This is a genomic window from Nostoc sp. KVJ20 (assembly GCF_001712795.1).
Lineage (GTDB): Bacteria > Cyanobacteriota > Cyanobacteriia > Cyanobacteriales > Nostocaceae > Nostoc.
Window position 1 is genome coordinate 1 of sequence record NZ_KV757633.1, and the last position, 85,243, is coordinate 85,243.

General features: G+C 41.9%; 84 protein-coding genes. 46 read left to right on the forward strand and 38 right to left on the reverse strand.

Annotated features, from left to right (window positions below):
* Both A4S05_RS41755 and A4S05_RS39035 read left to right on the forward strand, forming a co-directional pair.
* Positions 1 to 2,605: hypothetical protein (locus tag A4S05_RS41755; protein WP_069071321.1), on the forward strand; the 2,605-nt coding region annotated here is incomplete at its 5' end.
* Positions 2,606 to 2,799: 194 nt separating this feature from the next.
* Positions 2,800 to 2,910 carry a photosystem I reaction center subunit VIII gene (locus tag A4S05_RS39035; RefSeq protein ID WP_084227157.1) on the forward strand — a complete coding sequence of 37 codons (111 nt, stop codon included), beginning with the start codon at positions 2,800 to 2,802 and terminating at the stop codon, positions 2,908 to 2,910.
* A 185-nt stretch (positions 2,911 to 3,095) separates the two neighbouring features.
* On the opposite strand, the gene A4S05_RS39040 is transcribed toward A4S05_RS39035, so the two are convergent.
* The 6 genes from A4S05_RS39040 to A4S05_RS18780 form a co-directional block, all read right to left on the reverse strand.
* Positions 3,096 to 3,215, reverse strand: a complete 120-nt coding sequence (locus A4S05_RS39040) for a photosystem II reaction center protein J (protein ID WP_012411803.1) — start codon at positions 3,213 to 3,215, stop codon at positions 3,096 to 3,098.
* A 70-nt stretch (positions 3,216 to 3,285) separates the two neighbouring features.
* Positions 3,286 to 3,408, reverse strand: coding sequence for a photosystem II reaction center protein PsbL (locus A4S05_RS39045; protein WP_012411802.1), 123 nt, complete (start codon positions 3,406 to 3,408; stop codon positions 3,286 to 3,288).
* 8 nt (positions 3,409 to 3,416) lie between these two features.
* Positions 3,417 to 3,554, reverse strand: a complete 138-nt coding sequence (gene psbF, locus A4S05_RS18765) for a cytochrome b559 subunit beta (protein WP_015115279.1) — start codon at positions 3,552 to 3,554, stop codon at positions 3,417 to 3,419.
* Positions 3,555 to 3,563: 9 nt separating this feature from the next.
* Positions 3,564 to 3,812, reverse strand: coding sequence for a cytochrome b559 subunit alpha (gene psbE, locus A4S05_RS18770; protein WP_069071322.1), 249 nt, complete (start codon positions 3,810 to 3,812; stop codon positions 3,564 to 3,566).
* Between the two features lie 199 nt (positions 3,813 to 4,011).
* Entirely contained in the window at positions 4,012 to 5,016 is a 1,005-nt protein-coding gene (locus A4S05_RS18775; RefSeq protein ID WP_069071323.1) for a photosynthesis system II assembly factor Ycf48, read from the reverse strand.
* A 193-nt stretch (positions 5,017 to 5,209) separates the two neighbouring features.
* Entirely contained in the window at positions 5,210 to 5,545 is a 336-nt protein-coding gene (locus A4S05_RS18780) for a rubredoxin (RefSeq protein WP_069071324.1), read from the reverse strand.
* A 324-nt stretch (positions 5,546 to 5,869) separates the two neighbouring features.
* On the opposite strand from A4S05_RS18780, the gene ndhC reads away from it, so the two are divergent.
* The 3 genes from ndhC to A4S05_RS18795 are packed head-to-tail and all read left to right on the forward strand — an operon-like array spanning position 5,870 to position 7,483.
* Positions 5,870 to 6,232, forward strand: a complete 363-nt coding sequence (gene ndhC, locus A4S05_RS18785; protein WP_012411797.1) for a photosynthetic/respiratory NAD(P)H-quinone oxidoreductase subunit C — start codon at positions 5,870 to 5,872, stop codon at positions 6,230 to 6,232.
* Positions 6,223 to 6,960, forward strand: coding sequence for a photosynthetic/respiratory NAD(P)H-quinone oxidoreductase subunit K (ndhK, locus tag A4S05_RS18790; protein WP_069071325.1), 738 nt, complete (start codon positions 6,223 to 6,225; stop codon positions 6,958 to 6,960). Before ndhC ends, ndhK begins: the two co-directional genes overlap by 10 nt.
* Positions 6,953 to 7,483, forward strand: a complete 531-nt coding sequence (locus tag A4S05_RS18795; RefSeq protein ID WP_069071326.1) for an NAD(P)H-quinone oxidoreductase subunit J — start codon at positions 6,953 to 6,955, stop codon at positions 7,481 to 7,483. Before ndhK ends, A4S05_RS18795 begins: the two co-directional genes overlap by 8 nt.
* Positions 7,484 to 7,738: 255 nt before the next feature.
* On the opposite strand, the gene A4S05_RS18800 is transcribed toward A4S05_RS18795, so the two are convergent.
* The 4 genes from A4S05_RS18800 to A4S05_RS18815 form a co-directional block, all read right to left on the reverse strand.
* The gene (locus A4S05_RS18800; protein WP_069071327.1) at positions 7,739 to 8,500 is read right to left on the reverse strand and encodes a hypothetical protein; all 762 of its coding nucleotides are present in this window, start codon (positions 8,498 to 8,500) and stop codon (positions 7,739 to 7,741) included.
* Positions 8,501 to 8,752: 252 nt separating this feature from the next.
* Positions 8,753 to 10,156, reverse strand: a complete 1,404-nt coding sequence (locus A4S05_RS18805; protein WP_069071328.1) for an NAD(P)(+) transhydrogenase (Re/Si-specific) subunit beta — start codon at positions 10,154 to 10,156, stop codon at positions 8,753 to 8,755.
* Positions 10,153 to 10,446, reverse strand: a complete 294-nt coding sequence (locus tag A4S05_RS18810; protein ID WP_069071329.1) for an NAD(P) transhydrogenase subunit alpha part 2 — start codon at positions 10,444 to 10,446, stop codon at positions 10,153 to 10,155. The genes A4S05_RS18805 and A4S05_RS18810 overlap by 4 nt, the downstream gene beginning before the upstream one ends.
* Before the next feature lie 112 nt (positions 10,447 to 10,558).
* Entirely contained in the window at positions 10,559 to 11,731 is a 1,173-nt protein-coding gene (locus tag A4S05_RS18815) for a Re/Si-specific NAD(P)(+) transhydrogenase subunit alpha (RefSeq protein ID WP_069071330.1), read from the reverse strand.
* Positions 11,732 to 12,491: 760 nt separating this feature from the next.
* Here A4S05_RS18815 and A4S05_RS18820 point away from each other — a divergent pair.
* From A4S05_RS18820 to A4S05_RS39055, 8 genes are all read left to right on the forward strand, one after another.
* Positions 12,492 to 13,004 carry a DUF2808 domain-containing protein gene (locus A4S05_RS18820; RefSeq protein ID WP_069071331.1) on the forward strand — a complete coding sequence of 171 codons (513 nt, stop codon included), beginning with the start codon at positions 12,492 to 12,494 and terminating at the stop codon, positions 13,002 to 13,004.
* Positions 13,005 to 13,145: 141 nt separating this feature from the next.
* Positions 13,146 to 13,280: a 50S ribosomal protein L34 gene (gene rpmH / locus A4S05_RS39050; protein ID WP_084227158.1), complete on the forward strand. Its 135-nt coding sequence runs from the start codon at positions 13,146 to 13,148 to the stop codon at positions 13,278 to 13,280.
* Between the two features lie 26 nt (positions 13,281 to 13,306).
* On the forward strand, positions 13,307 to 13,729 hold the full coding sequence (gene rnpA, locus A4S05_RS18825) for a ribonuclease P protein component (RefSeq protein WP_069071332.1): 423 nt from the start codon (positions 13,307 to 13,309) through the stop codon (positions 13,727 to 13,729).
* Positions 13,716 to 14,108 carry a PH domain-containing protein gene (locus A4S05_RS18830; protein ID WP_069071333.1) on the forward strand — a complete coding sequence of 131 codons (393 nt, stop codon included), beginning with the start codon at positions 13,716 to 13,718 and terminating at the stop codon, positions 14,106 to 14,108. Before rnpA ends, A4S05_RS18830 begins: the two co-directional genes overlap by 14 nt.
* Before the next feature lie 169 nt (positions 14,109 to 14,277).
* Positions 14,278 to 15,429: a membrane protein insertase YidC gene (gene yidC, locus A4S05_RS18835; protein WP_069071334.1), complete on the forward strand. Its 1,152-nt coding sequence runs from the start codon at positions 14,278 to 14,280 to the stop codon at positions 15,427 to 15,429.
* Positions 15,426 to 15,953, forward strand: coding sequence for a Jag family protein (locus A4S05_RS18840; protein ID WP_069071335.1), 528 nt, complete (start codon positions 15,426 to 15,428; stop codon positions 15,951 to 15,953). The genes yidC and A4S05_RS18840 overlap by 4 nt, the downstream gene beginning before the upstream one ends.
* Before the next feature lie 168 nt (positions 15,954 to 16,121).
* Positions 16,122 to 16,649: a YceD family protein gene (locus tag A4S05_RS18845; protein WP_069071336.1), complete on the forward strand. Its 528-nt coding sequence runs from the start codon at positions 16,122 to 16,124 to the stop codon at positions 16,647 to 16,649.
* A gap of 145 nt (positions 16,650 to 16,794) precedes the next feature.
* Positions 16,795 to 16,938, forward strand: coding sequence for a hypothetical protein (locus A4S05_RS39055; protein WP_218107957.1), 144 nt, complete (start codon positions 16,795 to 16,797; stop codon positions 16,936 to 16,938).
* Here A4S05_RS39055 and A4S05_RS18850 read toward each other — a convergent pair.
* Both A4S05_RS18850 and A4S05_RS18855 read right to left on the reverse strand, forming a co-directional pair.
* Positions 16,916 to 17,344 carry a putative toxin-antitoxin system toxin component, PIN family gene (locus A4S05_RS18850; RefSeq protein ID WP_069071337.1) on the reverse strand — a complete coding sequence of 143 codons (429 nt, stop codon included), beginning with the start codon at positions 17,342 to 17,344 and terminating at the stop codon, positions 16,916 to 16,918. The two genes, A4S05_RS39055 and A4S05_RS18850, sit on opposite strands and share 23 nt — an antisense overlap.
* Positions 17,344 to 17,565: an AbrB/MazE/SpoVT family DNA-binding domain-containing protein gene (locus A4S05_RS18855; RefSeq protein WP_029637898.1), complete on the reverse strand. Its 222-nt coding sequence runs from the start codon at positions 17,563 to 17,565 to the stop codon at positions 17,344 to 17,346. The genes A4S05_RS18850 and A4S05_RS18855 overlap by 1 nt, the downstream gene beginning before the upstream one ends.
* A 119-nt stretch (positions 17,566 to 17,684) precedes the next feature.
* On the opposite strand from A4S05_RS18855, the gene A4S05_RS43405 reads away from it, so the two are divergent.
* On the forward strand, positions 17,685 to 17,813 hold the full coding sequence (locus A4S05_RS43405; protein ID WP_256091032.1) for a hypothetical protein: 129 nt from the start codon (positions 17,685 to 17,687) through the stop codon (positions 17,811 to 17,813).
* A gap of 90 nt (positions 17,814 to 17,903) precedes the next feature.
* Here A4S05_RS43405 and A4S05_RS18860 read toward each other — a convergent pair whose 3' ends face one another.
* Positions 17,904 to 19,115 carry a protein NO VEIN domain-containing protein gene (locus A4S05_RS18860; protein WP_069071338.1) on the reverse strand — a complete coding sequence of 404 codons (1,212 nt, stop codon included), beginning with the start codon at positions 19,113 to 19,115 and terminating at the stop codon, positions 17,904 to 17,906.
* Between the two features lie 113 nt (positions 19,116 to 19,228).
* On the opposite strand from A4S05_RS18860, the gene A4S05_RS18865 reads away from it, so the two are divergent.
* The 4 genes from A4S05_RS18865 to A4S05_RS18880 all read left to right on the forward strand — a co-directional run bounded on the left by A4S05_RS18865 (position 19,229) and on the right by A4S05_RS18880 (position 23,481).
* Positions 19,229 to 19,492 (forward strand): hypothetical protein, encoded by a 264-nt coding sequence (locus A4S05_RS18865; protein ID WP_141699754.1) that lies wholly within the window; start codon positions 19,229 to 19,231, stop codon positions 19,490 to 19,492.
* Positions 19,493 to 19,558: 66 nt separating this feature from the next.
* Positions 19,559 to 21,070, forward strand: a complete 1,512-nt coding sequence (locus A4S05_RS18870; protein ID WP_069071340.1) for an AAA family ATPase — start codon at positions 19,559 to 19,561, stop codon at positions 21,068 to 21,070.
* A gap of 292 nt (positions 21,071 to 21,362) precedes the next feature.
* Positions 21,363 to 21,830 carry an SH3 domain-containing protein gene (locus A4S05_RS18875; protein WP_069071341.1) on the forward strand — a complete coding sequence of 156 codons (468 nt, stop codon included), beginning with the start codon at positions 21,363 to 21,365 and terminating at the stop codon, positions 21,828 to 21,830.
* A 220-nt stretch (positions 21,831 to 22,050) separates the two neighbouring features.
* A complete protein-coding gene (locus A4S05_RS18880) occupies positions 22,051 to 23,481 on the forward strand; it encodes a peptidoglycan-binding domain-containing protein (protein WP_176727042.1) in 1,431 nt (476 codons plus the stop codon).
* Positions 23,482 to 23,684: 203 nt separating this feature from the next.
* On the opposite strand, the gene sbcC is transcribed toward A4S05_RS18880, so the two are convergent.
* Positions 23,685 to 26,711, reverse strand: coding sequence for an exonuclease subunit SbcC (sbcC, locus tag A4S05_RS18885; protein ID WP_069071342.1), 3,027 nt, complete (start codon positions 26,709 to 26,711; stop codon positions 23,685 to 23,687).
* Between the two features lie 232 nt (positions 26,712 to 26,943).
* Here sbcC and A4S05_RS18890 point away from each other — a divergent pair, with 232 nt between their 5' ends.
* Positions 26,944 to 27,153 carry a hypothetical protein gene (locus A4S05_RS18890; protein WP_069071343.1) on the forward strand — a complete coding sequence of 70 codons (210 nt, stop codon included), beginning with the start codon at positions 26,944 to 26,946 and terminating at the stop codon, positions 27,151 to 27,153.
* Between the two features lie 160 nt (positions 27,154 to 27,313).
* On the opposite strand, the gene A4S05_RS18895 is transcribed toward A4S05_RS18890, so the two are convergent.
* Positions 27,314 to 27,505 carry a hypothetical protein gene (locus tag A4S05_RS18895; RefSeq protein WP_069071344.1) on the reverse strand — a complete coding sequence of 64 codons (192 nt, stop codon included), beginning with the start codon at positions 27,503 to 27,505 and terminating at the stop codon, positions 27,314 to 27,316.
* Positions 27,506 to 27,667: 162 nt separating this feature from the next.
* Here A4S05_RS18895 and A4S05_RS18900 point away from each other — a divergent pair, with 162 nt between their 5' ends.
* On the forward strand, positions 27,668 to 29,974 hold the full coding sequence (locus A4S05_RS18900) for an NACHT domain-containing protein (protein WP_069071345.1): 2,307 nt from the start codon (positions 27,668 to 27,670) through the stop codon (positions 29,972 to 29,974).
* Positions 29,975 to 30,080: 106 nt separating this feature from the next.
* Here the strand turns inward: A4S05_RS18900 and A4S05_RS18905 are convergent, their stop codons facing one another.
* Complete coding sequence (locus A4S05_RS18905; protein WP_069071346.1) at positions 30,081 to 30,314, reverse strand: hypothetical protein; 234 nt, start codon at positions 30,312 to 30,314, stop codon at positions 30,081 to 30,083.
* A gap of 594 nt (positions 30,315 to 30,908) precedes the next feature.
* On the opposite strand from A4S05_RS18905, the gene A4S05_RS18910 reads away from it, so the two are divergent.
* Positions 30,909 to 31,628, forward strand: a complete 720-nt coding sequence (locus A4S05_RS18910) for a conjugal transfer protein TrbI (RefSeq protein ID WP_069071347.1) — start codon at positions 30,909 to 30,911, stop codon at positions 31,626 to 31,628.
* Between the two features lie 479 nt (positions 31,629 to 32,107).
* A complete protein-coding gene (locus A4S05_RS18915; RefSeq protein WP_069071348.1) occupies positions 32,108 to 33,349 on the forward strand; it encodes an S-layer homology domain-containing protein in 1,242 nt (413 codons plus the stop codon).
* 82 nt (positions 33,350 to 33,431) lie between these two features.
* Here the strand turns inward: A4S05_RS18915 and A4S05_RS18920 are convergent, their stop codons facing one another.
* Entirely contained in the window at positions 33,432 to 34,781 is a 1,350-nt protein-coding gene (locus A4S05_RS18920; RefSeq protein ID WP_069071349.1) for a sensor histidine kinase, read from the reverse strand.
* A 284-nt stretch (positions 34,782 to 35,065) separates the two neighbouring features.
* Here A4S05_RS18920 and A4S05_RS18925 point away from each other — a divergent pair, with 284 nt between their 5' ends.
* Positions 35,066 to 35,383: a DUF3155 domain-containing protein gene (locus tag A4S05_RS18925; RefSeq protein WP_041566316.1), complete on the forward strand. Its 318-nt coding sequence runs from the start codon at positions 35,066 to 35,068 to the stop codon at positions 35,381 to 35,383.
* Between the two features lie 449 nt (positions 35,384 to 35,832).
* On the opposite strand, the gene A4S05_RS18930 is transcribed toward A4S05_RS18925, so the two are convergent.
* Both A4S05_RS18930 and A4S05_RS18935 read right to left on the reverse strand, forming a co-directional pair.
* Positions 35,833 to 36,363: a cofactor assembly of complex C subunit B gene (locus tag A4S05_RS18930; protein WP_069071350.1), complete on the reverse strand. Its 531-nt coding sequence runs from the start codon at positions 36,361 to 36,363 to the stop codon at positions 35,833 to 35,835.
* A 141-nt stretch (positions 36,364 to 36,504) separates the two neighbouring features.
* A complete protein-coding gene (locus tag A4S05_RS18935; protein ID WP_069071351.1) occupies positions 36,505 to 36,852 on the reverse strand; it encodes a PadR family transcriptional regulator in 348 nt (115 codons plus the stop codon).
* An 812-nt stretch (positions 36,853 to 37,664) separates the two neighbouring features.
* Here A4S05_RS18935 and A4S05_RS18940 point away from each other — a divergent pair.
* The 6 genes from A4S05_RS18940 (at position 37,665) to rpsN (ending at position 42,554) form a co-directional block, all read left to right on the forward strand.
* Positions 37,665 to 38,243 carry a DUF3611 family protein gene (locus A4S05_RS18940; RefSeq protein WP_069071352.1) on the forward strand — a complete coding sequence of 193 codons (579 nt, stop codon included), beginning with the start codon at positions 37,665 to 37,667 and terminating at the stop codon, positions 38,241 to 38,243.
* 388 nt (positions 38,244 to 38,631) lie between these two features.
* Positions 38,632 to 38,832, forward strand: a complete 201-nt coding sequence (locus A4S05_RS18945; RefSeq protein WP_069071353.1) for a hypothetical protein — start codon at positions 38,632 to 38,634, stop codon at positions 38,830 to 38,832.
* 165 nt (positions 38,833 to 38,997) lie between these two features.
* Complete coding sequence (gene serS, locus A4S05_RS18950; RefSeq protein ID WP_069071354.1) at positions 38,998 to 40,278, forward strand: serine--tRNA ligase; 1,281 nt, start codon at positions 38,998 to 39,000, stop codon at positions 40,276 to 40,278.
* Positions 40,279 to 40,409: 131 nt separating this feature from the next.
* Positions 40,410 to 41,510, forward strand: a complete 1,101-nt coding sequence (gene rseP, locus A4S05_RS18955) for an RIP metalloprotease RseP (protein ID WP_069071355.1) — start codon at positions 40,410 to 40,412, stop codon at positions 41,508 to 41,510.
* A complete protein-coding gene (nth, locus tag A4S05_RS18960) occupies positions 41,486 to 42,175 on the forward strand; it encodes an endonuclease III (protein ID WP_069071356.1) in 690 nt (229 codons plus the stop codon). Before rseP ends, nth begins: the two co-directional genes overlap by 25 nt.
* Positions 42,176 to 42,251: 76 nt before the next feature.
* Positions 42,252 to 42,554, forward strand: a complete 303-nt coding sequence (rpsN, locus tag A4S05_RS18965; protein WP_012410383.1) for a 30S ribosomal protein S14 — start codon at positions 42,252 to 42,254, stop codon at positions 42,552 to 42,554.
* 185 nt (positions 42,555 to 42,739) lie between these two features.
* Here rpsN and A4S05_RS18970 read toward each other — a convergent pair whose 3' ends face one another.
* On the reverse strand, positions 42,740 to 43,069 hold the full coding sequence (locus A4S05_RS18970; RefSeq protein ID WP_012410384.1) for a hypothetical protein: 330 nt from the start codon (positions 43,067 to 43,069) through the stop codon (positions 42,740 to 42,742).
* Between the two features lie 102 nt (positions 43,070 to 43,171).
* On the opposite strand from A4S05_RS18970, the gene aat reads away from it, so the two are divergent.
* A complete protein-coding gene (aat, locus tag A4S05_RS18975) occupies positions 43,172 to 43,750 on the forward strand; it encodes a leucyl/phenylalanyl-tRNA--protein transferase (RefSeq protein ID WP_069071357.1) in 579 nt (192 codons plus the stop codon).
* A 632-nt stretch (positions 43,751 to 44,382) separates the two neighbouring features.
* The gene (locus A4S05_RS18980) at positions 44,383 to 44,760 is read left to right on the forward strand and encodes a hypothetical protein (protein WP_069071358.1); all 378 of its coding nucleotides are present in this window, start codon (positions 44,383 to 44,385) and stop codon (positions 44,758 to 44,760) included.
* 306 nt (positions 44,761 to 45,066) lie between these two features.
* On the opposite strand, the gene A4S05_RS18985 is transcribed toward A4S05_RS18980, so the two are convergent.
* Complete coding sequence (locus tag A4S05_RS18985; RefSeq protein ID WP_069071359.1) at positions 45,067 to 46,515, reverse strand: AAA-like domain-containing protein; 1,449 nt, start codon at positions 46,513 to 46,515, stop codon at positions 45,067 to 45,069.
* A 903-nt stretch (positions 46,516 to 47,418) separates the two neighbouring features.
* Positions 47,419 to 47,814 carry a hypothetical protein gene (locus tag A4S05_RS18990; RefSeq protein ID WP_069071360.1) on the reverse strand — a complete coding sequence of 132 codons (396 nt, stop codon included), beginning with the start codon at positions 47,812 to 47,814 and terminating at the stop codon, positions 47,419 to 47,421.
* Between the two features lie 163 nt (positions 47,815 to 47,977).
* Here A4S05_RS18990 and A4S05_RS18995 point away from each other — a divergent pair, with 163 nt between their 5' ends.
* Together A4S05_RS18995 and A4S05_RS19000 are read left to right on the forward strand one after the other, a co-directional pair.
* Positions 47,978 to 48,577: a Coq4 family protein gene (locus A4S05_RS18995; RefSeq protein ID WP_069071361.1), complete on the forward strand. Its 600-nt coding sequence runs from the start codon at positions 47,978 to 47,980 to the stop codon at positions 48,575 to 48,577.
* A gap of 671 nt (positions 48,578 to 49,248) precedes the next feature.
* Complete coding sequence (locus tag A4S05_RS19000) at positions 49,249 to 52,002, forward strand: zinc-dependent metalloprotease (RefSeq protein WP_069071362.1); 2,754 nt, start codon at positions 49,249 to 49,251, stop codon at positions 52,000 to 52,002.
* A 100-nt stretch (positions 52,003 to 52,102) separates the two neighbouring features.
* Here the strand turns inward: A4S05_RS19000 and A4S05_RS19005 are convergent, their stop codons facing one another.
* From A4S05_RS19005 to A4S05_RS19015, 3 genes are all read right to left on the reverse strand, one after another.
* Entirely contained in the window at positions 52,103 to 52,990 is an 888-nt protein-coding gene (locus tag A4S05_RS19005) for an alpha/beta fold hydrolase (protein ID WP_069071363.1), read from the reverse strand.
* Positions 52,991 to 53,310: 320 nt separating this feature from the next.
* On the reverse strand, positions 53,311 to 53,820 hold the full coding sequence (locus A4S05_RS19010; protein WP_069071364.1) for a HugZ family pyridoxamine 5'-phosphate oxidase: 510 nt from the start codon (positions 53,818 to 53,820) through the stop codon (positions 53,311 to 53,313).
* Positions 53,821 to 53,976: 156 nt separating this feature from the next.
* Positions 53,977 to 54,633 (reverse strand): DUF3386 domain-containing protein, encoded by a 657-nt coding sequence (locus A4S05_RS19015; RefSeq protein ID WP_069071365.1) that lies wholly within the window; start codon positions 54,631 to 54,633, stop codon positions 53,977 to 53,979.
* Between the two features lie 101 nt (positions 54,634 to 54,734).
* On the opposite strand from A4S05_RS19015, the gene A4S05_RS19020 reads away from it, so the two are divergent.
* Together A4S05_RS19020 and A4S05_RS19025 are read left to right on the forward strand one after the other, a co-directional pair.
* A complete protein-coding gene (locus A4S05_RS19020; RefSeq protein ID WP_069071366.1) occupies positions 54,735 to 55,406 on the forward strand; it encodes a LuxR C-terminal-related transcriptional regulator in 672 nt (223 codons plus the stop codon).
* 324 nt (positions 55,407 to 55,730) lie between these two features.
* Entirely contained in the window at positions 55,731 to 56,435 is a 705-nt protein-coding gene (locus tag A4S05_RS19025) for a hypothetical protein (RefSeq protein WP_069071367.1), read from the forward strand.
* Between the two features lie 83 nt (positions 56,436 to 56,518).
* On the opposite strand, the gene A4S05_RS43410 is transcribed toward A4S05_RS19025, so the two are convergent.
* Both A4S05_RS43410 and A4S05_RS19030 read right to left on the reverse strand, forming a co-directional pair.
* Positions 56,519 to 56,650 (reverse strand): hypothetical protein, encoded by a 132-nt coding sequence (locus tag A4S05_RS43410; protein WP_256091036.1) that lies wholly within the window; start codon positions 56,648 to 56,650, stop codon positions 56,519 to 56,521.
* A gap of 176 nt (positions 56,651 to 56,826) precedes the next feature.
* Positions 56,827 to 57,549, reverse strand: a complete 723-nt coding sequence (locus A4S05_RS19030; protein WP_069071368.1) for a hypothetical protein — start codon at positions 57,547 to 57,549, stop codon at positions 56,827 to 56,829.
* Between the two features lie 679 nt (positions 57,550 to 58,228).
* On the opposite strand from A4S05_RS19030, the gene A4S05_RS19035 reads away from it, so the two are divergent.
* Both A4S05_RS19035 and A4S05_RS19040 read left to right on the forward strand, forming a co-directional pair.
* Entirely contained in the window at positions 58,229 to 58,939 is a 711-nt protein-coding gene (locus tag A4S05_RS19035) for a TVP38/TMEM64 family protein (protein ID WP_069071369.1), read from the forward strand.
* Between the two features lie 129 nt (positions 58,940 to 59,068).
* Positions 59,069 to 60,073 (forward strand): glycosyltransferase family 2 protein, encoded by a 1,005-nt coding sequence (locus A4S05_RS19040; protein ID WP_069071370.1) that lies wholly within the window; start codon positions 59,069 to 59,071, stop codon positions 60,071 to 60,073.
* A 752-nt stretch (positions 60,074 to 60,825) separates the two neighbouring features.
* Here A4S05_RS19040 and A4S05_RS19045 read toward each other — a convergent pair.
* Complete coding sequence (locus A4S05_RS19045; protein WP_069071371.1) at positions 60,826 to 63,285, reverse strand: PAS domain S-box protein; 2,460 nt, start codon at positions 63,283 to 63,285, stop codon at positions 60,826 to 60,828.
* A 45-nt stretch (positions 63,286 to 63,330) separates the two neighbouring features.
* A complete protein-coding gene (locus A4S05_RS19050; protein ID WP_069071372.1) occupies positions 63,331 to 63,558 on the reverse strand; it encodes a helix-turn-helix domain-containing protein in 228 nt (75 codons plus the stop codon).
* A 426-nt stretch (positions 63,559 to 63,984) separates the two neighbouring features.
* Here A4S05_RS19050 and A4S05_RS19055 point away from each other — a divergent pair, with 426 nt between their 5' ends.
* Positions 63,985 to 64,269 carry a hypothetical protein gene (locus A4S05_RS19055; protein WP_069071373.1) on the forward strand — a complete coding sequence of 95 codons (285 nt, stop codon included), beginning with the start codon at positions 63,985 to 63,987 and terminating at the stop codon, positions 64,267 to 64,269.
* A gap of 191 nt (positions 64,270 to 64,460) precedes the next feature.
* The gene (locus A4S05_RS19060; protein ID WP_069071374.1) at positions 64,461 to 66,659 is read left to right on the forward strand and encodes a CHASE2 domain-containing protein; all 2,199 of its coding nucleotides are present in this window, start codon (positions 64,461 to 64,463) and stop codon (positions 66,657 to 66,659) included.
* 163 nt (positions 66,660 to 66,822) lie between these two features.
* Here A4S05_RS19060 and A4S05_RS19065 read toward each other — a convergent pair whose 3' ends face one another.
* From A4S05_RS19065 to A4S05_RS19090, 6 genes are all read right to left on the reverse strand, one after another.
* Complete coding sequence (locus A4S05_RS19065; RefSeq protein ID WP_069071375.1) at positions 66,823 to 67,164, reverse strand: cupin domain-containing protein; 342 nt, start codon at positions 67,162 to 67,164, stop codon at positions 66,823 to 66,825.
* Between the two features lie 117 nt (positions 67,165 to 67,281).
* Positions 67,282 to 68,451, reverse strand: coding sequence for a zinc-dependent alcohol dehydrogenase (locus A4S05_RS19070; protein WP_069071376.1), 1,170 nt, complete (start codon positions 68,449 to 68,451; stop codon positions 67,282 to 67,284).
* Positions 68,452 to 68,674: 223 nt separating this feature from the next.
* Positions 68,675 to 69,055, reverse strand: coding sequence for a hypothetical protein (locus tag A4S05_RS19075; protein WP_069071377.1), 381 nt, complete (start codon positions 69,053 to 69,055; stop codon positions 68,675 to 68,677).
* 257 nt (positions 69,056 to 69,312) lie between these two features.
* On the reverse strand, positions 69,313 to 70,011 hold the full coding sequence (locus A4S05_RS19080) for an SRPBCC family protein (protein ID WP_069071378.1): 699 nt from the start codon (positions 70,009 to 70,011) through the stop codon (positions 69,313 to 69,315).
* A 136-nt stretch (positions 70,012 to 70,147) separates the two neighbouring features.
* Positions 70,148 to 71,245, reverse strand: a complete 1,098-nt coding sequence (locus tag A4S05_RS19085; protein ID WP_069071379.1) for a DJ-1/PfpI/YhbO family deglycase/protease — start codon at positions 71,243 to 71,245, stop codon at positions 70,148 to 70,150.
* Positions 71,246 to 71,352: 107 nt separating this feature from the next.
* On the reverse strand, positions 71,353 to 71,754 hold the full coding sequence (locus A4S05_RS19090) for a DUF2267 domain-containing protein (RefSeq protein ID WP_069071380.1): 402 nt from the start codon (positions 71,752 to 71,754) through the stop codon (positions 71,353 to 71,355).
* Positions 71,755 to 72,095: 341 nt separating this feature from the next.
* Here A4S05_RS19090 and A4S05_RS19095 point away from each other — a divergent pair, with 341 nt between their 5' ends.
* Together A4S05_RS19095 and A4S05_RS19100 are read left to right on the forward strand one after the other, a co-directional pair.
* Positions 72,096 to 72,506: a DUF6335 family protein gene (locus tag A4S05_RS19095; protein ID WP_370684469.1), complete on the forward strand. Its 411-nt coding sequence runs from the start codon at positions 72,096 to 72,098 to the stop codon at positions 72,504 to 72,506.
* A 331-nt stretch (positions 72,507 to 72,837) separates the two neighbouring features.
* Positions 72,838 to 73,329 carry an orange carotenoid protein N-terminal domain-containing protein gene (locus tag A4S05_RS19100; RefSeq protein ID WP_069071381.1) on the forward strand — a complete coding sequence of 164 codons (492 nt, stop codon included), beginning with the start codon at positions 72,838 to 72,840 and terminating at the stop codon, positions 73,327 to 73,329.
* A 1,039-nt stretch (positions 73,330 to 74,368) separates the two neighbouring features.
* On the opposite strand, the gene A4S05_RS19105 is transcribed toward A4S05_RS19100, so the two are convergent.
* Positions 74,369 to 75,583, reverse strand: a complete 1,215-nt coding sequence (locus A4S05_RS19105) for a DUF790 family protein (protein WP_069071382.1) — start codon at positions 75,581 to 75,583, stop codon at positions 74,369 to 74,371.
* A complete protein-coding gene (locus tag A4S05_RS19110) occupies positions 75,513 to 77,087 on the reverse strand; it encodes a DEAD/DEAH box helicase (RefSeq protein WP_069071383.1) in 1,575 nt (524 codons plus the stop codon). Before A4S05_RS19110 ends, A4S05_RS19105 begins: the two co-directional genes overlap by 71 nt.
* A 226-nt stretch (positions 77,088 to 77,313) precedes the next feature.
* Between A4S05_RS19110 and A4S05_RS19120 the strand changes: the two genes are divergently transcribed.
* Together A4S05_RS19120 and A4S05_RS19125 are read left to right on the forward strand one after the other, a co-directional pair.
* Positions 77,314 to 78,615 (forward strand): adenylate/guanylate cyclase domain-containing protein, encoded by a 1,302-nt coding sequence (locus A4S05_RS19120; RefSeq protein ID WP_069071385.1) that lies wholly within the window; start codon positions 77,314 to 77,316, stop codon positions 78,613 to 78,615.
* A gap of 252 nt (positions 78,616 to 78,867) precedes the next feature.
* Positions 78,868 to 81,174 (forward strand): PAS domain S-box protein, encoded by a 2,307-nt coding sequence (locus tag A4S05_RS19125; protein ID WP_069071386.1) that lies wholly within the window; start codon positions 78,868 to 78,870, stop codon positions 81,172 to 81,174.
* Here the strand turns inward: A4S05_RS19125 and A4S05_RS44240 are convergent.
* A complete protein-coding gene (locus A4S05_RS44240) occupies positions 81,167 to 81,265 on the reverse strand; it encodes a DUF1499 domain-containing protein (RefSeq protein ID WP_370684470.1) in 99 nt (32 codons plus the stop codon). The genes A4S05_RS19125 and A4S05_RS44240 overlap by 8 nt on opposite strands.
* A 232-nt stretch (positions 81,266 to 81,497) precedes the next feature.
* On the opposite strand from A4S05_RS44240, the gene A4S05_RS19130 reads away from it, so the two are divergent.
* The 3 genes from A4S05_RS19130 to A4S05_RS19140 all read left to right on the forward strand — a co-directional run bounded on the left by A4S05_RS19130 (position 81,498) and on the right by A4S05_RS19140 (position 85,092).
* Positions 81,498 to 82,646, forward strand: a complete 1,149-nt coding sequence (locus tag A4S05_RS19130; protein ID WP_069071387.1) for an alanine--glyoxylate aminotransferase family protein — start codon at positions 81,498 to 81,500, stop codon at positions 82,644 to 82,646.
* A gap of 303 nt (positions 82,647 to 82,949) precedes the next feature.
* Complete coding sequence (locus A4S05_RS19135; RefSeq protein WP_069071388.1) at positions 82,950 to 84,143, forward strand: NAD(P)/FAD-dependent oxidoreductase; 1,194 nt, start codon at positions 82,950 to 82,952, stop codon at positions 84,141 to 84,143.
* 301 nt (positions 84,144 to 84,444) lie between these two features.
* A complete protein-coding gene (locus A4S05_RS19140) occupies positions 84,445 to 85,092 on the forward strand; it encodes an HAD-IA family hydrolase (RefSeq protein ID WP_069071389.1) in 648 nt (215 codons plus the stop codon).
* The last annotated feature ends 151 nt before the right edge of the window (positions 85,093 to 85,243 follow it).

Below are 85,243 nucleotides of genomic sequence, written 5' to 3' on the forward strand. Positions count from 1 at the left end.
GAACTTAGAATATACTGCCCCAACAGAACCCGCAATTACATTTGATAATGCGATCGCTGTTCCCACAGAATTACACAGCAACCCCACTATCGCTGTTCTCCCAGAAGAGAACTTAGAATATACTGCCCCAGCAGAAACCGCAATTACATTTGATAATGCGATCGCTGTTTCTACAGAATTACACAGCAACCCCACTATCGCTGTTCTCCCAGAAGAGAACTTAGAATACACTGCCCCAACAGAACCCGCAATTACATTTGATAATGCGATCGCTGTTTCTACAGAAGTGGCAATTACTACATACAGCAACCCTTCTACCACTGTTCTGTCAGATGAAACGGAAGAAGATATAGTTATCAATGAGCCTGTGAGTCCTGTGTGGCTCAAAGGTGAGACGGCAGAGCAGATTTTACAAAATTTAATAGATTTAGCTTTACCCACTTCTGAACTGCTGCCCCAAGATGAAAAGCTTACAGATTCTCTAGCAACACAACCACCGCCACCATTACAGCTAACTTTAGATCAGGATACTTACATTGCTCGTTGGGGACACGCTCTTACAATCAATGGATACATAGAACTCAAAGAAAAGACAAATCTAGAGCAGGCTGAAACATTATCCCCAGAAAGCCTGCGGTCAATTGAACTAGGAATTGAACTGCGATCGCCCCTAGAGTCGAAAATCTTGACCCAGGTACGGCAATCCTTGCCAGATCAGGAATTACCCTTCACCATCAATACCTCAATTGATATTCCTGCTGACTGTGAATCCAAGTTAATTTTGGCAGATATTAGTTTGTATGGTAAATTCGCCGATGCTGGTGAAGTTATCCAGTTAGCTAGTCAGTCCTTCACCATTACAGCAGATGTAACGGAATTACTGGCAATCACAGCCGCAGCAAAACCTAGTACATCCTTAAATGACCCCATAACACCATCAGACTCATCTACTGCTTTCACAGAACCAGAGACACCTGTTAAGCTCGATTTGAAACTATTCAATCTGGTCAAAATTCCAAAAACAGACCAGCAACAGATACTTAATTCATCCCCAAGCACACCCCTACCACCGCAAATAAATCTGCAAGTTCTGCGAGAAGCCACCTTGCGGACAACATCTAAGTTAAAGAACTCAGGCACTTCGCCTCAATTGCCGAAACTGCCTCCTATTCAAACCGATGCCAACTCTCCCACAGCAGATATTGTTGCAGAACCCCCCATACAGGAGGAGCTTCTAGAAAAGGATGCTACTATAGCTGCAATTAACTTGGAGCAGTTGGTCATCAGGCAACGTCGAATGCCAATACTCGGTACTACTTTGCCATACTTGAAACGGCTACAAGCTTTGCCAAGTGATGCAGAAGAAGAAGTAAAAAACAATGTCCCCCCAGAAGCCTTGGAAGTTCAGGCGGCTGAAGACTTCCCGCAGTTGGATGCAATTGTAGCTGAAGATGAAAATACACCTGAATTAGTAGTAGGTGATGCACAATTCCAGGAAGAATTTGTTGCTGAAGTCGAAGCCCAAACAAATACACAATTTCAAGAAGAATTTGTTGCTGAAGCCGAAGCCCAACCAAATACACAATTTCAGGAAGAATCCGTTGCTGAAATCGAAGCCCAGCAAAATTCACAATTCATCACAACAGGCAATCTTTACTCATCTCCTTTACTCAGGAAGTGGATGCAGAGCCAAGGATACTCTTTGCCTGAATCCATCAATAATCTGCAACTTCAAGACTACGATAACTATGTTTCAGCGCAGCAGACACCAGTTTCTCTTAGTGCAGAAACTACGAATCTTGATATCAACTTGTCGTTAAATCTAGATACCAACACGGAGAATAATCTGAGCGAAGATTGGGGTCACTCAGAACTTATCCTGACTCAGACATGGCACGAACAGGAAACATGGGAAGAAGACCAAGGGTTGGCTAACGAACTGAGTAACTTTGGGGAAGATGTAGACACAGCAGAGGAAGCAGAGGGGACAGGAGTAAATACGGAACTAGAAAAAGTATTAGAAGAAGCAACACTTTCATCGGCTCTGGTAACACAACTACCGCCCCCCCCTCCTCCGATAAAAGTAAATATAGCGTCAGCTTGGTTGGCGCAAGAAATCGTTGTAGATGATACATATAGTGAACTAGAAGCCGATGCAACGAGGAGTTACCTCTTTGAAGAAAAGGAGCAAGCACTATTAGATTTATCCCCTTCTTTACCTATGATTGCAGCAACTAATAAGCCTTTGCCAATTCCACAGTTGCATGTGCCAGAAGGCGAACTAATCGCTGGCAAGTCTTTGCTAGTACGGGTAGTACTGCCTGAAGTACCTCCGCAAGTTGTTGTCAAGTTATGGCTTGAAGATTATCAAACTCGCTGGTTACTAGATGGGCCTCATTTATTGACAAATTTGCTACCTAATGCATCAGGAGGGTTGGAAGTAATAACGCAATTAAACATTCCCTTTGGCTGTTTGGAAATTCGCTTGGAAGCGATCGCACTTGATCTGACAACCCAACAAGAGAGTCACAAAGTTACAATAGTGCGAACTGTAATTCCTCCAGACTTGCCAAACTTAGAGCTAGATGAACTCCTGGGTATGTAACTTAGGTATTGGGCGTTGGGAATTGGGCATTGGGCATTGCTTCTCCTCCCCCTGCTTCCCCTGCTCCCTCATCTCCCTCATTTCCCCCACTCTCAACATGGGCTGTGTTAAAAATCTTTAGAATTTCAAAAATCTGGCAGGATTTGCAGTAAGCTCATTTTGAATTGTAGTGTTATTTAACAGGAACTTTTACTATGGCAGCTTCCTTTTTGCCTTCTATCTTCGTTCCCATCATTGGTTGGGTTTTACCAGCTATAACCTTCGCGTTTCTATTTTTATACATTGAAAGCGACGATATCAGCTGATGTAGTCAATAGTCATTAGTCATTAGTCATTTGCAAGAAACAAATGACAAAGGATAAAGGACAAATGACTATTGACCAAAATTAATACCGCCTGTCTCTATGAGACAGGCGGTTTTTTTAACGTTGATTTCTCAACAAATGCTGGAAAATTCTAACTTATAGTGTTCGGTTCAAACTAACTGATGTTAAATCGAAGAACCGAGTCCGGCGTAGGCACCATAAAAGAAAATGCCCAAGACTGTAATTATACCTAAACCTGCGATCGTAGCGACGACCCACAGGGGAATTCTCCCACTTCCAGACACAGCTTCTCTCCTCCCTTAACAACAAATCAACACACGTTCAATAAACAAAGATTAACAACAGTAGTTCCAATTAGTTAAAGAAGTAACTGGAAAACAGAATCCCCAGAACGAAAACTAGTAGTAGTCCCAGGTATAGCGAAGTCCGGTTTAGTTCAACCGGCTGATTATTGGGGTTGGGCGATCTTTCTACCATAATTGCTCCTAACGTTGAATAAATTGCATTGCGGCGATCGCGCCCAAAAAGAATACAGTTGGTACACCTAAAGTGTGAACTGCCAGCCATCTAACGGTAAAAATTGGATAGGTAACTGGTTGATTGATGTTATTGCCGCTAGTCATGATCTCAAACTACTTTCCAATAAATTGTTCAACTTGTTTTTTCGCTTCAAAACGGTTCTTCACAATGGGCACTTCTTGGCGTGCTGGTGTGAAATACTCGTTGGGACGAGGTGTGCCAAAAGCATCATAAGCCAGTCCAGTTTGCACAAATAGCCAACCAGCAATAAACAATGCCGGGATGGTGATGCTGTGAATTACCCAGTAACGAACGCTGGTAATGATGTCTGAAAACGGACGTTCTCCAGTGGTACCTGACATTTAGATCCCTACCTCCACAAAGAATGTTATAGAGTTTATTATCCTACAAAGTTAAGAAAGAGTTACAAGTTGCAACGTTCTTCTCAGAAATAAGTACTGGGGATTGGGGATTGGGTATTAGGGATTGGGGATTGGGTATTGGGTATTAGGGATTGGGTATTGGGAAAACTCGTATCCAGTCCCCAGTCCCCAGTCCCCATTAAGCTGCTTCAGGGTTTGGTAAATATTTGAGCAAAACGCCGCGATCGCCAATTATAAATCCCCGTTCTGGCTCTAAGAACACAATCTTGTACAAATTAGCTGCAACTTCTTCTATGTCACGGTCTTTTTCCCAGGTTTTGCCACCGTCGCCACTCCGTAACAAATTACCACTACCGCCACCTACCCAAATCTCATCGGGTGTACGATATGCCAAATCCAGTAAACCCCAACTGGTGGATAATTCTGGATATTTTGCCTCTTGCCATTCTTCAGGTTTAGTTGGGTCACTAAACTGAACTTGACCTCCTCTAGCTAGCAACCACAATTGCCCATTTTCACCAAAGCCCATGTTTTCTAACCGCCGAGAACTATTGCGGTTATGGGGAACCCAAGCCTCTTGTCCTGGTTCCCAAGTCGAGTAGAAACTACCCTTAGCAGAAACCGCAATATATTTACCATCAGGAGAACGTTCCAAGTTACGCACCACACCCACTGCTGATTCCACTTGGGCTTTCCAGTTTTTGCCGCCGTCTGTGGTCTTATATATGGCTCCCACATCAGTAGCCATTTCAGCTGTATTGTCTGCCAGTGCCTTAACTGCGATCGGACTACCTGGTAGCTTTTCGCTCAGGGGGATACGCGACCAAGAAGCGCCTTCATCGGTAGTGTGCAGCAACAGTCCGGGTTCTCCGGCAATCCAGCCTTCTTTACCTGCAAAACTTACTGAGTCAAAGCGATACTTCTGCTCATCCAGTTGCAGTATTATTGGTTTCCAGGTATTACCACCGTCATTAGTTTCCAATAAAGTGGCATTGCTACCTACTAAGTAGCCATGTTCAGGGTTATTAGTAAAAGCAATATCCAATAGATTCGAGTCTGTTGGCACAGAAATGACTTTCCAAGGGTTGTAGCTAACAGAAGGAACTTTGCTACAACCTATGCACATCAAAACTACTATTAACAAGGCAAATATTCGTTGCCAACCTTTCACAATTGAATGCATCAGTATTTCTTAGTTATTTCTAAATTTTTGTAGCAGTTGGCAGCCAGGATGCTTTAAAATCCTGGTCTTTTCATTTTGAATTTTGTTAGCGCAGTGTAAAGCCTCTGGTAGAGAAGCGGTAGCGAGGAACGAGCGTCTTGATTCTGACTTTTGAATTCTGACTCCTGAATTCTGAATTCTTCCTCAAAGGCTGTCATTGTAAGCCGTAAAGACTGATAAAAAACAAGAACCCAAGAGCCAAAGCACCAAAAATTAGGATATTCTTTTGGGTTGGCGTTAGGTTGTTAACACCCAAACCATAACCGAGATTTTCTTTAAAGCCGGATGCAGTACCGGCAGGGCCGATGTTGGCAAAAGCGGTCTTTTTAGCAGAACAAACTGGACAGCGCCAATTTATAGGGAGTTCTGCAAAGAGTGTCCCTGAAGGAATATCATGCTTGTCATCTCCCTTCTCAGGTTCGTAAACATAACCGCAGGCGCGACACTCGTAGCGGTCTAACACCGGAGTCTCAACAGCTGGTTCGCTCATGGCTAAGGCCTCGCAGAGAAGAAATCTTAAATATACGTTAAAAATTATGACATAATTGTTAGACTTTTCTATCACTAGCAAAAGTGAATCAAATACTTGAAGTCCGTCTGTTTCCCAGATTTCAGAAAAACCAAACAGATATAATGTAAAAGAAAGTTACGCAGTTAAGGGATTGGGCGTTGAGTAAAACAGTTCCGAGTTCCGAAAGTTCTGAGTAAAGAAGTGAGATTCCCTACTCAGCACTCAGCACTCAGCACTCAGCACTCAGCACTCAGCACTCAAAACTCACTACTTAAAATACTCCATAAGCGGTAGATACTCATTGTGTTTGTCCTCAGCGGTTACGAGTACCTTCTAGGCTTCTTCATCATCTGTAGCCTAGTACCTGCCTTAGCGCTCTCAGCTTCCAAGCTCCTACGACCCAGTGGTTACGCTCCAGAACGTCGCACCACCTATGAATCTGGTATGGAACCCATCGGGGGAGCCTGGATTCAGTTCAACATTCGCTACTACATGTTTGCTCTGGTCTTCGTCGTCTTTGATGTGGAGACTGTTTTCTTGTATCCTTGGGCGGTAGCTTTCCACCGTTTGGGGCTATTGGCTTTTATTGAAGCGCTAGTCTTTATTGCAATTCTTGTAGTCGCTTTAGTTTACGCGTGGCGTAAAGGAGCTTTGGAATGGTCTTGAATTCTAACTTAACAACCCAGGGCAAAGAGCGAATCATCAACCCCATTGAGCGTACCAATGTCACTCAAGACCTTTCAGAAAACGTCATTTTGACGACGGTTGATGACCTCTACGACTGGGCGCGGCTTTCTAGTCTGTGGCCGTTGCTGTTTGGTACTGCTTGCTGCTTTATTGAGTTTGCAGCTTTAATTGGTTCCCGATTTGACTTTGACCGTTTTGGGCTAATTCCCCGTTCTAGCCCCCGCCAAGCCGATTTAATTATTACGGCAGGGACTATTACGATGAAGATGGCTCCCCAACTGGTGCGTCTTTATGAACAAATGCCAGAGCCAAAGTATGTAATTGCGATGGGAGCTTGCACAATTACTGGCGGGATGTTCAGTGTTGATTCCCCCACAGCAGTGCGCGGAGTCGATAAACTGATTCCTGTGGATGTGTACTTACCTGGTTGTCCTCCCCGTCCAGAAGCAATTATCGACGCAATCATCAAGCTGCGGAAGAAAATCTCCAATGAATCGATGCAAGAGCGGGATAAAATTAAGCAAACTCACCGCTATTACAGCACGACTCATAATTTGAAGCCAGTAGAGGAAATCTTAACTGGTAAGTATTTGCAGTCAGCAACTCGCTCTGCACCACCGAAGGAATTGGCGGAAGCGATTGGTATGCCAATACCACCTGCAATGCTGACAGAAAAGGCGCAAAAGGAGGAACAAACCCGTGGCTGAAGAAGAATCTAAACCAGTACCGGCAGTAAAAGAAGAGGCATTGGTACAAGCGGGTAAAGTTTCCCAGTGGTTGACGGAAAATGGCTTTGACCATGAGTTTTTAGCACCAGACAAGAATGGTGTAGAGATAATTAAGGTGCCGGCAGATTTCTTGCTTCCCACCGCTACAGCCCTTTATGCTTATGGGTTTAATTATCTCCAGTGTCAAGGTGGTATTGACCTTGGCCCAGGACAAGAATTGGTGAGTATGTATCACTTGATTAAAGTCGGTGATAATAGCGATCGCCCCGAAGAAGTTCGAGTTAAGGTGTTCTTACCACGGGAAAATCCTGTAGTGCCTTCTGTGTACTGGATTTGGAAAACCGCAGATTGGCAAGAGCGCGAGTCTTACGATATGTACGGCATTATCTACGAAGGACACCCAAATCTCAAGCGGATTTTGATGCCGGAAGATTGGGTAGGTTGGCCTTTGCGGAAGGATTACATCTCGCCTGATTTCTACGAGTTGCAAGATGCTTATTAGAGATTGCTGAATCGAGACGCGATGAATCGCGTCTGTACAATATAGTGCTGGGTTTCGGCAGTGATTAACCCCTTTCCGGTGGCGGAGAGGGGTTATGTTTTTGGTGTCTCATGTAACAGTTGGTTGGCAATATTTGCTGTAATTCATTGACTATAGGACTTACGCATTAACAATATTTATCGATATTTTCCAAAGTAAGTCAAATTAGTTATTTTGTGGAATTTTGGCGATCGCCTTTTTTAAACGAGCCACAAACTACGCAAATAATGGTTTTTCCCCTATTTTAGTAGCAATTGATCTACCAATATTATGGAAATATTCACTTGTTACACCTATAGATACAGGATGTTTAGTTATAACAAACACAGTCTGACTATTTCTACAAATTAAAAAACCTTCTGAAGTTCGTGAAAACTCAACATCCTTTATTTTTTCAGTTATTCTTCTCCAAGAAGGCTCATATCCCACACCGTAGAAAACAACCGCTTTAGGTTGATGTTCTTTTATTCTTTGACTAATATGATTTATTCGCTTTTCAAGACAATAATTTTCATAAGTATCTCTATTAGATAAAAAAGTAAGCTTAGAATATTCACCATATATCCAATGTTTAAGAGATGGTGAGGGTAAAGGTAATAATTCTAATAAACAAGTCTCTTTATCTTTTCTACCTAGTTCCTCTATTTGATATTTACGAATATCTTCTAGGTCAATATTATCTTTTCCTTTAGCACTCAATATAATACGAATTAATGTCCTCCAGACTGGCACATCCAATTTTGCACCTGGTTTAAAACTCGCACCATATCCGATAGCTTCATGATATTCTGCAATATCTTCTATTTCCTTCTGTTCTCTCTCTGACCATTTCTTTATTCTGTTATTAATTTCGTTAAAATCTCCTCCTGCTTCTTCCATACCAATAAACCAATAATTTCCTTGATAATTACCATATCCATAAAATGCATCAACTATTTTTTCTAGAAGCTCATCATTAAAAAAATCTTGACTGAACATAACTCTATTATTTTAATTAGAAATTTAAAACTTGTTCATCAAAAATAATTGAGCATACATGGAATGTCAAGTTAAATAACTAAAGTGAAAATTTTCAGACATTATCAATTCATAAATAAACTTTCTATTCTTTGCGCCTTTGCATGAGGCAATTTTCCCACAAAAAACTTGCCTCAGAAGCATCACACCTCCAAGGCAAGCCAACTCTCTAATTCTTTCTTTACTCCGCGCTCTCTGCGCCTTTGCGGTTCGTTAAAGTTGCTTCACTTCCGAAACCAACTTCGCCACCATATCCTTCGCGCTACCAAAGAGCATTGTCGTTTTATCCTTGTAGAACAACTCATTATCTACACCGGCAAAACCCGTACTCATCCCGCGCTTAATCACAATCGTCTGCTTCGCCCGATCTACTTCCAAAATCGGCATACCATAAATCGGGCTACTTGTATCACTCCGCGCCGCCGGATTTACAACATCATTTGCCCCAATTACTAAAGCCACATCCGCTTGATCAAACTGGGGATTAATATCATCCATGTCGTACAACTGCGTATAAGGCACATTTGCCTCTGCCAGCAACACATTCATGTGCCCCGGCATTCTCCCAGCAACGGGGTGAATGGCATACTTGACATCAACACCCATTTTTTCTAACTGATCTGACAATTCCCGGACGCTATGTTGCGCTTGGGCAACTGCCATACCATAACCTGGCACAATTACTACAGAACGGGCATAACCCAACATCATCGCCCCTTCTTCAGGATCAATGCTGCGGACACTTTGATCGGTTGCACCACCACTAGCAGCACCACCAGAACTAGAACCTGTACCAAAAGCGCTGAACAGCACACTAAATAAGGAGCGGTTCATCGCCTTACACATAATCTCAGTGAGGATTAAGCCAGATGCTCCTACCAAAGCACCAGCGATGATTAACATATTGTTCATCACCACAAACCCAGCCGCCGCCGCCGCCACACCTGACAACGAGTTCAACAGCGAGATTACCACTGGCATATCGCCGCCACCAATGGGGATGACGAACATCACGCCCAGCACCAATGAAACGCCAACCACTCCCAAGAATATGGGTAAGCTATCTGGTGTGATGATTAAATACGCACTACCTACTATATAAGCACCCAAAAGCAAGAGGTTAAATGGTTGCTGGAATGGAAATGTAATCGGGGAACCGCTAATTAAACCTTGTAATTTGGCAAAGGCGAGAAAACTACCTGTGAAGGTAACGCCACCGATTAACACGTCCAATAGCATGGAAATGTTCACATCTAGGGGTATTGTCTGAGAACTATCCAATAACCGCCAGAATTCCGCAACGGCTACTAGTGCCGAAGCTGCACCGCCCAAACCGTTGAGTAAACCCACCATTTGGGGCATTTCCGTCATTTGGACTTTGTAGGCAACGATCGCACCAATTCCCGATCCAATCGCCAAGCCCAACAATATCATCTCGTAGTTCAACACATGTTGATCGAGCATTGTTGCTGCGATCGCTAGCAGCATTCCCACAGCCGCTACAATATTACCGTTTCTCGCTGTAGCAGGTGATCCCAGCTTTTTCAAGCCCAGAATGAATAACGATGCAGCGACTAAATACGTCAGCTGAATGCCAGTTGGTAAAAAGTCGCTCACGCCTTAATCTCCTTCTTCTTGAACATTTGCAACATTCTGTCTGTGACTAAAAAACCACCCACAACGTTGATTGTTGCCAGGATTACAGCAATCAAACCGAGAATTACAGACACACTTGTGTCTTTTGCACCAGCAGCAACTATTGCTCCAAGTACCGCAATCCCGGAAATCGCGTTTGAGCCTGACATCAAAGGCGTGTGTAGAGTCGGTGGTATTTTGTTGATGACTTCAAAACCGATAAAAGATGCCAAAACAAATACAAACAAAGCAGCAAGTAATGCCTCTGTCATGAAATCAAAACTCCTTTTGTAAGTGGGAGTGGGGCGATTCGATTTTGGATTTTGGATTTTGGATTAAATTTCAATCTAAAATCTAAAATCTAAAATTATTACTTCCCAGTCCCTAATTAACTGCTGGTTGTTGAGTATTCAAAGCTTGTAGCGCATCCCGCACTCGTTGATTGCGAATTTCACCAGCGTGGGTAACGCAAGCTGCGTCAACGATGTCGTCGCTAAAGTCTACCTGCAAAGCCTTGTCTTTAATTAGCAATTGCATCAACGAAGTTACGTTCTTGGCATACAATTGGCTGGCGTGAATTGGCATCGATGATGGGAGATTGATGGGGCCGATAATTGTTACACCGTTCCACACAATATCTTTACCTGGTTCTGTACAGGCGCAGTTACCACCCTGTTCAGCAGCCAAATCCACAATTACTGAACCTGGTTTCATCTGTACCACCATTTCTTCAGTGACGAGCCGTGGTGCTTGTCTCCCAGGAACTTGAGCAGTGGTAATCACCACATCAGAATTTTTAATGTGTTCAGCGACAACTTCTTGGGTACGTTGTTTGCTAGCTTCAGAAATTTCCTTGGCGTAACCGCCAGCAGCAACGGTTTCTTCGTCTAATTTGACTTCAACGAATTTTGCCCCTAAGCTTTGCACTTCTTCTTTGACGGCGGGACGAATATCAAAGGCTTCTACAACTGCTCCTAAACGTCTGGCGGTGGCGATCGCTTGCAATCCGGCGACACCAGCGCCCATAATAAATACTTTCGCTGGTGCGATCGTACCTGCGGCTGTGGTTAACATCGGGAAATATTTTGGTAATGCAGCTGCCGCAATTAGTACTGCTTTGTAACCTGCTAATGAAGCTTGCGAAGACAAAGCATCCATACTTTGCGCCCTGGTAGTACGGGGAATCATCTCCATACTCAAAGCTGTGACTTTCCGATTTGCCAATTGCTGTGCGACAACAGGATTTCCCAAAGGATTGAGGAAACTGACTAAAACAGCCCCTTCCTTTAATAAATCAATTTCTGAACGTCCATCTTCTCGTTCTTGTGGTGGGCTGACTTTCAGCAGAATATCTGTTTCGCCCCATAATTTGGCAGTATCGCTGATTATTGTGGCTCCTGCGGCTTCATAATCAGAATCACTGAAAAATGATCGCTCTCCTGCACCTGTTTCTACCCACACTTCCAAACCTTGTTTTACCAATCGGGCAACGGTGTCAGGAATTAATGCTACACGACGTTCACAAACTTCAATTTCTTTAGCAACTGCTATTCTCATGAAATCTCCTGAAGATAAATACCTAATCTCTGCCAAGTAAGCGATTGTCTAGATGAGGCGTGTCCCGCACTCATAGTACTTAGGCAGGAACATCAGCCATGAATTTTACTTGTAGATTGAACCTTGAAACTTTCCTCTCCCACTCTTAGCTCTCCAGGCAAAGCCTAACTTTGCCGTTCGCAGATGTCATATTTTTAGATAGTTGCAAACAGGGTTACGTATTGCACATCCTAAATTGATTCCCAAATTTTGCATCTTTATCTTTAGCTTATTTTCGGGATTGAGAAATTTTGGTATTCCTTTCTTATAGAGTAATATTGACCGAATTTTGAAGGCTTTATAATTTCCCAATCAAATTTTAATGATTACGACTTCGATTCCAACTTATTTTAATCAATTTAGCCTAAGTTAACTGGCGATCGCTGATGGTACGCCTCAATTTTTATAACAAAATTCTCAAATTTAGATACACTTATACATATTTAGAAACACAATCCAATCCCAACTGTGTTTCTATTTAGTTCAAAATTTGACTAACCTAGTCATCAAATCAGCACTCTGTAAGGGGAATGAAATAAATCGATTATGAGTTAAATTTATAACTAAGCAATTTTACTATGCCCAAACATCAGGGAGAATGACACTTTTTACTGTTATTGAACGTCAATTGTCAGGAAGTGAGTAGTAAACTTTAGTAACGAATACTAACACACGGTTATTTTAGATAACAGATTTATATTTTGGTAGAGGAAGCCCAATTATGCGACGTATACTTTCCGCTTTAGCCGTGACTAGCTGTTTAGTTACTGTATTTCCAGCCCTGACTTGGGCGCAAAGCTTACCCGGATTTACGCTGTTTAGCGGCGTCAAAAGCGAAAATCAACTGCCCTTCCGGTTAGATTTTGGTGGACAAGCTAATGGTTGGGATCGATACAGATTAAGGATTCCAGCCCAAAGAATGAAATTGGCTGTTGGTCAATTTGCCATTAACTACCCTGATTATTACAAAGGAACTTTTGACCAGAATAAAATTGAAGTCCGAGTCAAAGGCAAAGCAGTTCCACTTTCTGAGGTGAAGTGGGACAAAGAAGGTAAGCTGATTAATATTTTTCCCCAAGAGCCTGTACCAGCAGGTAGCCCAGTTGAGGTAGTCTTCTCTAATGTGAAAAACCCATCCTTCGGTGGAGTTTACTATTTTAATTGTCAAGTACTCTCCCCTGGCGATGTGCCACTGCTGCGCTACATGGGAACATGGATTTTGAGCATCAATTAAATTTGGGGAGTGAAGAAGGGAATAGGTTACATACAGATTATTCCCTATCATCTCTCCCCTAATCTAATTCCCAATTCAATGATAAAGTGATAAAATTAGAGATTGTGAGTTTTTATAAAAATCACCTAAGAGGAGAACAGTATGAAAAGAACACTGGGCGGCACTAGCCGTAAGAGAAAAAGAACCTCTGGTTTTCGCGCTAGGATGCGGACACCAGACGGCAGAAACGTGATTAGCGCCAGAAGAAAAAAGGGGCGTCACCGTTTGGCCGTTTAGGGCATATCAAGCTATAAAGAGCATCAGTGGCTTTGCCCAAAGCAAATCGGCTAAAATCCCGCAAGGATTTCCAGGCAGTTTTCCGGGAAGGAATTCGGCGTCATGGCTCTTATTTGACATTAAGAGCCTTAAAACCGTTGTGTTCATCAAAACCTTCTTTGGACACTGCCACCCAGGCTACACAAATAATTGACTCAGCACGTGTTGTCAGTACGCGGATTGGCATTTCCATAAGCACAAAAGTCAGCAAAAGGGCAGTGGTTCGCAACCGAATCAAACGACAAATTACTGCTGCTTTATACAACTTGCTACCCAAATTATCACCAGGATGGCGGCTTGTGGTCATTGTCAAACCCACAGCAGCAGAATCGAAGTGCGTAAGCCCACAATTTCTGCAAGAATTAGAGCAGTTGTTGGCACAAGCCGAGGTGTTCGATGGGAATTCGTGAAGACGTATATTATGAAGGTGGCCCCCATATTGGGGATTTAATTGTCAACCTGCTAATTGGGCTAACCATTGTCGGGATACCATTAGCAGTCGGGGCAATTGTCAGGGCATTGTGGCTGCGTTTCCGCATCACCGATCGCCGAATTACAGTGACGGGAGGTTGGCAAGGGCGCGATCGCACTGACGTAGTTTACTCAGAAATTGTCAAAATCGTCAAAGTTCCCCGTGGCATTGGCTTGTGGGGAGATATGGCGATAACCCTCAGAAACGGCAGTCGTCTTGAATTGCGTGCAATTCCCAATTTTAGGGAAGTCTATGACTACATTAACGAAAGAATTGCTGCGAAAAATCCCGAATTTAGCGCTGCTGCCAACAAGTAATGGGAATAGAGAAAGCAGGGGGAGATGGGGAAATTACCCAATGCCCCATGCCCAATTCCCTATTCCCCATTTGAATGTGCGGCTATCCGTAGCGAAAGATAGTCGCCGACAAATCATGATTTAGATAAATTAGATTCAGTTTACAGTACCTCAGGTTGAATTCAGAATAATGGATTTTGGTATCGGCTTTCTCTCGAACAACGTGATGCTGCCAATCATAGATTTTTTCTATGGTATAGTGCCTAGCTACGGATTAGCGATCGTTGCTTTGACCTTGATAGTCCGCTTCGCGCTCTATCCCCTGAGTGCTGGCTCAATTCGCAATATGCGGAAAATGCGAATTGTACAACCTCTGATGCAGAAGCGGATGGCAGAAATCAAAGAGCGCTATAAGGATGAACCGCAAAAGCAGCAGGAGGAAATGGTTAATGTCCAAAAAGAATTTGGCAACCCTTTGGCAGGTTGTTTTCCATTACTAGTGCAAATGCCGGTCTTGTTCGCACTGTTCGCCACTTTGCGGGGTTCGCCTTTTGCAAGTGCGAACTACAGCGTTAACCTGCAAATCTTTCCCGCAGAACAAATCGAACAAATTCAACCGCAAGCCTTTGCTACTGCTCCTCAAAATATTTACGTTGCAGATGGGGAACACGTTAAAGTAGCTGCAATCATTCCCAGCGGAACCAAACTAGCGGTGGGAGAACAAACCAAGATACAGTATCAGACTGTTGAGGGCAAACCATTTCAGGTTCTTTTAGCAGAACACCCAGAAAATAAGCTGATTCCTGATTGGAAAATTACCAAAGGTGAAGATAGGGTAAAAATTGATGCTGATGGCAATGTAGAAGCCTTACAACCAGGAGAAGTTACTATTCAAGGTACAATTCCTGGACTAGCAGCAGAAAAAGGCTTTCTATTCATTGATGCTTTAGGCAGGGTTGGCGCACAAGATCCAGATGGCACAATCCACTGGGATATCGTCGCCATGATTGTCTTCTTTGGGATCAGCCTTTATGTTAGCCAAATGCTTTCCGGGCAAAATTCCAGTGGTGGCAATCCGCAGCAAGATACAGTTAACAAAATCACCCCAGTCATCTTTTCTGGGATGTTTTTGTTCTTTCCCCTACCAGCCGGGGTGCTGATGTATATGGTGATTGGCAATATTTTCCAAACCGCACAAACTTATCTTCTCTCCCGCGAACCTCTACCAGAAGAACTGCAAAAAATCGTAGAAACCCAGGAAAAGGAAGCAGCAGTCACAGAACAAAAGGCATTGCCCTTTGAACCAAAAAGTCCTAAGAAAAAGGCGACAGGGGGATCATGAGCGACATTCCGATGCAGCGAGGTCAGCAGTGGTTAAAAACCCTGCTGGAACTCACTGGAATACCTGCTGAGATTCAGGGTCATTTAGAAACTGCCCAATCTCAAGATGGCGATTCCCCAGAACCAGATAACTACTGGCTGACAATTGACCAAACAAACTTAACCTCAGAACAAATCCAAGTATTAATTGGTGTCGATGGTTCTGTGTTAGATGCGATTCAGTATTTAGCAAATTCAGTTTTAAACCTGAGCCAACCCTCGGAAGAACAAGCCTCTTACACCATTGAGTTAAATGGCTACCGAGTTAAAAGAGAAGCCGAAATTCGCGCATTAGCAGAAGCAGCAGCCGATGAAGTGCGCTTTTCTGGTAGAGAAGTGGAAATCAAATCTCTTAGTTCTGCTGAAAGGCGACAAATCCATACATTCTTGAAGGAATTTGGAGATTTGGAAACCTTCAGTCGCGGTAAAGAGCCGCATCGTCATCTAGTTGTGCGACCAGCTTCGTTGGAAGAAGTTAGGGGCTAGGGGCTAGGGATTAGGAGTTAGGAGTTAGGAGTTAGGAGTTAATTGAAAGCTCATAACTATATAATTTCAAAATTTCTCTTGTTCCTACAAGCTAAAATAAAGATGTAGTATCAGTACAAATACTGATAATAACTGTTAATTGTTAGTGAGCATATCTCACAAAATCCTATGGACGCAATTTATATTCCGCAGCTAATTAGAGCATCGGAGCGGACAGAGGAAGTTCAGGTTAATGAATTTCTGCCTGGTCTGGAAACGTTGACACCAGTTCGTGGCCATGTGCGCGTGCAGCATAATGGCACTTATCTGGAAGTGTCCAGTCAGGCAGAAACAATTATTACTTGTACCTGCAACCGCTGCTTGCAGCAATACAATCGCCGCTTAGGGATTGATACAAAAGAAATTATCTGGTTAGACGAAACTGCAAATCAGCCAAATGACTTGCCCTTAGAAAGGGAAGTAGTTATGGAAGAGTTGCTGGAAAGCTTACCGCCTGATGGTTATTTTTATCCCAACGAATGGCTTTATGAACAGATGTGCTTGGCAGTACCCCTGCGGCAGTTATGCGATCGCAATTGTCCAGGTATTCCTGTAAGTAATACTGTTGATAGTTCTGATAGTTCTGATAGTTCTGGAACTCCAGTTGATAACCGTTGGGCTTCTCTGGAAGCACTGAAAAAGCAACTTCCGGGCTAATAGCCTATTGCTTATGCCTCAAATTCTGTGATTTCCCGCCCGTGCGTAGTTTACCAACCTAGGCATCGCTTTCGGGAATATTAACTCGACAGAGACAGCATGGGTGGTAAATATATGAGGCTTGTAAGATGCGATCGCAAAGTTTATGTCTACTATTGTATCTCGGCTCGACATTACACAAATCTTCTGTGATGTAGATGACTTCTGTAAGCAGTGGGAAAACTTATGGCAACAAATACCACTTTTACAAGGCATCACCAGAAAAATTAGGGTGACTGACCATCAATAACATTTAGAAAATCTTCAGCCGTGATAATCGGGCAAGAAAAATTATCTTTTAGACTGAGTAAATCGCGATCGCCCGTCACGAGATAATCAGCCTCACTGACCACAGCCAAAAGTAAAAAAGGCACATCAAAGGGATCACGACATTCAGGAATTACAGGCAAGCGGCCGGGCATCGCTACAGCTTCACAAAAGAGTATGTAATCCGATAGTAAATCTTCTTGCTCGGTTGGCGTGAGCTTAAACTTTGGATAAGCCAGCACTCGGATTAACTCAGTTGTTGTCGCTTTAGAAACCAGCACAGTGAAGAGATCGCCCTGCCATGCCAAACGAAGCCTAGATACTCTGCCCCCAAATATCAGCGCCGAGATGATAATATTAGTATCGATTACTACCCGTGGACAAACCATTAAGATTGACGCGCCCAAGCCACTGCATCAGCCACATCCTGCTCACTCAGTCCTAAATCCGCCAGCTTAGATCGAACTGCATCAGCCCGCTGAATTTTTACAGGAGTCAGAATAATTTGCCCCCCCTCCACCTTTACCTCAAAATACTCAGCCTCACCGATTTCACGAGTAATACTTTTAGGCAGCGTTAGTTGATTTTTAGAAGTTAACTTGGCGAGCATGACTTGCCTCCTAGCCTTTGCTATCAAATGTAAGGATTCCTTGCTTTAGTATATACATCCTACCTTACTAAATCTAAAACCCAATTACACAAACAGCTTTTCTGACAAACGTGTAGCTATTGACCCAAAGTATTGTAAGTCCGTTGGCGACGCGATGGCGATCGCACCTGATCAATTCCAACTTAATCAATTGCGTAGGCGTAGCCCGTCGTAGACATCGCTACAACCCGCATGAACCCGTTGGCTGATAAAACCTGCTTATGGTTGCAGCGTGATGACCACTTGCAGGTATAACTTGCTCCAATTAATGCAGGTGGTCATAATTAAACATAACAACCTCACTCCTTTTCAACTCTAAATATTGGACGTAATCTAGCCATGTATTGAACTGGTTTTAGCTCAAACTGAGACAACATTTCACATCCAGTCCAACAGTATCCTTTTGGGCTATTAAGTGCTGAAGTCACAACCCAAAGCACAAAATTAGGATTTTTATTTGCCTGCTCAACTTCGTTAGCAGTAATTATAAAAGCCGGTTCTCCTCCAGAAACGCCTTTTACTTCAACATTTTTGATTATGGAATCTTTAGTACAAGTTAAGTCATAACCTACTTTATCTCTTTCAAAAGATTGGATATCCCAGCCATCATACTGTTTTTGTACAAAATCAATTGCGGCTTTCTCAACTTCTTTATTTTTTTGATAATTGCCAAAACCAGCACCTAGAGAAGTCGTTTCTTCTTCTTGTTCTTCTTCCTTTTGAAGTTTAACTATACTTGTGGGTTGAATAGTTTCACTTTCATTACTAGAGTCTGAAATGTTTGAAGATTCTGATTCCTCAGAGGTGTTATCAGGTTTTATTTCTTTGATTTCAGATATTTTTCTAGTATTTTGATTATGTAGTAACCTTTCACACACCCTCAAGGCATTAACGGCTTTTGAATATCCGGGCTGAATGTCAAGTGCCTGTTTGTATGCTTCAATAGCATCTTGATAGTTCATCTCATCCTTGTGCTTCTTGCCCTTGTCGCAGAAAATATCAACTAAACGCTTACCATATCCTCTCCTCGAAAGAGGCATCGAATGGTCTTCCCAAGCCGAATCTAAACTTTCACAAAATCTTTCATCAAACTTACATCCTCCCTGCATAAATGTGAAATTAGCTCCCCTGAACTGAGGCATACACCTTAATTTTTCTTGCTCTAAAGGATGATCAAAATCAACAACAGAATCTATCTGAACAACTACCATAAAGCTGTTTCCATAGAAGCTATTTAAATAGGCTTCACTTAGATGTTCATATTCGTTTTGTTTTTTTAGTTGGTACTGTTTAAGTGCAGGAACAACTTTACCAGCAGCAAAAAAGCCATGCGGTCTACTGCCTGTTCGTTTAAAATAAGCTTTATCTCCAACTTCAATCTTAGTATTATTTCCGCAACTCCACGTAGTATAATAAAAGTCTCCGGCAGTAATTTCTTTCTTTGCATCTTTTATGTCATCACGGATGTCAATTTCAGAATTGTCATTGCACAGAAATATCAACGTTTTCATTTTTGATAAATATAATTTTGATGTTGGCTGTTTTCAGCTTGACCTTTCTGTTTTTAGTCAGGCATCAGTAATTACATCACAAATTAATAAAGACTTGATAAACGGCTTTCAGTTTGCAGAAGTTTACAAAAAAGTGGGTGGACATTGCCACCGATGAATCTACTCTTTGGTTAATTCCTCAAACTGTGCGATCGCACTTTGGTATTTCTTCGTTGCACGGGGCGTTGCATCCCATAGAGGTATTGAGCCGAGATATGAACGAAAAAGGTAATTCAGAAATGTTTACGTCTAAGTGTATGATAAAAACCTTGATTTTTCGTTATTCCACGGAGGCGGACTACCCTGCGGGAAGCCTCAAAGCGTCTATGTTTGTGTAGCAGTGAATTCTATTCGCCTAATATTTTGCTGAACAATGAGAGAATAACAAATAACCAAAGCCAAATATGAACTTCCGTGAAGAGTTTAAACTGCTGCTACGCGCCCGCTACCCTTTGATTTATATTCCCACTTATGAGGAAGAACGGGTAGAAGCAGCTATCCGGGAAGAAGCAACCAATCAGGGTAATCGCCCAGTATATACTTGGGATTTTGTCGATGGCTATCAAGGAAACCCCAATGATGTTGGTTTTGGGCGACGTAACCCGTTGCAAGCTTTAGAATTTATCGAAAAATTACCAGCTTCCGCACCTGCGGTATTGATTTTACGAGATTATCATCGCTTTTTAGATGATGTAGCGATCGCCCGCAAACTCCGCAATCTGTCCAGACTTCTCAAGTCGCAACCAAAAAATATTGTATTACTCTCACCACGCATCGCCATTCCTGACGATTTAACCGAAGTGCTGACAGTCGTCGAGTTTCCCTTACCCGCCGCCCCAGAAATTAAAACTGAGGTAGAACGCTTACTCCAAAGTACTGGTAACTCCCTTTCTGGAAAAGTTTTAGATGACTTAGTGCGCTCTTGTCAAGGACTTTCGATGGAAAGGATTCGTCGGGTTTTGGCAAAAGCGATCGCAACTCACGGTGAATTGCGACCAGAAGACGTGGATCTAGTTTTGGAAGAAAAGCGCCAAACTATCCGCCAAACCCAAATCCTGGACTTCTACCCTGCCACTGAGCAAATTTCTGATATAGGCGGACTCGATAACTTGAAAGATTGGCTGATTCGTCGGGGAGGTTCATTTACAGATAAGGCGCGACAGTACGGATTACCGCACCCCCGTGGTTTAATGTTGGTGGGTATTCAGGGAACCGGTAAATCTTTAACAGCAAAAGCGATCGCTCATCACTGGCATTTACCCCTGCTACGTCTAGATGTGGGAAGGTTATTTGGTGGTTTGGTGGGTGAGTCAGAATCTCGGACTCGCCAAATGATCCAAGTAGCTGAAGCCCTCGCACCTTGTATTTTGTGGATTGATGAAATAGATAAAGCCTTTGCTGGACTTGGTAGCAAGGGTGATGCAGGAACAGCCAGCCGTGTGTTTGGTACTTTTATTACCTGGCTAGCCGAAAAAAGCTCACCCGTGTTTGTCGTCGCCACTGCCAACGACATCCAAGCTTTACCGCCAGAAATGTTGCGTAAGGGGCGATTTGATGAAATTTTCTTTGTGGGATTGCCCACTCAAGAAGAGAGAAAAGCAATTTATGATGTTCATTTATCCCGACTGCGCCCCCATAACTTGAAAAGTTATGACATCGAAAGATTAGCTTATGAAACACCTGATTTTTCTGGGGCAGAGATTGAGCAAACTTTAATTGAAGCGATGCATATTGGATTTAGCCAAAACCGCGACTTTGCTACGGATGATATTTTAGAAGCAGCGAGTCAGATAATACCCTTGGCGCGAACTGCCGTAGAGCAGATTCAGCAACTTCAAGAGTGGGCTGCTGCTGGGAGAGCGCGTTTAGCATCAAAACACAATCCTTTAAGCGAACGCCTCCGGCGGACTACATGAAGGCATTCAGCAGTGGCTAAAATAATGAGTTAAAAGTCCATAGTCAATAGTTAATGATGAATTATTATGGACTATTGATTCTTATACGGATAGGTTACATTGCTTCTCTACTCGTAAATCTTGAGAGCCAGTTCAACGTCACTCCCCTTAATGGGTAAAATACGCACGTGACTGGCTCACCTTGACCAAATAATTACTAATTCGTAATTACGAAGGTACAAGCCCCAAAGAAAGTGCAACTACGAATTACGAATTATGTTGACCCTTGACTCTTAATAATCAGGTTTTAACTATGTTGTCTGGCTTAACAAAGTTTATACTTGGGTTTTTCTTAGCGATCGCTGTCTTAATAGGTGGCGGTGCTGCAATTGCCCTCTATTTCATGAATCGCACCGGCATACCCCCTGCCAAACCCGTTTATTCAAACGATAGTCCTTCAGTGAAAGCCCAAGCTCCCAAAGCAACTCAGGCTCAATTGTCTCCAAGCTCAACTTCTACTCCCACAGAATCACCTAAAGCTACCCCAACAGCAAAACCATTGCCATCGGGAGCTTACCGAGGGCGTGTTACTTGGGCTGATGGCTTGAGTTTGCGATCGCAGCCAAATCAAGAAGCTGAACGGATTGGTGGGGTTACTTTTAATCAAAAAATTATTGTCTTGGAAGAAAGCGGGGATAAAGGCTGGCAAAAAATTCGTTTAGAAGATAGCGAACAAGAAGGTTGGGTGAAAGCAGGTAATACTGAAAAAGTTGATGAATAATATGTATGGGGAATGGGGAATGGGGAATGGGGAATGGGGCATGGGGCATTGGGCATTGGGCAAAATAGTTTCGAGCCAAGAAGCGAGATTTCTCACTCAGCACTCAGCACTACTACTCCCCACTCCCCTGAATAATTACTTGTAAAGAATCATACGAAAAGTAATTATTACACAGAGAAAGTGGTATACTTTTTTATAGTAATCAATTTAAAAAAAGCAAGTGAAAACAGGGGTCGATAGCTATTTAATCAAGCTCGCCTCAGTCTACGAGGCATCCGAAAGCATCAAGGTTGTTCCTATCGTAGTTAATTTCAAATTTTTAAATTGGAAAAAGTTATCTACTGGTGCTGCAATACGTCTTTTATCAGTGGCACTAATTACGGGGCTTCTGAGTATCGCTGGGCAAGCTTTAGCACTTCAGAAAATTGGAAGTAATGGCGCTGAAGTTACCAGTAACCAGAGATGTTTAAAAAAGTTAGGCTACTTTAACGGCCCGGTAACAGGTAAGTTTGCTAGCCTGACTCAAAATGCGGTCATTAAATTCCAGCAAGCCAATAGGCTACCTGCTGATGGAGTTGTGGGTATTAATACTCAACAAGCCTTGCAACGAGCCTGTCAGAGTAGAGCTTCTAGCAGGAATACTAGTGGTGCAGTTGGTCAATACCCTACTCTCTCTCAAGGCAACACTGGTGCAGCAGTTACAAGGTTGCAACAGCGTTTACGGCAGTTAGGCTATTTTAATGCTAATCCCACTGGGAATTTTGGACAAATTACTAAAGATGCTGTAATTGCATTCCAGCGAAGTTATCGCATATCTGCTAACGGGATTGTGAATCGACAAACTTGGAACGCATTACTGGGTTCCTCTCCAAGTACAGCTAGATCAAGTCTCTCGACTCAGCAGGTGAGAGAACTCCAAGTACGTTTGCAGCAGCTAGGTTTTTTTAATACTAATCCCACTGGGAATATTGGCCCAATGACAAGGGAAGCTGTCATCCAATTTCAGCGAAATTATCGCTTACCTGTTGATGGCATCGCCAATGCCCAAGTTTTAGAGGCAGTACGTAGAGCCTCGACTAGTGGATATCCTACTCAACAACCAGCCAGAAGTTATTTGACTGTAGGCGATCAGGGAGAGAATGTCAGATTAGTTCAAGAGCGTTTGTGGCAGTTGGGTTTCTCTAATACCAATCCTGATGGCTTTTTCAACGATTACACCAGAGAATCGGTGATTGCATTCCAGCAATCTTCTCGAATTAATTCGACTGGAAATGTAGATTGGCAAACTTGGCAAGCATTAGGGTTGAATAACTCGACTGGGGGCGATTATGCTGAGACTACTAATAGTTATTTACCTCCTACTAATGACTATGTAGCACCTCAAACTCGCTATTTACCTCCCACTAATAACGTAGTGCGTGTTACTAATGGCAATACATTAGCTGCTAACAATCCTTACAGAGTAATAATTCCAATTTCAAATAATGATACTCTGAGTAAAGTACAACAATATATACCCAATGCTGTTACAGAGCAATCCAGTCTAGGGGATTATGTGAATGCTGGAGCATTTAGCGATCGCACACAAGCAGAAACCCTATCAAAAAAGCTTCGCTCATTAGGTCTGGATGCACGGGTAAAATTTAATTAAAGAAGAATTCAGAATACAGAATTCAGAAATCAGAATCAAGAGCATGGGGTATTCGTAACTGCCACATAGAAGCAGCAGCAAATTTTCAATTTATGTGGTATTTTGCTATTTATTCATATATCTTCTGTCGCATAAAATTAAATTCTGTTAGCGGTAGCGGGGCGTTTAGCCCATTCTGAGTCCTGACTCCTGAATTCTTCCTGTTAAATTGACAAACTCAACTGCGAACCTTCTTGAGTTTTATTCACCTCAATTCTGGCTTGGAAAGCTTCTTTGAGGTGGGGCATGTGAGTGACAGTGAGGATGCAGGCAAAATCGGAGGCGATCGCATTAATCGCTGCAATCAAGCGATCGCATCCTTCGGCATCCTGTGTACCAAAACCCTCATCTACAATCAACAATTGCAACGCCGCCCCCGCCCGCTGCGCTAATAATTTCGCCAAAGCCAAACGGATGGCAAAGTTAATTCTAAAGGCTTCCCCACCAGAGTAAGTTTCATAAGATCGCGTTCCTCTAGAATCGGCGATTAAAATATCTAGGGTATCTATCAGCTTGGCATTTTTCTTTGTTGATTTAGCACTGCGTCCAGATTTTTGAGTAATAAATTGCACATGAAACTGATTCCCACTCAGCCGCGAAAGTAGTTGATTTGTCTCAGCTTCCAGTTGCGGCAACACATTCTCAATCATCAGTGCTTGGATGCCATTTTTACCAAAAGCTTGCGCTAATTCCTGATAAACACGATATTCCTGCTTGCAAGATTGTAATTGCTGCTGCTGTTGTTCATATTGAACTTGCAGTATTTCCAGTTGGTGCGCCAGCTGTTCTAAACGCCCTAACTTGGCAATTTGCTCATCAAGTTGCCGTCTGCGGATTGCTAACTGCTGCTCTAGAGCTTGAATTTGGGCAGATGGGTTAGCTGTTGCTTGTAGTTGCTGGATAATGCTTTCGATTTGTCCGCCCAGGTTTTGCCGCTCCGTTAATCTGGCGCTTCTGGAATCCTCTAACTCTTGCAATCTCGTCTGGAGTTGCGGATACTGCTGCTGGGCTGATAGCAGTTGTTGATATCGTAAATGCCAAGATTGAGCTTTCTTTACAGCCATACGCAGATTGTTGTGCTGCTCAGAACTATAGCCAATTTCGGTAATGTGACGCTCAAGAGCCGCAATTTGTTTAGCACATTCAGAATCAATCTGATCCTGCTGGATTCTGACTTGTAATTGAGCAATTTGGGATTGTAATTCTGGTTTTCGTGCTAATAGTTGCGCTTGTCGCTTAGTTGCATCTTTAATCTGCCCTTGTTTAATTTCTGCCCACCGCCACCGCTCAACTTCACTCCGAGCCAGGGCATGGTCTTGTTCATTATAATTAGCTTGTTGCAGATATTGGTCTAGCTGCCGGAGTTCGGCTTGTTTATCAGGAGCGTAATCACCAGCTTGGAGCGATCGCTCTAAATGCTGTTTCTCAGCAGCAATTTGTTGTAACTGCTGTTGAACATCAGTTGTAGCTTCTAACTGGGCTGCCAACTGTCCCCGTTGTTCGCGTAAACCATCGTAACTCGCCAATTGTTGAGAAATATCCCGATATTCCTGCCTCAAAGTCTGAATTTCTTTGTCAGACACAGCCATTTGTTCTCGCACTACCCAAAACTGCCCTTGAGTATCCTCTAACTCAGTCTGGGTTTTTTCCACCACCCGATTCCAGTGATGTTCATCTAAAGGACGCTCACATAATGGACAAAGTGCTTCAGGATTTTGGAGCATAAGCAATTTCTGCTCTAATTCCCCCAGTTGCTTTTCATAATCCCGTTGGTGAGCTTGCAGACGTTCAATAAAGTGCCGTCTTTCTTGCCCTTTTTCTTGGACTCGTTGTAGATAAACTCGCTTTTTCTCCAATTCCTCAATCTGGATTGCCACATCCATCACCGCTTGTTGTAGTTGCGGTTGGCGGCGGTGCTGTCGTTGCAATTGGTTCTCAGTACTTTGGAGCTGTTCGAGTCGCGCTACTAAACCAGCATGAGTGCGATCGAGTTGGCTTTGTAAAGTTGCTCGTTGTTGCAACAACGGAGTCACCTGCATTTGCAATTCATCTAGACGATGAACATGGTGACGGGCTGCGGCTAGTTGTGACAAAGCAGCTTCTACTTCACCTGATTTAGTCAGCGTTTGCTGAATATCTCGCTCTTGTTGCTGCAAAGCTTCTAACTGCGCTTGGGCTTGTTGCAGTTGCCGTTCGATTTCGTGAATTTGTTTAGTAAGCTGTTGTTGTTTTTGTTGGCGATTCTGTTGGGCGCGGGTGTATTCTTCAAATTTGACAGCAAAAGCTTCTTCTTGAGATTGGAGACTTTGATATTGGGCGTATCCAGCTTTAATCTCAGCTTCTTGGCGTAATATTTTTTCTAAATCTGATAGCTGAGAGCCAATAGCTGATTGTTCTTGTTGGAGGCGATCGCAATCTTGGGTAAGATTTTGGTATTGCTGCTTTACAAAATTGAGTTGTTGTTCCCAACTTTGGCGCTGGTGCTGGACAACTTGCAAACTTTGTAATTGAATATTATCAAAAGCTTGCACCTGTTGCAGTTGGTTAAGTTCGGCTTCTAACTCCACTCTTTGCGCTTGAGTTGTCTCACGTTGTTGCAGCTGAGTTTTTATCGACTCCAAAGAACGCTCTAACTCTACTGCCTGTGCTTTAAACTGACGAGAAGATTCCTTAGCACGTTCTTCCAAATCATCATACTGATTGAGTTTTAACAACTCCGCTAAAATTTCTTTGCGTTCCGTGGGACGCTTGAGCATAAATTCATCTGCACGACCTTGACGTAAGTAGGCAGAATTAATAAATGTATCGTAATCGAGCTTGATGTGTTCTAAAATCAAATCTTGGGTTGCTCTTACCCCTTTGCCAGTGAGTGAGCGAAACCCAGATGGGATTTCTATTTGAAATTCGAGGACACTAGTACCTCCCCGAATTCGGGTGCGAATCACCCGATATTTTTGCTGGTTACTTTGAAAAGTAAAATCAACCCGAACTTCTTTAGCACCAGAATAGATGACATCATCTTCAACAGTGGCACGGCTTTCACCCCAAATCGCCCAAGTGATTGCTTCTAAAAGAGAAGATTTACCCGCACCATTGGAACCACAAATACAAGCCGTATGCAAACCGCCAAAATCTAAAGTTGCATCACGGTAACTAAGAAAGTTTTTGAGGATAAGTTGTACTGGGATCATTCACGCTATGGCGCCACATCTACTTTTAATAATTAACAGTACAGATGCACTGTTTGTTAGTTTAGCTATCTAGATATCAGGTTTCTAGTCTTGAATACATCAATTTTACAAAAATTAACAATATTATGAGTTAATTTTTCTTGTTGCATGAAAAAGTTTTACTATATTCGGAGAAAAATGAGACTCTCCTGGAAGCTTATCGTTATTTCTTTCAGATGTCTGAGAGGAAAACATGAAAACAAGAGTTGCTCTCAGAGTTGTACAACATTATTTCCATTTGGATTCCCCAATGTTCTTTACCTTTCAGAAGCAGGGTAGTTGGGAATACTGTTCGGTTAAGGCAAGAGACGCGATGAATCGCCGTCAAGACGAAAGACTGATTATTGTAGAGACGGCGATTCATCGCGTCTTTGTGATGATTTATCGCGTCTTTGCGATCTAGAATTTTTATCGCAAAATTTTAACCGAAGTATATTGGCTAGTTGAGAATTCTCCTAGCCGATCGCTTTTTGTGGATAATTCTAAAAAATTAAAACCCGCCAGCGCGGGTTTCGATTGTATGGTTGTCCGAATTCTAGTCGCCAAAACATAATTTTAGTTGGCTAGTTGCGATCGCTTGACCTTGACCGAGGTATCAACAATCCAATATATGTACCGACAGCAAATTTTGTTAAATCTAGAAATGGAGGGCGATTCTTCTCATCGATAACTGCAAGAGTGAGAGAACCAATCACCATAATCAGCGTTACAACAGCTAGCACTTCATCTCTTGAAGGAAACTTCTTGGATAACATTGACCCACTCCCAAATCGTTTGAATCACTACATCCATACTTTGACAGGTGAGTGTTTGTTGTAAGCTTAAATACAGGTTTGTGATATGAGTGACTTGTGTATGCGATGAGGATGAATTACCAAATTGGCAGTTACAATCAGCAAAAGTGTAGTGGTTAGCTTATGTCTGGGCGATCGCTTTCTTGTTCTCCAGAAGGAATCCAAAAAGCAAAAAGAGCTTTGATCCGCTGTTCCTTAACTCAAAAAGCATTAGCTGAAGATTTAGAAGTAACTCGCCAGCCGATTGGCAAATTCTTTACAGGTAAACCTGTTGACCGCAATCTTTTTGTCCAGATTTGCGACAGGCTAGATTTAGAGTGGGAAGAAATAGTTGCTGAACCAGCTAGTGAACTAGAAGCAAATCTAGACAACAGCATTGATATTGATGCGATCGTGCAAGGGGTACGCGAAAAGATAAAACCCATCATTCAACAACGCTGCGGCACAATGCGGGTGCTGGATATGACTCAGCCTATTGGGTTGAATGACATCTATACCAGCGTTAATATTTTGGATAAAATCACTGGACAGCGGCGGTTAGGCATTGATGAATTATTACAACAGTGTAAAAGCCAGGATTTTGACTTCTTTGGACTCAACAGAATTACTGAAAAACGATTGCCAGGACTGGAAGCGGTTGAGAAATATTCCAAGCTGATGATTTTGGGTAAACCAGGTGCAGGCAAAACCACATTTTTGAAATATTTAGCAATTCAGTGTATTGGAGGTGAATTTCAGGCTGAACGTGTACCAATTTTTGTCACCCTCAAAAACTTTGCGGAAACTGAAAACAAACCTGGATTATTGCAACACATCACTGAAGAGACGATAAATCCTATCTCTTCTATTCAAGATGTACTAACCTATGGCAAGGCATTAGTTTTACTTGATGGGTTGGATGAGGTTAGAGAAGAGGATAGTAACCGTGTGTTAAAAGAAATTCGTGAGTTTTCTGATCGTTACCCCAAAAATCAGTTTGTGATGACCTGCCGAATTGCAGCACGAGAGTATACCTTTGAGAAGTTCACAGAGGTAGAAGTTGCTGATTTTGATGATGACCAAATTTCCAACTTTGCCAATAACTGGTTTAAGAAGAAAGCTGTAAAACCAGAGACTTTTATCAAACGTCTCGAAGAGAATAGCCGAATCAAAGAACTTGCTGCAAGTCCTCTGCTGCTGACGTTGCTTTGTTTAGCCTTTGAAGAGTCAGGAGATTTTCCTGCAAATCGTTCTGAGTTATACAAAGAAGGACTGGATGCGTTATTGAAAAAATGGGATGCCAAGCGGGGAATTCAACGCGATCAGATTTACAAAAAGCTATCAGTTCAACGCAAAGAAGATTTACTCAGCAAAATTGCATTGACTACTTTTGAGGGAAGTGAATATTTTTTTAAGCAGAAAGTAGCAGAACAATACATTACAGAATATATCCGCAATTTACCCGATGCTAATACTGATGAAGAAGCATTGCAAGTTGATAGTGAGCAAGTTTTGCGTTCAATTGAGCATCATCATGGGCTAGTTGTCGCAAGAGCGAAAAGGATTTATTCATTTTCTCACCTGACATTTCATGAGTATTTCACAGCTAGAGAATTTGTGGTTGTGAGACAGTCATCAGAGGAAGCGCTGCAAAATCTTGTTAGCCATATTACTGAGAAACGTTGGCGGGAAGTCTTTTTGCTGGCGGTTGGGATGTCTCCAAGTGCAGATCGTTTGTTAATTTTTTTTAAGGATAAAATTGATGCAATTGTAGCTGAAGATGAGAAAATACAACAGTTATTGATGTGGAGTAGTGAAAAATCAGTATCAGTTGATGTTCGATATAAAAAAGTTATTACCCGTGCTTTTTATTTTGCCTTTGCAACTAGGGGGCAAAAAATGAATTCTTCTAGTTATCAAGTACTGAGACTTGTCTTTCTTTATAGAGTTATTTTTAATAATCTGTCAATTGCTCAAAACTTTATACATGAAAATTTTATCAATATAGATAAATATGAGCAAGATAAAGATGATATTGACTTATCACTAATTAAGAGTATTGGTAGTTATGTGGAGGGCGATGATTTTGAATATGACTGTTGTATTGCTGCCCTTGCTATTGCTCCCAAAACAAAGCAAGCACTGCTAGCACTCAGAAAAAAACTGCTAACAACAAGTAATAAAGAATTATTTCAAAAATGGTGGCAAGCGAACCGTCTATCTTGGACGGAGCAATTCAAAGCAGTGATGATTCAATACCATAATATTGCTCCTGAATGGCAACTCAGTGTCCAGCAGAAGGAATTGCTTCAGCAGTATTACTATGCTAATCAATTACTGATATCTTGTTTAAATAGTGATTGTTATGTCAGCCTTAAAGTAAGACAAGAAATAGAATATACCTTGCTATTACCGATCGCAGAGATTAAACAACGTCAGCAGCAACGTTAAATACCCATTATATTTCAGTAACAAAGGTCAATAATTGGTTATATTAGTTACCTGCCTGTTGCTCTTAGACTTGCTTTTTACCTAATAGCGAATTCTCAGGCAACTGCTAAGAAGACCCTTGACAATAGACATAACCATTTGTGATGGAAATACCAAACATTTGCCGCATGATTTTGGTAGCTTCTTTTCTCTCTTCATCTGTCAAGTAATCTTGACCTTTAAAACCTACTCGATAACGTTGAGGATTACCACCAGCATCCACGTAACGCTGTTTCCCAATTTCTAAAATTTCTTGGAACCTAGCATACTTTTGTTTTTGCTTTTCAGTCCAATTTGCCATAATTACAAGTCCCAACTAATCGGAACAATATCACCCTTTTGTAAAACCGTAGCGGTAAGACTGGGCTGGTATCTTTATGTACCAATTGCCACTATCTTCATCATAGAACCTATTACCAAGTAAACCTAGAGTAATAAGTGCGTTAATAATCAAGTATCGCACTTCACTCGCTGACATCAGAAATTACTCTATAAATTGACTTTAGCATTTCTAAAAGAAAGCGAAAATATTTTCCAAGTCCTAGGAAATTAATCTAAAATAGAAGTAAGAGTTCACAATCAGAGCATTCCCCTCTATTCAATGGCTTAGATATGTGAACATAAGTAATAAAACAGCATTTGGGAACAAAATGATACTCATTTTACGTCTTATGAGTGTCTTGCTTCTGATTTTAGTAACACACATTAGCAGAAGACAAATTCTGAGAAACGATGTCTACGACGGGCTACACCTATGCGATCGCAGAGACTCCACATCATATATAAGTACTTTTATCTGCGGAATACGCCTATAGACAGGTTCAAAAACAATCAGAAACAAACTCAGTGCATCCCCGTCATTACATACATCACATACACAAAGGACAACCCTCTTATGACTCGCCTACATCAATGGAAATCTGGAACTGCTGCACTTATGGCAATGGCAGTTACTACAAGCGTCATTAGCCCTCTATTGAGCTTGGCTCCTGCTAATGCTCAATACAGAATTGGGCAAGACAGAATTGGACAATATGGAAACGTTACTATTCCTTCTGGTGTTGCTTTACCTGTCACCTACGAAAAAGAAACAATCACTATTGCTCCTGGCGAAAGTAAATCTCTAACCTTGAGAATAGCGAACGACATTATCGACAGAAATAGAAACGTCTTAATTCCTGCTGGTACTAAAGTAAATGGACGGCTAGAATCTGTTGACTTAGATAGTTATTCCAGAGATACAAGAGATGATGATAACCAAGGAAAAGGCGTAAGGTTTGTAGCGCAAGAATTAGAATTTTCTAATGGTCAGCGTCAGTCGATTAATGCAACTTCTCGCACATATACCACAACTCAAAAAGTTTCACAGGGGCCTAGCACAGGTCAGGTTTTAACTGATGCAGCTATTGGTGCGGGTGCTGGTCTTTTAGGTTCACTAATTACTGGGAACCGCAGAGTTGACGATTTAAAACCTGTTCTCGGTGGAGCTGCGGGTGCAGGTGCGAGTGTCCTGTTGCGGAAAAAAGAAGGAAATGCTTTTGTCCTCAGACCTGCACAGGATTTAAGGCTCACGCTGAATTCTAACTTGAATTTAGTACCACCATCTCGTTACTAGATTTAACTTCATTCAAGTTGTGAATTTAATCATTCCTTATATGCGATCGCCACTTTAACTATAGTGTGCGATCGCTTTCACTTTTAACCATAAAAAATCTATTTATCAGCAACTATTCTATCTCTGCATCGTCTTACTCAGTACTGATGTTTATTAGAACACTGATTTAATTGTGTTCAGAGTTCATAGGGTAATTACACCACTACTTTTTTAAGCTAGTTTGTGGGTTTGTAGTAAGTACTTTAGTGCTTAGAAAATAAGGACTGAAGTCCTTACTACGAGCTTGTTTGCTCATCAATTTAAACTTGACAGAGTACTACTTCTATTACCTACTTCGTTTGACATAGACTTCTTGATTATGACTGTATGACTAAGGTAATGGTTTTTACAAAAAGCAGAAAAAATTGGGAACCTTGTACTTTAGTAAATGTCTAATTAATTAACAAGTAAAAAAACTAATTGTACTGGAGTAAAAAATAATGTTTAACTTAAATCGTTGGCAATCTAAAACAGCTGCACTCATGGCTTTAAGCGTCACAGTTGGTACTGTAGCGCCCTTCATTACAGCTGCACCTTCTTTTGCTCAAACTACTTTTTCTGATGTTTCATCTAACTATTGGGCAGCACAATTTATTCAACAATTATCTCAGCGAGGCGTAATTGCTGGATTTCCTGATGGCACCTTCCGCCCTGAAGAAGCGGTGACACGCGCTCAATTTGCCGCTATGGTCAACAAAGCTTTCCAAAAAGCACCGCAACGGCAGGGAATCAATTTTGCTGATGTGCCTAGCAACTATTGGGCATCCAGTGCAATTCAGCAAGCTTATACCATTGGTTTCTTGTCAGGTTATCCTGGAAATCGCTTTGAGCCTAACCAGGCTATTCCTCGCCAACAAGTTTTAGTTTCCCTTGCGAACGGTCTGGAATATAGTCCCATCGGCAATACTGAAAGCACTCTGCAATACTTCAACGATGCTTCTAACATCGCTAGCTATGCCCGTAGCCCGATCGCAGCTGCAACTGAAAAGCAAATTGTGGTTAACTATCCTAATGTGAACTTCCTGAATCCAACTGCAACCGCCACTCGCGCTCAGGTAGCAGCTTTTATCTACCAAGCATTAGTTAGTTCTAATCAAGCCTCAGCTATTAACTCGCCTTATGTCGTGGCTCTTGGGTCTACTACCCCAACACCTGTATCAGTCACAATTCCCCAAGGGACTGCTATTCCTGTGAAGTATGACAAGGCAGAAAAAATTCTGGTTACAAAGGACGAAACAGCGCCTTTGACATTGACAGTATCCCAAAACGTAGTTACGCAAGACGGATCTGTAGTGATTCCTGCTGGTAGTCAAGTTATTGGTCAACTCAAACCTGCTACAGGCGGTTCTCAATTCGTTGCCGAGAAACTAGTTTTGACTAGTGGTCAAGAGTATCAACTTAACGCTAGTTCTGACGTGATTACCAAAACTGAAACCGTCAACAAAGGTACTAGTACTGGTTCAATTATCAGAAATACCGTATTGGGCGCAGGTGCAGCTGCGGCGGTATCTGCTGTCACAGGCGATCGCGCCATTGCCACAGAAGAAGTCTTGGGTGGCGCTGGTATCGGTGCATTGATTGGTCTGTTCTTCGGCAGAAATAGCGTTGACTTAGTAGCAATTGACCCAGATACCGATCTACAAATGACAATCAATCAGAACTTGTTGGTTTCAGTAAGATAGTCATTGGTCATTGGTCATTGGTCATTGGTCATTAGTCATTAGTATTTACAAATGACAAAGGACAAATGACAAAGGACAAATTCTAAACTTCCGGCAACCAAATAATAAATGTAGTCCCCGGCGCATCGGGTGAAGTTAGCTTAGAGTTGATTGCAGGGCTGAAAACCTCGATTTCGCCCTGCATTTGCTCTATTAATTGTTTGGCGATCGCTAACCCCAAACCTGTGCCGGGGATTTCTGTTTGCGCTTGTACACCCCGATAATGACGTTCTCCAAGATGTTCTAAATCTTGGGGGGGAATGCCAGGCCCGTTATCACTGATGACAATTCCCTGAAAATTAGCTTTTTCTTGCCCCGCCTGAATCAAAATTTTCCCACCAGTGGGAGTGTATTTTAAAGCATTATCAATAATGTTAGTTAACACTTCTCGTAATGCTTTGACGTTGGCACGTACTAGAGATGAATTTTGTTGAATTTCAGTTATTAGTTTTAGCTTTCGCTCTTGAGCGATCGCTTTAGCTGATATTAATAATGGTTCTAATATATCCGCTAGTGAGCAGTCAACTGCTTTATCTCCCGTTCCCGGCAATAATAGCGGTGGTTTAGCATCTTTTTGGATAGTTGCTTCTACAAATACTTCATCTTCTGTCAGATGTAGTGGTGCTAAATCTGCCTCTGTCAAGTCAATTACTTGCTCAAATTGTTGCAGTAATTCTTGGAGGCGATCGCTTTCGCGCACAATACTATTTGCTACATCCCGGTTGGCATCTGCTGGTCTTAGTCTTTTTAATAGCAGTTTGCCAAAAGTCCGCAACGCCGTTAATGGGTTACGAAACTGATGCAATAGGTTATCTAACAAATCCCGCTGTTTTTCTTGGAGTATTTGTTGCTCACGTAACTGCTGCTCAAACCATGCTCGTCGTTGATCTAAAATACAAGCGATCGCTAACGTTTGAGCTATTCGTTGAATCTGACTTTCCTCGCTTTCATTCCATGCCCGGTCTTGCCTACTTGTCACCAGTAAGCCCATCATCACACCCTCATAAATTAGAGGTAAAACAATTTGGTTTCCACTAAATAGGTATTCCTCTTTGAGATGGGGTTGAGATGCATCTGGTATCTCCGAACCCTGTGATGAGGTTGGAGATTCTGATCCTGCTGTCAATAATTTTCTCTGATCATTGGGTAATACAAACACATTTCCAACTTGAAGCTGCTTGTGTGCTGTCGCCTCAGCAGTCACCTCCCCTGGCGGTAATAATGCTGTTTCCGGGTAAATTACCACAGGAATCAGTTTTGCATCACCTGAAGGAGTCTCTACCAATTCTTGTGTTAGGTACACAATACTTAAAGTTGCTCCCAGCCCTTGGGTTAGTAGCGCTATTTGCTCTCGACACAGAGCAAGAAAATCGGAACTGGCAGACATTAACATTTTTTAGCTCTTGCTCAAGATTACAGATTTTGAGGCATGATGTAAGAGAGGATACTTAATTTTTACCTCACTCATTTAATAAAGCTTAACTAAAATTTTCTCAGAGATGGTTTGTACCAGGGGATTATATCTTTAGGTGGTTCTGTTTATCTATTTTCAAAGATATTAACTTTCTTACATGAAAAGGTTAAAAAGTATTGATATTTTGAACTAGAACCTATATAATGACGACGGATTTTGTAGCTATCACTACAATCTATAGCTTGAAAGAGGAGGACAATAGATTGGCAAGGAGACGCAAAAGGAAGAGTCGTCGTCGTCAGGAAGGACGGCGAATTTTGGAACATGTGCCTCAATATAGCATCGAAAGTGGCGAAGAAAAGCCTGTGACAGCAGCGAGAAGATTCATTCAAGCTGAAGGGATTTTGCCACCGGCATTGCTACTCGTAAAGCGAAATGAACACACCACAGATCGTTATTTCTGGGCAGAAAAGGGACTGTTTGGTGCTCAATACGTAGAGGAAAACCATTTCTTGTTTCCTAGCTTGAGGGTGTTAGAACCTTCGCCAGGTCAAGAACCTCTTGCTTTAGCTAGTCGGTGAACCATAGATGGTCATCTTAAGCATTGAGTGTGGCTCCTGACTATTATTAACTGGCAAAATTGCTAAGTTTATGCAAAATTTAATTTTTTTTTAGTTTGTAGCTGATTTGCCAGTAAGTCTAGTCCAGGTAGTTGGAAAGTAAACTTGTCTCAAACCACGCTACATTGCATGGGTTGACACTATTTTGATGATGCAGAAGGGAGTAGGTATAGAGCCAAGCGCGTTTAAAAGCGCTAGTGAAGTTGCGCTCTATGCCGTAGATTGTTAGGCAAGCTCTGTCAATGAATTTAAGTTAATTAATTTAAATTTTTTCCCCACAACTTGTGTTGTGGGGAAAACTGACAAAGCAATGTTCTTGATTTCCTCCTTCCTACTTTCCATTGCCTAAAGAGTAGGTCAGGTCAGAAGTCTGCATATCATAGTTAAAAGATGGTCAGAAAAATCAACAATTATATCCCAGGCTTTAGCTGTAGAGTCCTTTGTAACTCACTGAGTTCATCTCGATGGGCTACTACGGTTATCTTACTTGAGGAGGTTTGTTCGCTCTGAGTTGTTTCTACTTTGAGCGAAACCTTCTCAAGTCTTTCAGATTTTTTCCAATAAAATAGACCACTTAAAGGCGACAGCAGTACCATAGCCAGAACAATGGTACTGAGGCTAGGAAAAAGCAGGTATACCACCAAAGATAGACAAATAATCCCAATAGCTGCCAGTAAAGTTAGAAATATAGCTAAGAACCAGCTGGGGCGAACATTACCTTCAAAAGTCACCTTGTTTTGTTCTCGGTCTACCGCTGCCACTCGGTAAGACCGCGAGCGAAAATACTCTTTTAATTGAGACATTAAAACAGCTTCGTCTTGCTCAGATACCAGTTGCGCTGTTTCTATGCGGTCTTTAGTCGAGGCACGAATAAAGAAAAACAGCCCAACGGATAACAACAAGGTTAACAGGAAAGTAGATGGCAGAATAGCAGTATCCATAACTAATTGTTAGTGTTTGACTGGAGGAGACTTATTCATTATCAATTATTCGTTATACCAGTTTGAACAATGATTGCGAGAAATGGAGCGCCAAAAAGCGATCGCTAGGGACTCTTCCACAATCCAAAATCCAAAATCGTCTTACTTTGTCCTCCTATTGATGTAGTCTTGCCAAAGAAAAGCTAAATCCTGACCTTGAACTTGCCATTCGGGAGAAACTTGGTACATACGCCTGGGGCGTCCCCGTCCTTCGAGTTTCTTCCAATATCCAGTGATTGCCCCTTGATCTTCCAGAAATTTGATTGCACTGTAAAGTACGGTATCTGAAAGCCGGTAGATGGGATATTCAGTTTCTAATTGCTCGATCAACTCGGTTCCGTAGGATTCACCTTGTAATAAAACAGACAGGATGTAACAAACTGCTAGTTCTTGACAAAGGTAAGTTGGCGGAGGATTTTCAAAGAATTGATATATATCCTCAAGTTTCATGGTTAGTGAATGGCTAAAAAAATGCCTTAGGGTAAGGTCTACAATCCTTGTAGTCAGTATACAGTGCTACTACCAAGCGAGTAATACAGATAAAGCTACTTAGACTAGATATCCATTGCGTAAACACCAAATAATCACCCACATCTGTGAAGTTGTGGGAAGAGTTTGCGAGTTTTAGGGGTAGAAAATAATGTATTCCTACCCAAGCTCGATACGGTGTGGTGAGGAGCGAACAGACAGTGGTAAAGTCACTATCTTGGTGTCAAGTGATGCCAAACTAGTTAGAACCGCTTAAGCAATAAAATGCCATCGAAAAAATTTTACAGGTAAAATGCTATTTTGTCTGTAAAAGTTAATAAACACTTTGTTTTACAGTGATTTTCCCAATGCGAATTCTAAAAGCTTACGCTAAGGGAGATGTCTGGTTTAAAGCTGCTACGGCAGTATAAACACTTAAGCATTAAATGTTACTAATTTCTTCAACAAGAGAATCTCTTGTGTCATTTGGCAAGCGTGATAGTAAATTTATCAAAGAAGACCTAAAGGCGCGAGGAAGAAGACCTAACTTTTCACGTTATTTTATGGAAAGCCCACGAAAAACCTAATATCCTAAACCCCTTCCCAATACAGGAAGGGGAAAATTCAAAGTATGTTTCCTAGAAGGAAAGAGATTTAGAAAGAGGTTTTCCAGATAGCATAAAAAGTCAGAAAGAAGACGGGGAAACGCGGGGATGAGGGGAAATAACTCTCTGTGTCTCCGTATCCCCGCGTCCCCGTGTCCTTTAATCAAGCGCCCAGCACATTGGTGAACTATGTCACAAACTCCTGATGCCCCATCATCTTCCACTTCTCTACGGGCTATTGCCCAAACCTTTCGCCTTACGGGTTGGATTAGCTTTTGGATTCAGCTAGTACTAGGCGTTGTTTCTAGCATAATTGTGTTGCTATTTGCCATCTTTAATCAAAGAACTGGCAGTCCTAGTAATAATCCTGGGACTGGCTTTGGCGTATTTTTAGCAATTTGTGGATTGGTTGTTTTGGGTGGGGGGATTTATTTAGCTTACCGTTACACCAGAATTGGTAAGCAACTTGAATCTTCCAATCCCAGCAACCGCCCTCGGAAAAGTGAGACTGTGCAAGTATTACGCTTAGGGTTGTGGGTGAATTTAGGGGGAACGCTAGTGACTCTTTTGGGGGCACAAGCGATCGTTGGAACACTGGTAGCAAGATCCATATCTCCTCAAGCCATAACTACCCAATTTTTTGACCCTACCCGAATTATTAGCGGTCTAGATATGCTTGTGGTACAGGCAAATACCAACACTGTCTCAGCGCATTTTGCAGGGCTTGTGGCGTCGCTTTGGTTACTCAATCGCATTAACCGACCTTAAACAGAGAAGTCGGAAGAAAAGATAAAAGTCAAAATCAAGTAATTCTTTTGACTTCTTTTCCTCTATTTTTCAGAGGTTGTATGACGAATAATTTAAATATGTCCATTGTACTTTTCCGAAATTATCAAAGTACAGCGTGAAGACTAATACTAGTTACTTAATATTAACATCCGTCTACAGAATGATAACATCAAAATTCAGCACCCAGAATGGGCTAAACGCCCCGCTATCGCTAACAGAAGTCATAATTTAAAAGGAATGTAGCATGATTAATGCATTTATGGATCAAATTTTCTCCTAATTATTTAACTACTCTGACTCCTGAATTCTTACGTGATAACAGAACCATTATTAGGGTGATTTAATCTTTATTAGAGGTATTACCATTATGAAACAACTAGAAATTTGGAAGTTTGGTATACAAGTACTTTTTAGTACATTGATGATTGGATTGTGTAGTTCCCTGATCTTTATGGAACGCGATAATAGCCAAAACCAAGCAGTTTATTGGAGTGGTTTATCAGGCGTACTTGCCTACTGGCTGCCCTCACCTGCAACCACTCAGGGGTCTGGAAAATCAGAGGAGTAATACCAAATTTTGGATTTTAAATTTTGGATTTTAAATTTTTCTAGCCCTGGCAAGATATTGGCAGGGCTAAATTTTTATGGTTGCTTTTCTGATCACGGCAAGCCAAAATCAGTATATGCTGATGTGTTGGCAGGTAGATAATAGGTTAAAAACTGAGAAAAATCTGTGCTGGATATCAAGCAAATACGGGAAAATCCGCAATTAGTTCAAGAACGATTGAATAGTCGTAGTGGTAAATACGACATTGAACCGATTTTACAGTTAGATCGGCAACAACGGGAAATTGAGGGGACGCGTAGTCAACTCCAAGCCCGTAGCAACGAAATCGGTAAAATTGTCGGGCAGAAGATTAAATCTGGGATCAATCCTCAAGACCCAGAAATTCAAGCTTTGCGGGATGAAGGGAACTCTGTTAAAGCTACGTTGAGTCAATTGGAACCCCAAGAAAAAGAACTCAAAGCTGAAATTGCCCAACTTGTGTTGGCACTTCCTAACTTGCCAAGCGACTCTACACCCCTTGGAAAGAATGAGGAAGATAACGTAGAAGTACGCCGTTGGGGTGATGAGTACATTCCTCAAAATCCGAATATTCTCCCTCACTGGGAAATTGGCGAAAAGCTGGGTATTCTCAATGTTGAACGGGCTGTAAAAGTTGCCCAAAGTCGCTTTGTGACATTGATAGGCGCTGGTGCAGCATTGGAGAGGGCATTAATTCAATTTATGCTGACTCTCCATACTCAAGCTGGCTATGTCGAAGTCAGTCCGCCGCTATTAGTGAATACTGAGTCTTTAACAGCGACCGGTCAGTTACCCAAGTTTGCTGAAGAAAGTTTTAAATGCGCTGATGATGACTTGTGGCTGATTCCTACGGCGGAAGTTCCAGTTACAAATCTCTACCGGGGTGAAATTCTCGCTGCTGAAGATTTACCTATCTACCACTGTGCTTTTACTCCCTGTTTTCGCCGTGAAGCTGGTAGTTATGGGCGCGATATGCGGGGATTAATTCGTCTCCATCAATTTAATAAGGTGGAAATGGTGAAATTCGTCGAACCCAGTACGTCTTTTGATGAATTGGAGAAATTGGTGGAGAATGCAGAAGCAATTTTACAGGCATTGCAGTTGCCTTACCGAGTAGTAAATTTAAGTACTGGAGATTTGGGATTTGCCTCTACCAAAACTTATGATTTAGAGGTTTGGTTGCCTTCTTCTGGCAAATACCGCGAAATTTCTAGCTGTTCCAATACTATAGATTTTCAGGCGCGACGGGCTGATATTCGTTTCAAAGAGGCGGGGAAGAAAGGCACTCAGTTCGTACATACCCTCAATGGTTCGGGTTTGGCTGTAGGACGGACGATGGCAGCAATTTTGGAGAATTATCAACAACCTGATGGGACGGTGAGGATACCAGAAGCGTTGCAACCTTACTTGGGACGTGAAGTTTTATAGTTTGTCATTAGTCATTTGTCCTTTGTTATTTACCGATGACCAATGACCAATGACTAATACCCAATACCCAATACTCAATGCCCAATTAGAATGGAGATAACTATAGCTTAATATTTTCACTAATTTGCTCTATGTCAGTTTTAGCAGCGATCGCAGTCTTGGCTGTTTTGATCTTGGTACACGAGTTGGGACATTTTGTTGCAGCACGTTCTCAAGGCATTCTCGTTAACCGTTTTTCTTTGGGTTTTGGCCCAGTTCTTTTAAAGTACCAAGGTTCACAAACCGAATATGCTGTCCGCGCTTTTCCCTTGGGCGGCTTTGTGGGCTTTCCCGATGATGACCCCGATAGCGATGTTCCACCCAATGACCCAAATTTGCTGCGTAACCGTCCAGTTTTAGACCGGGCGATCGTCATCAGTGCCGGTGTGATCGCAAATTTAATATTTGCTTATTTTGTGTTGGCTCTGCAATTGGGTATCGTTGGTATTCCCAAGGAATTAAACTATCAAGCTGGTGTTCTTGTACAGCCTGTTAATCAAGAATCTGTTGCCTACCAAGCAGGAATTAGAGAAGGTGATATTATTCTGGCTGTGAATGGTCAGGAACTCCCGGCTTCTGATCAGTCAACTCCTTTGCTGACAAAAGAAATTCAAACTCATCCCAATCAGCAAATCGAACTGAAAATTCTGCGTGAAAACCAACAACAAACTCTGAAATTAACACCAAAACTAGGAGCCGATGGCAAAGGTGTAGTTGGTGTGGCACTTAGTCCAAATGCTACAGCAATCTATCGCCGTCCTAATAGTCCTTTTGAAATTTTTGGTCTTGCTGCTAATAGATTTCAACAATTATTTGTTGGTACACTAAGCGGTTTTGGCCAGTTAATTACCAACTTTCAACAAACTGCTGGGCAAGTTTCTGGGCCAGTTAATATTGTCAAAATTGGTGCGAAATTAGCTGAAGACAATACTGTAAATCTGTTGTCTTTTGCGGCAATTATCAGCATTAACTTGGCTATTATCAATATTTTGCCTTTGCCAGCTTTGGATGGTGGACAACTGGCTTTTCTGCTGATTGAAGGTTTGCGCGGTAAGCCTGTGCCTAGCCGCATTCAAGAAGGTGTAATGCAAACAGGCTTGGTGTTACTCTTAGGCTTAGGAATTTTTCTGATCGTCAAAGAAACTACTCAATTAACTAGTCAATTGGAGTGGGTACAAAAATTATTCCAGTGAGTACTACGCGCAAATCGTTATCTAAAAAGCAGCGATCGCTAGAAATTTTAACTCGTCTGAAGCGTCTTTATCCAGATGCTACTTGCTCTTTGAACTACTCAACGCCAGTACAACTGTTGGTAGCAACGATTCTCTCGGCCCAATGTACTGATGAGCGGGTAAATAAGGTGACACCAGCTTTATTTGGTAAATTTCCTGATGCCGCGAGTTTAGCGATCGCTGACTTAGTAGAATTAGAAAGTTTGGTGCGTTCAACTGGGTTTTATCACAATAAAGCCAAGAACATTCAAGCCGCCTGTCGGATGATTGTTACTGAATTTGACTCTGTTGTTCCCAACCAAATGGAACAGTTGTTAAAGCTTCCAGGTGTGGCGCGGAAGACAGCAAATGTAGTCTTGGCTCATGCTTATGGCATTAATGCTGGCGTGACAGTAGATACTCACGTCAAGCGCCTGTGCGGACGTTTGGGTTTAACTGAAGCAAAAGACCCCGTTCGGATTGAGCAAGATTTAATGGGTTTATTGCCTCAGCCTGATTGGGAAAATTGGTCAATTCGGCTGATTTATCACGGTCGTGCTATTTGTAAAGCCCGCTCTCCCGCCTGCATTGCTTGTGAGCTTGCCGATTTATGTCCTGCTGCAAATAAGCCAGTGGTTGTAGGATAAGCGACACAAGTAGCGCCAGAATTGATGGAGAGACTGTAGAATGGAAAACGGTGTCTTTAAATAAGTTAGAGAATATATGGCTAAAAAGAGCATGATTGAGCGCGAGAAAAAGCGCACCAGGTTGATAGAAAAGTATGCTGACAAGCGGGAAGCTCTTTTGGAAGAGTTCAGAAGTGCAGCATCTCCTTTGGATAAGCTAGAAATCCACCGGAAGATTCAACAGCTACCCCGGAATAGTGCGCCCACCCGCCACCGCAATCGTTGCTGGTTGACTGGTCGTTCTAGAGGAGTTTACCGCGATTTTGGTTTGTCTCGGAACGTGCTACGGGAATGGGCACATGAAGGTCTTTTGCCTGGAGTTGTTAAGTCTAGCTGGTAGTTAAGAGTCATTAGTCATTAGTGAGCCAGCGCGGTCTTGGGGAGCCAGTGCGGTCTTGGGGTCTCCCCAAGTGGAGCATCTGGCGTGGTTTCCCCCATGAGTGACTGGCGAACCCGTAAGGGTCATTAGTCATTGGTAAAAAACAAATGACAAAGGACAAATGACAAATGACAAATGACAAAATATTATTGACCACAACACTTATCAATTCCCAGACTTTCTAAGAGTAGATCGCTGACGGCGTTGGCGATCGCAAACTCTCCATAAAAGCTATTAGAAAAATCATAGGACTGCATCTCTGTGACAATGGCAATTACCAGAGAACCAAGGTCATTTTCTCCTTCCATCCGTTGACGCACAAAAATCTGTGCGGCTCGTTGGGCAATATTTTGGTTAACGGCTTCGGGGATAAATTCTGTATCTAGCCACCGTTGTAAGCGTTCTCGTAACCATTCACCTTCGAGCAACGGATTTTCAGGCGGTGGTAGGGTGATGGGTGGAATTGGTTGAGTCATCTTTTTTAAACGCAGAGGGACGCGGAGGGAAACGCAGAGGAACGCTAAGGTTGACTGTTAGCATCAAATTGCGTTTCTAAGAGTGTTTTTTTATATTTATTTATGCAATATGATATCGCCGCTATTGTTGAGGGCTATGCACAAGGCTATTTTCTCATGGCTGATGAACGCGATCGCTTGAGTTGGTACGGAAGTCGCGATCGGACTTTGATTCCTTTGGATGAGCGGTTTCGTTACCCCAAGTCTTTGCAGCGTGTTCTGAATCAAGAACGGTTTACTGTGGCGATTAATCAAGACTTTCAGGCTGTGGTGGCTGGCTGTGCTGACAGAGAGACAACCTGGATTTCACCGGAATTACGAGAAATTTATTCGCTACTTTACCAGAATGGTTATGCTTATAGTTTTGAAACTTGGCAGGGTGACGAATTAGCCGGGGGAATTTTAGGGATTGTGATTGGTGGGGCTTTTATTGGCGAGTCGATGTTTTACCGCATTCCCGAAGGTTCAAAGGTAGCGATGGTAAAGTTGGTGGAAAGATTGCGTCAAAGGAAATTTGTATTTTTTGATGCCCAAATGATGAATCCTCACTTGGAGAGGTTTGGTGCTTATCGAGTTGAGGATGAAGAATATCAAGTTTTACTAAAGCAAGCATTACACCGTCCATGTTCTCTAATAATTTAGTCAGACTAAAGTTTGTAACTACTTATTTGTGTTAAACGCAATTATCGTGATCTTCTAAAAATAATTCGCGCCTTGATTGCGTCAGGTCTTATTAACTACTTCTATCCTCATCAACCTAATCATCCACGCCAGAAGTATATTGCCTAGATTTCAAGTTAAAGTTGAAGACTTTAAATTGGATTTGAAAAACCTGCAAGAGTTTAGAAGGCTGTGATTTTTATCAGCTGGTGTAATCGTTGTTGCGGCGTGTGAAGCAATTATCTCATTCATTGCAACAGCAGAACAAGGTAACTTTACCACCACCCTAAAAAATCTGACTGTTCAACGAACTTTGGGGGTTTGAGTCCCCAGCAAGATAGGTAGCACGTTTTGTGTCGGGGTTAAATCCCCGTTACAAAACATAATTGCGATAGCGAAGCGGTAGCAAGAGTGCGAATTGCGAATTGTTTTAATCTCTATTTTTCTAGATTGCGCTCACCCATCAGAATTTATTTTTTAACTGTCTTCTTAACTGTCTTATCTGTCATTGCGTTTTCTTGCTGATGGCGAGAAAATACAAACGCGACAGTAAAAAACATTGGACAACAATACAATTATCTCAATAGAATCTATTCTTTTTGGAGGGAAAAATCATGAGTTCACTCAATCAAAGTCAAAGCTATATGTTAACGCAAGGTCAAGACATTTATCTGTCTGGTAATCTCATTCAAAGCGAAAAATTCTCTATTAAAAAGACCCTACGGGATGGAGGAAAAATCCGTTTTAAAATTCGTTATTCGGCTGAACTACAGGGTTTCTGCCTGCTAGAAGTTTTTCTTATGAGAGCATATAACAGAACACAAACTGCTAGTATGACTATCCCTAATGGTGGTTCGACAGCTAATGTTCAAGAACAAGAGCAAGAATTTAGTATTTGGGAGCCAGGAGATTATTACTTCTTTTTCAAAATGTCTTCCAATAATGGAAAATTTCATATTGAGGATTATCAGCTTTATTGGTCAGGTAATTAATTGTTTTTCGTTGGAAATACCAAAATCAGCAGCCTTAAACTAGAGCAAAATAAAGACGGATATCGTCAGAATTTATGATTAAAAAAGGCTTTTTATCTGGCTTATAGACCAAAACACTTCACCTCATAACTTAACAATCCGTTCTAAAAAAATCACGCTCAAGAGAAGTCTGAGCGGAGGAAGTTGCCGCTCGAACTTCTCCTTCCCTTCTCTACGAAAAGCTGCGCTACGGAGACACTCTTTCTAACTTGCTTGTATTGTAGGAATAAGGTGAGTGCGAGAAAAAGAGTATCTGATAGTTTTTTCTCAGGCACGTTTTTGCAATGATTTATATTCAAATTCAGCAACGCCTAGTTGTTTTTTAAAGTAAGCACGGTAGAGTTCGCAACGCGGTAGGATGCGATCGCCTTCATAAGTGATCAACCCTAAGCTTTCGAGCTTATGAGTGTCAATGGGATTCAGAGAAATGCTTTGCTTTGCGGCCACAACTTCAACATATGCCTTTACCAAACTGGGATTTTCTTGCAGAATTGCCCAATGTCGCCATAAATGATAACGATAGATACCACCGTTAGCGATCGCATCCTGCATCAGTTCTTCTAAAGTAATCCCTTGACAGCAGAGATAATACAAAGCAATCCGAATTAGCGCTGGATGTCCCCCCACGAGAGACATTAGTTGCTTAACTTCCTTATTAGAAGTCCAGTCCAGCCCATGCCGATGAGCTAAATATTTTACTTGATACTCAGTAAATTCTGGTAAACGGATCGGTAATCCGATATTAAATGGGGAGCGGTTGATATCCAGAGAGACATATACTTCTGTAGAGTAAACCACCACTAACCTCAATTTCTGCAAGTTGTTATCTTGTCGTGCTTCCTCATACCAAGAGCGCAACAAACCAAAAAACTCTCGAGCAATTTCAGGATATTCAAAAAAGCGGTCAACCTCATTTAAGACTAAAACCACTGGACTTTTACTCTGTTTGAGCAAATAAGATTGCAAATATACACTGCAACTCAATTTACAACCTATTTCCTCATCCCAGTTTTCATCTAACTTAGGATCAATGCCTAACTCTGTTGCAATTTGCCAGCAAAGAGAACGCAAAAGCTTATTTAAGTCTGTCAGACAGCTTGAATCGATTTGGCTGCAATTCACGTTTACCGGGCTATAAACTTGCATCTTGGCAAAGGCTAACAGCCGCAGCACAAGAGAAGTTTTACCCATCTCTCTTGGCGCTCGAATCCGGATCACACAGCCTGGTTGAATTATTTCTCGATAGACTAGTTCCTCAATGGGGGGGCGTTCGACATAGAAGGGCGAATCTAGAGCTACGGGACCATCTGGGTATGACCAAAGATTTTCGAGTAGGTTATGGTGTTGAGTAACAAATGAATCCAAGGATAAAGACGGAGATAACTTTTGTTCTTCTGTGTCTAAACTCAGTGAGAGAGTTTGAAAGTTCTCAGTATTATTCGGTTCACTCAGAACTGTATAGTCTTCCCTGCGTAATTCTAAGTTAAAGGCGCTAAAGCATAATTTTAGGGTTTTTTGATCCACGCCTGTATTCAATGACCATAATCGGTTTAGAGTTTTGGTAGAAACATTCATGCGATCGCCTAAATCTTCTAGAGTGAAGCGATGCCCATTATTTTGTACCTTTTCCATCGTCAGAATCGACGCCTGTAAACGCTTCAACCCAGCGATCGTTAGGATAAGTCCTCGTCTTCGCGTGCTTTTAGATTGCTTCATACCGCTAATTATCTATCTGTTTTTTTTCTTTACCGTCTTAGCTGTATCCTCATTGTTTCATGTTTTCAAACGGTTATTCAACAGTTACTTCACTGTTCTCGGATTTAGACTTAATCAGTAAAAAAATATACATTCTTATTTTATAAGAGTTAGATGAGTGGGTATAAACAAACATAACTACAATTGATTGTCATTTTTCCACCCTCTATGAAAATCCGCTGAGGCTGCTATATCAAGAGTCTTTTTACTACTAGCAAATAAAAATCACAAGCCTTAATAATCTGATGCGCTTTTAAGTTGCATAGTTCAATCGCTTGAAGGATACGGGGATACGGGGACGCGGCGACGCAAAGATGCAATTTGAATCACAATTAGCTTAGTTCACTTTATTTATACCGATTTATTCAGTGTTACTGAAAGTTATTTCTTATCTGGTATGAATCTGGATTTTACGTGTAGATGCACATATAGGACTCATATTTGATTTTTGAACAAAACTCAGTACACCTTTATTCCTTTTTCCCAGTCCCCAGTCCCTTACCTCTACGAGTGATTCTCCAAATCAAAGACGCTCCTTCGCGTAGCGTGTCGTAGACAAGACTCGCTACCGCTTCGCTATCGGATTACTATAATAAGGTTTTGACCAACCTCCTTCGGGGCGAGGAAACAGAAAACTATCTTTTGGATTCAACACGCAGTAAGGGTGCACAGCTAGCTGTGCACCCTTGATAAAGACGTATATCTTATACAACTCAAAAACGCTACAATCTCTTATCAGAAAGGATAAGCGCGTTACGCAAGTTTTTAGAGGAGTTGGGTGGTTATACACCAGCGTCCCGACGTGTTCTCATTTATTGGCGAAAAGTTCTTAGCACTTGCTGCCAACATACTATAGTAACGCATTTAGCGTCGAATTTGGTTAGAGATATCTTCGCCTGTTTCTGCTGCACTATCCCCTACATCACGAGCAGTTTTTTTAGCACCCTCTACGTACCCAGAGCCAAATTGTTTAAAGGCTTCTGCTGACTCTTCACCAATCTTCTGAAGTCGTTCACCAGGAGAACCTTCCGTTTCACGAGCTTCTTTATTCCACTCCCCGATTGTTCTCGGTCTTTGAGAATCATCTTGCTGTATCTGTTCACGAACTCTTTCCTTTAAGGCTGTGTTATTTTGCCCAGGAGCAGCATTCGTTGTCAGCACTAGAAAACCAACTAGAACAACAGCCAAAAAACTTTTTATCTGAAGTCCTTTAAGCAAGGTACTGATGTGACTAATCGTCCTAGAAATCAAATTTATCATGCCAAATAGGTTGCTTTTTGGAGTACAAATAAAGATTAGCTATAAAAAAGTAATTATCCTTCTAACAAAAGACATATATCAGTAATGAAAAACAAAGGCTTCTTCAATCCTGGGGAAGAGACGACTTACTCTAGCAATCCTCAATCATTCGTGAGAAGTTGAGATGCTCAAAAAACTACAACAAATAAAAGTAATTCTGGCTTACAAAAATTCAGAAAATTTGGGTGATATTGCAATTCTTAAATCTGATTTTTTTGGTGCTAAAGTTTCTCCAACAGTCGCCTCCAAACTTCAACCAGTAGTAGGATATTATCCCACAATTGATTTGAACCAATTAAGCCAATATCCTCAAGGCTCCTTTGGACGAGAATATGCCAATCATCTGCGAGCAAATCAACTAAAACCATTAAATATCAGCCCAGAACTAGAAGACATTGCCAAAAGTAATCTATTTGCTCTGCGATATTTGGTCACCCACGATATTTTTCATGTTTTGCTTAATTTTGACACCACCTACGCCGGAGAAATTGGTGTACTTGCTTTTGCTGCTACACAAAACTACAGCAAATCGCTCCACATCGGTTTGTGGTTGGCTAGATTGCTCTATCCTATCCTGGCTCCCCAACAAATAAAAGCGATTTTCGCCAATCTAGCAAAAGGGCAAGAACTAGGTAAGAAAGCTGATTTTCTATTAGGCTACCGCTTTGAAGACCATTGGGAAGAACCAATTGACGATGTGAGAAAACGCTTGAGATTACAATAAATTTCCACAATTAATCGGAAAAAAGGCTTTATCGAAACAGAATTCAGGAGCCAGAAAACAGACATGAATTAATTTTGTACGAGTGGCGGATAGCGCCGGCGGCAAGCGAGTCCGCGTACTCTTACTCTTAAGCAAGCTACGCTTTTAGCGTCTGTCTGCGACACGCTCCCGCGTTCGTAGAGAGCGTCTTGATTCTGACTCCTAAATTCTGACTTCTGAATTCTGACTCCTGAATTCTTCTTCAAAAATTATGCTTGAGATTGCTTAGACTGCTAAATGTAGCACTAAATACATTTTTAATGCTACATTTGGTTTTTAATACAGATAGAAAGAAAAAAAACATATATCTTTAGTTGTAAAAGTTATCTATCTACAGACATAGATGCTTGATGGATAATTTCTAAAGAGTTACTAATAACAATCAATAGTCACACGACTCTTACGCTAGTACACTGTGGCGGAAGTTTACCTACCTTTAACAAGTTGCTTAAACAATTTGTCTGGTTAATTGAGACACTAGTTGAATATCTGCTGTGCTGTACTAGAGGCGTTGTTTATCTGAATGAGTGGATTTAATATCGTAATCCCTAGATATTTGAAGGGCTTGCAGACGACAAACTAATCCACATTTTTCCTTAACACGAGAACTGCTTCAGGTGGAAAGCCAAAGGATGAAATACTGGATAACAAAATTAGCAATATGTATAGTATTACTGTATGGCTTGTTCCTATCAACTGATTATGCAGGAGCAAACCAACTTTCAAGCCTTTCAAATATTGATGTGCAGCAATTAAATGCACTTGCGGAAGATGATAACTTAGCAACTGCTGATGATAATCTTGCTGAGATTAAAAAACAGGATTTTTGCCAATTTAATGGAACTCTTAATCAAATAGATAAACTAGAAGGACTCTTCACACTTTATTGTAGTGAGGATTCGGGCAAAGTTTACTTAGAACTTAAACCAGAGCAACTAAATAAAGACTACCTAGCTATAGTGACATTAGAATCTGGGGTTGGAGAAAGTGGAATTTATAGTGGATTACCTCTTTCTGATTTTATCTTCTACTTCCGACGAGTAAATAATAGATTGCATTTTGTTGTGCGTAATGTAAAGTTCCGCACAGGAAGTAGGGCAGAAAAGCGATCGCTTGCTCGTTCATTTAGCGATTCAGTTCTTTATTCACTCGAAATAGCTACTATTGATCCCAATAGTAAAAATATTTTAATCAACCTGAATGAACTGCTAATGCAGGATTTTCCGGGATTAACTCCCCTATTAAAATACTCTTTGCAGGCTGATTACCGCTTAGACCCACGCAAGTCATATTTTGGTGATGTTAACAGCTTCCCCGAAAATGTAGAGATTGATTCCATTTATGGTTTTTCATCATTAGAAGGATCAAATTTAGTCACTCTACCCGATAGTAGGGCACTCACTCTGAAGGTACACTACAGTTTTTCTCAGCTTAGAGAAAACAATGGTTATATTCCCAGACTTGCCGATGACAGAGTGGGATATTTTATTACTGCTTTCCAAGATTTCTCTAACAATAATCCTCACGAATCATTTGTACGTTACATTAATCGCTGGAATCTAGAACCATCTGACCCTAACGCTGCCTTATCTCCACCCAAAAAACCAATTGTGTATTGGATTGAAAATGCTGTGCCCCTAGAATACCGCGATGCGATTCGTGAAGGCGTTTTGATGTGGAACAAAGCATTTGAAAAAGCCGGATTTCAAAATGCCATTGAAGTGCAGCAAATGCCAGATGATGCTGATTGGCAGCCAGCAGATGTACATTACAACACTATTCGCTGGTTCAATTCTTTGGATGCAGGTTTTGCCAGAGGGCCGATGCGCGTCAACCCATTCACGGGGGAAATATTGGATGCAGATATCATTGTGGATGCCAATATGCTGCGTTTAATTCAGCAAGAATATCACGCACTGATGGAGGCAAATTCATCACTGAAGACAAACCCATGTCAAGAAAAAGCAAGAGGACACGAGGACGTGGGGAAATCCCTGGATAGATTCTCCACTTTATCTTCCCCTGCTCTCTTTTATTCCTCGGAGTTCTGCTATGGCATGGAATCCTCAAATCAAGCAGCGATGGGGGCGCTGGCGTTGTCAATTTTGCCCAACACTACACCTAGTAGTGAAACGATGAAAGAATATGTGCATCAATATTTGCGTTCTCTCATCGCTCATGAAGTAGGGCACACTTTGGGTTTGCGCCACAACTTTCATGGCAGCACTATGTTAGCGCCCGAAGAATTAAATAATACTGAAATTACGCACACAAAAGGTTTAGTTGGTTCGGTGATGGATTATCTACCTGTGAATATAGCACCACAGGGAGTGAAGCAAGGTGACTATTTCCCAGGAGTTGTTGGCCCTTATGACGAATGGGCAATTGAATATGGTTATAAAATATCTCCATCAACAACACTTGAGGCAATTATTCCAGAATCAGAAAAAAGTTTTTTAGAGCAGATTGCATTGGCGTCGCCTCAACCAGAATTATCTTACGCAACTGATGAAGATATCTGGGACATCAATCCTTTAGCAAATGTCTGGGACATGAGTAGTGATGTGCTACTTTATTCGCAGTGGCAAATGGATAATGCTCGTTTTATGTGGCAGCGCCTAGACAAGGGTTATCTATCGAAAGGAGAAAGCTATAGCAACCTGCGCCTGAGATTCAATAGAGTACTTAAATATTATTTTCGGAACGCCTCCTTACTTGCTAAATACATTGGTGGACAATCGTTTCGGCGTCTCCATGCTAGTGATGATGCTGCTTGGGCATTTGCACCAGTTTCACTTTTAAAACAACGCCAAGCATTGACAAAATTACAAGAATATGTTTTTGCAGAGGATGCTTTCAGCTTTTCACCAGAATTACTCAATCAGCTAGCACCGTCGCGTTGGGAACACTGGGGTAGTTATGCACCTAATAATCGCCTTGATTATCCAATTCACGATCGCATTCTGAGTTTCCAAAGTGCAATATTGCGATCGCTATTAGACAGCGATCGCCTCAATCGTTTACAAGATATAGAATTAAAAACTCTTCCTGGAGAAGCACTTTCAATTCCAGAACTCTTAGACACTCTGCAAACAGGCATCTGGACAGAAGTTTTAGCCCCAGGAGAACCAAAGCCAATTTCTAGCATCCGCCGTTCATTGCAACGAGAATATCTGAATATTTTGCTACAGATGATGTTGGGTACTACTAATACACCCGAAGATGGTCGAACATTGGCTTGGTATGAATTGCGCCAACTGCAACAAGCCATTGATGTCAGACTCAAACAACTTGGTGAAAGCCTTGATATTTACACCTTAGCTCACTTAGAAGCTTCTGGCGATCGCATCACTAAAGCCTTAAACGCGCAGTTACTTTCTAAATAGTCATTTGTCATTGGTCATTTGTCATTTGTCTCCCTCATCCCCAGTCCCCAATCCCCAGTCCCCAGTCCCCAGTCCCCAATCCCCAGTCCCCAGTCCCCAATTACCCAAGATACCGTTGCAATAAACCAATAAAAACTTCTGGTATTTCCAAATGAGGTAATATTCCGGCATCTGCGATCGCATAAAAATCTTGAATTGCTCTTGGATTTAAATTTGCCAAGCGTTGTCCTAGCTTGATATTGGTAAATTGTGCCTTTTCTCCCCAAAAAATTACTGTGGGAATTGTCAGTTGCTTAATATATAAACTCAGGTCAAAGTAAAGATCGCCCCGCAAAAATGCCAAGGCGGCAAACTTGGCATTAGGCTGTTGTGCTGAGGTTAAATAAGCCTGTACTGTCTCTTGGGATAGTCGTTGTGACTTAGCAAACAGAAAACTTTGTAAAAAATTTCGGACTGCAATTTCATTTTCAGCACCAAACATATAAATAAAACTGTCCAACAGAGGCGCATTGATTACCGAAAGCGGAAGTCTGCGTCCAGCACCCTGTCCAAAATCATCAAATCCAGAGGGGGACACCAAAAACAATCCTTTGAACAAATTGGGTTGAACAATCGCTAGGCGGATAGCAAAAGCGGCTGTGAGAGACGAGGCTACCACCGTCACCGGCTGGCGACAAGTTTGGATGATAAACTCTGCGATCGTGCTGAGATAATCCCTAATTTTATAATCCCGGACTGGATGAGCCGATTCTCCCCAGCCGATTAAATCTGGGGCTAAAATGCGGTAATTAGCGGCAAAAGCCGGGTAAACTTTAGACCATTCATAAGCAGATGCTCCACCACCAAAGTTATGGAGAAACAGTAGTGGGGGTAAATCTTCAGTATCAGCAATCGCCCAAGGTGCATTCGTTTGGGTATAGTAAACCATTGCCCCCAAGGATGTATGGATGACTTTATGTCCAAAGCCAGGAGGTTGAAACTGAAGCATAAAATTAAAAAGTTTAGTTTAGTTTAATTTGCATACAGTCAAACTAATCAGGAGCGGAGCCGGAGACGCTCCGCCTCCGGTCAGAATACATCTGTCTGAATAGTTCAAGAATCGGGAGAACATTTGATGAATCAATATACAGCAGAATTCAGAATTCAGTAGTCAGAATTCAGAAGTAAAACAGGCTTTATACCTGGCTTTTAGACTTAGCTTGTGTACCTCACTAACTTGAAATTCACTGTATCAATTACACTTGATTCTTTCTAAATTCTAACTTTTGGCTCCTGGGTGCTGAATTCTTGCAATTTATAATTCATAATTTACCCTTGCTTTTTCTCGGCATCTCCTGTGATTTGCACAAGTTGATGGAGGTTATCACCACTGATTTGATAGGCTCCGCCAAAACCAACTACAAAACGGCCTTCACTGGGAGTTAGCTGGAAAATCCGAAAGTCAGATAAGCCGCGCAAAACCTCGATAATTTCACCAAATCGCCCTTGAAATTGCTCAACAATTTGATTCCACTTGTCAGTTTCACGCTCTATCAAAGTTGCCGTACAATCAAAACTCAAACGACGACGCGCAAAAATTAGATTACTCTTAGCTTCATCCTCAATAAACAAGACACTAACATGAGGATTCGCATAGATATTTTTGGTATGAGTCGAAAGACCGCTGACGTAAATGTAGATATTCTTGGAGTCATCCATTACAAAGGGTGCATAACTAGCATTGGGTATTGCTTGGGCGCTCACGGTGCTAATGATTACACTCTCAAATGCTTCAGGAAACTTTTCGTACTCAGCTTGAATGTTTTCAAGTTGACTCATAAGTAAATTATCGCTAGGAACACCTAATTAAGTATCTTAACGTGATTGAGCGATATCTATGATGAGCCACGCCTACGCATGGAATACCCAAAAATAAAAGCGATCGCTCCTTTTAACTCAAGAGCGATCGCTAATTTTTGGATTACAGAATACAGTTTAACCAGCAACAGGTTCCAACAATTTAATGTCAGAGAAGATAAATTCCTGAGTAGAAAATTGTCCTGCTGTCTCGGTGCGAATCTCCCGACGATTTAGGATGAAATAGTCACCAACTTTTTCATACTCATCAATAAATTCGCTTCTACCACCCTTTTGTTCCCCAGTTTTGGGATCATGGTAAACAGAGTCATAACGGTGGGACAGGTAGCCTTCCCCGGTGTCGTGACTGCTGAAGGTGTCAATAGTTACAAAAGTACCGTGAATTAGACGGTGAACATGGCAGACTTCATTATTGCGGACTTTGTATTTATCGCCCTCAGCCTTACCGCCCATTAAAAGCTCAACCGCACCAGTTTCGTCAGTTTTGCCATAACTAAAGGTATTGGCGCTGTGAGTGTCTTCAAAGCTGCGGCGGACGCGGTGAATTGCTATCTCCCACGCTTGTCCATGAATTGCTTTCTGGGCTGCTTCGTCATCTACATCCAAAACTTCGGCTTTGAGATTGGCACTGATGATAACTTTGCCTGTAAATACTTTGTCATCATGCTTAAAAGTAATATTTGCGGTATAACCGGGGAAATTTTTGTCCCAAGTATAGCGGTTCTCATAAGCAGCCCGGAAAAGTTCCTGAGCAGAGAGTTGTGTAACTGTCATGTGCTTCTCCTAGTCGCTACTGTTAATTAGCGTTTTAGTTTCCTTGGTATTAGCATAGAAGTAATTGTTGAGGCTTGGATAGTCCCCAACTGGGTACACTTATGGCTAATTCTCTACACGCTGTATTTCATGCGATCGCTAATGTCCAGAATGAGCAAGAGTTAAGACTAGCTCTCACGGATAAAATTAGCGAGCATTTTGGCGTGCAAAATTGGGGTATTTATCTTCTAGATGAGCCACCAACCACTGAGATTAATGTTTCAGGCATTCCGGCAGTATGCTTAGAGAGCAATCCAGTGGGACGCTACGTGGTTGAACGTCATGCTCCCGCTCATGAACAGTTATTATTATCACCAGGAGACTGGAAGCATTTTTGCTCACGTTCTGATCACGAACACGTAATGACTGGGCCAATTGTTTGCGATGGTCGTCTTGTCGGAACGCTTAATTTGGCTCGTGACAAGGGAAATCCCGCCTTTAATGGCAATGATTTAGCTGACTTGAGCGCTTTATGCATTCATTTGTCAGCAAAAATGGCAACCCTACGGACAAAACCCAAAATATCCAATTCGCTTTTAGTAAGTCCTTTAACAGCGCGTGAGTTAGAAATTGCCGAGTTGGTGGCGCAGGGGTTAACGAATGCGGAAATTGGGGAAAAACTTTGGATTACGCAAAATTCCGTCAAACAAGCTTTAAAGAGGATGTTTCGGAAATTAAAAGTTTCGGCACGTGCAGAAATGGTAGCAAAGTTACAAGATATACAAGTTTCTTGAAGGAGACAGGAAACAGAGTACAGAAAGCAGAAGATAAGAATATTCTGGAGTTTATACCCAGTTTAAAAGAAGAATTGTATTGAGCATAGAGTGCAGCGACATACAAAGCCTCAGCCTCCTGCCTCCTGCCTTCTGTTATAAAGACTCTAACTGATGATAATCTAAGATTGTTGAATCAAATTAAATAAAAACTTTTGTTTTTGACAGTTTTCTTTTTTGGACAATAGTAATATAAGTCGTAAATAAAGTCTTTAACAATTAAGACTTGGTTATGATTTAAGTAAGTTCTTAGAACTTAGTTAGTTTTTTAACAGGAGAAGTAGGGTGCTTAACAACCTTCATCAGTTATTATCTCCCCGTCAGTGGGGAATTTCCCTTGCGGGCTTAGGCTTACTTCTCGGTTTCGGCTGTATAGCCAAACAGACTCAAGTAGTATCAGTTAAAGATTCTCCATTATCATCGGCTCAGATTCAAAAAAGCTCATCATCGCCTCAGATTCCGAAAACCTCTGAAAACTCTCTTTTGTCGCAGCTTAGAAAAGTTCGGGAGCAGAGAAGTCAACTGAATGCGGCTTCTGGAGGCGGAAAAACAGTACCTACAATCACAGCGTTGGTTCCCGATACTCAGGGAACTACAAAAAGCGGAGGGGTGTTACCAAGAGCAAATTTCCCTGTACAAGATGGGATTTACCTCTATGGTCAATCACCAAAAGCAAACCAGCTTGGTCAAGGTTATATCATATTTCAAAAGCAGCAGGCCAAGGTAACGGGTGCTTTGTATATGCCCCAATCAGAGTTTAATTGTTTTCAGGGTACAATCAACCCATCAGGAGAGTTGGCGATGACGGTTAATAGTTCGTCTAACGAAGCCAACTCTAATCAGTCTAATCGGGTAGCTACAAGCAATAGCCTGCCTAGGATAGGTGAGGATGAGTACAACTCCTATGCTTACTCTGTAGCTTTGCAAGACTTTTACCGACTAAATTCTATCACTGCTAGCGATCGCCGCACGTTGCAAATGTGCAAATAATCTCCAACATCTTGATAAAGTCATTCCAAATCACTTCTGCATAATCGCCTTAGCCTAGCATGAAGACTTCGTAATTAATACATTTACCAATTTTGGTGTTCCATTACACCTACTAAGGATTGCAAGTCAAAGTCGCGATCGCGTTCACTTAGACAAATGCCAGAACTGACAACAGTCAAGTCTGTTTTTGCGTAGGCGTAGCCCGCCGCAGGCATCGCACTAGTACCGCAAGGCGTAATTCGTAATTCGTAATTCGTAATTAATTGTTTGCAAGGGTTTCAGACATTTAAAATGGTGAGATAGCGCGGTCTTCTCCCAAAGGGAGAGGCTAGCGCCAAGGGGGTTTCCCCCAGTATGTAAGCTTTTTCAGTTAGGGCACGAAGTGAAAATTTTAGGTTTTAGAAAGTTGATTTAAAATGAATCGAATTTCCTTCTTATTACACTGCTGTTTCTTAACAGCGTAAATCATTCGACCTGTATATGCCACAGAACGATGAATTACACCTTTGACAGCATCCGTCACATAATGAGTGGGTGGCAATGGCAAATCTTCAAAGGTAATTAAATACCAAATCTCATTTAGCTTCTGGTATTGATGATAATTATCAATGATGACAATATCAGTTTGTTCTTGTTTTTGCTTCTGCTTTCGAGGTATTTTCTCGGCTGCACAAAGAATTCCAGTTTCAGGATGAATATAGAAGCGATCGCGATAGCTTGTATCTAGCTGAATTCGATATCCTTGGTAAGGCTTGCTATAGAAACTACCATCAATTATTTCTACATGCCGTTCAACATAGTCCCACACATGATCGACAACATGCTGTCCGGTCATTGTTTTGGGATCTAATCGTTGACACAGTTGGCTGTAAACCTCATTCCAAGGCTGTCCGACTTGCGATTGCAAAAACCGACGCAGAGGGCCAAGATGGTCTGAAAGATATTTGGATTTTTTTATTGGTTTAATCAGGTAGGGATTCAACAATCCATCCTGAATTGCTTCCTCAGTGATTTTGTATAATTGCTTCTTAAAGCCAGTCACTTTTTTGAGACTGATTCTCCTTCCACCACGAGGACGCTCAATCACAATCTCGCTCAAACGATGTTCGCTCATATCTCACGTTGTTTAAATGCAGTTGTACTAATTGAGTTGTTATTAAACATGAGTTAGCTAACATCATTGAACTCACCTCTTTATTAGGTAAAGGTTATAGATAAATCCGATTTAAATAAGTGAAATTCCGCACTCATTCATCCCTGCTGCAATTCCCAATTGTGTTTTTGACACATCAACAGAACGTCCTTCAAATCGAACATGAACCATTGCAATCACCTCTTGTTTGAATTACGAATTACGTTAGCGCAGCGTTAGCGACGCAGGAGCGTCATTACGAATTACGAATTATAAATTCATATTAGTGGAACCGTCGGGAATTGAACCCGAATCCTGCAACCGTCCGTTTGTTGGTTTCAGAGCAGTCGAACACCAATCGCGGCCCCAAAAGTAGGCACTACCGAAAGAAACTGCTAAACTAATCCCCAAAAAGTAGCATCTAAGGAATTATCAAGGTTACGAGAGGTTTTGGTTTTGCCTTTTGAGGAGGCTTTTATCTTTATATTACATTTGTAATACACAACTTACATAATGTCAAGAGGATACTACAAGTTTTTTAGGCATATTTTATCGAAGAAGGCAAACTCTGCTTTCAAAAAGCCAGATTCTCACGAATTAATGAAAGAGCAAATAGGAGAAATTAGGTTGTGGTTAGAAAAAAAGTAGGAGTAGAGTCCTAGTGTGGAACTTAAAAACTGGTATTTTACTACTCACATTAGGTTGCATCGTTGCGACTGGTATAGCAGTATATATTCTTGGCGGCGTTGAACCAGAACAAATTCAAGCTTTGCTGAAATATTCTGGAATTTGGGCACCTGTTATTTATGTTGCTTTGTACGTTGTAGCAACTATGTTAGTTTTGCCTTCAACAGTACTCAATTTGACTGGAGGTGCAATTTTTGGGCCTTGGCTAGGAACTGTCTGGACTAGTGTTGGAGCTGTAATTGCGGCAATCATTGCCTTTGCTTTTACTCGTACTATTGGACGCGAAGCAATTGCAAAACGACTAGCAGGACGTTGGCAAGCTATGGATGCTGAGGTTCGTCGTGGAGGACTTTTTTATATGTTTGCTATACGACTAGTACCGGTTATGCCCTATGGCTTGGTCAATTTCGTCGCTGGACTGACGTCGATCAGTTTTAAAGATTATGTACTAGGTACAACATTAGGAACAGTACCGAGTGTCTTACCTTTTGTACTACTAGGTAGTTCTGGTTTGAAGGCAGTTAAGACGGGTGATTTCTTACCGCTAATTCTCGCTTTAGGCTTAACTGGAATGTTGGTAGCAGGGTCTACTTGGTATCGGAATCGTCGTACTTTTCCTAAAAAAGCTATAGAAAACCTTAAAAAATCAGACTCATCAGATCCAATTAACCCGAATAAGAAATAAACTATAGGACTCATATTTGATTTCTGAAAAAACTCAATACAACTAAGAAGCCTTCTTGACTGTTGCCTATTGCCTATTGCCTATTGCCTGCCTACGCAAATTAGTTCAGAAATCAAAGCGGATTCCTATATGCTACCAAAGTATTCATTTGTTATTCCAATCTATAACGAAGAAGAAATTATTCCCGAACTATACCGTAGACTGAGTATAGTAATGAATCGGATGGATGGTATTGTTGAATTAATTTTGATCAATGATGGTAGCCGCGATCGCTCCCTACAAATAATACGAGAACTCCATCAAAAAGACCCGCGCGTTTGCTACTTGAGCTTTGCTCGTAACTTTGGTCACCAACTTGCAGTTACAGCTGGTCTTAATTTTGTCCGGGGTCAAGTTATCGTCATCCTGGATGCGGATTTACAAGATCCACCAGAACTAATTCCCGACATGGTTGAAAAATGGCGACAGGGGTATCAGGTCGTCTACGCTCAACGCAGTCAACGTCTCAAGGAAGGACGATTCAAGCGTTTTACTGCCTACTTCTTTTATCGTGTTCTGAAGAAGCTTGCAGATGTAGATATTCCTACTGATACTGGTGATTTTTGTTTAATGGATCGGCAAATTGTAGATATTCTTAATTCTATGCCAGAACGCGCCCGCTATATTCGTGGTTTGCGTTCTTGGGTTGGCTTTCAGCAAACAGCAATTAGGTTCGAGCGCGACCCTCGCTTTGCCGGGGAAGTTAAGTATACTTTCAGCAAATCTTTAGCACTTGCTATCAATGGTCTTGTGTCCTTTTCAATAGTGCCACTGCGGTTATCAACCTACTTAGGGTTAGTAGCAGCGGTGGCGGCCATCTTGATGGCTTTCTTAGTCTTGTATTGGCGTATTTTTGTCCCCAATTCGCCTTTAACCGGGTTTACGATTATTTTAATGGCAATTTTCTTTCTCGGATCTGTGCAATTAGTCAGTGTTGGTATCTTAGGTGAATATATAGGGCGCATCTATGAAGAAGTTAAAGCCAGACCCCTCTATACTTTGGCAGAGGTAGGTGGTTTCTATCATAAATCCTCCAACTCAACAAACAATTCTGACGAGTACCAAGTGAGCGTGGGAGACGAGGGCGCGAAATAGTTCAATAAAAATGCCTGAACCTATTTTAGGGCTTGCTGAAAAAGTCTGATGGCTGGGGTAGGCAATAGGGAATAGGCAACAGGCAATAGTTTCATCGTGATTTTTGGTGTTTTTTTGTGACCTAATCCATTAGAAATGCAAAATTTTTCAGCCTAATACCCCAATTTACTTGCACCTGTTTCTACAAAAATAGCCCCAAAACATTGAGAAATCAACGTTTTATCATTATTCAGCAGACCCTATTTTATTAACCCAGATTTTTGCCTGACTTCTTTAGGACGTATTCCAATACTGCTTGGGTAAAGCATTTTAAACTCGGAATTGGGTTTTGGGTAAAGGTTAAAGGGTAAAGGTTAAAGGTTTTTTCTTTCCCCTTACCCGAATGGCACTAAGTTAATCGCAAAGCCCTGATATAACTTGCTTTTTGAGTGTGGGGAGTGTGGGGAGTGTGAGGGGTAAGACTTCTTCCCCGTCCTCCCACACCTCCCACACCTCCCACACCCTGATGAGGTTTCAGCTTTTCTTAGTGCCATTCCCCCCATTGGTGTCAACTTAACGCNNAGAGAATTCATTCTCTGGCGGGTTATGAAGCCCGCAGCGAAGCTATTTCTAGCTTAAGTTGACACCAATGCATTCCCCCTTACCCCTTACCCTTTTCCCCAAAACCCGACAAGTATTGGGACGTATTCATCCCGTTTCCACAGGCGTTGAACCCTCTTAAATTGGCTAAGGTATTGAAGGTAAAAGCGGGTTTATTCAGCGATTAAGTTGGCGATCGCATCTACTAACTCGGCTGGCTCTACTGGTTTGGCAAGATGCTTGTCAAATCCGGCTGCAAGTACTTGCTGGGCGTTAATTTCTCCAGCGTATGCTGTAAGTGCGATCGCTCGAATTTGCCCTCCCTGCTTTGCCGGCAGTGTTCTCAACTGTCGCATGAACATACATCCATCCACTTCTGGCATTCCAATATCGCTTAAAAGTATATCTGGCAGGGATTGCGCTAAGGCGGCTAGGGCTTCATCTGCTGATGTGACTGCTGTCACATTTGCCCCATATTGCTTTAGTAAGAAAGCAATAAATTCTCGCGTATCTGTATCATCATCCACTACTAAAATCTTGACACCATTCAAATTTGAGGATGGCTCAGAGTTACTGCTGTCCTGTCTAATCTCTAATTGATTTTGGATCAGTGGGAGTCTGACTGTAAAAGTTGCTCCCTGATCTTCGCCCCCACTTTCTACCTGGACTGTGCCGCCATGCAGTTCGACTAAGTGACGAACGATCGCTAATCCTAACCCCAATCCACCAAATTTTCTGGTGGTGCTGCTGTTCTCTTGGCGAAAATATTCAAACACGTAAGGCAGAAAATTGGGGTCGATGCCTTTCCCTGTGTCGCTGACTTGAATCAGTGCTGAGTTGGAATTAGAACATAATGATAGTCGAATATCAACCCGTCCCCCCATAGGTGTAAACTTAACCGCATTTGAGAGCAGGTTCCACACGATTTGCTGCAATCGGCTGGAGTCACCCAAAACTTGCCCCAAATTTGGTTCTAAGTTGATGTGCATCTCAATTGACTTCGCTTCTGCCGATAGCCGCACTGTCTCCATTGCTGCTGAAATCACAGATGTCAGATCAACTGGGTAGATATTCAAACTGATTTTACCTTGTAAAATCCGGGAGATATCTAGTAAATCTTCAATCAGTTGAGCCTGTAACTTAGCATTTCGCTCAATAGTCTTTAGTGCTTGAGGGATGGCCTTTTCATCAAGTTTGTTGGTTTGGAGTAGCTTTGCCCATCCTAAAATTGGGTTGAGTGGCGATCGCAATTCATGAGAAAGTACTGCTAGAAACTCGTCTTTTATCCGGTTGGCATTTTCAGCCGCCTGTTGAGATTGCTGTGTTTCTGTGTAGAGTCGGGCATTATCAACGGCGATCGCGGCCCGGCCAGCTAACTCTTCAGCTAACATTAGGCTTTTGGTATTGTAACGACGACCTGAAGAAGATACCAAAGTCATCGCTCCCAACACCCGTCCCTGAACTATTAGCGGTACACTCATACCAGATGTCGGATTTAATTCTTGCAAGATTTTTAGGTGACTGACATTGTGACTTAACCCTTGTATCTGTTCATCAGAAATCAAATGAATAATTTGTGATTTACCCGTTCGTATTACTTCAGCAACACCTGTTGTTTCTGCCAAATCAGGCGGATAGTTTTGTAACTGTTCTACCAATTCTTGCTTCTCTGGATTGGCATGGGCTGCTGCAACTCGACGGACTAATTGATTGTCACAAATAATATCAACTAAGCACCAATCAGCTATTTCCGGCACTGCCAAACGTACCAAACCTGCTAAGGTTGTCTCGTAGTCCAATGATGTAGCCAAAATCCCACTAGCTTCAGCCAGAAAACGCTGTTCCTCCTCCACCTGCTTACGCTTACTAATATCTCGCGAAGACGCTTGCATCTCTAAAATTTCTTCAGTTTGGCGATCGCGAATAGCTCGAATAGTTGCTTCCAACCAGATATAATGTCCATCTTGGTGACGGGCACGGTGAGTAATGGTATAAATATCTGGTAAATCGGCATTGACTTGGTAATTTATCGCAATCTCTGCCAAATCGTCAGGGTGAACTAATTTATTACTGGGATGGCCGACTAGTTCCTCTGGTTGATATCCCAGTATTGTGTAGCAAGCTGGTGAAACGTACAGAAGAATTCCATCTACCGTATGGCGTGAAATAATATCAGTTGAATTCTCCGCCAGCAGCCGAAAACGCGCCTCACTCTCGCGCAGTTTTTCCTCAGCCTGCTTGCGTTCGGTAATATCAACGCACATTCCCACCCATTCGCGGATTTCGCCTATTTCATCGAGTATGGGCACACCACGTATATTCATGTAACGGTATTCGCCGTCATGCCGCAGAACACGATACTCGGCAACTGCGATGCTGCGTGTCGGAAATGCCTGTTGCCAAATTTCCACCATCGAGGAACGATCTTCTGGGTGCAGTGCCTCAACCCAACCCCATCCTTTGTATTGTTCAGGACTTTGCCCTGTGAAAGCTTGCCAGGTGGGAATATCATCAACAACGTTGCCCCAAGGTGCCGCCCTCCAGACGATAGATGCGCTTGCCTCTGCTAGTGAACGGTAGCGTGCTTCACTATCGCGCAACGCAATTTGCTGTTCGCTCAAATCTTCCCGCAAATCTATAACCTCTTGAGCTTTCAGGTGATCAATGAAATAGGTTTTTTAAAAGTATTTGGCTAAAAGCGCTTCACCAGGTTCTCCCATTTGGTGTAATAGCTCTTTAATTTGTTTAATAGCCAGTGGTGAAGGTTGTGTGCGTCCGTTTTCCCATCGGTTTATAGTGTGAAACGAAACCCCTAATATCGTTGCCAGTTTTACCTGTGTAAATTTAAGGCATTGTCGAGTCTCACGAACCAACTGTGCAATCCTTAGCTGTCCGATTTCAGGCATAAGCTAACTATATTTTTATTTTTCTACCAGATATTGCAATATAACAGATGCTATAACTTGGACTGCACCTATCTATGGTATAAAGGTAGACCTATCAAAATAGGTAGAAATTTGATGATTCACCTAGAAAAAGCTAGTACTGCAAGGCGAAAGTCAACAAACAGGGAGTAGGGAACAGGGAGTAGGGAAGACGGCATTGGTCGGGGCTTGAAACCACGGGCCAATGCTCTCGTCTTGAAAGACGGGGCTTGTATCCCACTGGTTGTTGGGGCTAGTTTTTCCCCTACTCCCTACTCCCTACTCCCGCCCCAACGGGGCTTGGTCAAAAGAATTGTATTCCGAGCTTCTTACGCCATTTGAAATGGTATGTTTATTTCCGTCGTGCTGTACTAGTAATAGAGTCGTTTCAATTCAGGGGATGAGAATATGAGAGTTTGGCTTGCCTGCTTTTTCGTGTTGTTTGCTTTGGCGGAACTGTTTGACTGGTTGCAAGAGTTTAATCTGCCATTACCTATTTATATTTTGGGTGGCGCTTTTTTAGCTGTTGCTTCTAACTATGATCGGATTTTTGACTCCTATTTTGCTGATCCCAGCATTGAAGCAGCACTTGAACAACCCCAGTTAGATTCACTAAGCCCATCTACTAATCCGATTTCTTTCCCAATTGCCAGTCCTGTTGAAGATGCTCAAACATCTCAAACAGATGATTAGCGATTGTCTTATTTTCTAAATGACGCTGTGCATAAGCTTGCTTTTAGAGTAGGAATACGCCAAAGTCTCTAATTAGCAAGTAAATTGCTACATTAATAGGAACTTCAGGTTAAGTAGCTTTTAACCTAGAGTCCGAAAATTAACTTTTACGCCTGCAACATCTACCCAATTCAGGCTACCGCCGCAACGCCGTGATTAGTGGATTATTAGAAAAACTCCGTTTCCCCTTTGTCAAAGTTCAGGATTCCCGTGAAACTTCCAAGAGCAAAAGCTGGCTGCCAATTATTTTTGTTACCAGTGTAGGAGTTACCGCCTTTATCTGGGGAGTTCGGGAACTCAGATGGTTACAGCCTTGGGAGTTAAGAGTTTATGACCAGATGTTGCGATCGCGTCCAGCACAAGCACCAGATCGGCGGATTTTGCTAGTTAAAATCACTGATGAGGATCTCAAACGAGAGAAATGGACTATATCAGATCGGACAATCAACCAACTATTAAAGAAAATAGAGTCCTATCAACCGCGAATTGTTGGTTTATATCTTTTTCAACCAGAACACAACAATTTGGCAGCTAATCTCCAAAATCAAGATAACGTTATCAGTACTTGCTTATTCAGCAGCTTGGGTAGAGATGAAATGCCACCGCCACCCAATTTTCCTATAGATAATGTTGGATTTAGTGATGTGGTTGCTGATCATGAAAATGATCAAACTCTCCGCCGCAGTTTGTTATTTGCTCACTCTACAGACAAAAAATGTACAACATCATTTGCGTTTGGTGCATTAATTGCAATTAATTATCTGGAAAAACAAGGCATTGACTACCAGTTCACTAAAAAAGGAGATTTTCAGTTAGGTAAAACCCTGTTCCCGCGTTTACAAGCTAATTCCGGTGGCTACCAACATCTGGATGCAGATGGCTATCAAATATTATTAAATTATCGTCATCCCAACAGCCTCGCCGACCAAGTAACCCTCACAGATGTTCTTAGTGGCCGAGTCAACCCCAATCTATTTAAAGACCGTCTGGTAATTATTGGCACTACAGCAGCTAATTTACCTCCAGGTGGATTTTATACACCCTACAGCGCTTTGCCAGATCAACCAGCCAGAATGCCTGCTTTGTTTATTCATGCACAGATAGCAAGTCAACTTATCAGTACAGTATTGGATGGGCGATCGCTAATTTGGTATTGGCCAGACTGGGTAGAACTTATTTGGGTGTGGGGTTGGTCGCTTTTAGGTAGTGTTTTAGCATGGCGATCGCAAAATCCATTGCTTTTGCTAGCGTTAGTAGGGACAACTCTACTTGGGTTAGTAGTAATCTGCGTTGCTTTGTTCTTGCAAGCCGGATGGGTTCCATTAATTCCTTCTGCCCTTGCCTTGGTGCTTAGTAGTATCTGTGTAATTGCTTATACTAGCTACCAAAATCAGCGACAAACTCAGGTGATTATTCTGCAAGTTGAAAAACAACAAGAAGCGATCGCTCAATTAAATGTCCTCTTAGAAGACAAAACAGCAATTCCCGACTCTTCTATTGATTTTCTTCCCCCAATTGATTCACCAGAAATAAAATCAGGTGATTTGCTTTTGAGTGGACGCTACAAAATCTCTCAAACTCTGGGTTCTGGGGGATTTGGTCGGACTTATTTAGCACAGGATACTCAACGACCGGGTAATCCTACTTGTGTAGTTAAAAAGTTAATGCCAGCCCGTCAAGATACAAGATTTTTGCAAGTTGCTCGCAGGTTGTTTCATAGTGAAGCTGAAATTTTAGAAACTTTGGGTAAACATCATCAAATACCCGAACTACTTGCTTATTTTGAAGATGACCAAGAATTCTATTTAATTCAACAATATATTGAGGGACATACCCTAAGTGAAGAATTACCACCTGTGCAAAATGTACAGAACGAATCATTTGTAATTGAGATGCTCAAACAAGTTTTAGAAGTTCTAGAATTTGTTCACCAGCATCGAGTAATTCATCGTGATCTCAAACCGACTAATATTATTAGATGCGCTCAAGATAATCGGCTGGTGTTGATTGACTTTGGTGCTGTCAAATTAATGCAACCGCCAAGTAGTGAGCAAACAGAATTAGCCACAGTAGCCATCGGGACGCGGGGTTATGCACCTCCAGAACAATTTGCCGGTCATCCCCGCTTGTGCAGTGACATTTACGCTTTAGGAATGATTGCGATTCAAGCCATAACTGGGATACCACCGCAGGAACTCTACCCAGATCCAGAAACGGGGAATGTGATGTGGCGGCAATCTGTGCAAGTGAGTGAAGAGTTAGCGGCAATTTTAGATAAGATGGTTTGCTATCATTTTAGCGATCGCTATCAATCAGCCGCCGCAGTTTTACAAGATTTGAAACGGATGTAGCCTGGAAGGTGTGTTAACTAATATCGATAACCTTCAGCATTTAATATTCACGCACAGTAAAAAGAGGAACAATATTCTTGTTCCCCTGCGAATGCTCTATGTTCCATGACATTGAAAGCGGCTATAATTTTTTAGCGATCGCAAAATTTTAGATCACTGCAAATCAATTTTCATCTCGCCCGTGAACTTGAGCGGGTGGACTGGTTGCTTCAACAGCAGTGAATGGTTCTAAAATTTTATAGGTGTGGCTAGCTCCTTTTGGTACTACCCAAGAACTTCCAGGTTCTAGTAAAATGGTCTGCCCTTCAATATGTAATTCTGCACGACCATTGATTACATAACCAACAGTTTCATATTCCCGTGCTGTTGAATCTTTAGGTTCATTTGGTTGCTCATTCTGCCACAGGCGCATGGAAATGCTTTTGCCAGATGCAAGATATTTCTGACCAAGTTGACCTTTAGGAGAATGACTAGAGTCTACTTTGATAACGGTTCTATCAGACATATTTTTTGCCTCTTGATAATTTTAACTTTAGGCATTGGGATTAGGGGAGAGGTGAAAGGTGACAGGTGATAGGGCATAATCTGTACCCTGTACCCTGTAACCTAGTCCCTATTCCCTTTAAGGTTTGAGTACAACTTTGATGCAGTTATCTTTCTTGTCCTTAAAAATTTCGTAGCCGTGGGGCGCTTGTTCTAGAGGTAATCTGTGAGTGATGATAAAGGTCGGATCGATTTCACCGTTTTGGACGTGTTCTAGCAAAGGTTTTAAATACTTGTGGACGTGTGTTTGTCCCATTTTCAAGGTTAGTCCCTTGTTCATAGCAGCACCCATTGGCACTTTGTCTACAAAGCCACCATATACACCCGGAATTGATACGTGACCACCTTTCCTACAAGACACAATTACTTGCCGTAATGCCGTTGGACGGTCTGTTTCTAAACGTACTGCTTGCTTTACTTGGTCGTACAACGCCATAAAATCTGTGCCGTGTGCCTCCATTCCTACTGCATCAATGCAAGCATCGGGGCCACGACCGCCAGTCATTTCTTTGAGTGCTTCGCCAACATCTACTTCTTCGTAATTAAGGATTTCAGCTTTGCCGTATTCTTTAGCCATTTGTAGGCGTTCAGGAATGCGGTCAATAGCAATAACCCGTTCTGCACCAAGAAGATATGCGCTTTTAATAGCGAATTGTCCCACTGGCCCACAACCCCAAACGGCGACAATATCACCAGGTTTGATGTTGCAGTTCTCAGCTGCCATATATCCAGTGGGGAAAATATCAGTTAAAAATAGTACTTGCTCATCCGTCAAACCATCGGGAATTTTGAACAGACCGACATCAGCAAATGGCACTCGCGCATACTCTGCTTGACCACCAGCGTAACCACCAAATAAGTGAGAGTAGCCAAATAGACCTGATGGTGAATGACCCATTTGCTTTTCTACTAACCAAGCATTGGGGTTAGAGTTGTCGCACAGTGACCATAAATCCCGATTGCAGAAAAAGCAGTTACCGCAGGAGATGGTGAAAGGAACAACAACGCGATCGCCTACGTTCACATTTTTAACTGCACTTCCCAGTTCTACGACTTCCCCCATAAATTCATGACCAAGGATATCGCCCTTTTCCATTGTGGGGATGTAGCCGTTATAAAGATGCAAATCAGAACCACAAATTGCTGTGGAAGTGATTTTAATAATGGCATCACGTGGATTGATAATTTTGGGGTCGGGAACTGTTTCCACCCGCACATCGTTTGCTCCATGCCAGCAAACTGCTTTCATAACTATTAGTCCTTAATTAGAATTTATTGCTAGTCCTAAAAACCTAGCTTGATAAGCATTTNNAGGCATTCCTATGCAGAGCATAAGAACGAGATAAGGAGAGCCAGCGCGGTCTTGGGATCTCCCCAAGTGGAGCGACTGGCGTGGGTTAGGGAGGATCTAAAGTGCCTAGAGTCACAGCAAAACACTTGTTCATTCAACCTCTTAGACCCTATTTATTTCGTTATCTGGTAGCAGGAGTTCGGTAATAACCTTCTTCTGTTTTAGTTAATGGTTGAACATTTTCTCCAACTTTGTTTCTCGTAGAATTCAGAAAATCTTTTGTAGCTCTAGGAGTTTCTTCATCCAAATTTAGCTTTTCACGGATATTATCAGCAGCTTCTTTTAATGGATTTTGGGCATTTCTGATTTGAGTATCATTTCTAATTTCACCTTGCTGATCTGGTACACCTTTATAATAAGTACCCTCTGGAGTCTTAACATCAGCTTGTGCTATGTTCGCAAAGCTAAAAGCCTGACCCAGTAAAAACATAAATCCTACCAGGAAAACTACAAGTACTTGGGAAATCCGAATATTCCGCAACCATGAAATTACTCGATTCATAAAAACCTCAATTGCATTCTGTTGGGTGTACAATTCAAAAGACTGAATGACTATTCACCATTCAGGTTTAAGAATAACTTGGATGGAGTTATCCTTTTATTGTTGAAAAATGTCATAGCCGTGGGATGTTTTATCTAAATACAATCGTCGCTACGACTACTATGTATCTCTTTCAACGCTTCGCCAGCATTAACTACGAAGGAGTTAATCACTTCTGCTTTGGCAAACTTTTCGCCATTTTCAGGCATTGGGTAAAACTAATGATGTCCAGAAGATTGACCTTGCGTTGTGGCAATTTCGCCTGCTTCCATGAGCATTTTAAAGCGGCGCAATTCATCATCAATTTGCTGTTCTGGTTCCTCACCAAAAAGTTTAGCTACGGTAGCTCCCAATGCTCCACCTGGTGGGTTATACTCCAAGACAATTTTTACTTCCGTTCCGCGCTCGACTGGTGCTTTTTTAAAGCGGACAAAACCAGAATTATCAATATCTGCCCCTTCCACAGAAGCCCAAGAAATAAATTCGTTTTCCCGGTCTTCGAGAATTTCTGCATCCCATTCCACGCTGTTATCTAAAGGTGCATTGGCTACCCAATGAGAACGTTTTTCGTTGTACACCTTGACAGATTTAAGATGTTTCATAAATGTGGGCAGATTCTCAAAGTTGTGCCAAAAACGATACAATTCTTCTGCCGATTTATTAATTGTTACCGTCTTTTCAACTTTGATGGGTTGGTTTATCCCTATTGCTTCTTGTGCTTGCTGGATTGTGCTTTGCTTGGTTGCACCTTGATAAATCAAACCGCCACCTGCTAAAGCCGTTAGCGCTCCCCGTAAAGAACCTTGCTTTAAACCCATCAGCACCATTGCACCGCCACCAATGAGAGATGCCCAACGCTCTACTTCACTAGCTTCATGCTGACTGGTGGTCAGTTTATCACCTGATGTTGAAGTCACTTTTTATCTCTCCATCACAGTAAATTAACCACAGAGGCGCAAAAACTAAACTTTCTTGTTTCTGTCTCTGCATTCTTCTCTACCTTTGCGTAGCGTGTCGTAGACAGACTGCGCCTCTGCGGTTCGGTTCCTTCCGTTACATTGATACAGCGGCCCCTGTAGTCGGCTTAGGAGGCTGAATCTGAGCATCTATCCGCGCTCGATACAACTCTACTAATTGCTGTTCGTATTTCAATAAATCGTGGTAAATTTCTTTGAAAATAGCAGTTGCTACTGGGTCAGTGTAGGTTGCACACAAATTGCCAATATCGCCGATACCAGTTTGTACATCTCCTAAAGCAGAACGCAACTGATATATGTCATCGCTTCCTGTCAAGGCAGTTTTCACTTTGGCATACTGATTGGCAATATTTGCTCCTAAAGAGGGTTTCTCACCCAATAGCTGAAGATAGGTTTCTAGCTTTTCAATGTGGCGTTGTTTATTACCAATCATCTCTTGAAAAAGTGATTTGATTTGGCTATCTGATTCCTTTTCAAAGTACTTATCCAATGCTTCCAGTGAATAACGTTCACCAGTAAGGGCAGTATTTAAACCTCTGCTAATATCACCTTTAGTTGAGCCACCCCAAGCATCAGCCAGTTTCCACCATTCAGCAGTTGTATCTTTTTCATTTGGCAATGCAGCATCTTTGCCACCATAACCCAAACGGCTCAAAATAGCTGTGGTGAAAATTGCCAAGTCTCCGGGTTCACGAGATGTAATCAAATTTCCGTCAACTACCACCGGCTCATCGACATAATTTGCGCCAGCGTTAATCATGTCTTTAGCAATAGCGCTAAACCCAGTGGCTTGTTTACCTTTGAGTAAGTCGCCTTCAATCAAAACTTGTGGCCCGTGACAAACCGCAGCCACTAATTTTCCTTGTTGTATAGCCTCTTGTACAAAGCGTACTGTGTTGGGGTTGCGTCGCATTTTGTCGGGAGCCATACCACCGGGAATCAGCACTGCATCGAATTCAGCTGCGATCGCTTCTGTTGTAGTACCATCAGCTTGGATGCTAAGTTTGCCGCGTTTACCCTTATATTTTTCATTCATTCGGGAACCGAGGATTACTACCTCCATTCCTGCTTGTTTCAGTCCATTATAAGGAACTGTAAATTCCGCATCCTCTACTGCTTGTTCAATGAGGATGGCAACTTTTTTCTTACCGGAATGATTGTTATGGTCAGTCATAAAATGGTATTACCTGTTTATTTCTAGTATTTAACTAGCTACAATATTTATCGATCAGGACAGTTTAACAGCCAGGAGTTTTAAGAAGACAAATTTTGATTTTCCTACTATGCGGGTACTTCACCTGTTGGTGAAATAGTAAATAATTCTTCATAGTCGTGAGAAAAATAGGCGTGGAAAGCCGCAAATTTTTCTGGGCTAATGGCATTTTGCAACACTGCAAATACAGCCCGGACGTGAATTGCCGCTGTGGTTGGTTCTATATTTTCTTTTTGACTTGCACGCGTAATAAACTCTTGCAAGTTGAAGGTCTTACCACTATCTCCTTCTCTTCCTCGCAAATAATCGCCTAATTGTTGGGGCAAATTTGCAGCTAGTTCTTGTGCTTCATCACCAGCTATCCGTTCTTTAAGGGTTTCTAATGTGGCACGGGTAGCACGTTCTGCCTCTTCACGAGAATCTGATTGGGCAAGGCTTTGTACGTGTGTAATGAACTCGTCGTATTCCACTGTGTACCTCCGCTGCTCAAAATTATTGAATATCTTGTTGTTTAGCATTCAGGTGTTTTAAAACATCAATAAAAGTTAAAATGCTAAACTTAAATTTTTATTTTTTCTGAATAAAATAGTTATGAGTCAGAAATTAGCTACTGAATAGTTTCGGTTTAATAACTCCTAACTCATAACTAAAAACTTCAACTACAAGTTGCTTGACCATGAATTCATATTTACAATCTTATTGCGCGATCGCTAGTTTAGCTTCGTTCCCAGGGGATAGATTATTTTATTAGCTATACATCTCTAGTTAGACAAGTTTGTGACAGGAAAACGTTATTGTGATAATGCAGAAAATGGCTAGTATCATGGCAGAAAAAAATCATCATGACGGAAATAAAAGCAATGATTTGCCAGAAGAAATTACCGAATCTTACGGTACTGGTGTGAAAGACTTGCCGGGATACAATATTGGCGGGCGCTCAATGGCAGCACAAAGACAGGAGTATACAGAAACTAGTCCTGAACTCACTGGTGGAGATGTTGATGCTTATTGGCAAGATGCAGATGCAGTTGGAGATGAGGCTGTTGGTGGTACTGCTTCTACTCCCGATCAAAATGTAACTGAGGATATAGGAGCCGCAGTGGGGCTAAAAATGGATGATTCTGAGTTTCTGCATACCAATGATATTTTAGAGGAACGTGATGGCGATCGCTGGGAGTTAGATCCAAAGTCTTCTGAAGATTATCAAAATCGGCGAGAATAAGCTCAATCTACATTCATAAATTGGATGCCTCTAAATTAGGCAGTGCTTTTCTAAGTACTGCCAAAATAAAATTAACATCTATCCACGGAAATAGCTCTTGAAAATCTCTAAATAAATTAGTATTCCAACTGCTAATTTATTTAACTTTCCACTGCCAAGTATTATTTTGGCTGTTGATTTTGGATGATTATTTAACTGTAATGCTTTTAATAAAGGGCTAAAAATTTTTCTTCTCTATGATTCCAAGACATCTGTCTTCAGTAGGTTAAAAGTACAAATATACATTTGTTAATGTTGCTAATAGTACTGGTAAATGTAATTGGAGTTAATCATGACATACACACAAACTAACGACCCAACTATTCGTGAACATACTCAGGCTTGGCAAAACTTAAATGTGGATCAACAACTCGCTTTATTTTGGTTTATCTATAAAGAAATAGGCGGTTCAATTACGCCAGCCGCTCCTGGTGCTAGCACTGCTTCTTCAGAAATCGCTGAAGGTTTGTTTAATCAAGTTAAGGAATTGTCTCACGAACAACAATTACAAGTTCAGCGTGATTTGATTAATAAAGTGGATACCCAAATTTCTCGTGAATATGGTTCTTTGGGTGATACTACCAAGCTACTGTTTTGGTATCGATTATCTCAAGGTATGGAAAATGCCACTATTATTCCCATGCCTGATGATTATCAACTTTCTTCAGAAGCTAAAGCGTTGTTTGGCAGAATTCAAGGATTAGAATTTGAGCAACAGATTACTCTTTTCCGCGATTATGTTTCGCCAATGGGTGCTGAATCAAAAGCAGGTGCCGAAATTTAGTTTTTGAATGACGATGTTGTTAGAGGATGTTTGAAAAGCATTTCTCTGTAACTTTAGGCACTTTAGATCCCCCCTAACCCCTTAAAAAGCTACGGTGTATACACAAGTCTGAAGTAGTTTACTCACCTGGTTTATGCGTCAGTTTTACCCCACCCTAACCCTCCCCTTGCAAAGGGGAGGGAACAAGATTTTCCGGTTTCCCTCCTTTACAAGGGGGGATTAAGGGGGGTAATTCAACTTGTGTATACACGGTAGCCTTAAAAAAGAGGGGAACCGGAGTCAAAGTCCCCCAATTTATCGGGGGATTTAGGGGGATCTAGAACGTTTTACTACTGACAAGAGGACTTTTTAAACATCATCTTAAAGCTTCTATACTACTAGCCAGTTGCTTGATATAAAGCTGAATTTTGACGGCTGGCTTCTTTATTTTTTTTGATAAATAAACACAGAGTAAAAACTAAAACTCTTACTCTGCGATCACCTATGTCTTTAGGTAAGTTGCACCCTACAGTCGTAACGCCCTTTGTTTTGTACTCAATATATTAAAAGTAATTATAGTTTATTTAATCTGCCTTTTGGTTGGTTTAAATATACTTTAGTTATATTAATATTCTATCTTTTTTGAGTTTTTTATCTAAATTTAAATGTTTAAAATTATATAGATAAGTAAGAAGAATAGTTAATTTTTTTACATTGGATATTTAATTAATTTATTCAAATTTAGCACCAAATAATCTCTATGGAAAACACAAGATTGGTAACTAATTTACCATAAGTTATTATGGCTGATAAATGTGTTGATCGATGAAAGCTATATATCTCAATATTTAACTCTTTAAATAAAGGCGATCGCTAAATAGTATTCAGAGTTATTTAATACTTAACTTATGATACATTCACCATAAGGTAAATAGATACACTGCCAACATAAATTGTCGCAAGATATCTATTTTCTAAGTATGATTTCTGTATTTACCAAAAGGAGCATTCACAGCAGCGTGTCGGAAAGACTTGGGATTTTTCGTAGCCGTGAGATGAGTTAATCCATCACAGCTAACACAGCTTTTGGTAATAATTTATCTTTAAACCAAACAATTCTGGCGGGGACATCATTTAATTTGACTCCCGCTTTTTCTAAATTCAGTCGTTCGGAAATTGCCAAAATTAAGTCATCACGTCCAGCCCGCCGTACCTGAGAAAACTTTTTTTGTAAATATTCAGGTCGCCAATACCCAACAATTTCTAATAAGAAAGTGCGTCCATCAGGATGCACTAAGCGAAAATCGGGAATCATCACACTACCAGGGATTGGTATCAAATCAACTTCTCGCTCTAATGCCCAACCACTTTTCAACGCATCCCATTTATCAGCAAAGGATGCTTCTAGCATACTATCGTAAGGCTTTCCCGGTGGATAGTGCGATACTAAACCACATTCGGAATTGAGGGTGAAACGTCCAGTTTTCCAACTATTTGTATAAGCGTCGCGGGTTTTGAGAATGGAAGAAAGACTCCATTTAGTAACGTGCAGTAAGGCGGGGATAAGTTTTGCGATCGCTAACCCATATCGTGTACTAGGATTAAACAAGCTCGTCGGCCCATCAATGGTAATTGTAAACCCGTGGTCAGCATCACCCTCAATATAAGCCATCAATTGAAACAACTTTAGGTAGCGAAATAATAGCTTATATTCTCCCGGAACATTCCGGTGAGCATTTAATACAAGTTGACTGGCTTTATAAAATACACCCTGCACCTGAGATAAGTTATATCGATTTAACAAATCTGGTGCTGTTGGTGCATCAAAAACAGTCAAAATTTTATTTTCAGATAAATCAGCATATAATCCATTCCGAACTTGTTCTGTTAAAACTTCCCGCTCAAGTTCTTGAGTTAATTCATCAGCAATTTTACTCAGAGTAACTTGTGTTGATTCTCGACTAGAAACAGACTTTGCAGCTAGAGAAAACACTCGTTCCCTTAACATTTGTGGTTCCAGAGGACTAACCACTTCAAAAGTGCAAAAACTACTTTTAAGAATATAAGCTAATCCCCGTTTCACCCGATAATCTGTTGAATCTCCTTCAAAGTCAGTCAGCTGTCGCTCAAGTACACCCTGAGTTTTCCCCACTGCTGATTGAAAATAATTAATTAACTCAATCGCCAACTCCGAAGTTTTTTGATCAATCTTCAGTCTCTTCGGAATGATCTCCTCGCCGTTTTGGCGATGCATCAGTAAATCTGTCGGTAACATCTGCTGAATTTTGGATTTTAGATTTTGGATTTCCGGTTGAATAATTAATTTCTATCTGTTCCGCAGCCTTCAAACTTTTTTCCTTCCCACTCCCATACACAACCTGTAACTTTCCTTTCTTTTCTCCCTCTACTTTCCTCTCCCCCCTTCGCCTAGCCGAAGTCCCTTCTTCACTCGTATCCTCCGCCACTACTTCATATAAAATCGCCTGTTTATTCTCAATATTCCCCTTCCGTAAAATCCTCCCCAATCGCTGAGTATACTCCCTAGCCGAACCAGTTCCCGATAAAATAATTGCAACAGTTGCCGCCGGCACATCTACCCCTTCATTCAACACATGAGAAGCAACCAAAGTATTATATTGACCCTCTCGAAACTTTGTTAATATTTCATGCCGTTCTTTCACAGGAGTTTGATGAGTAATTGCCGGAATTAGCAACTCTTGAGAAATCCGATAAACTGTTGCATTATCAGCAGTAAAAATCAAAATTCTTGCCGGATAATGTTCTGCTAATAAATTAATTAGAATTCGCAATTTACCATCAGTACCCAAAGCAATATCTTTCGCTTCTCGATGCGCTAACATCGCTCTCCGTCCAGATTGCGATCTAGCACTCATTTGTACGAACATTTGCCAACCTTGCAGACTCCCTAAAGAAATCTTGGATTGCTTCAAAAAGTCATTGCGGGTTTGAATTAATTGGTTGTATCTTTCCCGCTCAAGTTGCGATAACTTTACCTTAATTTGGACAATTTCATGATCTGCTAAGGCTTTTCCCGCCAAATCTTCGGCGCGTTTGCGATATACTTCTTGACCAATGAGGATATTTAAGTCAGCGTGTTTGCCATCGGTGCGTTCTGGTGTCGCGGAGAGTCCCAAGCGATAAGGTGCGATCGCATATTCAGCAATCACCCGATTAAAATCTGTGGGTAAATGATGACATTCGTCAAAAACAATCAACGCATATTGATTACCCAACGTCTCAGCGTGAATTGCTGCACTATCATAAGTTGCAACTAAGATAGCCGTTCTATCCCGCGAACCGCCTCCCAGCAATCCCACCTCAGCATCGGGGAAAGCCGCTACTAAGTGTGCATACCATTGATGCATTAAATCTAAAGTTGGCACTACAATCAGCGTCGTGCGCGGCGTTGACTGCATCGCCATTTGCGCCAAATAAGTCTTTCCCGCCGCCGTAGGCAGCACAACAACCCCCTGCCTACCCGCCAGTTTCCAAGCCGCTAGCGCCTCAGTTTGGTGGGGATAGGGTTCCATTTCCAGAGTGGGAACCAAGTCTACAGGATAGAATTCCTTCGCCTCATCGATAAAATAAACATCTTCCGCTTGTAGTGCTTCCACTAGCGATCGGTATCTAATTGCTGGAATACGGAATTTTTCAACTCTATCATCCCACGTCGCATAGTCCATCCAACCTTTGCCACGTGGTGGTGGATGGAGAATTAATGTGCCACGATCAAAATTTAATGTAGGGGTACGAGCCATTTTGGGGACTGGGGATTGGGGATTGGGGACTGGGGACTGGGGATTGGGGACTGGGGATTGGGGACTAGGGATTGGGGATTGGATATTGAAAATTAGGTATAGGAAAACTAGTCCGCAAGTTCCTAGCCTCCAGAACCCAGCACCCAGTACCCAGAACCCAGTACCCAGTACCCAGTACCCAGTACCCAGTCCCCACTCCCTTGATTACTAATAACGCAAAAAGTGCATGATTCATCCAATTGATTCCGACAAAAACCAACTCGATGCGCTCATTAGTCACGGAATGTCCTATCGGCAAACCAACAATAACCTTGCCGAATCCTACAAAGAACAGCGACAGAGTTTTTTGCTGAAACGGCTGCAATTACAGGCACAGATTATGTTGGTATCTGGCTTGACTTTAATCGCTTTTTTTCTATGGGCAAATTCCCAATTACAAGGCAAGATATATGCCTTTAAAATCGGTATTGTAGTAGAATTATTCACGCTCATTTGTTGGGGTTTATGTAAAACCTCTATAGGTAGTCGTTACCCAAATTTAATTTTTTTGAGTTTATGCTGGTCTGTAACTTGTGCCGTCCAAATTGATGTAGCTTTGCTGTTTAATAATCTAGAACCTAGAAGTAATATCTGGACTCTGATGTTTCTCACTCAGGCTACAATCGTTCCAGTACAATGGTGGTTACATTTAATATCACAAATAGGCACAATTATTTGCTATTTAGTTTTATATTTATTGTATAGTCCCCAATTAACCCATCCATCAGCTTTCTACATTGAGCAGGGTTTATATTTATTTTGGACTTGCATGATTTGTGTCTTCTCTGTCTATTTATACGAGCGCTTGCGAAAAAAAGAATTTTACGCCCGTAAAGCAATGGAACTAGCGCAGTACAAATCAGAACGTCTACTATTAAATATTCTGCCAGAGATGATTGCGGAACAATTAAAACAACAACCGACAACTATTGCCGATAGTTTTCTAGAAGTTACGGTGCTATTTGCCGATATTGTTGGCTTTACAGAACTTTCAAGTCGGACATCTCCTGCGGAATTAGTCGAGCTATTAAATACAATATTCTGTTTGTTCGACCAATTGGCAGAACGTCACGGGGTAGAGAAAATCAAAACTATTGGCGATGCATATATGGCTGTTGCAGGGTTGCCAAATCAGTCTAACAATCATGCTCCAGCAATAGCTAATATGGCCTTGGATATGCAAAAGGCTGTAGCTACATTTAATGAAGAAAATAACCAATCCTTTTGCATCCGCGTTGGCATTAGTACAGGGCCAGTAGTCGCAGGGGTGATTGGGCTGAAAAAGTTTGCCTATGACCTTTGGGGAGATACAGTCAATACGGCAAGTAGAATGGAATCGCATGGTATTGCAGGTAGTATCCAGGTTTGTGAAGCAAGTTATCAGCTTTTAAAGGATAAATACTTTTTGGAAAAACGAGGTTTAATTCAGGTGAAAGGTAAAGGTGAAATGATGACCTATATACTCAAGGGAATTAATTTCAAAACTTAATAAATCTATACTTTTTGACGGAAACTCCAAAATAAGACATATACAATTAGAGCGACAATTATCAGCTTATTCAACCTTTGCTAAAACTCTATTTTACTACTTTAGATAGATTCGCAGCAAGCAACTGCTTAGGTGTGTATTTTTTCGATGCATAATAGATGTTGAGCGATGTCTACGACAAGCTTGCCTACGCATTTTCTAGCTGATTTTGGGAATAATCCTTTAGCTAGCTGCATATAAGGAGAAGCTAAATTGAAAGGAACACGTTCCCTTCTAGCACCCTATGCTGTGGCACTATTGGCTGTTGGTAGCGTATTGCTACTAACACTATTGCTACAGCCATTACTGAAATCAAGTATTTTCCTGCTGTTTTTTGCTGCCGTGGCGGTTAGTGCCTGGTATGGCGGCATGGAAGCAGGGTTGCTGGCTACTGCTTTGTCTACTTTAGCCGTCAGCTACTTTTTCTTAGAGCCAGTGTTTTCGCTCCTGGTTGCAAGTCTAGACAACATACTGCGGTTAGGCTTATTTGTGGTTGTGACAACAATTATTAATTTGCTGAACTCAGAGTTACGCACTGCCAAACAACATCTTCAAACGAGTTTGCAGAAGCTACAGGTGAGCGAGGCAAGGTTTAGAAGGTTGATAGAGTCCAACATTATTGGGGTAATTGTAACCAATATGGATGGAGCGATCGCAGAGGCTAATGATGCTTTTTTACGGATGGTAGGTTATTCCCAGGAGGATTTGCAAGCAGGGCGAGTCCAATGGCGCGATATGATACCACCAGAATATATTGAAGCTAACAACAGTGCGATGCCTACGGCGGGCTACGCCTACGCAGAACTCACAACCAAAGGTGTATGTCAGCCCTTTGAGAACGAATACATCCGCAAAGATAACAGTCGCGTTCCTATCCTGTTAGGTTCTGCTTTGTTAGAAAATAATCCTAACGAAATTATCTCTTTTGTACTTGATTTAAGTCAACGCAAACAAGCAGAGCTTGCCCTTTCTAAAAGCGAAGAACGCTACCGCACTTTTTTAGAGCATAGTTCAGAAGGTATTTGGTGCATCGAACTGGAAGTACCAATTTCAGTAGATTGTCCAGAAGATGCACAAATTGAACATTTTTACCAATATGTTTATCTGGCAGAATGCAACAATGTTATGGCGCAGATGTATGGCTGTTCTCGTGCCGAAGAAATTATCGGCGTCAGACTAGGAGATTTTCTTGTTGCCTCCGATCCACATAATATTGCATACCTGCGTAATTTTATCCGTTCTAACTACCGACTAATCGATGCAGAATCCCACGAAATAGATAAGCAAGGTAATTCTAAATATTTTTTGAATAATCTGGTGGGAGTTGTCGAAAATGGCCTTTTAGTTAGAGCGTGGGGAACTCAACGCGACATCACAGAATACAAAAGAGCAGAAACAGCACTGCGTCAACGAGAAGATGAACTGCGCCTGATTACAAACGCTGTACCCGTCCAGATTTCTTATGTTGATGGTGAGCAGCGTTATCGCTTTAATAACAAAGGATATGAACACTGGTTTGGGCTTCCTGCTTCGGAAATTTCTGGTAAACACATTAGAGAAATTTTGGGAGAGTCGGTTTATCAGTCAATTCTCCCTTATGTAGAAACAGTACTCTCAGGAGAGCAGGTAACTTATGAAACCCAATTACCTCATAAAGATGGCACAAACCATTACATGAATGTTACTTATATTCCCCAGTTTAATCAGCAGGGAAAAGTTGCAGGATTTGTTGCCCTAATTACAGATATTACACTTCATAAGTTAGCAGAGCAAGAACGCGAATTACTCCTTGAGCGCGAACAAGCAGCACGCGCCGATGCAGAAGCAGCAAGCCGCATGAAGGATGAGTTTCTGGCCACACTCTCCCATGAACTCCGTACACCACTAAACGCTATCCTGGGCTGGGCACAGCTACTTAGAACTCGCAAGTTTGATGAAACTATGACTGGTCGCGCACTAGAGACAATTGAGCGGAACACTAAATCTCTGGCGCAACTGATTGAAGATGTTCTAGATGTGTCACGGATTATTAGAGGCACTCTCAATCTAAGTATGAATCGGGTAAAACTTGTACCACTTGTAGAGGCGGCAATCGATACTGTGTACCCAGCAGCCCAGGCGAAAGAGATTAGCATTAACTGTAGATTCGACCCGGAAGTAGAGGTAGTTGTGGGTGATGCCAACCGCTTGCAACAGGTTGTGTGGAATTTGCTCTCTAATGCCGTCAAGTTTACACCCAAGGGCGGAAGAGTTGATGTGCAATTAGAGCGGATTGAATCTTACGTACAAATTCGGGTGAGTGATACGGGAGGGGGAATTGCTGCCGAATTCCTACCCCATGTATTTGAACGCTTTCGTCAAGCTGACAGTTCCACCACGCGATCGCATGGTGGATTAGGATTAGGATTAGCGATCGTCCGTCACTTGGTAGAATTACACGGTGGCACTGTCTCGGCCGAAAGTCCAGGAATTGGACAGGGAGCGACATTCGTTATCAGTCTGCCAATGAAAGCTATTTAGGATGGAGGCAGGAGGAGCAAACTCTTAGGTAGAATTCTGCATCATCCACAAATCCCAGTAAAGCACTTTTAAATTCTGCATATAAATCAATACGCTTGGGTTAAGGTTAGTGGTGTAGATAATTTGTCTTTGAAGACGCGATGAATCGCCGTCTCTACAAGGGTTTTGTTGCTCATTCTGAACTGTATTGGCATATAAATAATCTTGACTTTCGGTGAGTGTACATATTGCTTCTTTCCTATTTCCTCATTACACAAGTAAGTTCAGGAATGAAATCGGATTCCTATATGATCCGGTAAGTATCGTCTAGGCGAAGACAGATTATGACGCAAACAATTTCAATCAACGACTCTGGGCGCTTGCAACTCAAACCGCTAGAAATCCCATCCCGTCTGCTGTTGGGCCCTGGGCCATCCAATGCCCATCCCACAGTTCTCCAAGCGATGAATACCTCGCCTGTTGGGCATCTTGACCCAGCTTTTCTCGCACTCATGGATGAAATTCAGTCGTTGCTACGCTACGTCTGGCAAACAGAAAACCCACTCACCATTGCAGTCAGCGGTACGGGAACAGCGGCAATGGAAGCAACCATCGCCAATGCTGTAGAACCTGGTGATGTGGTTTTGATTGGTGTCGCTGGCTACTTCGGTAATCGTCTCGTGGATATGGCTGGACGATATGGTGCTGATGTGCGAACTATTACCAAACCTTGGGGACAAGTTTTCAACCTCGATGAACTCCAAACTGCCCTAAAAACCCATCGTCCAGCTATTTTAGCTTTAGTTCATGCTGAAACCTCCACTGGCGCACGTCAACCGTTGGAAGGGGTCGCTGATTTGTGTCATGAATTTGGCACTTTGCTGTTAATAGATACGGTGACAAGTCTGGGTGGTGTCCCGTTGTTTTTAGATGCTTGGGGAGTTGACCTCGCCTATAGTTGTAGCCAAAAAGGGTTGGGTTGCCCCCCTGGTGCTTCGCCCTTTACCATGAGTGCGCGTGCAGTTGAGAAATTGCAACAGCGCCCAACGAAAGTTGCAAACTGGTATTTAGATATGTTGTTGCTGGGCAAGTATTGGGGTACTGAACGCACCTATCACCATACAGCACCCATTAATTTATACTATGCATTGCGGGAAGCACTACGTTTGCTTGCAGAAGAGGGGTTAGCAAATTCCTGGCAGCGGCATCAAAAGAACGTAGAGTATCTCTGGGAGGGCTTGGAGAGTTTAGGGCTGAGTATGCACGTTGAGCAAGAGTATAGATTACCAACGCTGACCACTGTTTGCATACCAGCAGGGGTAGATGGGAAAGCGATCGCACGGCAGTTACTCAATGAACATAATATTGAAATTGGCGGTGGTCTTGGTGAACTTGCGGGTAAAGTCTGGCGCGTGGGATTGATGGGCTTTAATAGTCGTAAAGAAAGTGTTGACCAACTTTTAGCAGCACTACGACAGGTTTTACCTAAGTAGGGAAGGGGGCAGGAGGCAGGAGGCAGGGGGCAGGGGGCAGAATGTCTTACCTCAGTTGGGGATTCAGTACCCTCCTGAATAAAAGCCACCAAATAAAAATTTGGTGTTCTTGTCTTAAACCCAAGTTTGCTCCGATCACGTGCTGGAAGCTTTATTCCTCATGACTTCCTTCAGAACTGCCCTCTGCCTTTCTTGATAAAAATATGGGAACCTTTATACAAATGAAGGGTTTTGAAATCTAAACTTTCAGTTACCCTGAAGTTAGTTGCTCAACTAGTATTGACTGTTCCACAGATAGAATAGATGACTCAACAAACTTCTAGAATTTGTATCCTTGGCGGAGGCTTTGGTGGTCTTTACACAGCCCTGCGCTTAAGCCAATTACCTTGGGAATCTACGCAAAAACCCGAAATTGTTCTAGTAGATCAAAGCGATCGCTTCCTATTCTCTCCTTTACTTTACGAATTACTCACTGGCGAACTGCAAACCTGGGAAATTGCCCCACCCTTTGAAGAAATTTTACAAGGCACAGGGGTGCGTTTTTATCAAGGGGTTGTGTCTGGAATTGACATCGACCAGCAACGGGTAAATATACAAGAAGGCCCGGAAATCCCTTACGACCGCTTAGTGCTGGCGCTAGGAGGTGAAACACCGCTAGATTTAGTACCTGGTGCAGCAGCCTACGCTTACACATTCCGGACAATCTCTGATGCTTATCGTTTAGAAGAACGCTTGCGATTTTTAGAAGAATCGGATGCTGATAAAATTCGGGTAGCGATCGTTGGGGCTGGCTACAGTGGTGTAGAGTTAGCCTGTAAGTTAGCCGACCGACTAGGCGAAAGAGGACGCTTTCGGATTGTTGAAATCGCCGATCAAATTTTGCGAACTTCCCCAGAGTTTAACCGGGAAGCAGCAAAGAAAGCTTTAGAAACCCGTGGTGTGTTTCTTGATTTAGAAACCAAAGTAGAATCAATCGAGCAAAATAGCATTTCCCTAGAGTACAAAAACCAGTTAGACACGATTCCCGTAGATTTAGTAATTTGGACTGTGGGAACTAGGGTTGCGCCCGTAGTAAAATCTCTTCCTCTCAAGCAAAATCAGCGTGGTCAAATCACCACTACATCCAATCTGCAAGTTCTTGATCATCCAGAAATCTTTGCCTTGGGAGATTTAGCAGACTGTCATGATGCTGAAGGACAACAAGTCCCCGCTACCGCACAAGCAGCTTTTCAACAAGCTGATTATACTGCTTGGAATATCTGGGCAACTCTAACTAATCGCCCCATCCTTCCCTTTCATTACCAACAGTTAGGAGAAATGATGGCATTAGGAATAGACAACGCCACTCTCACTGGTTTGGGAATTAAACTAGATGGGCCCTTGGCATACGTCGCCCGTCGCGTTGCCTATTTATATAGGTTGCCAACTTTAGAGCATCAGCTTAAAGTTGGTTTTAATTGGCTAGCCCGTCCGATAATAGAAACACTTTCTCGGTAACTTTAGGTTGGTCATTTGTCATTGGTCATTGGTCATTGGTCATTGGTCATTGGTCATTGGTCATTGGGTAAAACAGTTCCGAGTAAAGAAGTGAGATGCACCACTCAGCACTCAACACGGGCTAAACGCCCCGCTACGGCTAACAGCACTCAGCACTCCTGAAGGGCGTTGGTAAAGAACCAACAAATTTACGGTTATTTGCTTTATTTCTGCCAACCTACTGAGCAGATGCTAGACTCTACCCACAGAAGCTCTTAACAAGCCAAAATCTAAATTCAACATTCAAAATTTTCAAACTTTAATGGAACAACCGAAAGTTATTTTTTTAGATGCTGTGGGTACACTCTTCGATGTCAAAGGTAGTGTGGGCAAAGTTTATAGTCAGATAGCCCAGGAATTTGATGTTACAGTTTCAGCCGAAACATTGAATACAGCCTTCATCGAAAGCTTTAAAGCAGCGCCGCCGCCGATATTCCCAGATGCAGAATTGCAAGATATTCCCCAGCGCGAGTTTGATTGGTGGCGGATAATTGCCCTGAACACTTTTGAAAGGGCAGGTGTTCTCAAGGAATTTTCTGACTTTTCAGCTTTTTTTAGTGAACTTTACATTCACTTTGGCACTGGTGAACCGTGGTTTGTCTATCCCGATGTCTTACCAGCTTTAATCAACTGGCGGCGGTTGGGAGTTAGCTTGGGGGTGCTGTCCAATTTTGATTCCCGGATTTACTCAGTATTACAAAGTTTGGGATTGAGAGAGTTTTTTACCTCCGTCACCATTTCTACCCAGGTACGTGCAGCTAAACCCGATCCTCAAATTTTTGCCATTGCCTTAGATAAACATAAATGTTCCCCAGAGGCGGCGTGGCATATCGGCGATAGCATTGTAGAAGACTATTATGCAGCTAAAGCAGCTGGACTCAGAGGCGTTTGGATCAACCGGGGGAATTGAAGAACGCTCCCACGGCTATAAAAACATTCTCTATTAGGGAACTCCAAGAAATAAATTATCCAATTTCACTCCTGCAAAACGACTTTCTCTCCCCCTGCCCTCTGCCTCCTGCCCCCTGCCTCCTGCCCCCTGCCTTTCAAGGGTAGGGGTT

Bases quoted from the DNA above. Each gene is read 5' to 3' on its own strand.
- A4S05_RS18820 (WP_069071331.1), top strand. From the start codon at position 12,492: ATGCGACGTATACTTTCCGCTTTAGCCGTGACTAGCTGTTTAGTTACT.
- sbcC (WP_069071342.1), bottom strand. From the start codon at position 26,711: ATGATCCCAGTACAACTTATCCTCAAAAACTTTCTTAGTTACCGTGAT.
- A4S05_RS18990 (WP_069071360.1), bottom strand. From the start codon at position 47,814: ATGATAAATTTGATTTCTAGGACGATTAGTCACATCAGTACCTTGCTT.
- A4S05_RS18780 (WP_069071324.1), bottom strand. From the start codon at position 5,545: ATGAGCGAACCAGCTGTTGAGACTCCGGTGTTAGACCGCTACGAGTGT.
- A4S05_RS18915 (WP_069071348.1), top strand. From the start codon at position 32,108: ATGTTTAACTTAAATCGTTGGCAATCTAAAACAGCTGCACTCATGGCT.
- A4S05_RS19095 (WP_370684469.1), top strand. From the start codon at position 72,096: ATGGCTAGTATCATGGCAGAAAAAAATCATCATGACGGAAATAAAAGC.
- ndhK (WP_069071325.1), top strand. From the start codon at position 6,223: ATGGTCTTGAATTCTAACTTAACAACCCAGGGCAAAGAGCGAATCATC.
- A4S05_RS19075 (WP_069071377.1), bottom strand. From the start codon at position 69,055: ATGAATCGAGTAATTTCATGGTTGCGGAATATTCGGATTTCCCAAGTA.
- psbF (WP_015115279.1), bottom strand. From the start codon at position 3,554: ATGACTAGCGGCAATAACATCAATCAACCAGTTACCTATCCAATTTTT.
- A4S05_RS19050 (WP_069071372.1), bottom strand. From the start codon at position 63,558: ATGCCTGAAATCGGACAGCTAAGGATTGCACAGTTGGTTCGTGAGACT.
- psbE (WP_069071322.1), bottom strand. From the start codon at position 3,812: ATGTCAGGTACCACTGGAGAACGTCCGTTTTCAGACATCATTACCAGC.
- A4S05_RS18930 (WP_069071350.1), bottom strand. From the start codon at position 36,363: ATGGATACTGCTATTCTGCCATCTACTTTCCTGTTAACCTTGTTGTTA.
- A4S05_RS19040 (WP_069071370.1), top strand. From the start codon at position 59,069: ATGCTACCAAAGTATTCATTTGTTATTCCAATCTATAACGAAGAAGAA.
- rseP (WP_069071355.1), top strand. From the start codon at position 40,410: ATGTCAGTTTTAGCAGCGATCGCAGTCTTGGCTGTTTTGATCTTGGTA.
- A4S05_RS19000 (WP_069071362.1), top strand. From the start codon at position 49,249: ATGAAATACTGGATAACAAAATTAGCAATATGTATAGTATTACTGTAT.
- aat (WP_069071357.1), top strand. From the start codon at position 43,172: ATGCAATATGATATCGCCGCTATTGTTGAGGGCTATGCACAAGGCTAT.
- A4S05_RS19010 (WP_069071364.1), bottom strand. From the start codon at position 53,820: ATGAGTCAACTTGAAAACATTCAAGCTGAGTACGAAAAGTTTCCTGAA.
- A4S05_RS18775 (WP_069071323.1), bottom strand. From the start codon at position 5,016: ATGCATTCAATTGTGAAAGGTTGGCAACGAATATTTGCCTTGTTAATA.
- A4S05_RS19105 (WP_069071382.1), bottom strand. From the start codon at position 75,583: ATGTTACCGACAGATTTACTGATGCATCGCCAAAACGGCGAGGAGATC.
- A4S05_RS18905 (WP_069071346.1), bottom strand. From the start codon at position 30,314: ATGGCAAATTGGACTGAAAAGCAAAAACAAAAGTATGCTAGGTTCCAA.
- A4S05_RS19030 (WP_069071368.1), bottom strand. From the start codon at position 57,549: ATGAGCGAACATCGTTTGAGCGAGATTGTGATTGAGCGTCCTCGTGGT.
- A4S05_RS19140 (WP_069071389.1), top strand. From the start codon at position 84,445: ATGGAACAACCGAAAGTTATTTTTTTAGATGCTGTGGGTACACTCTTC.
- A4S05_RS18800 (WP_069071327.1), bottom strand. From the start codon at position 8,500: ATGTTCAGTCAAGATTTTTTTAATGATGAGCTTCTAGAAAAAATAGTT.
- A4S05_RS18895 (WP_069071344.1), bottom strand. From the start codon at position 27,505: ATGTTATCCAAGAAGTTTCCTTCAAGAGATGAAGTGCTAGCTGTTGTA.
- A4S05_RS18910 (WP_069071347.1), top strand. From the start codon at position 30,909: ATGACTCGCCTACATCAATGGAAATCTGGAACTGCTGCACTTATGGCA.
- rpsN (WP_012410383.1), top strand. From the start codon at position 42,252: ATGGCTAAAAAGAGCATGATTGAGCGCGAGAAAAAGCGCACCAGGTTG.
- A4S05_RS18995 (WP_069071361.1), top strand. From the start codon at position 47,978: ATGCTCAAAAAACTACAACAAATAAAAGTAATTCTGGCTTACAAAAAT.
- A4S05_RS19055 (WP_069071373.1), top strand. From the start codon at position 63,985: ATGAGAGTTTGGCTTGCCTGCTTTTTCGTGTTGTTTGCTTTGGCGGAA.
- A4S05_RS18900 (WP_069071345.1), top strand. From the start codon at position 27,668: ATGTCTGGGCGATCGCTTTCTTGTTCTCCAGAAGGAATCCAAAAAGCA.
- A4S05_RS19005 (WP_069071363.1), bottom strand. From the start codon at position 52,990: ATGCTTCAGTTTCAACCTCCTGGCTTTGGACATAAAGTCATCCATACA.
- yidC (WP_069071334.1), top strand. From the start codon at position 14,278: ATGGATTTTGGTATCGGCTTTCTCTCGAACAACGTGATGCTGCCAATC.
- A4S05_RS19110 (WP_069071383.1), bottom strand. From the start codon at position 77,087: ATGGCTCGTACCCCTACATTAAATTTTGATCGTGGCACATTAATTCTC.
- A4S05_RS18875 (WP_069071341.1), top strand. From the start codon at position 21,363: ATGTTGTCTGGCTTAACAAAGTTTATACTTGGGTTTTTCTTAGCGATC.
- A4S05_RS18935 (WP_069071351.1), bottom strand. From the start codon at position 36,852: ATGAAACTTGAGGATATATATCAATTCTTTGAAAATCCTCCGCCAACT.
- A4S05_RS39035 (WP_084227157.1), top strand. From the start codon at position 2,800: ATGGCAGCTTCCTTTTTGCCTTCTATCTTCGTTCCCATCATTGGTTGG.
- A4S05_RS18850 (WP_069071337.1), bottom strand. From the start codon at position 17,344: ATGGTTTGTCCACGGGTAGTAATCGATACTAATATTATCATCTCGGCG.
- A4S05_RS18870 (WP_069071340.1), top strand. From the start codon at position 19,559: ATGAACTTCCGTGAAGAGTTTAAACTGCTGCTACGCGCCCGCTACCCT.
- A4S05_RS18985 (WP_069071359.1), bottom strand. From the start codon at position 46,515: ATGAAGCAATCTAAAAGCACGCGAAGACGAGGACTTATCCTAACGATC.
- A4S05_RS19020 (WP_069071366.1), top strand. From the start codon at position 54,735: ATGGCTAATTCTCTACACGCTGTATTTCATGCGATCGCTAATGTCCAG.
- A4S05_RS18830 (WP_069071333.1), top strand. From the start codon at position 13,716: ATGGGAATTCGTGAAGACGTATATTATGAAGGTGGCCCCCATATTGGG.
- A4S05_RS18970 (WP_012410384.1), bottom strand. From the start codon at position 43,069: ATGACTCAACCAATTCCACCCATCACCCTACCACCGCCTGAAAATCCG.
- A4S05_RS18810 (WP_069071329.1), bottom strand. From the start codon at position 10,446: ATGACAGAGGCATTACTTGCTGCTTTGTTTGTATTTGTTTTGGCATCT.
- A4S05_RS19085 (WP_069071379.1), bottom strand. From the start codon at position 71,245: ATGACTGACCATAACAATCATTCCGGTAAGAAAAAAGTTGCCATCCTC.
- A4S05_RS18860 (WP_069071338.1), bottom strand. From the start codon at position 19,115: ATGAAAACGTTGATATTTCTGTGCAATGACAATTCTGAAATTGACATC.
- A4S05_RS19120 (WP_069071385.1), top strand. From the start codon at position 77,314: ATGATTCATCCAATTGATTCCGACAAAAACCAACTCGATGCGCTCATT.
- A4S05_RS18940 (WP_069071352.1), top strand. From the start codon at position 37,665: ATGTCACAAACTCCTGATGCCCCATCATCTTCCACTTCTCTACGGGCT.
- A4S05_RS18855 (WP_029637898.1), bottom strand. From the start codon at position 17,565: ATGCTCGCCAAGTTAACTTCTAAAAATCAACTAACGCTGCCTAAAAGT.
- A4S05_RS18815 (WP_069071330.1), bottom strand. From the start codon at position 11,731: ATGAGAATAGCAGTTGCTAAAGAAATTGAAGTTTGTGAACGTCGTGTA.
- A4S05_RS19100 (WP_069071381.1), top strand. From the start codon at position 72,838: ATGACATACACACAAACTAACGACCCAACTATTCGTGAACATACTCAG.
- A4S05_RS19130 (WP_069071387.1), top strand. From the start codon at position 81,498: ATGACGCAAACAATTTCAATCAACGACTCTGGGCGCTTGCAACTCAAA.
- A4S05_RS43410 (WP_256091036.1), bottom strand. From the start codon at position 56,650: ATGCCTGCGGCGGGCTACGCCTACGCAAAAACAGACTTGACTGTTGTC.
- A4S05_RS39055 (WP_218107957.1), top strand. From the start codon at position 16,795: ATGTCTACTATTGTATCTCGGCTCGACATTACACAAATCTTCTGTGAT.
- A4S05_RS18840 (WP_069071335.1), top strand. From the start codon at position 15,426: ATGAGCGACATTCCGATGCAGCGAGGTCAGCAGTGGTTAAAAACCCTG.
- A4S05_RS18980 (WP_069071358.1), top strand. From the start codon at position 44,383: ATGAGTTCACTCAATCAAAGTCAAAGCTATATGTTAACGCAAGGTCAA.
- A4S05_RS19070 (WP_069071376.1), bottom strand. From the start codon at position 68,451: ATGAAAGCAGTTTGCTGGCATGGAGCAAACGATGTGCGGGTGGAAACA.
- A4S05_RS19065 (WP_069071375.1), bottom strand. From the start codon at position 67,164: ATGTCTGATAGAACCGTTATCAAAGTAGACTCTAGTCATTCTCCTAAA.
- A4S05_RS19135 (WP_069071388.1), top strand. From the start codon at position 82,950: ATGACTCAACAAACTTCTAGAATTTGTATCCTTGGCGGAGGCTTTGGT.
- rpmH (WP_084227158.1), top strand. From the start codon at position 13,146: ATGAAAAGAACACTGGGCGGCACTAGCCGTAAGAGAAAAAGAACCTCT.
- A4S05_RS19015 (WP_069071365.1), bottom strand. From the start codon at position 54,633: ATGACAGTTACACAACTCTCTGCTCAGGAACTTTTCCGGGCTGCTTAT.
- A4S05_RS39045 (WP_012411802.1), bottom strand. From the start codon at position 3,408: ATGGTAGAAAGATCGCCCAACCCCAATAATCAGCCGGTTGAACTAAAC.
- A4S05_RS18890 (WP_069071343.1), top strand. From the start codon at position 26,944: ATGAAAACAAGAGTTGCTCTCAGAGTTGTACAACATTATTTCCATTTG.
- A4S05_RS18920 (WP_069071349.1), bottom strand. From the start codon at position 34,781: ATGTTAATGTCTGCCAGTTCCGATTTTCTTGCTCTGTGTCGAGAGCAA.
- A4S05_RS18945 (WP_069071353.1), top strand. From the start codon at position 38,632: ATGAAACAACTAGAAATTTGGAAGTTTGGTATACAAGTACTTTTTAGT.
- A4S05_RS18845 (WP_069071336.1), top strand. From the start codon at position 16,122: ATGGACGCAATTTATATTCCGCAGCTAATTAGAGCATCGGAGCGGACA.